Raw genomic sequence first — 111,029 nt, forward strand, 5'->3', positions numbered from 1 at the left:
CGCGGCGCGGGTGATGCGGTCGTCGAACGCAGCGTAGGTGAAGCGCCGTCCGGATGCCAGGTCGTGCGCAGCCTCGGCGGCGGGCGAGAAGCGCGCGTGATGGGCAATCCAGTCTTCCGCGACAATCCCTGACGTCATGCGTTTCCTCTTGGCATCCTTGAACGGCAGCGACCCGCCTGCCGTTTTATCACGTCGATTTACGTATCTTGCGCAGGCATTGGCAAGAGCAGGCCGGATCGAAGGAGCACCTCACGACGAGACGGTGTTGCGCGGCACGTCGCGGAACGGCTTGTCGGTATCGACGCTGGGCTCCTTGGGCATGCGCAGCACGCGCTCGGCGATGATGTTGCGCTGGATCTCGTCGGTGCCGCCGGCGATCGAGGTCGCGGGCACCGACACCAGGATCTCGGCGATCACGCCGTCCAGCGCGCCGTCCTCGCCGCTCAGCAGCGCGTCGGCGCCCGCGATGTACGTGTGCACCCGCGCCGCCGCGCGGGCCACATGGCTGGAGACCAGCTTGCCCAGCGAGCCTTCCGGGCCTTGCGGTCGTCCCTGCTCCTGCGCGGCGCGTGCGCGCCGTGCCGTCCATTCGGCTGTCTTGGCCATGATCAGCAGCCTGGCGATCTCCTGGCGTATGACGGGATCATTGATCTTGCCGGTGGCCTTGGCCCGCTCCAGAACCAGATCGACGCGGCCGGCACGTTGCGGATACCACTTGTAGGGCTCCATCGTCGTTGCGATCTCGGCCCGCTCCTCGTCATAGATGCGGCCTTCGCGCTTGGACGCCGTTGCCCAGCTTCGCAGGCTGTCGGCGCCGCGTCGTTCGTGCATCAGGGTCGTCGTCGCGACGGTCCAGCCGTCACCGACCTCGGCCATCAGGAACTCGGGCTCGACCATGGCATCGGTGAAGAACACCTGGTTGAACGAGGCATGTCCGTTCATCTGCCTGAGCGGATGCACCTGCACCCCGGGCTGCTTCATGTCGAGGATGAAATAGGCCAGGCCCTTGTGCTTGGGCACATCCCAGTTGGCGCGCGCCAGCAGCAGGCCCCAATCCGCCCGATGGGCGCTCGTGGTCCACACCTTCTGGCCGTTGATCACCCACTTGTTGCCCTTGAAATCGGCGCGTGTCACAGCCGCGGCCATGTCGGAGCCGCTGCCCGGCTCGCTGAAGAGCTGGCACCAGGTATCCTCGCCGGTGAGGATGCGGCGCAGGAACTTCTCCTTATGCAGGCTGGTGCCGTGCGCCAGGATCGTCGCCGCGGCCAGGGTCCGGATGCCGGCCTTGGCGACCCCGACGGCGCCGATGCGGGCGAACTCCTCGTCCACAACCGATGCCAGCGCCTGGGGCAGGTCGCGACCGTACCATTCCTTGGGCCAGTGCGGCGCGCCCCAGCCCGAATCGGCGAGCTTGTTGCGCCATTCGACCAGGCCGAGCGCCGGGTCCCAGTTGGCTTCCAGCCAGGCGCGCACCTCGGCGCGGACGGTGCTCTCCGAAGGCATGTCCATCGTCCGTCTCCTTCCTAGTGGCCCCAGCGCTGCAGCATCAGCTCGCGATGATGGTTGGCATCGCCGAACAGGATCTCCGAGCTCTTGGCGCGCTTGAACCACAGATGCGTGTCGTTGTCCCAGGTGAAGCCGATGCCACCATGGATCTGGATGGCGTGGATCGCCGTCTGCAGATACGCTTCAGCGGCGCAGGCTTTGGCGAGGGACGCGACCGCCGGCATGTCGTCGTCGTTCTCGTCCACGGCCGCCGCGGCGTAGTAGGCTGCCGACTTCGCCAGCTCGACATCGGCCAGCATGTCGGCGGCCTTGTGCTTGGTCGTCTGGAACGAGGCGATCGAGCGGCCGAACTGCATGCGCATCTTGGCGTAGTCCAGCGCCGACTGGCGCAGCTTCTCGGCGCCGCCGACCATCTCGTTGGCCAGCAGAACCGCCGCCTGCTGCAGGGTCCGCGCGAAGGGGGCTGCCGCCGTCCCTGCCTCTCCCAGCAGCTGGGCCTCGACGCCGTTGAACTGCAGGCGCGCAAGCTTGCGGGTCTCGTCCATCGTCTTGAGCCGCCGGCGCTGCAGGCCGGGCGCGTCACCGGCCACGGTGAAGAACGACAGGCCGCTCTCGCCGCTCGAGCCGGGGGCGCGCGCCAGCACGACGACGATATCGGCCGTGTGGCCGTCCAGCACGAAGCTCTTGACGCCGTCCAATCGCCAGGCACCGCCGGATGACGTCGCCGTCATCGCGACGCTTGCGGCATCGTTGCCGCCGTCATCCTCGGAGAAGGCCAGTGTCGCGGTGGTGTCGCCGGCGGCGATCGACGGCAGCAGGGCCTGCTTCTGCGCTTCCGTGCCGGCATTGAGGATCGCGGTCGTGGCCAGCGCCGCCGTCGAGAAGAAGGGTGCGCACAACAGGCCGCGGCCCATCTCTTCCAGGACGATCGCCAGCTCGGCATACCCGAAGCCCTGGCCGCCATACGCCTCGGGAACATGGATCGCCGTGAGCCCCAGCTCCTGGTTGATCTTTCTCCATGCATCGCGATCCCAGCCGGCATCCGTCGCCATCAGCCGGCGGACTTCCGATACCGGCGAACGGGCGTCGAGCAGCCGTCGCACGATGGTGCGGAATTCATCCTGCTCGCTCGTGAAGCTGAATCGCATGACCTGCGCCTCCCTTGTGATGCCGAGACTGGGACAGATCGGCGCGTGTCCATAGCACCGAAAATGCATATCCGCCTTCGGTGCCGGGCGCACGTGCCGGCTGCCCGGATGCCATCTGGGGTTCGTGTTTCGGATAGTGGAGGCACCCCTTGGTAGGGGAGGTTTCTGGCACCATATGAGGGTGCGCGCCGGCTTGCTCATGCCAGCTCGTGGCCGTCATGTGCCGACGGCAGCGGGCTGGCTTTTATTTTGAATGGAGGGTGCCATGGCGATGTCGCCAAACCGATTTGCGATCGCGGCGATTCTATCATTGTCCCTGGCGACTGCGGGCGGCGCGTGGGCGCAGGCTCCAGGCGACAGGGCCGTCACCGGCATATTCACGTCGTCATCGTTCAAGACCGAGGCCAAGGTGACGGCCGTCGATCCGGGAACGCGGATGGTGACGGTGCTGACCGCCGATGGTCGCACGCTCACGCACAAGGCCAGCGACGCCGTCCAGAATCTTGGTCAGGTCAAGGTCGGTGATATCGCCCTGATCTCATACGAGGAGCGCACCAGCTACATCCTGTCGGAGCCCGGCGCCAGATTGCCTGCCGCTGGCGACCTCACCGTGTCGGCAGCCGGCACGAAGGGCCAGAGGCCGGCCGGCGGCATCATGCGCCAGGGCCTGGCCAACTATACGGTCATCGGCACCAACGTTGCCGGCAACACCATCACGCTGGTGGACGCGACGGGCGGCGAGGTCCGCACCTTTGACGTCACCGATCCCACCGCGCGCTCGCAGCTGCCGCGGGTCAAGGCTGGCGATGCCCTGACGGCCATCGACCGGCAGACCCTGATCGCCACGATCGTGCGCAAGCCGTCGTAGTCCACGGGGCTGCGGCATCGTCGCCGCGCCTGTTGTGCGCCGGTGAATGCCCGGCATTCACCGGCGCAGCGTGTCGCGGCGCCCCGTCATGCCGGCATATGCCTGCGGAACCAGGCATTGGTCTCGCGCATGACGTCGTCGAAGGCCGGCTTGGCGTAGACTTCGTAGTGACCGACGCCCGGCAGCACGACCAGCTTCTTGGGCTCGCCGGCCTTGTCGAACAGCGATCGGCAATCCTCGGGCGGCACCAGCCGGTCATCGCCCGCCGCGATCAGCAGCAAGGGCCGCGGCGCGATCTTGTCCACCACCCATTCGGGATGGAACGACAACGTCTCGTCGATGTACTCCAGCGGGATCGTGCCGACGGCATTGGGATTGGCGGCACGCGCCCTGGCCGCGAGCTCGGCCGACTGGCGATCGGGCAGAAGAACCTCCTCGCGGGCGACGAGCTTCGACTCGCCCGTCAGCACACGCCGCTCGCGGTCCGTCTCGGCCCGCGCCAGCAGGTCGAACCACTCGTCGGGCCGCCGGACGCTGCGCATCCAGCGCCCGCCGTGGCCCATGCCGACAACCCCGACCGTGCATTTCACGCGCTCGTCGATGGCGGCGGTGAACACCACCGTGGCGCAGCCGTAGCTGGTGCCGTAGATGCCGATGCGATGCTTGTCGCATTGCGGCTGGAGGCCGAGGAAGGTGATCGCGGCCTGCACGTCGGCGACGCGGCTGAACGGAGCGAGCCGGCTGCGCGCGCCGTCGCTCTTGCCCCAGCCCTTGTAGTCGAACGTCAGCACGACATAGCCGCTCTGGTTCAGCGATGCAGCGTTGTCGGGCAGATAGAGATCCTTCACGCCGGTATAGCCATGGCACAACACGATCCCGGCACGCTTCTCGCCCGGCTTCAGATCGTCGGGCAGGAATAGATCGCCGTCGAGCTTCACACCTTCACTGTAGAACGATACCGGTTGTCGCATTGGCCACACTCCGCAGACGAGGCACGAATGCTATGCCAATGACCGTTCGGGCGCTTCAGAAAATCGACCATCCGGGTGGTCGGCGCCTGCCCCGGCATCGCCGCATGCCGGCAATGCCCATCACCGGCGCTTGGCGCGATCGGATGGTGCTACGCTGGCACGCTGATGTGCTCGGGAGGAAACCAGATGCGCTTGAAGGACAAGGTGGCGCTGATCACCGGCGCCGCCAACGGCATGGGGGCGGCGACCGCCAGGTTGTTCGCACGCGAAGGTGCCAAGGCCGTCGTGGTGGCCGACGTGCTCGACACAGCGGGCGCCGCGGTGGTTGGCGACATCGAGAAGGCTGGTGGGCGCGCCACCTACATGCATCTTGACGTCACCGACGAGGCGGCCTGGAAGTCGGCGATCGACAAGACGCTGTCGGCCCATGGCCGGCTCGATGTGCTGGTCAACAATGCCGGCATCAGCGGCTCGGCGGCCGAGGATCTCTTCGCCACCGACATCTGGGACAAGCTGATGGCGATCAATGCCACGGGAGTCTTCCTTGGCACCAAGCACGCTGTCGCGGCGATGAAGAAGACCGGCGGCGGCTCGATCATCAACCTGTCATCCGTCTCGGGCATCGTGGGCCAGCGCGGTGTCCATGTCGGCTACAACGCGTCGAAGGGCGCGGTGCGCCTGTTGACAAAGGGCATCGCCGTGCAGCATGGCCGCGACGGTATCCGGGTCAACTCGGTCCATCCCGGCCTGATGCCGCCGATGATCACCTCCGGGCGCACGGCCGACCCGGTCCATCGCGCCAAGACCCTGAAGGGGGTGCCGCTGGGACGTGCCGGTGAGGTCGACGAGGTGGCTCACGCCATCCTGTTCCTCGCGTCCGACGACGCCTCGTACGTCACCGGCACCGAGCTCGTGGTCGACGGCGGCTGGACCGCGACGTAGCGCGCGGCGGCGGGGCGACCGCATATGGGAGCACCGGTGCGGTCTCCTCGCCCCGCGGCAGCGGGGAGAGGGGTGAACGGCAGCATATGCGATCGTCCTGCCCTCGGCGAAGGCGCCAAGCGCGCCCTATTGCGGGGAATCGCAGGTCGCTGATACATCCGTCATCCCGAGCGCAGCGAGGGATCTCCTGCGTGGGACGCACAGTGCGCCATTCACAGGAGATCCCTCGCTGCGCTCGGGATGACAGTCATGATTCACCTTCCACCGATAGTCGGTACTATGTCGGCGCCAGCAGGGTGCAGCGCGGCTTGCAGATGTGCTCCGTGAGGATCGCGTCCGAGGCGTCGACCTCCCGCAGCAGCACGTCATAGCCCCAGAGGTCGGCGAGATGCTGCAGGACGCGCTTGGCGTCTTCTTCTTCCAGCAGGCTGCCGCTGACCACGTTGTGGTGCATGATCAGGCGCCGGTCGCCCATGAGATCGACGTCGACCACCTCGATGTTGGGATCGATCCAGCCGACGTCGTGGCGTCGCGCGAGCTGGCGCCGGATTCGCTGGTAGCCGCGCTCGTTCTGGATCGCCTCGACCAGGATGCCCTCGGTCTCGGCCGGGTCGTCGTGCAGCTGGAACATGCGCATCTCGCGCATCAGGCGCGGGCTGAGGTACTGGCTGATGAAGCTCTCGTCGCGGTAGTTGGCCCAGATGTCGCGCAGCACCGCCATCGCATCACCGGTGCCGGCGATATCGGGAAACCATTGCCGGTCCTCGTCCTCCGGCCGGGTGACGATCCGCTCGATGTCGCGCATCATCGCGAAGCCCAGCGCATAGGGATTCAAGCCCGAGAAGCGCGGATCATCCCAGGCCGGCTGGAAGATCACGTTTGTGTGCGACTGCAGGAACTCCAGGAAGTTGCCGTCGGAAATCGCACCGCGTTGATGCAGGCGGCTCATGATCCGATAGTGCACGTAGGTCGCCGTGCCTTCGTTCATGACCTTGGTCTGGCCCTGCGGATAGAAGTACTGGGCGATATGGCGCACGATCCGCAGCAGCTCGCGCTGCCAGGGCGCCAGCCGTGGAGCGGTCTTCTCCAGGAAATACAGGATGTTCTCCTGTGGCAGGCCGAGCAGCGCGCGGCGTCGGTCGATGCTCAGCTCGCTGACGCTCTTGCCGGGCCCCGTCGGCACGGTTCGCCATAGATCGTTGAAGCTGCGCTCCTTGTGATTGCGCCGCCGCCGCTCGCGTTCCTCCTCCTGGCGCAGGTTGAGCTTCTTCTTGCCGGGATAGCGATCGACGCTCTGCGCCATCAGCGCATGCGCGGCATCCAGCGTCCGCTCGACGAGGCCATGGCCGTAGCGGTCCTCGCAGTGCGCCACGTAGTTCTTGGCGAATGTCAGGTAGTCGAGAATGCCCTCGGCATCGGTCCATTGCCGGAAGAGGTAGTTGTTCTTGAAGAAATGATTGTGGCCGAAGGCGGCGTGCGCAATGACCAGCGTCTGCATCGTGGCCGTGTTGTCGCCCATGAGGTAGCAGACGCACGGCGAGCTGTTGATCACGATCTCATAGGCCAAGCCCCGCAGGCCGGCCCGGTAGAGCGCTTCATGCTGGGTGAACTGCTTGCCGAACGACCAGTGCTTGTAGAACAGAGGCATGCCGATGGACGAATAGGCATCGATCATCTGCTCGGTGGTGATCACCTCGATCTGGGTCGGGTAGACGTCCAGCCCCAGCTCCGACAGCGCGATCTCCTCGCAGGCGTCATGGATGCGCTGCAGTGTCGCGAAATCCCACTCGGCGCCGTCATAAAGCCGCGTCATCGTGTCGGTGGTCATGCGGCGGGCTTCCCTTCGCGGCGCTGGAAAAGCTCGCGGAACACCGGATAGATCTCGCTTCGGGTGCTGACCTTGCGCATGGCCAGGGGCGCGCCTTCGCTGCGCAGGCGATCGTAGATGCCCCACAGCGCCGAGTTCGGCATCACCGGGTTGTCGTGCGCGCCGGCTTCGCCGACCTCGAGATAGGCGAAGTACTGGGTGACGGGCAGGATCGCGTTCTGGATGAGCTGCGCCGTCAGCTCGCCGTCGCTGTAGGAGTTGTCGCCGTCGGATGCCTGGGCAGCGTAGATGTTCCAGTCCTGCGGCCGATAGCGGTCCTGCACGATGTGCCGCATCGCCTCCAGCGCGCTCGACACGACGGTGCCGCCCGTCGCCGGGCTGCGGAAGAACGTCTCCTCGTCCACCTCCTCGGCGCGGTCGGTATGGCGGATGAACACGATCTCGACCCGTCGATAGCGCCGCGTGAGGAAGATGTAGAGCAGCATGTAGAAGCGCTTGGCGAGATCCTTCATGTGCTCCGACATCGAGCCGGACACGTCCATGAGGCAGAACATCACCGCCTGCGCCACCGGCTTGGGCACGTTCTCGAAGCGGCGATAGCGGATGTCGATCGGGTCGATGAACGGGATGCGCCGCATCTTGGCCGTCAGGGCGGCGATCTCGGCCCGGATTGCGGCGCGCCGCGTCTCGTCCTCGCACGCCGCGAGCTCTTCCTCGAGCAGCTCGACGGCACGGGGGCTGGGACGGCGCAAGGCCATGCGGCGCGCCATCGCCAGGCGCATGGTCCGTGTCACCGCCAGGTTCACCGGCGAGCCGGACACCGAGTAGCCGGCGCGGCGCACGCCCTCGTGCTCGACCTCCGTCAGCCGCCGCTTGGCGAGGTCCGGCAGCTCGAGGTCATCCAGGAACAGGTCGAGGAACTCTTCCCGTGTCAGCATGAAACGGAAGGCGTCCTCTGCATCGCCGCCGCCCTGGCCGGCGCCGGGGCGGCCCCTGCCGCCGCCTTCCGGCCGCGGGATGAAGTCGCCTTCCGAGAAGGTCTTGTTGCCGGGCAGCACATTGTCGTGAATGCCGCCGGGGCCACGGCGGAACTGCGGCTCGTTCAGTCCGCCCGTAGGGATGCTGATCTCGCCGCCGTCCAGGATGTCGGAAATGTCACGATCCTGCGACGCTTCCCGCACCGCGCGCTGCACCAGGGCCTTGGCGCGCCGCAGGAAGCGTTGACGGTTCTCAAGGCTCTTGCCGGTCGGGTTGAGCCGTCGGTCTAGAATCTGCATGGCGCCGCTCCCGGCGATATGCGGGTCAGCTCGCCTGCTTGACCCGCATGTACCACTCGACCAAGCGCCGGACCTGGCGCTCGGTGTAGCCGCGCGCGACCATCCGCGTGACGAACTCCCCGTGCTTCTTTTCGGTTTCTCCATCCTTCTTGGTGCCGAAGGAGATCACGGGCAGCAGATCTTCGACCTGCGAGAACATGCGTTTCTCAATCACCTCCCGGATTTTTTCATAGCTCGTCCAGGAGGGGTTCTTGCCGTTGTTGTTCGCCCGCGTGCGCAGGGCGAACTTCACGATCTCGTTGCGGAAGTCCTTTGGATTGGCGATGCCTGCCGGCTTCTCGACCTTGGTCAGCTCCTGATTGAGCAGCTCGCGGTTGAGCAGCTGGCCGGTATCCGGATCCTTGAAATCCAGATCCTCGATCCAGGCATCGGCGTAGTCGACATAGCGGTCGAACAGGTTCTGGCCGTAGTCGGCGTAGGATTCGAGATAGGTTTTCTGGATCTCGTTGCCGATGAACTCCGCGTAGCGAGGCGCCAGGTCGCCCTTGATGAACTCGAGATAGCGCTTCTCCATCTCGCCCGAGAGCTGCTCGCGGCGGATGGTCTGCTCCAGCACATACATCAGATGCACCGGGTCGGCGGCGATCTCCGTCGTATCGTGGTTGAAGGTCGCAGCCAGCACCTTGAAGGCGAAGCGCGTCGAGACGCCGTCCATGCCTTCATCCACGCCGGCGGCGTCCTTGTATTCCTGGACGCTGCGGGCCTTGGGGTCGGACTCCTTCAGCGTCTCGCCGTCATAGACGCGCATCTTGGCGTGGAGCGTCGAGTTCTCGTGCTGGCGCAGGCGTGAGAGCACCGAGAAGCGGGCGAGTGTCTCGATGGTCGCGGGCGCGCAGGGCGCGTTCGTGAGCTCCGAGCTCTTGATCAGCTTGTCGTAGATCTTGGATTCCTCGGTCACCCGCAGGCAGTAGGGCACCTTGACGACCGAGATGCGGTCGATGAACGCCTCGTTGTTCTTGTTGCTCTTGAAGCTCTGCCACTCGGCTTCGTTCGAGTGGGCCAGGATGATCCCCGAGAAGGGGATGGCGCCGATGTTCTCGGAGCCGATGTAGTTGCCTTCCTGCGTTGCGGTGAGCAGGGGGTGCAACATCTTGATCGGCGCCTTGAACATCTCGACGAACTCGAGGATGCCCTGGTTGGCCCGGTTGAGGCCGCCCGAGTAGCTGTAGGCGTCGGGATCGTTCTGGGCGAAGGCCTCGAGCTTGCGGATGTCGACCTTGCCGACCAGCGACGAGATATCCTGGTTGTTCTCGTCGCCGGGTTCGGTCTTGGCGACGGCGATCTGCCGCAGGCGGGAGGGCTGGATCTTGGCAACCCGGAAGCGCGAGATGTCGCCGCCGAACGCCTCGAGGCGCTTGAGGCACCAGGGGCTCATCAGGCCGTTCAGGCGGCGGCGCGGAATGCGGTACCGCTCCTCCAGCAGGGCGCCCATCGTGTCGGGGTCGAACAGCCCCAGCGGGCTCTCGAACACCGGGCTGATCTCGTCACCGGCCTTCAGGACGTAGATGGGGTGCACCTCCATCAACGACTTCAGCCGCTCGGCCAGCGACGACTTGCCGCCGCCCACCGGGCCGAGGAGATAGAGGATCTGCTTGCGCTCCTCCAGGCCCTGCGCCGCGTGGCGCAGGAAGGAGACGATGCGCTCGATCGTCTCCTCCATGCCGTAGAACCCGGAAAACGCAGGGTAGATGCGGATGGTTCTGTTGAGGAAGATCCGGCCGAGGCGCGGATCCTTGGCGGTGTCGAGGATCTCGGGCTCGCCGATGGCGGCCAGCAGGCGCTCCGTTGCGCTGGCGTACAGCATGGGATCGCTGCGGCAGGCATCGAGGTAGTCCGACAGCGACATCGCGGTTTCGCGTCGTGCTTCGAACGACCGCACCAGGGTGTTGAAAACAGAGTCGTCGGGCATTGGTATCCTCATGACTACGCTGCGACTATGCCAAGTTCAGGCCAGAGATCGCCGCCATTCGGATGGACATGTACCTAAGTACGCTTCTGGTTCAGGTCCCGTTCCCGTGTTGTCTTACATGGTGACGATCCAGATTATTTTCAACATTATGGCAAAAAGACGTGTCCTGACCTTGGCTGTGCAGATTCAGGGACAGCACCTGTGCAAGTGCGGCTTTTCTCAGCAACGCCTTGCAGGCACCCTTTTCAACGGTCTGTTGCCCCGAGCTATTCCATGGGCTGAGCAGGACGGGACCGACAGTTGATGTGGGCAAACCCAGTACGTCATCGCCGGGCGATGTGTTCCAGCCGGCGAAGACAGTCATCGCAGAGGCGCCCGATCTGCGCGTCGTGAGCGTCAGATCGTGGGAGCAAATTCTCGGCGTGCGCAACGGAACCCGAGAACCGCCCGATCTCGCCTTCGACAGGCTCCTCATGTTGCCCTCGCGGGCACTAGTATCCTCAATGAGCATTCTACGCCTGTCGGGCTGCCTATACAACATGCAGCTGGCAGGGTGTGAATATCGCACCGCATTTAGAGTCTCCATTCTGTGCGACAACTAACTGTTCCAGAGCACGACTCGTGCCGGGACGGTGTGCGCGAGGCGAAGGACATCCGGTCCCGCTTGGAGTTGATGCTGCGGTGCGGTAGAGCAGGCATCGGCGACCGGCAGAGCCGCGCGCCACGCATGCCTGAGGCTCCTGCCGCGGATCGATGTTGCGGGCCGGCGTGGCTTCCTCGAAAACGAGACATAGCCCTGCGCGCCATCCAGCCGTGGCATGGCCGGGGCCTGAATTGAGGGGCGCATCGTGGCAGTCGCTGAAGTGAGAGCTGAAAAAAAGAGCATGCCGGCCAATGATTTCGACCTGCCGGAGGCCGCTCTGCGTGCGCTGCGTAACTCCAAGTGGAGCAAGTATGGACCGGACGTGCTGCCGGCCTGGGTCGCCGAGATGGATTTCGCCGTTGCCGAGCCGATCCAGCAGGCCGTCCAGCGTATCGTCGAGGCACGCGACTACGGCTATCCCATGCGCAACGGCGACAAGGCCGGCGCCGCGGTCACGGTATCCTTCGCGGCGCGCATGAAGGAGCGTTTCGGCTGGGAGGTCGATCCCGCCCTGGTGCTGCCGCTGGCCGACCTCGTGCAGGGAACCTATGCGCCGGTCCTGGCCTTCTCGGAGCCGGGCGACGGTGTCGTGCTGCAGGTGCCGAACTATCCGCCGTTCCGGGACGTGATCCAGACCACCGGCCGCAAGCTGATCCCGCTGGCGATGCGCGACGACGGCAGCCGCCATGTCTGCGACACGGCCGAGCTTGCCGGCGTGGTCGACGGACGGACGCGTATCTTCGTGCTGTGCAATCCGCAGAATCCGACCGGTCGCGTGTTCACGCGCGCCGAGCTGCAGGCGATGGCGCGCTTCGCGATCGACCACGACATGATCGTCATCTCCGACGAGATTCACGCCGATCTCGTGTATCCCGGCCATCAGCACATCCCGCTGGCGTCGCTGGGACCGGAGATCGCGGCACGCACGGTCACGATCACCTCGCCGACCAAGAGCTTCAACATCCCGGGATTGCGCTGCGCGGTGCTGCATTTCGGGTCGGCCCGGCTGCGCGACCGTTTCCTCGCCCGCATTCCGGCGCGGCTGATGGGCGATCCCAACGCCATCGGCGTCGATGCCACTGTCGCGGCATGGTCGGCTGGACAGCCCTGGCTCGACGCGGTGACGGCGCACCTGCTGCGGGCCCGCGACCGGCTGGTCGGCAGGCTGCAGGCGGAGCTGCCGGAGATCCGCTGCCACGCTCCGGAAGGCACATTCCTCGCCTGGCTCGATTGCACGAAGCTCGGCTTCAACACGTCGGCCTTCGACTTCTTCCACGACAAGGCGCGCATCGCCTTCAGCGCCGGCGAGACCTTCGATCCGGCTTGCCATCAGTTCGTGCGCTTCAACTTTGCGACGTCGATGCCGATCCTCGACAAGCTGCTCGACCGCATGGTCACCGCCGTCCGGCGCAGCTAGTGCAGGGAATCGCGGGTAGCTGATACATCCGTCATCCCGAGCGTAGCGAGGGATCTCCTGCGTGGGACACACGTGCGCCATTCGCAGGGGATCCCTCGCTGCGCTCGGGATGACAGTCATGATTCACCTTCTACCGGTAGTCGGTATGGAGCGCGTGCGAACCCGGGGACACAGGTGCCCACCCTCTCTCGCGCAGGATGATTTCCGCCCGGGGTGGAACGCTTCCTAAGCGCTCCGGTCTGCGGCCGGCGCCGACGTCTGGGAAAAGATCCGTCGGGCCATGTCGGCGAGGTAGGCATATTCCCCGGCCGTCTCGCTGCCCCACCACATGACGCAGAGGTTGTGGGCCGGAATAGGCGGCTCGGCCTCGAGCACGCGCAGCTTCAGATCGCCACCGGAGAGCTTGATGATCTCGCGCGGCAGCAGTGCGGCGCCCGTGCCGGCGCCGGCGAGCCGGGCGATCACGGTCAGCGGATTGCATGTGTTGAGCCTGTGCGGCTTCAGTCCGCGGGTGCCGAACCACATCTGGATCGTCGTGAACAGCCCGGACGGCGGGCCGTTGGTGAAGATCGGCAGGTCGACGAGGTTTTCCGGCGTCGCGATATCACCCTCGAAGGGAAGGTTCGTGCCGATGACCCAGACGAGGTCGATCAGCCAGAGCGGCACGATGGTGATGCCGTCATGAGCGCGCGGCTGGGACAGAAAGGCGATATCGATCGCGCGGTCGAGGAGCTGCTGCTCGAGCCGGGTGCTGAAATCGACGGTCACATCCACCTGCAGCTCCGGCCGCTGCATGGCAAGCGACACCAGCAGATCCGGCAGGATGCGGGCGGCGAAGGAATCCGCCGCACCGATCCGCAGCAGGCTGCGGTCGGCGCTGCCACCCGCCGACCGGCGCTGGACCTGCTCGGCATGGGCCAGGATACGCTCCACGTCGCCGTAGATCGCGTCCCCGAAAGTCGTGAGCGACGGACGATAGAGCGAGCGGTCGAAGAGCTCGGTGCCCAGGATGCGTTCGAGCTCCTTGACCCGAAGGCTCACGGTTGGCTGCGACAGGTTCAGGTGGGACGCTGCGGCGCGGAAGCCGCCCAGCCGGGCCACCCAGTAGAAGGCCTCAGCCTGGCCGAAGGTGTAGCGCATGACGTCAAGACGATAGTTAATGACTATCAAGCTGCCAAGAGTTCTTATTTTAATCTGCGGCCGGGGCGATGTTAGCGTCGGGAAATTCGTGCTGACGCCGGTACCGGCGCTGCTGGCCGTGTCGTAACGGGGGGAATGCTTGATGTCTAATTTCCTGGCAAATCGCCGTCGGTTTCTTGCTGCCGGCGCTGGCGGCGTGCTGGCCCCGCTGCTGCCCGCCGGCCTGCTTCACGCCCAGCCGAACCAGGGAAAGACGCTCACGGTCGTCCTGCCGAGCAATCCCATCACGATTGATCCGATAAATCAGCTCAACCATGATGCCATGGTCCTGGGGCAGACCGTGTTCGAGAACCTGGTCGAATACGACGCCGATGGCGTGCTCAAGCCTCAGCTCGCCAAGGCTTTGCCGACCGTCTCCGCCGACAAGAAGACCTACACCTTCGATCTGCGCGAGGATGTCACGTTCCAGAACGGCAAGAAGATGACGGCCGAGGACGTGAAGTACTCGTTCGACTACCTGCTCGATGCCGGCAACAAGGCGGCGAGGCGCTCGCTGTTCACGCGCATCAGCAAGGTCACCGTCCTGGATCCTTACAAGGTCGCGTTCGAGCTGTCGGAGCCTTATGGACCGTGGCTGTACTTCCTGACGAAGTACATGGGCATCTTCCCGGCCGGCTCGCGCCAGGAGCACGGTGACGACTATTTCAAGTCGAGGCCCGCCGGAGTCGGCACCGGGTTCGGTGTCTTCGAGACGTGGAAGCCGAACGACTACATCAGCTTCACGAAGAACAAGACCTACTGGCGCAAGGGCCTGCCGCATTGGGACAGGCTCGTCGTGAAGATGATCCCCGAGGATGCGACCCGGGTCGCCTACCTGCTGACCAATCAGGTCGACATCATCAGCGCGCCGCCGCCGCGCGAGTTCAACCGGTTGAAGACGATGCCGGGCATCACGGGCGCCTCGCGTCCGACATTGGGCGGCGCCTTGCTCATGTACACCAACACGCTCAAGCCGCCGCTGGACGATGTGAACTTTCGCAAGGCTGTGTCCTGCGCCATCGACCGCAAGACGATCGGCGAGAAGGTCTACTACGGTTTGCTGGATCCCAGCGCCGTCCCCGCACCGCCGCGAGGCTGGTGGTTCAATGCCGACGCCGACAAGGAGCTCGCCTTCGATCTGGACCGCGCCAAGGCGTTCCTGGCCAAGTCGAAGTATCCGAACGGGGCGGAGATCGATCTCAGCATTCAGGCCGAGCCCTATCTGCTCGATACCAAGGATGCGGCGATCTTCGTGCAGGCCCAGCTCGCCAAGATCGGGGTCAAGGTCAACCTCAAGGTCTACGAGTTCTCGGTATTGATCCAGCAGGCGATCCGCGGCGAGCATCAGATGGCGCTGCAGGTCTTCATGTCGCCCGGCGAGGCCAGCTACATTATCCAGGTCTGCCTGACACCGGGGCAGGTGCTGTCGAAGAGCACCGGCTATGACAACGCCGAGCTGAACGGCCTGCTGGCTCAGGCCTTCGCCGAAACGGAGCAGGCCAGGCTCAAGGACCTCTATGGGAAAATCCAGATGGTCGTCGCGCGTGACGCGCCGCTGGGCGTGCTCGGCTATGTCCATGCCTCCAACCTCTGGCGGCAGGGCGTTCAGGACTTCAAGGTCAATCAGGGGCTGACCATGAGTGTCGGCGAGGTCCGGGTCTGAGACGCCTCGACCAGGAGCATCGCGACTGATGTTTCGTCTTCTGGCCGGCCGCTTCTTCGCTTCGCTCGGCACCCTGTTCTTCGTCGGGCTGGTGCTGTTCGCCCTGACCCGCGCCGGGCCCGGCTCGCCGGCGCGGATCGTGCTCGGCGCCGACGCGACATCGCAGCAGATCACGCAGTTCGAGCACGCCAACGGGCTCGACCGGCCCTTCCTCGAGCAATACGCCGCGTGGCTCTTCGATGTCCTGCGCGGCGATTTCGGCAAGTCGTTCGTGACCGGCCGCGACGTCGCCGGCGAGATCGCGGGCGCGTTGCCGGTCACGCTCTCGGTCGTGCTGCTCGCTTTCGTCATCGCGATCGTCGTCGGCATCGGCATAGGAAGCTTGGCGGCGTTGCGGCCGGGCGGGCCGTTCGCTTCCGTGACGCGGCTGGGTGTCGTGCTCGGCCTGTCGATACCCGCCTTCTGGCTGGGCATCGTGCTGATCCGCTTCATCGCGGTCGAGCTGCGGTGGCTGCCGCCGGGCGGATACGTGCCGCCTTCCTCCGGACTCATCGCGCACCTGCAGACCATAGCGATGCCGGCCGTCTCCCTTGCCGTCTACTACATCGCCGTCCTGGCGCGCATGACCCAGGCCAGCCTGCAGGACGCGCTGCGCGGCGACTATGTCCGCACCGCGCGCGCGATGGGCCTGTCGTCGCCTCGGATCGTCTTCTATGCGCTGCTGAACGCGCTGCCGCCCGTGATCAATCTGGCGGCCTTGTCCTTCGGCTACATGTTCGGCTGGGCGCTCATCATCGAGCAGGTCTTCAACATCCCGGGCCTGTCGCGCGCGCTGCTCAACGCCATCTCGCAGCGCGACTTCCTGCTGCTGCAGGGCATCGTCTTCCTGTTCACGGCGATCTTTGTGCTCGCCAATCTTGGCGCCGATCTCGTCAACCGGGTGCTCGATCCGCGCCAGAGGTCGTCGGCATGAACCGGCTGGCCAGGCTCGCGCGCGCCGCCGACTGGACCGGGTGGCTCGGCGCGGCGATCGTCGTCGTCATGATCGGCGCCGCGCTCCTGGCGCCCCTGGTCGCGCCCTACGATCCGGTCGCGATCAGCATCGAGCATCGGCTGAGCGCGCCGGACGCGGCGCACTGGCTGGGGACCGACCAGGCCGGCCGCGACGTGCTGAGCCGTATCATCCATGGCGCCCGGGCATCGCTCGCCGTCGGTATCGGCGCCGTGATCATCGGCGCGCTGCTGGGCGTCTCGGCAGGCCTCTTCGCCGCCTACAAGGGCGGGCTGGGTGACCAGATCACGATGCGCATCGTGGACGGTGTCGCCTCCATTCCGCTGCTGGTCTGGGCCATCGCCATCGTCGGCATCCTTGGCGTCGGCCCGGTCACGATTGGATCGCTGCAGTTCCCGAACGAGGTCAAGATCGTGACGCTCGTCGGGTGCCTGTTCTCGCCCGTCTTTGCCCGCGTGACCTATGCCGTCGCCAGGCGCATCGTCGGCGCCGACTATGTCAAGGCACGCTATCTGCAGGGCGCGAGCCATTGGCAGATCGCCCTCGGCGAGGTGCTGCCGAACTGCCTGTCGCCGATCATCGTCCAGGCGACCCTGCTCGTTGCGATCGGCATCGTCATCGAGGCCTCGATCAGCTTCGTGGGGCTGGGCGTGCAGCCGCCCCAGCCAAGCTGGGGGACGATGCTGTCGGATGCCCGCAACGCGCTCTATTCCGGCGAGTGGTGGCTGCCGGTCTTTCCAGGCATTGCCATCTCGGTGACCGTCATCGGCTTCAATCTGCTCGGCGATGCGGTGCGCGACCTGTTCGATCCCCGCAACGAAGCCCGGACACTGGTCGCATGAGCGCCCCGCTGCTCAGGATCGAGGAGCTGCGCGTCGCCTTCCGCGGCACCGGCGGCCTCATCGAGGCCGTGCGCGGCGTCGATTTCGGCGTTGCGCCCGGCGAGGTCGTCGGCATCGTCGGCGAATCAGGGTCCGGCAAGAGCCTCAGCATGCTGGCCGTGATGCGGCTGCTCGGCGCGACGGCGCGTGCCACCGGCGGGCGCGTGATCTTTGACGGCGAGGACCTGCTGGCGGCGACCGAGGCGCGCATGCGCGAGATACGCGGCCGCGACATTGCCATGGTCTTCCAGGATCCGCAGAGCTCGCTGAACCCGGCGCTGACCATCGGCCGTCAGGTCACGGACGTGGTGCGGGCGCACAGGCGGGTGTCGGCAAGCGAGGCGCGCCGGATCGCCGTCGAGGCGCTGGAGCGTGTCGGCATCAGCGAGGCGGGCAGGCGGCTCGACGCCTATCCGCACGAATTCTCCGGCGGCATGCGCCAGCGGGCGTTGATCGCCATGGCGATCGCCTGTCGCCCGCGGCTGCTGATCGCCGACGAGCCGACCACGGCGCTGGACGTCACGGTCCAGGCGCAGATCGTCGAGCTGATCGCCGAGCTCAGGCGCGACCTTGGCCTGGCCGTGATCTTCATCTCCCACAACCTTCATCTGGTTGCCGAGATCGTCGACCGCGTGGTGGTGATGTACGGCGGCAAGGTCGTCGAGGACGGGCCTGCCGCCGACATCGAGCTCGCCGCACGTCATCCCTATACGCGCCTGCTGAGGGCGTGCGTGCCCAGCCTGCACGGTCCTCTCGGGCCGCTCGCTGCCATCGAGGGTGCTCCGCCGCGGCTCGGCCGGATGCCGGCAGGTTGTCCGTTCGCGCCGCGCTGCCCGCAGGCTGCCGACGCCTGCGAGCGCGAGATGCCGCCACTGGCGACCGATGGCGCACGCCGGATCGCCTGCTGGAGGCCGCAATGAGCGGCCCCATCCTGGCGTTGCGCGGCGTGACCAAATCCTATCCCCAGGGCGGCCTTCTCGATCGCTTGCTGGGGCGCGCCAGCAATTTCGTCGCGCTCGACGACGTGACACTGCAGATCGCGCGCGGCGACGTTGTCGGCATCGTCGGCGAGAGCGGTTCCGGCAAATCGACCTTGGCCAGCCTCGCGGTTGGGCTGACCCGGCCGACGACAGGCGAGATCCTGCTCGATGGCGAGCCGCTTGCGGCGCTGATGCGCGATCATGCCGGGCCGTGGCGACGTCGCATCCAGATGGTGTTTCAGGATTCCGGCAGCGCCCTCAATCCGCGGAAGACGATCGCGCGGTGCCTTGCGCAGACGCTGGCGCTCAGAGGGGTGCCGCGCGCGACGCGGGAGGACGAGTCCATGGCGCTGCTTGCCCTGGTCGGGCTGGGCTCCGAAATGGCGCCGCGGTTGCCGCATGAGCTGTCGGGTGGCCAGCGCCAGCGGGTTGGCCTGGCGCGTGCGCTCGCGATGAAGCCCGACATCCTGATTGCCGATGAGCCGGTCTCCTCGCTCGACGTGTCGCTGCAGGCCCAGGTGATCAATCTGCTGAGCCGGCTGACGCGCGAGCTTGGCCTGACCCTTCTGTTCATCAGCCACGACCTTGCCGTGGTGCGCACGCTGTGCACGCGCATCATCGTCATGCGCAAAGGCCGGATTGTCGAGGAGGGGCCCTGCCTCGATGTGCTCGCGCGTCCGGCCCATCCTTATACCCAACTGCTGATTTCATCCGTACCGAAGGGCATCGCCGGCCGCCGCGCACCGGCGGCGGCCGCCGCTTCCGCGACATCCTCGGTCGGCTAGCGCACCAGGCGCTCGCCGACGTTCCAGGCAAGCACGGAGACCAGATCAATGGCGCCGCCAGGCTACAGGATCGGCATCGATATCGGCGGTACGTTCACCGATGTCGTCATCCAACGCGACGATGGGCTCGTGGAGACGCGCAAGGTTCCGTCGACGCCGGACGACTACAGCCGTGGCATCGCCGAGGCGCTGCAGGCGTTGGTGACGGAGCTCGATACCACGCCCGACCGCATCACGGGCATCGTGCATGCCACAACCGTCGCGACCAACGCCATCCTTGAATACAAGGGCGCACGCACCGGCCTGCTGACCACCGAGGGCTTTCGCGACGTTCTGGAGATGCGTCGTCTGCGCATCCCGGTGCTCTACGATCTGCAGTACGACAAGCCCAAGCCGCTCGCGGCGCGCAATCTGCGCCTGGAGGTCAGCGAGCGGCTGGGCCCGGACGGGTCGGTGCGTATCCCCTTGCGGGAAGCGGATGTGGTGGCGGCAGCGGCTGTCTTCCGAAAAGCGGGCGTCGGCGCCGTCGCGATCAGCTTCCTGCACGCCTACGCCAATCCGCAGCACGAGATCGAGGCCGAGCGTATTCTCCGCGCCGAGCTGGGCGACGACGTCTACATCTGCCGCGGCTCGGAGCTGCTGCCCGAGATCCGCGAGTACGAACGCACCAGCACCGTCGTGGTGAATGCCTATATCGGGCCCGTCGTACGCAACTACGCCGCGGCGCTGACGGCGCGTCTCGCCTCGATCGGCATCGGCTGCCCGGTCGAGATGATGCATTCCGGCGGCGGTATCATGCGGCTCGGTTCCGCCGTGAAGCGGGCGGCGTCCCTCGTCGAATCCGGCCCGGCGGCCGGCGTCATCGCCTGCGCGCGCCTGGTTTCCGGCAGCGAGGCGCCAAGCGTCATCTCGTTCGACATGGGCGGCACGACGGCCAAGGCGGCGCTGATCGAGCATGGCGAGCCGGCACGCACCACCGAGTATGAAGTCGGTGCCGGCATCAACCTCTCGAGCAAGCTGGTCAAGGGCGGCGGCTACCCGATCAAGATGCCGTTCATCGATGTCTCCGAGATCGGGGCCGGCGGCGGCAGCATCGTCGCGATCGATCGTATGAACCAGGTCTCGGTGGGCCCGCAGAGCGCCGGCGCCTATCCCGGCCCGGTCTGCTACGGGCTGGGCGGCCGGCAGGCGACGCTGACCGACGCCTTCCTGACCCTGGGCTATATCAATGATGTCGCGCTCGCCGGGGGCACCTTCCCGCTGCAGGCCGACGCCGGCCGGTCGGCGCTCAATGACCAGATCGCCCGGCCGCTGGGCCTCGGCATCACCGAAACCGCCCGTGGCGTGCTGACGCTCGCCGTCACCACCATGACTCGCGCCGTGAAGGCGGTCTCGACCTATCGCGGTCGCGATCCGCGGCACGCCACGCTCGTTGCCTTCGGCGGCAATGGCCCGGTGGTCGCGACCGAGGTGGCGAGGGCGCTCGGGATCAGGCGGGTCGTGGTGCCGCGCGCGGCTGGCGTCTTCAGCGCTCTGGGCCTGCTGCGTTCCGATATCGAGCAGGAATTCGTGCGGCCCTCGCGCTGCCGTCCCGATGAGCTGGACGAGTCAGGTTTTGCCCGGCTCTACGCCGACCTGGCCGACGATGCCCGCGCCGTCCTGACCGCCGAAGGCTATGACATTGCGCAGGCCGAGTTCCGCTACGCTGCCGACCTGCGGTATGTCGGACAGGCCTATGAGCTCACCGTGCCGGCAAGGCATCTCGTGCTCGACGAGCTGGTCGAGCTGTTTCACCAGGAGCACGAGCGCACCTACGGGCACCGCTCGCACAAGGACACCGTGCATCTGGTCAATGCCCGGCTCACGGTGCGGCTGCCGGTGGTTCTGCCGCAGCAGCAGTTCGCGCCGACCCTACAGCAGAAGCGGGTCGACCGCCGCGTCTGCTTCGCAGGCACGGACGATGTCCGTTCGGTCGCCGTCATCGGTCGCGGCGACCTCGACGCCGCGCCACGGCAAGGCCCCTTCATCATCGAGGAATATGACTGCACCTGCGTCATAGCCCCGGGGCAGACCGCCCGTCTCGACGAGATCGGCAATATCGATATCGCGCTGGAGGCCGCATGAGTCCCGCAAGGATCGACCAGATCACCCTGGAAGTCATTCGCAACGCGTTGGCTTCGACGGCCGATGAGATGGCGTTGATCGTGATGCGCAGCGCCTACTCGCCGGTCGTGCGCGATATCATGGACTATTCGACCGCCCTGTGTGACGCGAAGGGACGTGTCATCGCCCAGGGCCTGACACTGCCGATCCAGCTCTGCTCCTTTCCGAGGGTCATGGGGCTCGTGCAGGAGCGCTTCGGCAACACCCTGGCCAAGGGCGATGTCCTGATCGCCAACGATCCTTACGGCTCCGGCGGCCAGCATCTGCCTGACGTCTACATCCTGAAGCCGATTTTCGTGGACGAGCGGCTCGCGGGCTTCGCCGCCACCGTGGCGCACCATACCGACCTCGGCGGCATCGTGCCGGGCAGCGTCGCGATCTATGCCACCGAAATCCAGCAGGAAGGATTGCGCCTGCCCCTGCTCAAGCTCTACGAAAAGGGCGAGCCGGTCGAACCCATCTTCCGCATCATCGAGGCGAACACGCGCGCGCCGGTCGAGGTCCTGGGCGACATAAGGGCGCAAATCGCAGCCTGCAATGTTGCCGAGGAGGGGCTTTCCGCCCTGGTGCGGCGCTACGGCACCGAAACGCTGGATCGCTATATCGATGCTCTGCACGACCATGCCGAAGCGATCATGCGCGACGTCATTCGCGCCTTGCCCGACGGGGTCTACCGCGCGACGGACTACATCGACGGCCTGGGGGAAAATCCCGAACCGCTTGCGATCGCCGTCACCGTGACCGTCGCTGACGACACGATCGACATCGATTTCACCGGCACTGCCGGGCAGGTCGAGGCCTCGATCAACTGCCCGATCTCGCTGCCGGAGTCCGCAGCCTTCTGCGCCATAAGGTGCCTGTCCCAGCAGGATATTCCCAATTGCGCGGGCTACCTGCGGCCGATCACCGTGCGCGCGCCGGAAGGGTGCCTGGTCAATCCACGCTACCCCGCCGCCTGCGGTGCGCGCGGCGTTGTCGGCTACCGCGTCTTCGATGCGATCATGCAGGCGATGGCGCAAGTCATTCCGGAGCGCGCCATTGGCGGCTCGGAGGGAGGTCCTTACCTCCTCGCCGGCGGCGGCACCAGCGACGGCCGGCCCTTCGTGCTCAACGAGATGGTGGTCGGCACGTGGGGCGCGCGGGCCGGCAAGGACGGCATCGAGGGCATCTCGAATCCGGCAGCCAATCTTTCCAACCAGCCGGTCGAGATGGTCGAGGCGGACATGCCGGTCGAGGTGCTGCGCTACGGCTTCGTGCCGGATTCGGGGGGGGCCGGTGAGTTCCGTGGCGGCCTCGCCTTCATCCGCGAGTTCCGCTTTCTGGCCGATGCCCGCTTCACCCTGCGCGGAGACCGCCGCGATCATCCTCCGTTCGGCGTCGCGGGCGGCCGATGCGGAGCACCTTCCGCGCACCTCCTCATCCGTGCGAACGGCAGCCGGCAGTCTTTGCCCACGATGCCGATGGAAAGCTTCGAGGCCAGGCGGGGGGACATATTCCGGCTGACGGGGGCCGGCGGCGGCGGCTACGGCGCCCGGCTGGCGCGCGAGTCCTGGCGCGTCGCGGAGGATGTCCAGGAAGGCAAGGTCTCGATCGAGGGCGCCATGCGTGACTACGGCGTCGTCTTCCTGAGCGATGGTGTCACGGTGGACACTGCCGCAACCGATCGGGTGCGCGCAGCGCAAGCCGGAACCAAGGCATGACAGCCGCTCCATCAGGTGTTGCTGTCCTGAACGTGCCGCTGGTCGGCCAGGCCGGCAGCCGCAGCCGCCTCGAAACGCCCGCGGCCGTGCTCGACCTCGATATCTTCGAGCGCAACCTCGCGATGATGGCGCAGACCTGCGGGCAGGCCGGCATCGCCTTCCGGCCGCATGCGAAGTCGCACAAATGCGCCGAGATCGCGCGCCGCCAGGTGGCCTCGGGTGCCGTCGGCATCTGCTGCGCCAAGCCGGGCGAGCTGATGGCGTTGTTCGATGCCGGCATCCGCGATCTGATGCTCACGGCGCCGGTCGCCAGCGCCGTGAAGATCGACCTGCTGGCGCGCGCCTGCGCCGCGGGCGCGCGGATCAGTGTCGTCGTCGATCGTCCCGATCTGGTCATGGCGTATGCCGAGGCGGCATCGCGCCATCGAACCCGTTTCGATGTCATGATCGATCTCGATACGGGCCTTAATCGCAGCGGCGTCGCCGGGGCGAACGACGCTGTCGACCTCGCGCGCCATGCGGCGCAGCAGGCGGGCCTGCGCTATGTCGGTGTGCAGGCGTATCAGGGCAGGGTGCAGCATATCGACGGCTTCGAGGCCCGCCGGGGCGCCAACGCCGAGGCGAACCGGGTCTTGGCTGAGCTGCTTGCTGCGCTTCGGCGGGCTGCGCTGGTGCCTGGCGTCGTGTCGGGAGGAGGCACCGGCAGTCACCTGCTGGATGCGCAGGCAGGGCTGCTGACGGAAGTTCAACCCGGCTCCTACGTCTTCATGGATGAGGCCTACAACTCGGTCGACATCCATGGAAAAGGCGGACCGGGTTTCGGGCCGGCCCTGCGGATCGCTGTCACGGTGGTGGGACACAGCTCCAGAGGTTTCGCCATCGTTGATGGCGGCAGCAAGAGCTTCGCGCTTGACGGTCCTGCGCCACACGTCCTTCTCGGCCAGGACGTCGTTGGACGGGTGGAATGGTGCGGTGACGAGTTCGGTCGCATCCTGCCAGGCGCTGGCCTCGATGCATTGCCGATCGGGACCGTTGTCGAATGCACGGTCCCGCACTGCGACCCCACGATCAACCTGCACGACTTCCTGCATGTCGCATCGGGTGATCGGCTCGTGGCGCTGTGGCCGGTAGAGGCGCGCGGCCGGGCTGATTGACCGCCGCGTCGCGCACGCAGCGATCCGCATTCACCGCCGGACTAGGTCCCGCCCGCGGCTGAACAGTGTCTCGATGCTGGGCGCGAACTGTTTCCACAGCGCGTCCACGCGCCGGCCGGTACGGTGCAGTCGTACGTTGCGGCAGGCGATCGCGCCTATGCGGTAGCAGGCCAGCGCCTGGAACCGGTCCACGGCAGCAACGCGCATGCCGTGCGCTTCTTCATACAGGCCGATCAAGGCCTCGCGCTCGATCCCGACATGAGGCCGCCAGCCGACGTGCCAGTACAGCGGGGCGGCCATGATCGCGAGCCAGCCGACATCAAGGGCCTGGGCTCCGATGGCCTCTTCCTGAGAGTCCGGCCGGGACGCCGCCGGCACCTGGAGCGGAATCGCCGCAGGCGCGAAGGAACCGCCTGGTCGATACGATCGGTAACCTGACGCTGTTGACTGCCGCCATGGACACTGCAATGTCGAACGCGCCCTGGCCGACAAAACGGCAATGGCTCAAGGACCATGGCCTGCAGATTGTCATGAATCACAAGCTCGTTGAGGTCAACGACAGGAGCGAGGATGCCATCCTCGCGCGCAGCGTGGCCTTGGCGGATGTGGCCGTTCGGCTGTGGTCGCGTCCATCGGGAGCAATTGACCAGACAGCTTGAGTCTATGCCTGAAAGGGCATATACGGGTTGGAGAGATGGTGAAGCCGAGCAGCGAACGCCAACCGAAGCCGGTACGGTGGGTCGGCAGCAGCAAGGAGGACCTGAGCGGTTTCCCGGAGGAGGTGCGGCGGCGGGTGGGCGGCGCGCTGTGGGAGGCCCAGATCGGCGGCAAGGCGCCCTATGCGAAGCCGTTCAAGGGGTTTGGCGATGCGGGCGTGCTGGAGATCGTCGATGACTTCGATGGTGATACGTTTCGAGCCGTCTACACGGTGCGGTTCGCCGGGGCCGTCTACGTGCTGCATGCCTTTCAGAAGAAATCGAAGCGCGGTGCGGCCACCCCGAAGGCTGAGCTGGACCTGATCGAACAGCGCCTCAGGCGGGCGAAAGAGGACTACGAGCAATGGTCAAAGCGAGACACGCCCGCATCCCGGTGACGGCCAGCAGCGGCAATGTCTTCGCCGACATCGGCCTGCCGGAGCCCGAGGAGGAGCTGACGAAGGCGCAGCTGGCGAGCCACATCCGGCAGGTGATCAGGCGCCAGCGTTTGACCCAGGTTGCGGCCGCGGCGGTGCTGGGAATCGACCAGCCAAAGGTGTCGGCGCTGCTGAACGGACGGCTTGCGAACTTCTCGAGCGAGCGCCTGATGCGCCTGCTGACCGCGCTGGGGCAGGACGTCGACATCACGGTCAGGGCCAAGCCGCGCAACCGCGCGCATGGCCGCATCCGTGTCATTGGTGAAGCGCACGCATGATCCGTCGGCGAACGATCTCCAGGACGGACGTGATCGTCGTGATCGCCCGACACGGAGCGCCGGCGTGAGCCGACCACCGGCGGCCCGTTCCAGTGTCCCGGCCGAACGGCCGACGACAGCCGCAGGCTTCTAACAAAACACTTGTTCTCCAATGGAGAATAGCATATAAGCGACGTTGAATTCGCATTCCCGTGGCTGGGTTGCCACCTCGAACGCACCTCACGTCGCCACCATCGCCTGCGCGACAGCACAACGTCACTCTTATATGCGAGCGGACAATGATCGAGCAGAATTCCGGGTATTTTCCGGTAATTTCCGGTATCGCGACGATGCCACGCAAGTCATTGTAGTAAAATTCAAAAGAGATTTCCGGTATTGCCGGTAGAAACTTTTTTCGCGGCGCACGGCGCGCTGCATCCACGGGGGGCAGGCATGCGCCGGGGGCGCAGCGGCTGACGCTCCGCTTTGCTAGCGTCGGTGCGGACGATGGATGGCTTGCGGAGCAGGGCATGTACGATCTGGTGATTCGGGGTGGCTCGGTGATCGACGGTTCGGGCGCGCCGGCGCGCACCGCGGACGTGGCCGTCACGGACGGTCGCATCGCTGCCGTCGGCGACCGGTTGGGGCCGGCGCGGCGCGAGGTCGATGCCGACGGCCTGCTTGTGACGCCGGGCTTCGTCGACATCCACACCCACTACGATGGCCAGGCGACCTGGGACCCCTATCTCACGCCCTCGTCATGGCACGGGGTGACCACGGCGGTGTTCGGCAATTGCGGCGTCGGCTTCGCGCCGGTGCGGCCGGGCACGACCGACTACCTGATCAACCTGATGGAGGGTGTCGAGGACATCCCCGGCACGGTGCTGTCCGAGGGCGTGCCGTTCAACTGGGAGAGCTTCCCGCAATACATGGACGCGCTGGCAGCGATGCCGCGCGCCATCGATGTCGGTGCCCAGGTGCCGCACGCGGCGCTGCGCTTCTACGTCATGGGTGAGCGCGGCGCCGACCATGCGCAGACACCCACCGGCGAGGAGCTCGACCGCATGGCGCGCCTGCTGGAGGAGTCGCTGCTGGCCGGAGCGCTGGGCTTCACCACCTCGCGCACCACCAAGCACCGCGCCCGTGATGGCCGGCTGACGCCCAGCCTCAGCGCCCGCGAGCCCGAGCTGTTCGCGCTGGCACGGGCCATGAACCGGGCCGGCCGCGGCGTGCTGGAGGTGAATTCCGATTTCGGCCCGGGCGAGTTCGAAGCCCTGCAGGCGGCGGCCGCGATCGCGCGGCGGCCGTTGTCCTGCCTGCTGGTGCAGGTGAACAACGCGCCCGACCTGTGGCGCCAGACGCTCGATCAGATCCGCGCCGCGCGCGCCGCCGGACTGGAGGCCAATGCCCAGGTCGGCTGCCGGCCTATCGGGGTGCTGCTGGGGCTGGATACCACGGTCAATCCGTTCTCGGCCCATCCTGTATGGGCGTCCCTGCGCCAGCTCACGGCGGCGGAACGCTACCAGCGCCTGCTGCACGATGCGGATCTGAGGCAGCGCCTCGTGGCGCCGGCGCCCGAAGGCACCGCCTCGATCTTTGCCGCCCAGCTGTCGAAAGCCTATCCGCTGACCGGGGCCGGGCTGGATTACGAGCCCGAGGAGTCGCGCAGCGTGGCGGCGCTGGCGGCGGCGCGCGGCGTCGATCCCCGGGCGCTGGCGCTGGAGCTGATGATGGCGGACGGCGGCACCGGCCTGCTGCTGCATCCGTTCGAGAATTATTGCGGCGGCAACCTCGACGTCGTGCATGCGATGCTGACCGATGACGCCACCGTGCTGGGCGTGGCCGACGGCGGCGCCCATGTCGGCGTCATCTGCGATGCCGGCGCGCCGACCTACCTGCTGACCCACTGGGGGCGCGACCGCACGCGAGGGCCGCGCCTGCCGCTGGAATTCCTGGTGCGCAAGCAGACCCGCGAGGGCGCGCTGGCCTACGGGCTGGCCGACCGCGGCTTGCTGGCGCCCGGCCTCAAGGCCGACATCAATGTGATCGACTTCGACCGCCTGCGGCTGCGGGCGCCGCAAGTGGTCTACGACCTGCCGGCGGGCGGCAAGCGCCTGGTGCAGAGGGCCGAGGGCTACCGCCACATCTTCGTGTCCGGCGTCGAGACCTTGCGCAACGACGAGCACACCGGCGAACTGCCGGGCCGGCTGGTGCGGTCGATGTAGTCAACCCCTCTCCCGCAAGCGGGAGAGGGAGGGGCCCGTGGCGCGCAGCAGCCTGCCCTGAGCCTGCCGAAGGGCCATGGGAGGGTGAGGGCTCAAGGACGGGGTTCCTCGTGTGTAATCCCTCACCCGCCGGACGCTTCGCGTTCGTCGACCTCTCCCGCTTGCGGGAGAGGTAAAAAAACAAAGGAGGAAACATCATGAAGGCCGTCGTCTTTCTCGGTGAGCGCGAGCTCGAGCTGATGGGCTTCGACGACCCGTCGCCCGGTGCCGGCGAGGTCGTGCTCGAAATGAAAGCCTCGGGCATGTGCGGCAGCGACCTCAAATACTATCGCGCGCCGAAGGGCGGCGGTGGCGCCGCCGCGCTGGGGCTGGGGCCATTGTCCGGGCCGGTGATCGCCGGTCACGAGCCATGCGGCGTGGTCGCGGAAGTTGGCGCCGGCGTGCCCGAGGCAGTCGCGCGCCGCGGCGCACGCGTCATGGTGCACCACTACAAGGGCTGTGGCGTTTGCAAGCACTGCCTTGTGGGCTGGACGCAGCTCTGCGCCCAGAGCGGCATGATCGTGTATGGCGCGACCGGCCATGGCGGCCACGCGCCTTACATGAAGGTGCCCGCCAGCACGCTGGTGCCGCTGCCCGACCCGCTCTCCTACGAGACCGGCGCGGCGATCTCCTGCGGCACCGGCACCGCCTTCGGCGCCTTGCAGCGCATCAACCTCACCGGACGCGACACCATCGCGATCTTCGGCCAGGGGCCTGTCGGCCTGTCGGCAACCCAGCTTGCGGCGGCCATGGGGGCGCGGGTCATCGCGCTCGACATCAGCGCCGAGCGGCTGGCCCGCGCCCGCGAGTTCGGCGCTGATGCCGTCGTGGCGCCGTCGAGCACCGATGTGGTGGCGGCGATCAAGGACCTGACGCATGGCGAAGGCGCCAGCCTCACGATGGACACGACCGGCGCCGCCGAAGCGCGTGCCCAGGCCGTGCGTGCGACCAGGATCTGGGGCACGGCCTGCTTCGTGGGCGAGGGCGGCAACGTGACCCTCGACGTCAGCCCCGACATGCTGCGGCGCCAGATCACCATTGTCGCGTCGTGGACGTTCTCGACCGTGGGCCAGGCCGAGTGCGCGCGCTTCGTCGCCGACCGCGGGATCGACGTCGACCACCTGTTCACGCATCGCTGGAAGCTTGATCAGGCGTCGGAAGCCTATCGGCTGTTTGATTCACAGAACACCGGCAAGGGCGTATTTCTGTTGTAGCCGGGGCAGCCCGCGACGCCGGGATTGACAACGACAGCCCCGAGGGTGTTGGGTAGCGCCACAATCGACTTTGGTCCGCCTTGACCAACCGCCGACTGCGGCGCCGTTTCAAGACTACCCAAATCGGCTTGTATCACTTCGCGGTTCCGCGCAGTGTGAATGCGCTTACGCGCTGCAACTGATGAGACTGACGATGGCTACTGGAACGGTCAAGTGGTTCAACACTACCAAGGGTTATGGCTTCATCCAACCGGACGGTGGCGGCAAGGACGTGTTCGTTCATGTCAGCGCCGTTGAGCGTGCCGGTCTGCGATCGCTGCAGGAAGGCCAGAAGGTTAGCTTCGAGATCGCCAACGAGCGGGGCCGGTCCTCGGCCGTGAACCTGCAAGTGCAGTGACGTCTACGCCGATCCACGGATCGGCGGCCAAGCGGCGCCGGCTCCGGCCGGCGCCGCTCGCATTTTGCGGACACGGTCACGTTTCCCGGTAGGCAAGACGCACGCCATGGCCGACATCGAACCGTCCCAGATCGATGGGCTCGCCGGGATCGCCGATCGCTATGATGCCTTCATCGTCGATCTGTGGGGCGTGGTGCATGACGGCAAGCAGCCCTACCCGGGCGTGCTCGATTGCTTCGCCGCCCTCAAGCGAGCCGGCAAGCATACATTGCTGCTGTCCAACGCGCCGCGGCGTGCGCATGCCGCCGTCGGGCGGCTGAACGAGCTGGGCGTGACGCAGGCGCTGTACGACGAGCTGCTGACCTCGGGCGAGGACGCGTGGTTGTCATTGCGCCGCCGCGGCCAGGCCGACGCGCCGCCCTTCTACCGTGACCTCGGCCGGCGCTGCTTTCTGTTCGGCGCAGCCCGTGATCTCAGCCTGTTCGAGCAGGTCGATGTCGAGCGCGTCGCCGACATTGCCGATGCGGATTTCATCCTTTGCACCAACCTCTACGACTACGGCGAGACACCCGCCAACCATGAAGCGACGCTGCGCGCCGCGGTGGCGCGCGGCCTGCCGATGATCTGCGCCAACCCCGACCTGGTGGTGGTGCATGGCGACACGCTCGAGTACTGCGCGGGCGCCGTCGCGGAGCTCTATGAGCAGCTTGGCGGCCGCGTCGTCTATCACGGCAAGCCGCACGCGCCGATCTATGCGCGCGCCCGCGCCCTGCTGGGCGGTGCGGCGCCGGAGCGTGTGCTCTGCATCGGGGACTCGCTGCGCACCGATATCGCCGGCGCCAACGCCGCCGGCCTGGCCTCTTTGCTGGTGGTGGGGGGCATCCATCGTGCCGAGTTCACGGCTGCCGACGGCCATATCGACCCGGCGCGGGTCGCGGCGGCGGCGTCGGCGGCTCGCGCATGGCCGACGTTCCTCGGTTCCGGCTTCGTCTGGTAAGAAGAACGCGCATGCGGGCCCTGCGATGGGGAAGACCGGCCGATGGCCAAGGTCGAATGGACATGGCATTTCGAGGATCTGTCGCCGGCCGTGATCTGGCCGGTGCTGGCTGACACCAACCGGTTCAACGAGATCCTCGGCCTGCCGTCCTATCGCCTGGAGGAGGTCGCGCAGCCCAACGGTACGGTCCTGCGGCGCGGCACGGGCACCGTGGCTGGCATCGCGCTGGCGTGGGAAGAGAAGCCCTATGAGTGGGTGCTGCATCGGCGCTTCCGCCAGACCCGCATCTTCTCCAAGGGGCCGTTTCGCGTCTTTGGCCCGACCCTCGATATCACGCCGTCCGGCGCCGGCAGCACGGTCGTCTACGCCTTGCATTGGGAGCCGGTGAATTGGCTGGGCAAGCTGAGCGGCGTGCGCCTGGCGCGCAGCGCTGGCCGCACGATCGAGCGGCGCATGAGAGAGGCCGTGGCCTTCCTGCGCGGCAGCGCGCCGATAATGTTCGACTACGCCGCGCCCGTGCTGCCAGCCGGCGTGCGCGAGCGTCTGGAGGCGATGGTGCGTGATGCCGAGGCCACCGGCTACGCCCATGGACTGGCGCGGCGCCTGGCCGATCGCCTGGTGAGCGCGATGGAGGTCGATCTGCAGCGCCTGCGGCCCAAGGCGCTGGCGGGCACGTTCGGGACGTCGCAGCGCAACGCGATCGAGCTGTGCCTGGCCGGCGTGAAGGCGCGCATGCTGGACATGAGATGGGACCTGCTGTGCGCCAATTGCCGCGGCGCCAAGGTGACGGTGCCGTCGCTCGACCAGCTGCCGCGCGGCGCCCATTGTCCGTCCTGCAATATCGACTACGGTCGCGATTTCGCGCGCAATGTCGAGCTCACGTTCGCGCCCTCGCCGCTGATCCGCACGCTCGGCGTCGGCAGCTTCTGTCTCAGCGGGCCGGCCACCACGCCGCACGTGCTGGTGCAGCAGCTCCTGGCGCCGGGCGAGCGGCGCGTTGTCGCCGTCGACTTGCCGCCCGGCCCCTATCGGCTGCGCACGTTGCATCCGGGCCGTGCCGTCGACATCGAGCATGCCGGTGGCGCCGTTCCCGGCTTGCGCATCGTCGCGGACGGCGTCGAGGCGTTACCGCCCGGCGCAGCCGGCGAGGTCAGCTTCGTCAACGATGCCGGCTTCGAGCTGGCGGCCCTGATCGAAGCCCGCGGCTGGGTGCGTGAGGCGCTGACGGCGCACGAGGTCACCACCCTGCAAGCCTTCCGCGAGCTGTTCGCCGACGCCACCCTGCGACCGGGCGACGAGGCGGGTGTCGGTCAGGTCACGATCCTGTTCACCGACCTGCGCGGCTCGACGGCGCTCTACGAGCAGGTGGGCGATGCCGCCGCCTTCAACCTGGTGCGGGAGCATTTTGCGGTGCTGGGCCGGGCGGTCCGTGACGCCAACGGCGCCATCGTCAAGACCATCGGCGATGCCGTGATGGCGGCCTTTGCCGACCCCGCCGACGCCGTGCGCGCGGCCTTGGCGATCCGCGACGACGTGGCGGCGCTGGACCGTCGCCTGTCGGCGGACCGCAACCTCGGCACGTCCCTGGTCGTGAAGGTCGGCCTGCATATGGGACCCAGCATCGCCGTCAACCTCAACGACCGGCTCGACTATTTCGGCTCCACGGTGAACATGGCGGCGCGCTTGCAAGGCCAGAGCCAGGGCGGCGACATCGTGCTGTCGCGGGCTGTCGCCGACGATCCCGCGGTGCGGCCGCTGCTGCTGCGGGTCGCATCGCGCGACGAGACCGTGATGCTCAAGGGGTTCGCGGCGCCGGTGCCGTTCGCGCGCATCACCGCGTAGGGCGCTGGCTTGCACCGCAGCGGGAATCGCGCGAGCATCGGGCGTGCGGTGCGCATTCGGCCGGAGCGGGGCGGCCGGAGGAGAGACCATGCCGCAGACCGGCAGCGGTGGCCGTTGGCTTGACGCCGTCGCCTGGCTTCGCGACTCGCCGCTCGCGCTGTGGGCTGGGAGGCTTTGGCGTCCGGTAGGATGGGCAGCATCGGTGGCCTGGCGGCCTCTGCGAAGAGGTACAGCGATAGCGTGGTCGGCGCTGGCAAGCACCATCGCCGCCTTGCCGGACAGGATCGACCAGCTCCGCAAGCTGGTCGCTGGTCTTGCGTTGGTCGGCGGCATCGTGGTCGGCACGTGGATCATCGTCGACCTGTCGAGCAACGAGCCGCTCACCTTCGACGACATCTATGTCCACGGAACTCTCGTCGGCCAGGTACCCAAGGGCGATTACCTGGCGCAGCGCATGGGTGCCTATTTTGATCAGGTGACGGCGAGCATCGCGCAGTTCCGCGAGATAGACACCTCGGCATCGAAGCCGGACGCGGAGCTCCCGAAGCTCGAGATTCCCGGTGCCCAGGTATCGGTTCAGGCCGTGGTGCAGATCGTCCGGCGGTTCCTGGGGTTCCGGGAGCGTCGCATCGGGGGCGACGTCTTCGTGTCGGAGCATCCGCTCGAACCGCAGCCTCCCAACGCGAGCCTGGTCGATGCGCCGGCTTGTCCCGATGGCGGGCGCGCCGTGTATGTCGTCATTCGCCTGTCGGTCAACCGCGCCGATCTGGCTGAGCCCGTCGAGGTGCGCGTCTGCCGTGACAAGGCGCCGGACGGCAAGATCGACAGCAGCGCTCTTGACGCGCATACGTTCGAGGCCTTGCTGCAACGGGCGGCGCTACGTGCCTACGAGCGGGTGAATCCGTGCGGCAGCGCGACCTACTACTTCGCCAACTGGTACCGGCGCTTCCTCGATGGGCGTCTCGTCGATGCCGATTCGCGGCGCGCCAGCCAGATGGTCAGCACCTGCCTGGCGGCTGGCGGTGCTGACGTGGCCGCCTATTCCTATGTCATGATCGGCCGCATTCGCCAGTTCTTCTATCAGCAGCCCGAGGAAGCCATCGGGTATTTCGAGTCGGCCGAGAACGTCCATCGGAAGGCGCACGCGCCATGGCGGCGCTACCTGCACGATCATGACTGGTGGTGGATCCGGTTTCCCAACGATTTCTACGCTCATTGGGGCGCCGCCCTGATGGATGCGCAGGAGCCGACGAAGGCGCTGGAGAAGTACGTGCTGCAGGTCAAGTATAATCCGGGCTCGGTCCTGGGCTACATCGGGGTTGGCAACGCGTTGGCCGAAATGGCGCGCAGGACCACGCCACCCGACGGAGGACTGCTGAAGGCAGCCCGCGAGGTCTATTGCTACGCTGCCCTCGAAAATCGATTCGACACCGAGGTCCGGCATGCCATGGCCGATTTCCTCGAGAAGAACCAGACGTCCGTCGAAGGATGCCCGGACAAGTCGGGCCGGGAAGACCGGTCGGATGCCAGGAAGTACGCGCTGGTACAACGCCAGAAGACGGTTGATCTGATGCCGACGGAACCGCGGTACGGACTGGCGCTGGGCCGTTCGCTACGTGCCGGCGGCAAGCACCTGGACGCCCTTGCAGCCTTCAACCAGGTGCTGACCTTCAGCGGCCAGGAGGCTTGGGATGCGTACGCCGAGCTCGCAACGACATACGCGGCCCTGGACCAGGAGGCGAATGTCACGGCAACCTATCGGCGTGCATACGGTGCCCTGTCGCGCGCGGCGGCCCAACGTCCGTTTGATGCCGAAGTGCGCTATCACGCCGCGCTGGCGTTGCTGCGGCTCGGCGAGTTCGGCAAAGCAGAGCGATATGCCGCCGAGGCCAGCATCCTCGACCCGTCGTTGGGGGACGCGCAATTGGCGCTGGCGTGCGCACGCAAACACTTGAGAGCTGGAAAGAAGGCGTCGCTCGACGAGCCGCTCCAGGCTTGTGTGGCTGATCCAGGACCCGCCGCCGCGAAGATGCCATAGCCGGCTGGGTTCGGGCGTCCTTCGAGCCATCAACGCACAGGGTTGGAGGACGCCGATGCTCGGGGCGGCCCTGGCTTGGCAACGACGGTATCCGGAAGCGCCGGGCCGTGTTTCAGCGCGGCGGATATGCCCCACCGCAGGAAGTGGGTGTGGCCGCCCAGCGTCGTGCCAACCGAGATGCAGAACAATGTCAGGCCGAGCACGATCACTGCAACCGCAACGCGGTATTCAGGAGGGACGCGGAGCCTGCCACCAGGATGCATACCGGATGATACGCGCCGGGGCGGCAAAGCATCCCCGCCGCTACCGGCCGAAAAAGGCGGCCAGGACGGCGGCGGCCTCGTCGTTGGCGGCCAGCCCCTGCTTCAGGAAGCGCGTCATGGAGAAGAAGCCATGCAGGGTGCCGGGGAAGTTCGCGTAGGTGACCTTGACGCCGGCCTGCCGCAGCTTCTCGGCATAGGCATGACCCTCGTCCTTGAGGGGGTCGTAGCCGGCGGTCAGCACGTAGGCCGGCGGCAATCCGCTGAAATCCCTGGCCAGCAGCGGCGAGAGGCGAAGATCGCTCAGGTCCTGGCCGGCCGGCACGTAGTGCTTCCAGAACCAGTCCATGAGCTGCTGGGTCAGGAAATAGCCTTCGCCCAGGGTACGTCGCGACCCGGTGACCGTCGTGCTGTCGGTAGCCGGGTAGATGAGCATCTGGAACGCCGGCGCCGCCTCGCCGGCCAGCTTCGCCTGCTGGCAGACGACGGCCGACAGGTTGCCGCCGGCGGAATCGCCGCCGACCGCGATCCGGTCGGGTCGTGTGTCGAAGGCCGCCGCATTGTCACGGATATGACGGAAGGCGGCCAGCGAGTCCTCGACCGGCACGGGGAACGGGTGTTCGGGCGCCATGCGGTAGTCGATGGCGATCACCTGGCAGCGGCTCTTGTTGGCGATGCGCCGGCAGGTCGAGTCGTGGGTCTCCAGGTTGCCGATCACGAACCCGCCGCCATGATAGTAGACCAGGGTCGGGATCGGGTTCTCATCGACGCCGGCCGGCCAGTAGCGCCGAAAGGGGATGGTGCCATGCGGCCCCGGCACGACGCCGTCGATCACCTTGGCGACCTCGGGCGGATCGGCCTCGCCGTCGGCCGACATCTTGTCGGCCATGGCGCGCGCCTCGGCCGCGCCGAGCGTGTGAAGCTGCGGGCGACCAGCGGCGACCGCCTTTTCCATGAGGTCGAGCACAAAGGCGGCTTCGGCATCGAGCATGCATGATCTCCTGTTCCGGGGAGCGGAGCACATCGCCGGGCGGCCTTCCCGCCCGGCTGATGATGCGCTATGAGCACCCAAGATCGTGCGCAGATTGCGAGAGCCGGGGCAAGACCATGGCTGAGTTTCCGAAAAAGACCGTCGCCGACTGGGAAAAGCTGGCCCAGAAGGAGCTCAAGGACCGACCGCTGGACGGCCTCAACTGGCTGACGCCGGAGGGTATCACCGTCAAGCCGCTCTACACCGCGGCCGACCTGGAGAACCTCGAGACTCTGGGCACCATGCCTGGATTCGCGCCGTTCCTGCGCGGCCCCAAGGCCACCATGTATGCCGGCCGGCCGTGGACGGTGCGCCAGTACGCGGGCTTCTCGACCGCCGAGGAGAGCAACAAGTTCTACCGCGCCAACCTGGCGGCCGGGCAGCAGGGCGTGTCGGTCGCCTTCGACCTGGCCACGCATCGCGGCTATGACAGCGATCACCCGCGCGTCATCGGCGATGTCGGCAAGGCCGGCGTGGCCATCGACTCCATCGAGGACATGAAGATCCTGTTCGACGGCATCCCGCTCGAGAAGATGAGCGTGTCGATGACGATGAACGGCGCCGTGCTGCCGGTGCTGGCCGGCTACATCGTCGCCGGCGAGGAGCAGGGCGTGCCGCTGGCGCAGCTGTCGGGCACGATCCAGAACGACATCCTCAAGGAGTTCATGGTCCGGAACACCTACATCTATCCGCCCGGACCCAGCATGCGGATCGTCGCCGACATCATCGAGTTCACGGCAAAGAACATGCCGAAGTTCAACTCGATCTCGATCTCCGGCTACCACATGCAGGAGGCGGGCGCGACCCAGGTGCAGGAGCTCGCCTTCACCCTGGCCGATGGCCTGGAGTATGTGCGCGCCGCGCTGGGCAAGGGGCTCGACGTCGATGCCTTTGCGCCGCGGCTGAGCTTCTTCTGGGCGATCGGCATGAACTTCTTCATGGAGATCGCCAAGATGCGCGCCGGCCGGTTCCTGTGGGCCGAGCTGATGTCGCAGTTCAACCCCAAGAAGCCCGACAGCCTGGCGCTGCGCACCCACTGCCAGACCTCGGGCGTGTCGCTGACGGAGCAGGATCCCTACAACAACGTGGTGCGCACGGCGATCGAGGCGCTGGCGGCTGTGCTGGGCGGCACCCAGTCGCTGCACACCAACGCCTTCGATGAAGCCATCGCCCTGCCGTCGGTGACGTCGGCCCGCATTGCGCGCAACACGCAGCTGATCATCCAGCACGAGACCGGCGTCACCAACGTCGTCGATCCGCTGGCGGGCAGCTATTATGTCGAGAGCCTCACGGCCAGCATGGTGGCCGAGGCGCGCAAGCTGATCCAGGAGGTGGAAGAGCTGGGGGGCATGACCAAGGCGGTCGAGGCCGGCATGCCCAAGCTGCGCATCGAGGAGGCCGCGGCGCGGCGCCAGGCGCGTGTCGACCGCGGCGAGGAAGTGATCGTCGGCGTCAACAAGTACAAGCTCAAGGCGGAAGATCCGGTCGACATCCTGGAGGTCGACAACACCGCGGTGCGCGAGGCGCAGGTGGCGCGGCTGCAGCGTATCAAGGCGGCGCGCGACGAGGCCAAGGTGAAGGCGGCGCTGGGCGCGCTGACCAGGGCCGCGGGCGACGGCACCGGCAACCTGCTGGAGCTGGCGGTCGCCGCGACGCGGGTGCGGGCCACGGTGGGCGAGATTTCCGAGGCGCTGGAGCGTGTCTATACCCGCCACAACGCCGTCATCCGGTCGATCTCCGGTGTCTATAATCAGGGCTGGGACGGCGACGACGGCTACCGCCGCATCCAGGCCGAGATTGCGGCTTTCGCCGAGGAGGAGGGGCGCCGGCCGCGCATGATGGTCTGCAAGATGGGCCAGGACGGCCACGACCGCGGCGCCAAGGTGATCGCCACGGCCTTTGCCGACCTCGGCTTCGACGTCGACATCGGCCCGCTGTTCCAGACGCCGGAGGAAGCTGCCCGCCAGGCGATCGAGAACGACGTTCACGTGGTTGGGGTTTCCTCGCAGGCGGCCGGGCACAAGACCCTGGTGCCGGAGCTGATCCGGGCGCTGCGCGCCCAGGGCGGCAGCGACATCCTGGTCGTGTGCGGCGGCGTCATCCCGGCCCAGGACTACGACTTCCTGATGGCGGCCGGCGTCAGCGCGATCTACGGCCCGGGGACGAACATTCCCAAGGCCGCGAACGAGATTCTGACCCTGCTGCGCAGCGGCGCCAAGCAGGCGGCATAGCGGGCCTGCTGCCCCAGGCGGGGCGGGCTGATCAGAAGCTGTTGATGGTCTTGCGCTGGCCGTCCTTCATCTCCGCGATCAGCGCGTCGACGTGATAGTGCATCGCGCATTTGATAGCGTAGATCTGCAGGATCAGGGGGCTGGCGCGCCGTCGCAGCACGCGCGCCATGCGCCGCAGGTAGGCGTTGCGCAGGCGGCGGCTCGGGACGCGACGCGCCAGCCGCCAGGTGATCGCCGCCGCCTCCAGCGTCCAAGTCAGGTTCAGCTTGAGCAGCTTCAGCGGCTTGCGCCTCAGGTGGCGCAGCCGCGTCGCCTCCGGCCGGATGCGCGCCTTGAGATAAAGGTCGTCCACCCGGTCGAAATAGGCTTCGGTCTCGTACAGGGCCTCCATCACATGCAGGTAGCCGTCGCGCAGCTCCTGTCGGCCGATCTTCAGCGGAACGACATTGGTGCCGGCATCCGGGAAATCGTCGGGATCCAGGCGGCCCTCGCGCCGCAGCCGCTCGTGCAGCGGCGTCTTGGGGATCGCGTGCAACATGCCGACCATGGCGTTGACGATACGAGCGTCGCGAATGAAGGCAGGCTGGATATCGAAGATCGTCGGATCATCGTTGTCGAAGCCCAGGATCATGCCGCACCACACCTCCAGCCCGGTCGCCTGGATGGCGTGGATCTTGTCGAGCAGCGTATGCCCCTTGCGCAGGTTCTGCAGCTTCTTCGTCTCCCGCAGCGATGCTTCGTTGGGCGTCTCGATGCCGACGAACACGATGCGCACATTGGCGTCGACCATGAGCTGCATCATCTCGGCGTCGTCGCTGAGATCCAGTGACGCCTCGGCGAAGAACGTCATCGGGTAGTCGCGGCGGCGCTGCCAGGCGACGACGTCGTGCAGGATCTCCTTGATGGCCTTCTTGTTGCCGATCAGGTTGTCGTCGACGATGAAGGCCGTATCCGTGCCGGTCGCCAGCAGCGCCTCCAGCTCGGCGATGACCTGGCGGCTGGTCTTGATGCGCGGCCGGCGGCCGAAGATCACGATGATATCGCAGAACTCGCAGGTGAACGGACAGCCGCGCGAGAACTGTACGCTGCCGACCGCGTAGTCATCCATCCTGAGCAGGTCGAAGCGCGGCACCGGCACGCTCGACATGTCGGTCCTGCCGTTCTGCTCGTAGCGATGCTGCGCCGCGCCGGCTTCGCGGTCGCGCAGGAAGCGTGGCCAGGTCTCCTCAGCTTCGCCGACGAAGACCACGTCGGCCAGCGACCCGAAGTAGTCCTCCTGCACCGAGACCCAGGGGCCGCCCACGACGGTGTAGGCGCCGCGCTGCTTCAGCACCGTGAGGATCTCGGTCATGCGCTTGCGCTGCACGCTCATGCCGGTAAGGCCGACGATGTCGGCGCGGGCGCACAGGTCGAAGTCGATGGGCTCGACGTTCTCGTCGATCAGCACGACGTCGTGCTCCGCGGGCGTCAACGCGGCGAGCAGCGGCAGGCAGGCGACCGGCAGGTTTGCCTTCGCGTCGAGCAGGGGCAGAGCGTGCTCAAGGCCCCAATAGGATGTTTCGAAACGTGGGTTGATGAGAACGATTTTCATCTCGTTCTCCTCGAATGGGCTGTGGCCGTAGGCTAGTGCGGGTCGGTGACCCCACGCTGACGGTGCGGCATGCCGCGCTGCTGCCGCTCACTTGTCCATCGTGCGCCGATCCTCGTCCGTCATCGGCCGCGCAGTATAGGACTTCAGCCGGCCCATCACCGTGCCGAAGCTGGTCGACATCTCCATCTTGACGGGCAGCAGCCGCTCGAAGCCGTCCAGGGCGCTGAACCAGAGCTTGGGTGGGTTCTTCTCGTAGGCGTCCTGCTTCAGGCGCTCTTCTTCGTATCCGGCGATGCGCTTCATGATGGCTTCGCAGACCGTCGCGTTGCCGACAGCGCCCTTGACCTCGCCATCGCTCAGCTTCTCGCCGTTGATCCGCCGCAGCGTGACATCGAAGCGCCGCTTGCTGTCGAACACGGGATAGACGCGATCGCACGGATCGTGTCCGGCGAGGGCGCCCGAGATGGCCGCCGTCAGCGGATCGAAGGCGCCGCGCTTCTGGTCCGGCGATACCGTCTTGTAGGATTTGGGCGTGAACGGCGGCTTGTGCTCTTCGCCATAGGTGCCGTCGCCGCGGTAGCTGACCTGCCAGGTGCGGGTCGCGCTACGGAACTGGATCCATGACCAGCCGCCCTGCGGGCGCAGGCCCTGGGCCGTGGCCTGTCCCCAGGCCCGGTTGCTGCCATTGAAGGTCGCGGTGAGAGCGGCGGCTATGCCTTCCTTGCTGAATTTGCTGTCGATGACGTAGCGGCTGCCCTGCATGCGCATCACCGCCTCGGCGCGAAAGGCGCGCAGGCCGCTGACGGTGAACTCGTACTCCAGCGACACCACGTGCCCCGTCGGGGATGGCGGCGTCTGCGCCAGCACCGCCGGGCTGCCGAGGCCAGCCAGGAGCGGCAGGCAGACCGCCGCCCGCGCCAGGGGGATGCCCATCACCGCTCTCGCTTGCATCGTCACCCCTTCGAATCTGCCGGAGCCGTTGGCGGCCGGAACTTTAGGCAAACGCCTAAGTCCTTGGCAACGCGTGCCAAGATCGCCATGTTCGATGTGGTCCCTCGTCTTGCCCTGGCCGCAATGAACCCGCCTGGAAACGCCGTCAAAACCCCGATCAAGCCCACCGATGCCTGGAAGGTGATCCGGATCGTCCTGCCGCATCTTTGGCCGCGGAATGCGCCGGAATTGCGACTGCGGGTACTGGTGGGCGCCGTGCTGCTGGTGGCGGCCAAGGTCACGAATGTCGGCGTCCCGGTGTTCTACAAGCACGCCGTCGACTCGCTTTCCAACCCGCTGGCCCAGGCCGTGGCGGTGCCGATCCTCCTGCTGGTGGCCTACGGCCTCGCCCGCGTCACGGCGCAGGCCTTCGGCGAGTTGCGCGATGCCATCTTCGCCAAGGTGGCGCAGCGGGCCGTCCGCAATCTTGCGCTGCGGACCTTCGACCACTTGCACCGGCTGTCGCTGCGCTTTCACCTGGAGCGCCAGACCGGCGGCCTGTCGCGGGTGATCGAGCGCGGCACGCAGGGCATGAGCTTCGTCATCAGCTTCATGACGTTCAACATCATCCCCACGGTGCTGGAGATCGCGATGGTCGCGGGGGTGATGTGGTTCCTGTTCGACTGGCGCTTCTCGCTGGTCACGATGGCCGCGATCCTGGGCTACGTCGTCTTCACCGTGCAGCTGTCGGCGTGGCGCAGCATGCTGGTGCGCCGGATGAACGACAGCGACACCGATGCCAACGCCAAGGCGATCGACAGCCTGCTGAACTACGAGACCGTGAAGTATTTCGGCAACGAGCAGCACGAGGCCGCCCGCTTCGACGTCGCGCGCCAGCGCTATGAGCGCGCCGCCGTGCGCAGCCGGATCTCGCTGTCGGTGCTCAATGTCGGCCAGGGCGCGATCATCTCGCTGGGCCTGGTGGTCGTGATGGCGATGGCCGGGCAGGGCGTGATCGACAAGACCATGACCTTGGGCGACTTCGTGGCGGTCAATGCCTTCCTGATCCAGCTCTACCAGCCGCTCAACATGCTCGGCTTCGCCTTCCGCGAGATCCGCGACGGCCTGGTCAACATGGAGAAGATGTTCGATCTGCTGCAGATGCCGGAGGAGGTCGCCGACAAGCCGGGTGCGCCGCCTCTGGCCGCCGGGCCGGGCGCCGTCACCTTCGAGCATGTCAATTTCCGCTACGAGGCCGACCGCCAGATCCTTCATGACGTGTCGCTCGCCGTGCCGCCGGGCCACACGGTGGCCATCGTCGGCCCTTCGGGCGCCGGCAAGTCGACCATCTCGCGCATCCTCTACCGGTTCTACGATGTCGCCGGCGGGCGCGTCCGCATCGATGGCCAGGATATCCGCGATGTCACCCAGAAGAGCCTGCGGGCGGCGATCGGCATCGTCCCGCAGGATACCGTGCTGTTCAACGACACCGTCTACTACAACATCGCCTATGGCCGCCCCGGCACCACGCGCGATGAGGTCGAGGAAGCGGCGCGGCTGGCGCGGATCCATGATTTCATCGTCTCGCTGCCCAAGGGCTACGAGACGATGGTCGGCGAGCGCGGGCTGAAGCTGTCGGGTGGCGAGAAGCAGCGGGTCGCGATCGCCCGTACCATCCTCAAGAACCCCCGCATCCTGCTGTTCGACGAGGCGACGTCGGCGCTCGATACCCGCACCGAGCAGGAGATCCTGGCGTCGCTGCGCGAGGTCTCGCGCGGCCGCACGACCTTGGTGATCGCCCATCGCCTGTCGACAGTGATCGATTCGGACGAGATCGTGGTTCTGATGGCCGGCCGCGTCGCCGAGCGCGGCAGCCACGCCGCCCTGCTGGCGCGCAACGGCGTCTACGCCGACATGTGGCGCCGCCAGCAGGAGGCCGCCGCCGAGGCCGCGCGCAAGGTCGAGGAGCCGCCTTCGCTGCGCGCCGAGGGGCACCTGGCGGCGGCGCAGTGACTGGGTGACGCCCGATCTGGTATGCTGAGGCTAGGTCTGGAGCGGACGATGCTGCGGGACGAGATCATTGCCAGATTGAAGCGGGAGGAGCACACATCTGCGTGCCCGTGGCGTGACTCGGTTGGCGCTGTTCGGCTCGGTCGTGCGTGGTGAGGAACGGCCCGGTAGCGACGTCGATCTGCTGATCGATGTCGATCCCAATGTCAAATTTTCGCTGCTCGATCGTGCAGGAGTGATCAATCGGCTGGAAGATGCCCTTGGCCGACCTGTCGAGGTCTGTCGCCGTGAGATGCTGAAGCCGTTGCTGCGTGACCGCATTCTGTCGGAAGCCATGGACGTCTTCTGATGCCGCCAGGACGATCGCATCTCGGATCTCGGATCTGGTCAATTGTGACCCTGGGTCTTCCTACCTTGGAGCTTGCCGTTACGTCGATGTTGCAGGGATTGGATCCGCTTCCCTGACGCGGCCATGCCCTTTGGAACTTTGGGCCCGCGCCACGGCTGACAATGCCGATCCGATCCGCTAGACCGGTCGTGATGACCGCGCTGGCAACAAAGACGCAACCCGTGGAAGATCCCCTCTTCGCCCCGCTGCTGGCGGGCGATCGGCGGGCGTTGGCGCGCGCCATCACCCTGGTCGAGTCCACGCGCGAGGATCATCGCGAGCGGGCCGATGCGCTGTTGACGGCGCTATTGCCCCATACCGGCAGGTCGGTGCGGCTGGGCATCACCGGCGTGCCGGGCGTCGGCAAGTCGACATTCATCGAGCGGTTCGGCCTGCACCTGATCGAGGCCGGCCACAAGGTGGCCGTTCTGGCGATCGATCCGTCATCCAAGCGCACGGGCGGCTCGATCCTGGGTGACAAGACGCGCATGGAGCTGCTGTCGCGCCAGGCCAATGCCTTCATTCGCCCCTCGCCGGCCGGCACGACGCTGGGCGGCGTCGCCCGGCGGACACGCGAGGCGATGCTGCTGGTCGAGGCTGCCGGCCACGACGTGGCGATCGTCGAGACCGTGGGCGTAGGCCAATCGGAGACCGCCGTCGCCGACATGGTCGATATGTTCATCCTGCTGCTGCCGCCGTCGGGCGGCGATGACCTGCAGGGCATCAAGAAAGGCGTCGTGGAGCTGGCCGATCTGCTGGTGGTCAACAAGGCGGACGGCGACCTGGCCAGGGCGGCGCAACGGTCGGCCAGCGACTATCTGAACGCCCTGCGGCTGCTCTATCCTGTCTCCGCCGCCTGGATGCCCGAGGTGCGGACCTGCTCTGCGGTCGAGGGCCGCGGTATCGCCGAGGTGTGGGATGCCGTCGGCCGCTACCGCGCCGCGCAGGGCGAGGCCGGCATTGCCAGGCGCCGCGGCGTGCAGGCGCGGGCCTGGCTGTGGAACGAGATCGGTGAGACCTTGATGGCGGCGCTGCGCCGGCACCCCGAGGTCAAGCGGCAGCTGGCGGCGCTGGAGCACGATGTCGAGACCGGTGCCCTGGCGCCGTCAGCGGCGGCGCGGCGCATCCTGGGGACGTTCTTGGGGCGATGAGCCAAGCGAAGAAAACGAACACCGCCAAGGGCGCACGCGTGCGCCAGGCGCTGGCGCGCAAGCTGGGCGCCAAGCCCGCGGGTGGCCGCGGCCGACGTGTCGACCCGGCCAAGGTGGCCGATGAGGTGCTGCCGTTCTGGAAGCGCAAGACGTTGGTGCAGATGACCCAGCGCGAGTGGGAGTCGCTGTGCGATGGCTGCGGCAAGTGCTGCGTCAACAAGCTCGAGTACGAGGAGACCGGCGAGGTCGTGCAGACCAATACCTGCTGCCGGCTGCTCGATACCCATACCTGCCGCTGCGGCGACTACAAGAACCGCAAGAAGATCGTGCCGGACTGCATCCAGCTCTCGCCTGATGTGGTGGCGGAGATGGATTGGCTGCCGCGTAGCTGTGCCTATCGGCTGGTGCTGCAGGGTCGCGATCTCTTCTGGTGGCACCCGCTGGTGTCCGGCGATCCCGAGACCGTGCACGAGGCCGGCGTATCGGCACGCGGCAAGGTGATCTCCGAGCTCGAGGCCGGCGACCTCGCCGAGCACGTGCTTGACGACTGGCTGTGAGGTTGTGGCGGCGTATGGTGGCGCAGGTGGACCAGCGTTCAGCCCGGCCGCGCTGGCGCGGGCTCTTCTTTGGACTGGCGCTCCTGGTCGTCCTGGCTGGCACAGCGGCGTGGTACGGATGGCGTTCCCTCGGCGCGGTCGCCGAGCTGCCGTGCCCGACGCAGCCGGCTGACCGCGGGATCGCCAATTGCTTGACCGCCGTCACTGTGCCCGGTGCCAACCTGACTGTGACAACGACGATCGGGCTGTCTGCGGACGGCACGGTCGCCTACTTCCAGACAGGGCCGGACCGTGCCGGTCCGGTGTCGCTGGTGGGAGTCTCGACCCGGGAGGGCCGCGAGATCTGGCGCCATCCGCTGCCGGTTCAGGCCCAGCCCCGGGGTATCGTGTTCGCGCCGTCAGGCGGGCAGGTCGCTGTGTGGGGCGGGGGCAGAAACGTGCGCGTGATGTCCGTGCCCGACGGCAAGGTGATGTCCGACATCACGACTGCGGCGCTTTTGGATTTCGACGTCTTGTTCTCGCCCGAGGGCGATGCGATCGTGGCCCATCACCAGCGCTACAAGCTCGGCGATACGGCCGAGGCACCCATGCCGGAGCCGGGCTTCCGTGCCGACGGCCGCTGCAACACCGTCGTCGGACAGAGCAATATCGGCCGGGTGCTGAGCCGTGACCGCGGCCTCGTGGTCAAGATGACGACGCCGGGGCGCTACGCGCGCGAGACGGATTTCTGCGCGGCGAAGACCATCCTCCCGCTCGACGGACCGGAGAGCGCGTTTCTGTCCTTCGCGCCGGGCGATCGGCATGTGGCGGCGACCTACAATATCGCCGGCCGCTCCAGGAGCGATTGGAGGACCCTGGTCGAGATCTACGACACCGGGGACCGTTCCTCGTCGGCGACCCGGGTGTCCCGCATCGTTCTTGATGGCGATGTCGGCTATCGCATCGGCTGGTCGCCGGACGGCAGACGGCTCGCCGTGCTCAAGGTCAAGGATTCGGTTGCTACGGCGCAGGTCTACGCCGTGCCATAATCGAGGTCATGGACCGAATTGCCGTCTTGACCACCAAGCGTTTGCGCCTGCGGGCCTGGGAGGAGCACGATCTTGCTCCCTTCGCGGCGCTGAACGCCGACCCGCTTGTGATGGCGCATTTCCCCAAGTGCCTGGACCGGGCCGAGAGCGATGCGTTCGCTGCCCGCATACGGGATCACTTCGCGCGCCACGGCTTTGGCCTGTGGGCAGTGGAAGTGCCTGGCGTCACCGGTTTCGCCGGGTTCGTCGGCCTGTCCGTGCCGGCGTTCCAGGCGCCTTTCACCCCTTGTGTCGAGATCGGCTGGCGCCTGTCCGCGGCGTGCTGGGGGCACGGCTATGCGACGGAGGCGGCGCGGGCGGCGGTGGCGTTCGGCTTCAACGACCTGGGGTTCAAGGAGATCGTCTCGTTCACGGTGCCGGCCAATCTGCCGTCACGCCGGGTGATGGAGCGGCTGGGCATGAGCCGCACGCCGGCGGATGACTTCGAGCACCCCAACCTGCCGTCGGGCCACAAGCTGCGGCCGCACGTGCTCTATCGCCTGCGCGCGCCGTAGCTCAGCCCGGCGGTGCTGCGCTGGGTCGGATGGGCTGGCGCTCGACGGATTGGAACTTGTTGGGGCAGGAGAGCTCGGTCGGATCGATCTCCTCGTCCTGGTCCTTCATCTCGATGGCGCAGAACACGAACTCGCCGCGCGGCTCGCCGTCGATGGTGATGTAATACGAATACGTGCCCGGCGGGTCGCCGTCGATGATGCACCAGGAACGCATCATGTAGCCGTCCACGACGCGTTCGCGCATGCGTGTGGTGGCCCGGGTCTTGTCCGGCGACACCTCGGTTTCCGGCCCGGCGATCACGTCCTTCGCCGGCTGCGAGGTCTGCAGCACCTCGACCAGGCTCACGGTGCGATCAGGGCCGCCCAGCCATGTGCGCCAGCCGAAGCAGGCCTTGTTGATCAGCAACGGGATGGCATTGGTCTCGTAATATTTCGTCGACCCGTCGCTCTTGGTGATCGAGACGAAGGGGATGCTGCGTACCTTGGGCGCCTTGCGTGGCGACTCCTGGGCCACGGCCAGGGACAAGGTGCCAGCGGCCAGCGCCGTGGCGGCGAGGCCGGCGAGGAGGAGGCGGGCGGAGCGGCTCATGGACATGTCCTCTATGTAGCCAGCTTTTCGCGGCAAAAAAGCGGCAAGACAACCGGCTCAGGCCCGATGATAGGGGTGGCCGGCCAGAATCTGCTGTGCCCGGTAGAGCTGCTCGATCAGCAGGATGCGTGCCAGCATATGCGGGAACGTCATCGGGCCGAACGACAGCACCAGTGCACACCGTTTGAGCAGTGCCTCCGGATGTCCCTCGGCGCCACCGATCAGGAACGCGAGATCGCCCGCCCCGGTGTCGCGGCGGGTACCCACCCAGCGGGCAAAGCCATCGCTGTCCAGGACCTTGCCGCGCCGGTCAAGCGCCACCAGGGCCGCGTCCGCGGGACAGGCCGCCAGCAGCAGGTCGGCTTCCCGCGCCATCCGCTCCGCCGCCGGCAGCTTTCGCCGCTCCTCGACCTCGCGCAGGGCCAGAGGCCAGGCCATGCGCTGGGCGTAGGAATCGTACAGCATCTTCTCGGGGCCAGCCTTGAGCCTGCCGACAGCGGCGAGTGTCAGGCGCATGGCCCGGCAACCTCAGGTATCGGTATCGCCGGCCTCGTCGTCAGCCGGTGCCGGCGCCTTCTTGCGGCGCGTGGCACGTGCCGGCTTGGCCTCGGCCGGACCCTCGGGGAAGCTCCACAGCCGCTCGAGCTGATAAAGCTCCCGCACTTCGGGGCGGAAGACATGGACGATGACGTCGCCGGCATCGACCAGCACCCAGTCGCCCTGTGACTTGCCTTCGACGCGCACGCCCTTGAAGCCGTTGTCCTTCAGACGCTCCGCGAGATGATCGGCGATCGCGGCCACCTGACGCGAGGAACGCCCGCTGCAGACCACCATGCTGTCGGCGACGGTGCTCTTGCCGGCAATGTCGATGACGGCGACATCCTCGGCCTTGTCCTCGGCCAGCGAGGCCAGGACCAGCTTCTGGACAGGATCGGACGATCGAGGTTGGCGTTTTGGGCGGGCGGGAATGGCAGGTCTCCTCGGACGTCAGGCAGGTCGGTGCCCGGCGCGTAATGCTGTTGCCGATAGCGGGCTCAACCTCGAATGGATGAAGCTCCAGGCCGGCGGTGCGGCGTCGGCCAGCGTTGCCGCGGCCTGTTCGCTCCGGCGGCGCTCAGGATAGCGTCGCGCCACGGCGCCGGCCAGGGCGCGTGTCCCGTTGCCTGGCCGGTCCAGCACCGCGAAGGGCGCCAGGCGGCACAGGTCGGGCCAGCGCTTCCAGCGCGCCATCTGGGCCAGGTTGTCGGCGCCCATCAGCCAGACGAAGCGCGTCGCCGGAAACAACTGCCGAAGCGCGGCCAGCGTGTCGATGGTGTAGCGCGTGCCCAGGGCACGCTCGATGTCGGTAACCCGGATCCGGGTGCCGGCAGCCTGGTGGCGGGCCTGGGCCATCCGCTGCTCCAGGGGCGCCATGCCGTCCGTTGCTTTCAGCGGGTTTTGTGGCGAGACCAGCCACCAGACCTCGTCGAGACGCAGCCGTTGCAGGGCTGTGAGGCTGATATGCCGATGGCCGGCATGGGCCGGGTTGAACGAGCCGCCCAGCAGGCCGATGCGGCGCGGCGCGCTGCCCAGGGCAGCACGGATCCCGGCAGGCAGGTAGGGACGGATATGGTCGCGGCGCACGCTCAGGATCCCAGGAACCGGCCCTTGCAGGAGAGCGTCTCCAGCCGCACCTCTTCGCCGGGCTCCAGCCGGATGCCACAGAACCGGAAATTGGCGACCGTCTTGCCGTCGATCAGCACGCGGTAGAGATATTCGCCCGGTGGATCGGCATCGTTGACGCACCACGTGCCGCTCACACCGCCCTGGGTACGCACGGTGCGACGCCACTCGGTGCCATCCGACGACTGGTTGATCTTGATATCCGAGGAGACGTCGAACCGGGTCGGGCCGGGCGTCCGCTGGATCTCAGTGAGCACGACGGTCCGGTCGGATCCAGGCAGCACCACCACCCAGGTGTAGCAGGCGCGCACCGGCCATAGCGGGAAAGCGTCGCTGCGGACAGGTCCCTGGATATTCTCGCCGCGTTCGTTGCGGACGACGACATAGGTGTAGGTGTCGGTCACGCCGGGCGACGACTGGGCCCGGGCCCCTGGCGGCGCGGCCACGGCCAGCCCTGTCGCCAGCATGGTGATGCCGATCCTCAACGACGCAGACGCCACGTCACGACCCCATGAACTTCTGCGGACAGGTCAGCTCACCCAGCTGGAACGGTGAGCCTGCGGGCAGGCGCACGGCGCAGAACTTGAACTCGGCGACTAGCCGGCCCTCGACATGCACCTCGAACACCACCTCGCCCTCGGGGTCGGCGTCGTTGACGCACCAGGCGCTCTCCAGCCGGCCGTCATTGCCGACATAATCGCGGCGCGTGGCCGTGGTGGTGTCCTGCGTCTCGTTGATCGTGAAGCCGCCGCCATCGAAGCGGGTCGGTGCCGGCATCTTCTGGACCTCGACCAGCTCGACGAACCGGTTGCGCTGCGGGACGGTCACGACCCAGCCGAAGCACGACCGCACCGGCCATAACGGCACGACGTTGTTCGTCACCGGACCCTGCACGAGGCTGCCATGCTCGTCGCGGACCTCGACGAAAGGAAAATTGCCGGTCGCGGGGGCGCTGTCAGCCAGCGCCGGCGTCACCAGGCACGCGATCGCCCAACCTGTCATTCCGAGCACAGCGAGCGATCTCCTGCGGCTGACGCGTGGTGCGTCCCCTCGGAAGGATCCCGTGTCGCGCTCGGGATGACGGATTGGCTGATCGTGGATCACGGGCGCAGGGTTCCCTGGCCACGTACGACATTCTTGTAGGTGGTCAGCTCGACAAGCCCGACGGGCCCGCGCGCGTGCAGGCGGTCGGTCGAGATGCCGATCTCGGCGCCGAGGCCGAACTCGCCACCGTCGGCGAATTGTGTCGAGGCATTGTGCATCACGATGGCGCTGTCGACCTCGTCGAGGAAGCGGGTGGCGGTGGCGGCATCGGCGGTGATGATGGCGTCGGTGTGGCCGGAACCCCAGGTCGCGATGTGCCGCATCGCGCCTTCCACGCCGTCGACAGCGGCGACGCTGATGACCGGCGCCAGGTACTCGGTGCGCCAGTCAGCCTCGCTTGCGGCCGTCACGCGCGGGTCGAGCGCCTGGATCTCGGCGTCGCCCCGCACCTCGCAGCCCAGCGCGATCAGCCGTTCGATCACCGGTCCGGCATGCGTGGCCAGGGCCGGCCGGTCGATCAGCAAGGTCTCGGCCGCGCCGCAGACGCCGACGCGGCGCATCTTGGCGTTGGCCACGACGTCGCGGGCCATCGCGACATCGGCGGCGCGGTCGACATAGACGTGGCACAGCCCTTCGAAGTGCTTGAGCACCGGCACCCGGCTCTCGGCCGACACGCGCTCGATCAGCGCCCGGCCGCCGCGCGGAACGATCAGGTTCAGGAAGCCCGTGGCCTGCAGCAGCGCGCCGACGGCGGCCCGATCGGTGGTCGGCACGAGCTGGATGCAGTCCTCGGGCAGGCCCGCTGTCGCCAGGCCGCGGCGCAGGCAGGCGGCAACGGCACGCGAGGAATGGAAGCTCTCCGAGCCGCCGCGCAGGATCACGACATTGCCGGACTTGAGGCACAGCGCGCCGGCATCGGCTGTGACGTTGGGACGTGATTCGTAGATCACGCCGATGACGCCGATCGGCACGCGCACGCGGCTGATGCGCAGTCCGTTGGGGCGTGCCCACTCTTCGATCACCTGGCCGACGGGATCGGGCAGGGCGACGATTTCGTCGAGGCCGGCGGCCATGCCCTCGACGCGGGCGTCGTTGAGCAGCAGCCGGTCGAGCATGGCGTCGTTGAGGCCGCCGGCGCGCGCCGCCTCCATGTCGCGGGCGTTGGCAGCCAGAATCTGGCTGCGCTCGGCCCTGATCAACCGCGCCGCCTCGCGCAGCGCTGTATTCTTGGCCTCGGTCGAGGCCGTGCGCAGCGTTGCGGCGGCGGCCTTGGCGCGTTGGCCCAGATCGCGCACGATCGCTGCAGGATCGGAGTCGGCGGGCTTGGTCTGCACGTTCATGGTTCGTCCTTCACACGCCCAGTATACGCCAAGTCGATCCGCTCTCCCATGGCGGACGGGAGGGCGGTGCTTCCGTCACTCCATCGCCAGGTCGTCGCGATGGATCAGCTCCTCGCGGCCGCGCCAGCCCAGCACGGTCTCGATGTCGGCGCTGCGGTGGCCGGCGATGCGGCGGGCATCGTCGGCGCCGTAGGCCACCAGGCCGCGCGCCAGGGTGTTGCCCTTGCGGTCGCACACCAGCACCGCCGCGCCGGCCTCGAAGGCGCCATTGATCGCCACCACGCCGGCGGGCAGCAGGCTCTTGCCCGCCGCCAGCGCCCGGGCGGCGCCGTCATCGACCACCAGCGAGCCGGCGGGCTTCAGCGTGCCGCCGATCCAGCGCTTGCGCGCGGCATCGGGCTTGGCCGAGGGCAGAAACCAGGTGCAGCGTGCCCGGCCGTCGAGCAGGGCGGTCAGCGGATTGAGCCGGCCGCCGTCGACGATCGCCATGCGACAGCCGGCGGCCATGGCGATGCGCGCCGCGATCAGCTTGGTGACCATGCCGCCGTTGCTGAGCTCGCTGGTGGCGGCGCCGGCCATGGCCTCGATCTGCGGCGTGATCTTGCGCACTTCCGGAATGAACGCGGCGCCGGGGTTGCGGCGCGGGTCGGAATCGTAGAGTCCGTCGATGTCCGAGAACAGCACCAGGGTGTCGGCGCTCACCATCTCGGCGACACGGGCAGCGAGGCGATCGTTGTCGCCGAAGCGGATCTCGGCGGTGGCCACGGTGTCGTTCTCGTTGATCACCGGCACCGCACCCTGCGCCAGCAGCGTGGTCATGGTCTGGCGCGCGTTGAGATAGCGCTCGCGCTGCTCGCTGTCCTCCATGGTCAGCAGGATCTGCGCCACCACGATATCGTGCCGGGCCAGGGTCTCCTGCCAGGCATGGGCGAGGCCGATCTGGCCGACGGCGGCCGAGGCCTGCTTCTGCTCCAGGCGCAACGCGCCGCGCGCCAAGCCCAGCCGCGCGCGCCCCAGCCGCACGGCGCCGGAGGACACCACGATCACCTGCGCGCCGCCGTGGCGCAGGCGGGCAATGTCGTCGGCCAGGGCATCGAGCCACTGCTGCCGCGGATGGCCGGTGCTCTCATCGACGATCAGGGCCGAGCCGATCTTCAGGACGATCCGCCTGGCGCCGGCGAGTCGCCTGTCGCCGCGGCTGGTCATGATGCCTGTCCCTGCGACCGGACCGCGCGGCTCCGGTCACGCTCATCGGCGCACCATGAGCCCGCGGCCTGATCAAAGCGTGCTGCGTCGCTCATGACACGGCGTCCGCGCCGGCGGCCTCGGCGTCGCGCTGGCGCCGCAAGTCGGCCGCCTTGCGCAGCAGGCGCAGCACGGGCTGCAGGCCGGTGCCGGCGATGCCGGAAATCGTGTGCACGGTCTTGCGGCTGGCCTTGGCCAGCGCTGCGCGCTTGGCCTCGATGTCCTCGGGCGTCAGCGCATCGGTCTTGTTGAGCGCCACGATCTCCTTCTTCTGCGCCAGGCCGTGGCCATAAGCCTTGAGCTCGGCACGCACCGTCCTGTAGGCCCCGACCACGTCGTCCTGCGTGCCGTCGATCAGATGCAGCAGCGCGCCGCAGCGCTCGACATGGCCGAGGAATCGCGTGCCCAGGCCGGCGCCGTCGCTGGCGCCCTCGATCAACCCGGGGATGTCGGCCAGCACGAGCTCGCCGTCGTCGATGCGCACCACGCCCAGCCCGGGGTGCAGGGTGGTGAAGGGGTAGTCGGCGATCTTGGGCCGGGCGCGCGACACTGCGGCAAGGAAGGTCGACTTGCCGGCGTTGGGCAGGCCCACCAGCCCGGCATCGGCGATCAGCTTCAGCCGCAGCCAGATCCAGGTTTCCTGGCCCGGCGTGCCGGGCCCGAAACGGCGCGGTGCGCGGTTGGTCGACGATTTGTAGCGCGTGTTGCCGGCACCGCCGGCGCCGCCCTCCAGCAGCACCACGCGCTGGCCGATTTTGGTCAGGTCGGCCAGCAGGGTCTCGCCGTCCTCGGCGAAGATCTGCGTGCCGCGCGGCAGGCGCAGGACCACGTCCTTGCCACGCGCGCCCGTGCGGTCGCTGCCCATGCCGTGGTGGCCGCGCTGGGCCCTGAAGTGCTGGGCGTAGCGGTAGTCGATCAGGGTGTTGAGCCCGTCGACGCATTCCAGCACGATGTCGCCGCCGCGCCCGCCGTCGCCGCCGTCAGGGCCGCCGAACTCGATGAACTTCTCACGCCGGAAGCTGACACAGCCCGGCCCGCCTGCGCCGCTCTGCACGAACACCTTGGCCTGGTCGAGGAATTTCATCGGTCTGATCCGGACAAACAAAGAGGGGGAATGGCGAGCCATTCCCCCTCGGCGGATTGAAGGTGCGGGGAACGGCTACTCGGCCGCGAGCGGCGGCTGCGGCGCCGGTTCCACGCTGACGAACACCTTGCCGTGCGACTTGGTGGCGAACTTCACGCGGCCGTCGACCAGCGCGAACAGCGTGTGGTCGCGTCCGACGCCGACATTGGCGCCGGCGGCCATCTTGGTGCCGCGCTGGCGCACCAGCACGTTGCCGGCCAGCACGGCCTGGTCGCCGAAACGCTTGACGCCCAGCCGCTTGCTCTCCGAATCACGCCCGTTGCGCGACGAGCCGCCTGCTTTCTTGTGTGCCATTGCCCTTGCTCCGAATTCCGCGCGCCCAGGCCTGCCTCAGGCGACGATCTGATCGATCTTGACCTTCGTCATGAGCTGACGGTGGCCGTTCTTGCGCCGCGAGTTCTGGCGGCGCCGCTTCTTGAAGACCAGGATGGTGTCGCCCTTGACCTGCTCGACGATCGAGGCGGTCACCTTGGCGCCGGCCACGGTCGGCGCACCGACCTTCAGGCCGTCATCGGCGCCCACCGCCAGCACCTCGCCGAACTCGACGGCGGCGCCCTTGTCGCCGGCCAGCCGGTCGACCGTCAGCACCTCGTTGGCAGCCACCCGGTACTGCTTGCCGCCCGTGCGAATCACCGCATACATCGTCGCCACCCTGCCGGGGCCGGCCGCGGCGTCCGCACAGGCGGTTCCAGCGCACCAAAGGCCCGAAAATCGAAAAAGCGGGCCGCCGGCCCGCCGTGCTCAAGGCGGCGCAATATACGCACCAACGCCGCGGAGTCAACGCGACGCAGCGTCAAAGACGGCCCTGCGGCACCGATGCCCGGGTGGCGGGGCGGTCTCCGCCGGCAGCCGGATTTCCTGTTTGTCGACAACGGGTTGGCCCGTTGCCACCCGGCAGGAGGGAAAGCCGCGATTGTTGTCACGGCGCTTGCCCCACCCGAGCGTCGCCTATATAACCCGCCCGCCCGGACCCCGCCGGGACTGCGGAGAGGTGCCAGAGTGGTCGATCGGGGCGGTCTCGAAAACCGTTGTGCCCGCGAGGGTACCGTGGGTTCGAATCCCACCCTCTCCGCCACTTGCCCGAATTCCGCGCGCGATTTGAAGGCGTTAGCTTTGCGGCGCGGCAGCACCCATCCACCTACCCATCCAGGCATGAACCGCCCGCTTGGTTTGGGCCAGGCCATCGCGTCACCCTGCTGGGCATGGCCGTGTCTTGCGGAGCCGAACGCATAGCCGATCATAGCGTGGCTGTGGGGTGCCGGTCGCCTGGTAGGCCTTGCCGCCGATGATGAGCTCGGCGAGGTCCGGCTGCGGGGTAGGCCTTCCGCCCCGAGCTGGCCGGCGCGCATGACGGATCGCGTCGAGAGCAGTCCGACCTCCCGATACTGCAGAAATCGCCGGTCGGATCGAGCTAGGCCTGAAGGCCACGCGACAACGCTGACGCGCGGCGATGATCGCCGGCAGTTCGACACAACGGTCTCGCCGCCGTCGCCCGCCCGACACCCGCGCCCTCACCCCCTGGGGTACACCCGCACGAACGCGCCTGCGTCTCACGTTGACCGCTCGAGGAAGCGGCCCAATTTTCGAAGCATTTTGACAGAATGTCATAGGGGTCGTCAGCCACGTTGAACGACGTCCTGGCCGATGCGGCCGAGGTTGAGGCAGGGCTCGAGGCCTGTCGCGCCCGGCTCGCCAAGCTTTCCGACTGGGCGAGGGGAGGGGCCGCGCCGTGATGCTCGACAGCCTCTTCGGCGGCTACCTCTTCGAGGCCGTGGCGGTCGCCATCTACGGCGGGCTCTGCTTCCTGGCAGGGCGGATGTCCCAGCGGCGTCGGCGAGCCAGTTACACAGCGCCCGCCGTGTCGGTCACCCCCAGTGCGGCGGGCGTTTTTCGTTTGGTGGGCTATGTCCTCCCGCTTGTCGATCGCGATCCGCCGATGGCACAATCTGCCGGTGGTCTGAAAAGAAGGCCGTGCAACCGGCTCAGGGGGAGATGATGACGTCCGAAGTTTGCGTGATGAACAAGCAGGCATTGGTTTTGGCGGCTGACAGCGCATCGACCGTCACGGAATGGCACGACGGCAAGTCACGCGAGCGGTACTACAAGGGAGCGAATAAGATCTTTCAGTTGTCACCGTCTGAGCCGGTGGGGGTGATGCTTTATAGCAATGCCGCTCTCCATGGTGTTCCCTGGGAAACAATAATCAAGGAGTATCGCTCAACATTATCAGGTACGCGTTTCGATACACTTGAGCAATATGCTCAACATTTATTTGTATTTGTCCAGAGTACCCTAAGTAAGATCTATGACAGCAGTGCAAGGAGTAACGATTTTCTTCGATATGCAATTCTCCAGACGTTTATCGTCGTGGACTCTTTAACCAAAACGACCTCCTTCATTGCTGCAACCACGCTAGATGAAGCGCGAGCGGCGATCGCTGCGGAACTCGCGACAATGGCAAGGGCATTGAACGCAAGGCCCCTCCCAACCGAAGTCACCGACGCCGATGTGTCGGCGGCGGTGGCATCACAGAAGGCGCGTTTGATTGACGCCTACAACCGGGACATCCCTTTCCATCACCCGACTTTAGAACCTCAGACTCTTGCCGCCTTTGCCGATCCGAGTGCTTTCGCGGAACTTGTGATACGCTTCGTCTACTATCGCTTTAAAGCAATCATGGATGATACGGGTGTTGTGGTAGCTGGGTTCGGAGCCAAGGAGCTCTTCCCAAGCTACTGCCACTATGAGTGCTACGGATTTCTTCTCGACAAATTCATCGCTCCCAAACGGGAGTCCGCAGCGATCGACTTGGATACCGTGTCGCGTATCGAAGCCTTCGCTCAGACGGACGTGTCCGAGACGTTTATGACAGGCTTCAGCCCTGAGGTGCTGACATTCGTGTTGGACGCAACTCGAGAGAGTCTCGACGCGGCAGCTGCTGAGTTTGTCAAGGCTGGGGCCTCTCTCCCGCCCGATTGGGACAAAACCGTTGTGCGGATGGTTGGTGAACACCGTAAGGCCTGGATGGACAAGGCATTCGACCGACATTGGGCCCCCTTTCGCCGCGTCGTCGGGTCGCTGCCGATTCCTGATATGGCGGTCTTGGCGGAAACCTTGGTTGCACTTACGTCGTTGAAAGAGCGAGTCACACGTGGCACTGAGACGGTGGGCGGTGCCGTTGATGTGGCGGCGATCACCAGAGGTGATGGTTTCGTGTGGATACAGCGGAAGCATTACTTTGATCCGCAGCTCAATCCGAGATATTTTCATAGATTAAGAGAATAGCGGCCAAGGAGGGTGACATGGACATTCGCGCGAGCCTCTTGCACCTCCTGGATACAAGCAAGCCGGAGGAGGATCGCCCCCACCCCACGAAGGCTGATCGAGACGCGTTCGACCTATTCCTAGGCAAGCGTCACCTGACCAAGGAAGAGAGGGGCGCCCTTGCTTACAAGGCCATCTTGCGGCGGGCTAAGCGCGAGAAGACGTCGGTTGATCCGATATCGGAGATGAGGGCGGGCAGTCGTTAGCTTTGCTCTCGCATTTTCCCTTTCGGCTTCTGTTTTGGTGCGGCTTTCGCTCGCCGCCTTGCTGACGCCGCCTTCGGGGCCAGCTTGGCTTTCGGTCCATCGCGGACCGGTTTCTCCCTTCCTGGAATAGCCCAGGCCGCCAGTCGGTGCCTGGTGGTGGCGTGGCTGCGGCGCCGGGGCTCGATTCTCGGCGTGACGATCGGCCCGGACCCTGGCGGCCCCGGCTGCGGCGCCGCGCCGGTGGACAACGGTGCCGGCTGCGGCACCTTAGCCTCGTAGGTGACCGGCTCCGGCGGCGGCAGCTCGTCCTCGGCGACCTTGCGGCTGCCGGCCCCGGTAAGCAGCAGGTTCCCGGTGTCGTCGTCGATCTCCACCAGGCGCCCATCGGCCAGCCTCTTTACCTCCCGGATGAACCGGCCGCGGTCCATGCGCAACATCGCGAGCACGGCCTCGGGGCTGGCCGCACCCAGGTGGCCGTACCCCTCGATCCGGCGCTGATGCTGGCGATCGCCGCCAGGATCTTCTTCTCCATGGTCAGCCTCCCGCCTTGACGCGCGCCCAGGAGGGCGCCCTCGGCTGCCGCTGCGGCAGGTCGCTGTGGGGGCAGCACGCGGTCGCTGTTGAAGGAAAGGCTGGCCACGCGGTCGCGTTGCGGTCACTGGCGCAGCGTAGCAACGGGAGCTGTGTGACTTGGCCGCGCCGCTGTTAACGCATAACTGATCTTTTGGGACCCAACGCGCTCATCGCCGCAACGCGTGGAGATGAACCGATCGAGGCGCCGGTAGCAGTAGGTGCGGCGGTCGCCGGGGGTGAGGTTACGAAATTCCGTCAGGGAGAGCATTTCGCCGGACGTCCGCCACGGCTCCTCGTAAATAATGCGATCGAACCTCCTTTGGCTGCGTTCGAATCGCAAAAAGCGCCATTTGTCAGGAGCTTCGGGTGAATCCAGCGAGATCAAAAAGTCGATTGCGTCGTCGTAGAAATTTACCAACAAAAAATGCTCAAAGACGATCCGTCGAAGGTCCGTCATGTTGATGCAGTGCGAGTGGTACTCGGTCGGATATCGGACGTCGCGGAGGTTGGTCACGCGGTGAAAGACAAGCTTCTGAAGCTGGCTGTAGTGGTAGAAGAGTCGATCGAAACAGTCTCGCACGTACCTTATTGTGTGAGCATCCGGAGCCGGCCGCACCCTGGTGGGCACACAGACGCCCTCATGGAAAAGATGACGATAGCACAGCGCCATGAGGACGACCTCGATGTCGATGACCTCAGCGCGCGTCGAGACAACGAAGTCGGTGCCGGACTGCGCCAGTAGCCGAATGCGAGTGCCGCGGATGTCGATCGTATCGCCGTCGATCACAGATGCACGACCAACCAATCCGCGTCGGGCAACTGCGTTGATCTAGGCACTGCGTCGGCTGGCTCCATGAAGGAGGGCCATGTGAGCGACTTCGCACCAGCATAAAGCATTAGCGCCGCTAGAGCGATCAGGCCAAGGAAGTCCCGGACCTTCCAATAGGTCCAGCGCCGTCGCGGTCCTCCGCCAGATCCGTGCCTTGCGCGCCGGGCAGGTGCTCCCGCGTCGCTCGGCCGCTTGTGCTCGCGAATGATATGGTCGAGCAGTTCCTTGTTTCGGCGAGAGGAAAAATCACGCACGACGCGCCACAGCTTCGAGAGGCCAACCATCGGGAGATCCAACGCTAGTCTTACAACGGTGTCGGCGTCTTCCGGATCTAGTCCGCCTTGGTGTCGTTCTGCCGCGACGAAGTGAGTTCGTCTACCCAGACGGCGAAGGCATCACGCCCGAAATCGCTGCCGAACCTGATCGAGGCGCTGCTGGGCGGCGACACCACGGCCGCAGCCGGGTTGATCGCACTGGCGGGCGGGTCGCCCCCGGTGGCGTAGAGCATGGGCGCCGTGATCGGGGCCGTCTCAAGGGGCTGCTGGGTGCCCTGGTCGACGGCCTCAACGACTGGCTGGTCCGGCGCGAGCGCGACCAGGCCATCCAGGAGAAGGGGAGGCTCGAGCAGCGTCTCTCCGACATGCAGACCGCGATCGAGGCGCAGGAGCGCTGGCCAAGGTCGCGGCGCGATCATTCGACCAGAAGGCCACCATGGGGAGGCTGAACGATGGCACGTTCTAGGTTCGGCCTGTGCTGCTGGCTGCGATGCTCTCGGCGTGCGTCACCAGCACGCCGTCGCCGGCACCCGTGGTCGTGGCGCCGGGGCCCAAGGCGTACACCTGCGATCAGATGCGGCGGATGGCGGCCGAGCTGGCGACGCTGCCGGCCGACGCCGAAACGCGTCATTTTATGGCCGACTACGGCGAAGAGCGCGTCGGGCTACGGGCGGGGCACCGCATGTCAGATCCGGCACCGTGCCCGGCTGGAACGGTGCCGTAGTGCGGGTTGCGCGATTGATCCGCCATGAGTGACGAAGCGCCGCCGTCCTTCAGGGTGGCGGCGTTTGTTGCTAAACAGGTCACTTTGCCCCTATCGGCGTAGGGTTCGTGCAGGTTACCCAGAACTCCCATTCGTTCTTGTTCCGCGTCGCTCAGATTATGCCGGTGCGCAGCGGGCAGAGCACCGTGGCCGCTGGCCGGTGAGGCTGGTGAGCTACTGCCTATCCTTCGTCGAACGGCTGTGGGAGAAAATGCGGGCGCTTTACTCAGCATTCCCCTCTCTGAGTCGCGCAGCGTGGTGAGGGCAGATGCCAGCCCCAGTCGATAAGGTCCGCCGCGCCCAAGGTTGTGGGGACAAGGCCGGCCATGGAGAGCCGGACGGGTCGTGAGTGGGCGCAGCGGTGGACCTACGCGGTCCGAGTTTCGAGCGTGATGAGGTTGCCTGTCCACAGACGAATGCGAACATGGATGATGGGAGAATACGAGCGCTGGCCGTACGTTCGTCCACCCGGCGCAGTTCCATCTCCTGCCGAACCTGTTCCAACCACGCGCCTTTTATCCTCACTCCAATTCGCCAGATCTCGCCGCACAGAGCTATGCGTCGAGACAGGACCAGTATTCCGAAAGACAGTGCACGAATACTATCCACGGCCAGCAGTGCGCCTTGTCGGACCACCGGACTACCGATCGGCAGTCCTCGCTTGCGAGCTCAGTTGCAGTGGATCGTTCTGCCATATTGGGTGCATGAGCGACCATTGCTTCCGTAGGTAGTGTTACCGTAGGTCGTCCAGCTCTGCCCATTCGACCCATAGGTCGTGTTGCCATATCGGTTGTAACTGGATCCATTGGACCCGTACGTCGTATTACCATAAGTCGTCCAGCTCTGCCCGTTCGAGCCGTACACCGTATTGCCATGGCGGCTATAGCTCGAGCCGTCCGATCCGTAGATCGTATTGCCGTAAGTCGAGTAGGTCTGGGCAAAGGCGGGAGCAGCTACACTGATGAGTGCCATACCGATGATTGCGCGGCGAACAAGCTTAAAGCTGGTTGAACGCAAGTCGTTGATCACAGCAAGTGCCTTTCCGTTATTGGGACAGTCATCTATCGGCGGAAAGTATAATTTCGCCCCCACGGGCCTGGCCAATTTGTGGATTTCATAGTGACCATGAAGATCGTGCATGGATCCAACCGGATGGCCAGTGCGCTCGAGCACGACGAGCTCAGGTGATTAACGTGAGCCATTTCGGCGCGCCGCTCGCCAATCCCAGGGCGGCTGGAACGCGCTAGCCCAGATGCCCTGACGCGCGGCCCTGGCGCGGTCCTCGTTGGCCACGTAGTCCATGCTGTACCGGCGGAAAGCCATGGCCCAGCCGACCGCCGCCGCCATTGCCCAGCTGGAACGGATAGCCACCTTCCAGCGACGCGGCAACCCCGCCCCCATCCGTCTTCATCTTCGGGATGCCGCGGTGCGCATCGCTGCTCACGACGTAGATTGTGCCCTGCACGATGGCATCGAGATACCAGCCTGACGGCCCCAAATGGGTCCAGTAGGCACCCAGGCTATAGGCCTGGAAGTCGCTGTCTCCGTTGGTGCTGTCGAATCGCGCCGAGAGCAGTCAAACTTTCCCGACACTGCGGAATGCATGGTTTGATTGGCTGAGGCAGGGCCTGAACACCAGAGACCATGCTGATGCCAAGCGACGCCGACAGCTCGAATGCCATCACCGTGCTGCCGTCGCCCTCAGCGCTCCATCTCCTGGGCACCACCCGAGACAAATGCGGTCCGCGGCACGTTGTTCGCGGCCGATTTCGCCTAGTCACTGTAAACGCCAGCGTCGCGCCTGAGGTGGCATGTGGATCACGTGCGGGGCGCATCCCACTTGGCTAAGGCGCTTACCGTTCAACTCACATGTGTCGACCGTATGGGTGGTAACATCACTAATAGCCGTAACCGCTGCAGCGTGTCACCGACCATGTCAAAGATCCCGACGCATGCCTAGCTGGTGGTGGTCTGGCAGTCGCACGACTTTTGTTGATCATGGTGGCCAGTGCGCTGCCTGGATACTCTCGGCGCCTTAATAGTCGTACTCCCACGCTAAGCCAGCTCGGCCGGTGGAATTGATCCCTATGTCGGCATCGAGTTTGACGCGCGGCAGTATCTCAATCTGGACGGCACCGCGTCCCCCACCAAGCCCATTGAGCCCGAGCGCGCGGCGGATGAACCCAGGTGAACTCCCTGACGGGCCGATGCCAGACAGCTCGCCAACAGCCGCCATTAGTTGCCCGAGCTCGGTGGGCCCCAGTCGCGCGGTGCCTTTCCCGAAAAGAAGTTGAGCGATGATCTCGTCCTGCGGCAACATTGGCGACGATCTCAGTTCGATCTTCGGTTCGCTCGCCGGGCCCGTCACCTTGACAACAACTGTGACGTTGCCGCCGCGGGTCGTGGGTTCAAGGTCAAGAATCGGTGCGATTCGATCTGCATTGGCGAGCGTAACAGCGCCGCGCGAGAAGGTGAGATTGCGTCCGAGCAGGCTGTAGCTGCCGCGCCTCATCTTGAGGCCGCCGACAACTGACGGATTAGCGCTCGTGCCCTTCACGGCTAGCTCGCCGCCCACCTCGGCATCGAGGCCTTGGCCGCGCACGAACACGCCGCGTGGCGCACTGACCTTCAGGTCGAGCGCCAGCGGGCGGGCCGGTGAACCGGTCCTGTCTTTTTTGGGCGCACCGGCGCCGACCTCGCGAACCGGCACGGACGCCACCGACTTCGCGCCGGTGCCGACGGCAGCATTGATTTCCGCCCGGTCGATCTGGATCTGGCCTTCTGCCGTCAGGCCGTCCGCCAGCGACCCGTGCAGACGCAGCGACGAGGTCAGGTCGACGATCAGGTCGCGTCGCGTCATCAAGCGAGCATTGCGCGTCTTCAGCCACAGATCTATGGCCAATGGCAAATTCGGATCCAACTGCACCTCGCCGCCGACCACGACATCGCCCTTCCCGACTGCTGGAAAATCCACCCGCTCGACGACGATGCGCTCGCCGGCCATTCGGATCGTGCCGTTGCCTTTCGACAGAATCATTCCTTCGCGAGGCACGCTCAACCGAACGTCTTCCAGTCGCATCGTCCCGGTGCCCGTCGGCCGGCCTCGCCTGACGGCGAGCGCCACATCGACGAGTGCGCGGCCAGCAAGCAGCTGGATGTCGGGCCCGATCAGGCTGGCGAAGATCACCAGATCGATTGGCCCGACTACTGTCAGCTGCCCATCGGGCAAAGCGCCCCGGCTCGGCAATTGCCCGGTGATCCCGATCGCCAGGCGGCTGGTGCCGGCCGCCAAGCGTGCGTCGGCGGATAGCACACGCTCTCGCATTGCTACCTTGCCAGTCAGCAAGGCGGCCGGGATCGACGCCACCGTCATGCTGCGCAACCGCGCGTCGCGCACGGTGTAGGTGCCGGCGATCTCCGGATTGGCGAGCGCGCCGCGGACCTGCAGCTGTGCTTGCACTGTGCCGTCCAGCGGCGCCTCGCCCCCGACTAGGGCCGCCAGCTCAGCCAGTTTCAGCGCCACGACGTCGACGCTAAGCTCACTGTTCGCCGCGTCGATGGTACCGGCTACCCGGATACTGCCGCCTGCTACGTTCAGCCGCAGGCCTTCGACTGTGATGCGCTCGCCCGACTGTCGCAGCCGCGTCGCACCAGCCAGACCAAACGGCCGGCCAGCGTAGGTGCCGCGCAGGCTCACGATATCGGCGATCGCTTCGCGACCGTCACGTCGGACTGTGAGCGCGCCGTTCAAGATGACACCCGGTCCCGATGCTTCGGCACTCGCGGCAATGGCATTCCAATCGCCCGATGCCCTGACCGACAGCGTGCCTAGCCCGGCCACGCCGCGCAGCCTGTGAGCCATGATGCTGGCCTCGAAGGTGGCATCGCCCAACGGATCGCCGATAGTGGCATCCGCGGTCAGGGTGTCCGCACCGGAGTCAGCGAGCGCCAGACCAGTCCCGCGTATGCCGAGCTTCAGTTTGCCAGCGCTGGCCACGTTATCGGAGACGATGTCGACTTCCAGCCGCCCCGCAAGCGGCTGGCCGGTCAGCATGCTAAGCTGCTTGAGGTCTTCCACTAGAAGGCGCGCCGAACCGCGCGCCGTGGTGCGATCGACAGCCAGATCGCGGATCGTCAGGTTAGTGCCGCCCAGTGCCCCGTTGAACTCGGAAATCAGCAGCCGCTCCCCACCGACGGCCGAGATGCGGCCACTGGCGCGCAATTGTTGCCCTGCACTGCTGCCGTCCAGCTGCAGCGTGGCGTCGACTTGATCGGCGCCAAGCACCAAGTCGGCGTCCAGCGTCAGCCGCTCAAGATTGGTGCCGTCGACCTTCGCCTGCGCGATGGCGGCTCTCAGGCTCACAGTGCTGCGCTCATCGCTCGATTGGACATGGATGTCGCTGCGCAGAGTGCCGGAAAGGCGCCGGTCCACTGCCCCAAGCCGTGGTAACATGATGATCGCGTCGAGTGTGCCATTTCCACCGGCACCCGCGCCTCGCGCTGTCGCTGAAATCGCGTCCGATGCGATGGTGGCCCACTCGAGCCGCCAACGCTGCTGCCGATCGATGCTGCCACTGGCCGAGAGGCGCAGTTCCGGTGCCAGGAGAACGTGGGGCACGTTCTGCACGATGCCATCACGGAGGGTAGCATCTACCGCCAGGACCGGCTCAGCACGCGTACCCGTCAACCGTAGCTTCACCTGAGCGGAGCCGGCCACTGGCGAGGTCATGATCGGATTGAACGCGGACATGTCAGGGACTTCGATCATCACGTTTGCCAAAACTCCGCCGTCTGTTGTCAGCGTGCCCGTGCCCGCTACGCTGAACTGCGATGAGGCAAGATCGAACGATGTCAGACCAATAGCGCCGCTGCTTTCCTGCCCGCCTGCAACAGCCACGCGCACGTCGCGCGCCGCAAGCTCACGCCGGGCCGCATGCCATACGACCTCACCGAGGGTGCCCCTGAGCTCTCCTCGCGGCCAGACGCCGGCGGCGGGATTTGCTTCTCGCACGGTCGCAGTCAGGGCGAGCTCGCGCGTCGAGGCTTCAGCCAATGCAACATCGGCGGCTCGCAGAGATAGGGTGCCATCAATTGCCGTCATCGTGCCCGCGGCTTCCATGTCGAAACGTACGTCGCGCCAGGTCGCGCCAGGCACTATCGCCGCCAGCACCGCGGCATCTCCCCCGATGGCAGACAGCCGTAGCTGCAAGCGCTTGTCCGTTGGCACAAAGCGGCCGCTGGCCGTGGCCTCGAGTGGTGCCGCTTTCAGTCGAAGCGCGCGCACCGCGATGGCACCAGCCGGTTCGATCAGGATGTCGGCTTGGACCGATGCCGGCTGTGCCAGAGCTGCCTTCCACACAGGATCGGGGATCTGCCCGCCCGTAACCTGCAGTGCCAGCGCGACCTGACGGCCGGCATCGTTGCTCCGAATACGCACAGTGCCGGTGATGCCGAGGACATCGCCACCTTCGACTGAGAGGTGCGCATCGCCAACCAGGTCCGTCAGCTGTGCCCGAAAGCCGCCGGCGATGCTCGGCAGGTCGGGGCGACCGAGCAAAGTGGCGACTATGCCACCTTCGCCTTCCTCGAACTCGCCGCGGGCGTTGAGCACACCCCGGCGACCGTCATAGCTGGCGTCCAGCAAGACGCGCCCTGTCCTGTCGTCATTGCGCGACGCATTGAGCGACAGGCTATTGACACCGTCCAAGCCCTTAAGTTGTGCGTGCCCATTGATGCGCCAGCGCGAGGCGACGCCGGCCAACGGCGAGCCCAGCCACAATTCACCGATTTCGAGCCTCTCCACGGTCACGGGCAGCAGCGATCCGGTGGGGGGGATGCGCCTTCCGCCGACGCTGGACGCGGTGGCGCGTGTGGGGTGCGCTCGAGCAAGGCGCGGGCCGCGTGCACGTTATGGATGACCAGATGGCCGTCGAGCAGCGCCAGGAACGACCAGCGGATGTGCGCGTCCTCTGCCGTGAGCCAAAGGCCCGTTCCGTCGCCGATTTCTATGCGGGTGAATCTAAGGTCTGTAGGGAAAAAGCCGGAAGGCCCATCGAAACGTACAGTGCGATCATCGCCGGACGCGACCGACGCGACGAGACTGAATAGGGCCCGCTGACCCTCGCCGGTCTGCAGCGCGGCGAAGAGCAGCAGCAGAGAGCCCGCAAGGCCGGTAAAGATTCTAAGAATGAAGCGCCGGACCCTCAGCACAGGTCTCAATCCTCCCTCAGCGGTGCCGACAATGGTCCTCGCCAGCTCAAGCGCGACTTACCGTACACCCGGTACCCGACCGTGCCATACGGGCGCGGCCTCGTATGGGGCGTCCAGGATACCCGCTTCGCGCCACACGAGAGGGGAGTTTGGCCCCCGGGCCAGCCCGCACTACGCACGCGGCCCCGTATGGAGCCTACGTCGTCGTTGGGACGGACCACCCCGGGCGGGCGGACATACGTCTTGGGGCCAGCAAGTCTGAAAAGCGAGACTCAGCGAGGCGTTCAGGATGACAGCGCTCTACGCCTTGGGACTGCAACCAGAGAAAACAAGCAAGCTGCGTATTTGCAAGATTAGGATACGTGCCGAGTTGCTTGAGATCTACCGAATCTTAATGATCCCAAGACAATGCCAGTGCGCGTCGGAAGAATAAGTGACAGGTCCGGGTTCAGACAGGCCCTCCTTCAGATCGTATCGCAACTCCTTTGAAGTCGTTGCGACAGAAAGCTGGCAATCGTTGGTGGGGAGAGAAATCTGTGAAGAGCGTGATACTTGGCACGACGTCGCTGGTCGCTGTTGCTGCAACGCCGTTCATGGCGATGGCAGCTGATCCGATCAAGCTCCAGCTGGGCGGCTTCTGGAATGCCTACATGACGTTTGGAAAGATTGATCGGGACATCACAGGTGACTCCGTTGGCACCAGCTACCGCCCGGAGACGTTCCGGTATGAGGGGGAGATCTGGTTCTCCGGCGAGACCAGGCTCGACAACGGCACCACGATCGGCATCCGCGTCGAGCTGGAAGGCCTGTCCCAGGGTGGCGCCAACACCTCGAGAAACGACCAGCTCGACGAAGAGTATCTGTATGCCTTCGGCAACTGGGGGCGTATCGAGTTCGGCGCCAGGGATGCGGCATCCTACAAGAGCGAGCGCGGCACGCCGTCGGTCCTGCCGGGGTGGGGCTTCCACGACCCGGACTTTGCCAACAACGGCAGCGGCTTCTCGAGCGCCAACAACGGCGGCCGGGATCGCGGCACCAATCCTGGCCTTGCCGCGTCCAACTCGAACAACTCAGGTGACGCCACCAAGATCACCTACTACACGCCGGTGGTTGCCGGCTTCCGGGCCGGCGTCTCCTACACGCCCGCGTTCAACACCAGTGGTCCGGCGGCGACGTGCTTCTTCCGCGGCGGCGGTGGCCCGGCGACGAACTGCCCGAAGAACGCCAATGCCTGGCACAACGGCATTGACGTGTCGGCCACTTACGCCGGCCAGTTCGGCGGCGTCTCGGTCGACCTGTATGGCGGCTACATGACGGCCGGCTTTGATCGCGGCACGACGACCAGTCCCGCCGACAGCGGATCGGGCCGCTACAAGAGCTGGGCGGCGGGCGGGCGCATTGGCTTCGAGGGGTTCACGTTCGGGGGCGCCGTGGGCCGTGACAACAACGGCCTGAAGGGCCGCAACGCGACCCGCTGGTATTCGGCCGGGATCATGTACGAAACCGGCGCGTGGCAGATGTCGGCCGGCTGGTGGGGCGGGCGCAACGACGACGGCACCGCCGTCGTCGGGACGCAGAATGCGCCCGGCACGGACAAGATGGACATGTTCGAGCTCGGCGTCACCTACCTGCTGTCGCCAGGCATCAGGCTCGTGGGTGGCCTCACATACACGATGGGCTCCGGCCAGTCGAAGAGCGAGAAGGCCGACGCCTGGGCACTGCTCCTGGGCACCTCGCTGCAATTCTAGGCAAGCACACAGTGGGAGGAAGCGATCATGAGCACTTCAGACAGGAGTGACGAGCTGTTCGGGGCGTTGCCTGACATGTCGGCCGTCCCATCGAATATCGATCGTCGCTCGTTCTTGATGCGCAGCGCGGTCATCGGCGCTTCGGCAGCGCTGACCGGTACCGCCTGGACGCCTGAGGCGCGGGCGCAGCAGGCGGCAAAGGAGGCGGGGGCAACCAAGCTGGGTGCGACGCTTTCGCCTGACCTCAACGTCGTGAAGGCATCCAAGGGCCCGGTGATGACCGTGCTGGAGGAGTTCTACAAGGTCGGGCCCGGGCCTTCCAGCTCGCACACGATCGGCCCGATGCGCATCACGTACGACTTCTACCAGCGCTGCACGAAGCTGCCGGCGGAGCAGCTGGCGCAGGCGACCGGCCTGAAGGTGCATCTTTTCGGGAGTCTCAGCGCCACCGGCAAGGGCCATGGCACCGAGCGCGCCTCGCTGGCGGGTCTGGTCGGCAAGGAGCCGGCGACGGTCAATCCGCTGTTCCTCGACGAGATGATCGCGAAGCCGCAGCAGACCTACCCGGTGAAGCTCGGAGGCAAGACGTTCAACCTGTCGCTTGCCGACATCATTTACGACTCGGTCAAGGGAGATTTTCCCCATCCCAACACCATGACCTGCAAGCTCATGGCCGGCGACAAGGTGCTCTACGAACTGGAGTACTACTCGGTCGGCGGCGGCTTCATCGAGTGGAAGGGCTATCAGCCACCTAAGAAGGGGCAGCCGAAGTATCCCTACGCGACGATGAAGGAACTGCGGCAGCATGCGGAAGCCAACAAACTCTCGATCGCCCAGGTGATCCTGGCAAACGAGATCGCGGTGTCGGGCAAGACCGAGGAACAGATCAACGCCTTCCTGGACAAGATCGCCGGCGCGATGCTCGCGACCGTGAAAACCGGCCTGTCGCTCAAGGACGACGTGCTGCCCGGACCGATCAAGCTTCGCTCCAAGGCGGCGACCGTCTGGGAGCGCGCCCAGGACGACAAGTATGAGGCCGACCGCGCGATCGCGATGGTTTCGGCCTTTGCGCTGGCTGCCTCCGAGGAGAATGCGCGCGGCCACCTGGTCATCACGGCGCCGACCGGCGGCTCGGCGGGTGTGATGCCGGCGGTCGTGTACGCTCTCAGCGAGAGCAAGCGCAAGGTGCCGATCGAGAAGATCCGTCAGGGCCTGCTTGCCGGCGCAGCCATCGGCTATCTCTGCAAGCACAGTGCGACCCTCTCCGGTGCGGAAGGCGGCTGCCAGTCCGAGATTGGTGTCGCCTCGGCAATGTCGGCGGCCCTCATCGCACAGATCATCGATAGCCCGCCCCAGGTGATCGAGAATGCGGCGGAGTCCGCCCTCGAGCATCATCTGGGCATGACCTGCGACCCGGTCGCCGGCTACGTCCAGGTTCCTTGCATCGAGCGTTGCGCCTTCGGGGCGGTGAAGGCCTGGACAGCCGTCATGATCGCGACCAACGAGATCGCATCGCGCCATCGCGTCGATCTCGACACGACGATCAAGACGCTGGCCGACACCGGTAGGGACATGTCGGCGAAGTACAAGGAGACGAGCGAAGGAGGGCTGGCCGCAAACCTTGTTCTTTGCTGAGCCAGCCACGGCATGGTCGCCACGGCTTGCCGTGGCGACCTGACGGTAGCGCCTTGGGCAGAGGCAGAACCGCAACCCGCAGAGTGAGGGGGCAGCATATGGCATCTTCCGACGGCAGTGCGTCCGGGCATGCGCCGCATGCCAAGTATCAGCGGCTGATCGCGGCCGCCGGGCAGGTGCCCGTGGCGGCCACCATCGTCCTCCATCCCTGCGACGAGACCTCGTTGCGCGGTGTGCTCGAAGCTGCTGAGGTCGCGGGTGGCTAACGGGACAGGTCGATCGTGTCGATCGCGGGGTCAGGCTGGATGCTCCAGCGTCACTCGGGAGCGGCTCGGTCAAACCTGAGATGAGACAGGTCACGACGGTCGCCTTGGACCAAAACTTCGGGAACATGAGCCGCTTCAGCAGTCACTACAGACGCTTGTTCGGGGAGTCTCCATCCCAGACGATCCGCGCGGCACGAATGACCTTTCACGCAGCTGAGCAGGATTAGCGTAAAATTGCGTCGATCTTGCGCGCAGCCGACTGTTTGAGGGCGAGTTGACGGCACGGTCAGATCGGAGGGAAGCATGAGCGGGATGTGCAGAGCCCTGTTCTATGCCTGGATGTCCATCGCGCTCTTTGCGCTGTCGCCTGCGTTGGCACAAGCCCCCGCCCCAAGACCGGCAACCACATCGCCCCAGCAACCCCTCTACAAGCCGGAGGAGCTCGACCAGATGCTGGCGCCCATTGCGCTCTACCCGGATTCGCTCCTGGCGCAGGTCCTCATGGCCTCGACCTATCCCTTGGAAGTAGTCCAAGCCGCGCGCTGGTCAAAGGCCCACCCCAACCTCAAGGGCGATGAGGCGGTGAAAGCCGTGCAGGAGCAGACCTGGGATGTCAGCGTGAAGTCGCTGGTCGCATTCCCCCAGGTGCTCGCCCAGATGAACGACAAGCTTGAGTGGACGCAGAGACTGGGCGACGCGATGCTGTCTCAGCACCAGGATGTTGCCGCCTCGATCCAGCGGCTGCGGAAGATGTCCTACGACGCGGGCAGACTGCAGACGGGAGACCAGCAAAGGGTGACTGTCCAGCCGGCCTCGGCGCAGACGCCCGGCGCGCCCCAGACAATCATCATCGAGCCGGCCTCGCCGCAGGCCGTCTACGTGCCCTCCTATCAACCGTCATGGGCCTACGGTGCCTGGCCGTATCCCGCCTACCCGCCCTACTACTATCCACCGCCGGTCGGCTACGGTTATGGCGCCCCCCTGCTTACGGGCTTCATGTGGGGCGCCGGAGTCGTCGCGGCCGGGGCGATGTTCTCGAGCTGGAACTGGGGTGGCGGCGACGTCAACGTCAATGTGAACCGGGCCGCCTCCATCGACCGCCGTTTCGATGGCAACCGGTACCAGAACGGGAAATGGAGCCATCAGCCGGACCATCGTCGCGGCGTCGCCTACAGAGACGCCGGCAGCCGCAGCAGGTACGGCGCCTCCGTCCCCGGTGCCGACGGCCGTCGCGACTTCCGCGGCAAGGACGTCGTGGGCCGTCCGGGCGGACGCGGTGGTATCGGCCAGGGACAGCGGCCCGGTGGCGTCGGCCAGGGACAGCGGCCCGGCGGCATCGGCCAGGGACAGCGGCCTGGCGGTGTTCAAGGCCAGCGGCCAGGCGGCATCGGCCAGGGACAGCGGCCGGGCGCCCGCCAAGGCCCACAGGGCGGTGCATTTGGTGGCATCGACCGCGGCGGTCAGCGTGTCAATCGAGACGCGGCCCGGGGACGAGCGAGCGGCGGGTATCGTGGCAGTGGTGGCGCGCGCGGCGGTGGCGGACGTGGTGGTGGCGGACGTGGAGGTGGAGGTCGGCGATGAAACCGAGGTCACCCATAAACTTGCGCTACATCCTGCTGACACTGTGCTGCGTCGTGGCCACAAGCATGGCCCCGACCTTGGCACAGCAGAAGCCGCAACAACAGCAGCCTGCCGCCGCTGCCGCGCCGCCTACCGGCCAGCAGGCCTTCGAGACGCCCCAGGCGGCGTTCGACGCCTTCGTCGCCGCCGCGCGCAGCGCCGACCCCGCCCAATGGCAGAAGGTGCTGGGCGCGAACTATAAGGATCTCATCCCCGACGACATCGAGGACGTCGAGGAGGTGCGCAAGAAATTCCTCGAGGCCTACGCCGCCGGCAACAAGATCAACATGGACGGCGATTCCAAGGCCGTCCTCGAGGTCGGCACCCACGGCTGGACGATGCCGATTCCCCTGGTCAAGGGCGGCGACGGCTGGCGCTTCGACATCGTGGCCGGGGCCGACGAGATCGGCAACAGGGAGCTCGGCCGCAACGAGCTCGCCGTCATCCAGGTGCTGCTGGCCATCGTCGACGCGCAGCAGGAATACGCCGAGGCCGATCCGATGAAGACCGGCACGGGCCAGTATGCGCGCCGGCTGCTGAGCTCGCCGGGCAAGAAGGATGGTCTCTACTGGTCATCGCAGCCGGGCGAGCCCGAGAGTCCGCTGGGCGATCTGATCGCGCACGCCCAGGCTGCCGGCGCCACCGAGGGATCGGGCTACCACGGCTACCACTATCGCCTACTCTACGCGCAGGGGCCTGACGCGAAGGGTGGCGCCCGAGACTATATCGTGAACGGCAGGATGATCGGCGGCTTCGGGGTGATCGCGTGGCCCATCACCTACGGCACGACCGGAAACACGACGTTCATCGTCAGCCAGGATGGCGAGGTCTTCGAGAAGGATCTCGGGGCGAACACGACCGCGGCTGCAGGCCAGATCAGGGCCTTCAACCCGGACAAAAGCTGGAAAAAGTCCGATACTACGCCGTGAGGTATTCACGGCATTGCGCGTGGTGCCGAATCCGGGAACCACGATGTGCAACAGGATCGTCAACCGGTTGCGCTTGATGTCAGGGTTGGCAGTGCTCGGAGTACAGCGGCGGAATAGCCGCCGAGACCGTCTCGGTCTGCGCGCGGCATCGGGGGGCGGCGATGAGGATACCGGTCGGTCGTCGAGACAGCTTGGCGAAATTTGTCATGATGGCCCTTGCGGTGACACTATTGTGGGTCAGCCCGGTCATGGCGGCCACGCTAGACCATATCCGCGAGAGCAAGGTAATCCGCATCGCCTATCGCGAGGATGCACCGCCCTTCTCGTACAAGGGAGCCGACGGGCAGCCAACCGGCTTCATGATCGACCTCTGCCGCATGGTGGCGCAGCGCATCGCGCAGCAGCTCAAGGTAGCAGACCTGACGCTGGTCTATGTGCCCGTCACTGCCGCCGACCGCTTCGATGCGATCAAGCAGGCGCGCGCCGATCTGCTTTGCGAGGCGACGACGGCAACCTTGACGCGACGCGAGGTGGTCGATTTTTCGCTCCCGACCTTCGTCGATGGCGCCAGCCTGATGGTACGTGCCGGTGCGCCGGACGATCTCAAGGGGATGGCCGGCCGCAAGATCGGTGTTCTGGGCGGCACGACCACGGAGCTGGCGCTGCGCAACGCGCTGCAGCGTGCCGCGGTAAATGCCGAGGTGGTTCTGATGGACTCGCACCCTGAGGCCATCTCGCAGCTCGACGACGGCCGGATCGTTGCCTATTTTGCCGATCGTGCGATTCTCATGTCCCTGGCGCGAGACAGCAAGGCGCCGGACCAGATTCGGATCGCAGAACAATATCTTACAGTTGAACCCTACGCGCTAGCGATGTCGCACGGCGACAACGCGTTTCGCTTGGCCGTCGACCGCGCATTAAGCCACATCTATCGCTCGAGCGACATCGTGCGATTGTTTCAACGAGCCTTCGGCGTCAACGTCAACCAGAGCCAGCTTTTGCACTCGCTGTATGTCGCGGCCAGCTTGCCGGACTAGTCCTTCGATCACGAGATGGGCTGTGCAGGCTCCTCGGTTCACGACGAACCGTGGTCGTAGCGCGAGCACTGAGTATCCCGTGCGTCAGAGCAGGGGCCGATCTGTTGCGGTTCACAGTTTTCCTGCAATTTATCCCTGCCGTGGTCGACGGAGCCTGCCATGAGAGTGAACGGCAATATCGGGGCCATAGAGATGAAGGCGCAACTCGTCGTGCGGCCTCTACGACCTTTGCATTCCGCAACCGACGCGCTGCGACCTGCGTTTCGCAATTTCCGCCACGTGGCCCACGCCGCAGCGCTAGCAGCATCACTCGTCGTCATATCCGCTCAGGTGCATGCCGCTGATCCACCGTCCGACCTCGAGCGTGGCCGCTCGTTGGCGCGAACCTGGTGCTCCCAATGCCATACTGTCGAGCCCGGGGACCGGCAGCAACGCGCCGACGGGCTGGCATCATTCAGCGCCCTGGCCAACGATCCGCGGAACACACCAGATCGTCTACGTGCTTTCTTGACTCGTCCGCACGGTCGAATGCCAGACTTGAACCTTTCTCGGCAAGACCGCGACGATCTTGTCGCGTACTTAGGCAGCATGAAAGAGGGGCGCACCACCCACTAGACTAGCCTACAGCGGGCCCCTATCCGATCGAAGTCGCACTTTGCTTCTGCCAATTCCAGCCGCTCGCTCCCTCATGCCGAGAGCATCACGCTGCCGGAGAGGAGGGCTGAACGGCGGATTGTTCTTCGTCCGCTATGGAGAACAAGGCGACGGACTGCGCGAAACCGTTGAGTTCGCGAGTGGCAAGCTGCTGTATCGGCACGACGCCGGTGGTGGGGGCGGCCACAATCCCCGGCAGGGCCGCCCTGGCGATAGCCGCTCTCGATCAGGCGGCACTGGCCGGCAAAGACCTTGGCCGAGAACTCGCGGCTGTATTCACCGGCCATGGCGCGCTTAACGCCCTTGACGATGGTCGACACCGGGCTGCCATCGTTCTCAAATTGCTCGGCGCAGTACTGGACGCTGATGCCGGCCCGGCGGCAGACGTACTCGTAGTAGGCGCTTTCGTCGGCGTCCTGAAACCGACCCCAGCGGCTTACGTCGTAAACCAGGATGGTGCTGAAGTCGGCAGTCCCGTTCTGGACGTCCTCGATCAGGCGGATCAGGGCGTCGCGGCCGTCCAACCGCAGGCCACTCTTGCCCTCGTCGGCATAGGTCCTGACGACAATGGTCCCGCGCCGTTCACCCGCACCGGTAGCGAGTTCAGCATTCTCGGTGTGGCGTGGCAGTATCGATGGGGCGCAGGATATTGAGAACACTTGATGGCGATTGCGCCAACGTCAAACGCATAGGCCGGCGGGCCGATGTCCGCTCAGGGTCAATCTCTGAGGAAACTTCGCAGCGTGTCCACCGTCTGGAATTGGGTTCGCAAGCAGAAGTGAGACGAGCAAGCTTTATTGGGTTTTGAACCTAGGCTGACCGGCCTAGCGCCTAGGCGGCAGGATCGTCCAGCGCTTGATGACAGGGCTGTTAAAGCAAGCGCGCAGTTTGCAGGTTCGCAATTCGGTTAGCAGAATCAATTCCGGCCATGCTGGGTTGTGGTCAACGCCAAGAGTATGGCGGGGGGACAGTCGATGGATGGGCTGCCGGCGCACCAGCAGGAGCGCATCGGCTTTCCGCGAACGCGATTTCGCGATAGCGACGAACTCGCTGCCGTGTACCGAGCCTGGGGTATGGATGTCATACAGCTCAATGCCGAGACGGGCGATAGCTGGACGGCAACCGGGCAGCTTGGCGACCTTCGTGTCTGGGCGACCAGTTTCACGGGCCGTTACGGCATCCGCACAGGCCTGCCGCCGGGGTCGGCGCTCGTGCAGATCAGCTCGGGCCAGCACGGCGGTAGGCGGATCGGCGGCCTGGAGCTTCAGCGCAATGATATCCTCGCCGGCTTCGCGGGACTTGAGATCACCGGAATCGTCAATCAGCAGCACCGGGGCACCAGCTTCGTGATGCCGCTCCACTATGTCACGGACGCGTTGGCAGAGCGTGCGCCCGGGTCGGATCGGCTGACGCGAGGGACCTCACCGTTGATTGTCTCCAACAGCCGGTCCCGGGTCGCGACGATGAGCCGGCTGATCGACGCTGCGATGTCTCTTGAGAGCGAGCACGACAGGATTTTGGCGTCCAGCGATGTTGCCGACGTGCTGATCGGTACACTGCTGCTACCGTGGCATCGCGCGACGGATACAGTCTTTAGCGTGCCAACATTTCAGCGCCTGCCGATCGTGCGGCGTGCAGAAGAGTTCATGCGCGCGCGACTGGGTGATCCACTGACGCTCCAAGACATCTGCCGTGCGGCGCGAGCAAGCCAGCGTTCGGTCGAGTACGCATTCAGCGGCACGTATGGAATGGGGCCGAAGCAGTACCTGAGAGCGCTGCGCCTCAACGCCGTTTGGCGCACTCTGATATCGCAGCAGCCGAAGGGGGAAAAGATCAAGGAGATCGCGAGACGCCATGGGCTCTGGCACATGGGACACTTCTCGGCCGACTACTATCGCGTATTCGGCGAAACGCCACAGCAGACCAGAGCGCGGCGATGGTCGGGGTGACGACAACCAGGCTCCAAGGTCCTGCCGGCAACGGGTGGTGACTGACCGACCTTGGCCAGCCGATTTCCGGTTTGAGTCCGACGCCCTACTCCATAAAGGCGCGCAGGACGCCCGGCGCGGGATCCTGACGAGGTCCTGGACTATGTAATCGACTGGCGATCCAGGCTGAACAGCCTGCCGGCATCGCCGGGCGGCACTATCACCGGCGTGGAATGGAGCATCGCCCCGGCCACCGAGCTGACGCAGCGTCAGCCGGCGACAAGGACATCAACGACCACGATCGTTTGGTTCGGTGGTGGCATTGCTGGCACCATTTACCGCGCCACCTGTCGTGTAACGACGGCAAGGTCGTACGAGGGAAGAAACATACCACCTGCCCGTGATGGATGGCGGCAATGAGGCGTCATCGCCTGCCATGGGCGCCTTGTCGCGCTCGCGAAGTAGGAGCACGTCATCATCCGTTCGCACCACAATCATACGTCCGGTACCGACGATAGCCCCGGCCCGACATGGTATTCGCGATCCGAGTTGCTGCTGGCGCATGGCGCTAGCCGGCGGCGAGGCTTGGCGCTGCCGCCGATCCAAGCGTGATGATGTAGCTGCCCGCAATATGGGCATCTGATCCGTACCACCGGCATCGTGTCACTGGTTCCGGGGATCAGCTGGCCCAATACAATGGGCGCCCCATCATTTTCCCCATTGGCCATGGATTCCCCCTTCCCCAGGCGGCGACCGGTGTTCGTCGCACTGTTGATCACCGTTTGGTCGGTTACATGTTAGAGCCGCGCCAATTTCCTGCAGTGTACTGCAAACGTGGCGAGGATGATAGTCAATCGGCGGCTGCGTGATGGGAGGCTGAGTAAAGGCAAATAAGCAGAGTGTGTGCTGCGGAAAACACGGTCCGGTCGTGGACCAACCCACAACGCTCAAGCAGCGCTCGCGAACAGGCCCTACCGATGCAGGACAAGGCAATGCCCGCATTGCCCCAAAAGCGTATACTGGCGTAGGACGAAAGCATGTCCGCCATGGGTCAGCAGCCGACGTAAGGGCCCGAATTCACCTTGGTCTGCTCTACCGCCAAAAGCAGACGTCGGCGGCCCAGGTGGCTAGGTCGGCTTCGGGCCACAAGCGGACATCGTCGGGTGCGCGCTCAGAGCCTAGAGCAAGCCTAACACGGCAAGCAGATGCCTCGACCGTGCCAAGACCCTACGCATAGGCCGCATAGAGGGCATCCAGCTCACCATCCTCGTCGAACTTGCGAACAAATCGATCCTCAATGAGGTCCTTAACTGAAACCTTCAGCACGCGAGGATCATGGATCGATATCACTTTCTGCATCTTTGCCAACGGTGCCAATGAAGGATACGGTTTGCGTCGCAGCTCGCCTAAACTGCTTGCAGCGCTTTCTTCGTCGGTGATGCTGAGGGCTGCGTTGAACGCCTGCATAACCTTCGCCTTGTTCTGTCCGCCAAGGCACAGCGCTAGGGCTTCTAGAAGTGCGTGCACGACCTTCGAAACAACATCGCGATTGTTCGACAGAAAGCCATTGGAGACAACCAGCCCGCCTCCATAGCTGCTGATGTGTGGCGGATATTCTTTCAAGAGGGCAGCAAACCCCTTGACCTGTAGTTCGCGACTTTGTGCGACTGACACTAGCGCACCGTCGATTTCGCCCTGCTCCAAAGCGCGGAAGATTTGGATTGGATTGCCTACGGGCAGAATGGTGATTTCGTCTCGCCGCGGATCTAGCGCCAACTGTTCGAGCGCAAGGATCGTTGATATCCAAAGTCCAGCGCCGATTACTCGCGCTCCCAGCCGCTTGCCGCGCAAATCTTCCGGCGTATTGATCCCGGGTCGTGCAACGAGATGGCCCGAAAGCCTGACGTCGCTGAAAGAAGCGACAAGGCGCAAATCTGCTCCTTCCGCCGCCTGCAACAAAGCGGCTGGCTCGCCAATCATCCCTAACGGCATGTCGGCTGTCAGGCGGGGGAGCGTTGCGCCCTTGACGGCCATAGATCGAACGTCGACGCTGTACTTTCCGAAAAGCCCTTGCTGTTCGGCCATTGCAAGCAGGACAAGATAGGATCCAGTCCCGTCCGGATAAGCAATGCTAACGTCCATCCCGGCCATGAGCGGGGCAGCCGTTGTCAGGATCATCAAATCACAAGAGGTAGTTCTCAGCCAGCGCGATCACGCGTCGGGGCCACTTGGCTAGTCGGCTTTGGGTCCCGAAGCCGACATGCCGGTCTCGTCGCCAGATGTCCGCTTTGCCTCCAGAATCGGACATTGGCGTAGGACGAAGGCATGGCCGCTATGGGGCCCAACAGCGGACATGTCGCCTCACAAAGGTCGTCCTGCCCTCGACGGGGTATGTTATCGTGGTCACCGCCGCCTTTAGGAGATCCACAACATGAAGCGCATCGGGATCATTGTCGCTGGCTCAGCCTATCCTATCGATGGCTTCAAGGGGGGACTTCGGGATCTCGGATGGATCGAGGACGAAGGAATCCGCTTCGAACTTCGAGCAGCCGAGGGCCAATTGCATCGGCTGCCTAAGTTCGCCCTCGAAATAATCAGCCTCGGCGTCGATCTTATCGCTGTTATCGGGGCCGTGACAGTGCGAGCGGTTCGGCAAGCGACCTCGACGATTCCCATAGTGTTTGCGGTCGTTGTCGAACCGATCGGCGACGGATTAGCCTCCAATTTGGGGCACCCCGGGGGAAACGTTACTGGAGTAACCACCTTTGATCCGGAGCAGGCGACGGCGCAATTGAAGTTCCTAAAGGCGCTAAATCCCAACCTTGAGCGGGTCGCTATATTGAGTGATCTCGGCGTTTCAGACTGCATGTCGACTTCGAACCGGGATGCGGCTCGCGGTCTGAGAATCGAGCCACAAATCATCCGCGTGGAAGCCCCTTCTCCGGAATATGAAAAAGCCTTTGAGGCCATGGAGCGCGAGCGCGCGCAGGCGCTGGTCGTGCTGGAAGAGCCGATCAATCAACCGCACAGGAAGCGAATCGCCGAGCTAGCTATAGCCCACCGGTTGCCATCGGTTTTTCCTGTATCAATGCTCGACGCCGGGGGGCTGATTGCCTATGGGACCAGTCTTCGCGATGCTGCGCGGCAGATGGCGCAATACGCCGATGCAATCTTGCGCGGCGAGAAGCCAGGCGAGTTGCCCATCAGGGCGGCCTTGTCGCACGAGCTTGCGGTCAACCTCCAGACCGCTGGGCAGCTTGGCGTAACTATTCCATCCGAAATGCTTGCGAAGGCGAACCACGTTACCCGGTGAATCTTAAAAAGCGCCGACGGTGGATGTCCGTCGGCGGAGTCGAAGTCTGCTTTGGGTCAAAAGGCGACCTGCCGGAATCGTCGCCAGATGTCCGCTTTGCCTCCAGAATCGGACATTGGCGTAGGACGAAGGCATGGCCGGTCTGGGCCACAAGCGGAAGTAAGTGCACTCACTCGATCACCTCGTCCGCGCGGGTAAGCAGGGCCGCTGGGGATACCGACGGTACGTGACCGGGTAGTTCAGACGGCGCTGCGGATGGTGGTGGAGCCGATCTTCGAGGCCGGCTTCGCGGCACAGAGCTATGGCTTCCGCCCCGGACGGGGTTGCAAGGATGCGCTGCGCCGCGTGGATGGGCTTCTGAGGGCAGGCTACGAGCACGTCGTGGACGTCGATCTGAAGAGCTACTTCGACACGATCCCGCACGATCGTCTGATGGCTCTTGTTGGCCAGAAGGTGTCGGACGGGCGCATCCTGGAGTTGGTGGGGCAGTTCCTGCGGCAGGGCATCCTCGATGGCCTAGCCGCGTGGACGCCCGAGGGCGGCACGCCGCAAGGCGCAGTGATCAGTCCATTGCTGAGCAACATCTATCTTGACCCCTTGGACCAGCTGATGGCGGCCTCGGGGTACGAGATGGTGCGCTATGCCGACGACTTCGTGGTGCTGTGTCGCAGTGAAGCTGAAGCGGCCCAAGCCTTGGCGATGATCGGGCAATGGACGGCGGCAGCCGGCCTTGTCCTGCATCCGCTCAAGACGCGTACGGTCAAGGCACGGCAGCAGAGCTTCGAGTTTCTGGGTTATCGCTTCGAGGGCGGCCGACGTTGGCCGCGGGCGAAGAGCCTGACGAAGTTCAAGGACACGGTCCGTGCCAAGACACGTCGAAATTCCGGGCACAGTCTGGAAGCGATCATCGCCGATCTCAATCCGGCGCTGCGAGGCTGGTTCAACTACTTCCAGCACAGCTACAGAACGACATTCCCGTCGCTGGACGGCTGGATACACACCAGGCTGCGAAGCGTGCGGCGCAAACGGCGCAAAGGGAAGGGAATAGCGCGTGGCGCGGATCATCAGCGCTGGCCAAATGCGTTCTTTGCCAAGCACGGGCTCTTTAGCTTGCGAGCAGCCCATGCGCTGACCTGTCAGTCCTCTCGCAGGTAAGACCACCAACCGGAGAGCCGGATGCGGGAGATCTGCACGTCCGGTTCGGAGGGAGGGGGAGCTAACGCTCTCCCTACCCCTATCCGGGGAACTACTCCGCTGCCTGCAGGCGTGCCACCTTGGCGCGCTGGTCGTCGTCGCGGTGCTTCTTGGCGACGGCTGCCTTGCCGCCGGACGTCGTGCTGAACATCTCCAGCGTCTCCAGCTCGTCGGCGCTGGGCGGCGTGATGGCGATGTCGGTGTACGAGGCCCTGGCCGGGTCGCGCGCGACGCTGCGGTAGATGCTGTAGGCGTCGTAGGCCATCCTGGCGTAGCGCAACGCCTTGCCCGCCGTCTCGGCCCAGTACTTTGGATAGAAAACGAGCGGGCTTTCGATCGGCATGCCGCTGCGGCGATCGGTGCGGTGCTTGCGCCGGAAAATGCCGCCCTCGAGCGGATGCACCTTCTCGATGCGGAACATCATGATGAACCACATCATCAGGCGCATGCGGGAGCGCGGCCGGCCGTCGCGCAGGACCGCGGCGCGGCTGATCACGGTCCTGAAGTGTTCAGGGCTGTAGTAGGAGTGCCAAGCCTCCTCATAGACCTGCTCCCACTCCTGGTCCGACATACGGGCGTGGTGCGTGACGCGATGGTGGACGTCGTACTTGTTGAGGTCGGGATCCATCCAGATCCGGCTGTTCAGCAGGTTCCGGTGGTCCTCCGAACCCGGCAGCGGTGTCAGGATGAAGAACTCCAGCAGGTCGACCGGCAGCTCGCGCTTGATGATGTCGATATCGCGCAGGATCGATTCGCGCGTGTCGTTGGGGAAACCCAGGATGTAGCCGGCGTAGGTGGTGACGCCATACTGGCGCCACTTCTGCAGCATGTAGCGATACTCGGTGATCTTGTTCTGGCGCTTCTTGGCCGCCATCAGGTTGTCGGGGTTGATGTTCTCCAGCCCGATGAAGCACCGGTTGACGCCGGCCCTGGCCGCCTTCTCGATGAAGCCCGGGATCTTGTGGCAGAGCGTGTCGACCTGGATCACCAGCTTGAACTTCAGGCCCACTTGCTCGCGCAGCTGGATCATCCTGTCGAACAGCGCTTCCCAGTCCTTGTTGCGCGCGAAGTTGTCGTCGGTGATGAAGAACTTACGCACGCCTTGCTTGGCGTTGTCGCGGATGATCAGCTCAAGGTCGTCGGGCGTGCGGAATCGGCTCTTGCGGCCCTGCACGTTGATGATGGTGCAGAATGAGCACTGGAACGGGCAGCCGCGGCCGAGATCGAAGCTCGAGCGGCGGCCCTCGGTGCGGCGCACCGCATCGCGCCATAGCATCGGCACCGGCTGGCCTTCCAGCGACGGCAGGTCCTTCATGCGGTTGTAGACCGGCTTCAGCGTGCCGGCCCAGGCGTCGCGCAGCACCTCTTCCAGGCCGCCGTCCTCCGATTCGCCAGCGAAGATCGAGATGCCCATCTCCTGTGCGCGGCGGATCTCCTCGGGCAGCTCCTTCAGCATGGAGATGCAGCCGGAGACGTGGAAGCCGCCGATGGCGACGTGCATGCCGAGGTCCAGGAACTGCCGCGCGAGATCCATCGCTCGCGGGAACTGATTGGACTGCACGCCGATGAAGCCGATCAAAGCACGGCCGCCGGCCCGCCTGATGGCGGCCACGATCTTGCGCGGCCGGATGCGGTAGTTGGTTTCGTCGTAGGCGCTCAGACGGATGTCGACGTTGGGGCCCAGCACCTTGCGCTTCTGGCAATCGAGCGCCAGGCCATGAACCGCCGCCAGCGTGTTGGCCGGGATGGCCGAGCGCAGCCACTGGATCGGGTAGCCGTCGTCATCGTAGTGCGTCGGCTTGATCATCACGAAATGGAACAGCTCGGGAGAGGCCATGACATCTCCGCCCCTGGGATCGCTGCCCCTGTTGTCGGAAGAGCCGGGCATCAAGCGCGCACCCGGCTGGGCCGCAGTCCCGCGCGGCAGGCCACGGTCGTGGTCCGCCGCGTCAGCGCCGAAGTCGATATCACCGGGAAATCCCCCAACGCCCCTAAGGTAGTTAAATCATAGCTGACAATCCAATATGGAAGATACAGCAAATAACGGATTGAGAGGCCTTCAACCTTTCTGTCGAGGTGGAGCTATTGCATGGACGCCGCCCCATGCTTGGGCCCGCGAGGCAAGTGAACCGGCAGAGGCGCAGAGGCCGGAGGACCGACACGCCTGCACCTCCGTCTGCTCCAGAACCGCATATCCGTCTCGCGGTACACCGCCGTCGCTGTGGTTAAGTGCTCCTGCGTCTGCGGCCGGTTGGCTGTCCGCTGGTCGAGCTTGCCGAGAGCCGAGGTAACAGCGGGCGACGAGGATGAAGGACCTGAAGCAGGTCCTGACGGAGCGGAACGAACAATTCCGAAGGCGGGATGCTCGGCCCAGTCCGCCGGCGCTGCAGATGGTCATCGACTGCCCATTAACTCCGTGGCTAGTGGGTGGTTTCCGGAACGCTGCATCAAGTAGGTTATCAGCTTGCAGACCTTCACTGTGGCCGCCGGGGCTTGATCGCCCCGCGGAGCAGCACCTAGGATCGAACTTCGGCTGCGCGTCTGGCGTCCCCACAAGGTGGAGGAGAAGATGCCTAACGACGACGTCGGCGCTCGTGCTTCGACAAGTGTGCGGCAAGCAAAGTCTATTGTGGACCGGCTTGGCTGGGCATTGTTAACCATGGTGATAATGCTGCTCGCAGGCTGCGGTCCTCCGTATCTTTCGGATACGTATGCCACCTCGACACCAAAACCTGCGTCATTCAATACGAGGGATGTGGCCCATATGCCGTTAGTGGTGCTGGCATTCGTGGCACCGAGCAATCTCCAAGGCTTAAGCCCCGCCCTGTCCCACGCGCTCAGCGGTGCGCTTGCCGAAGTAAATCCACCCGTTCGCGCAATTCCCACCCACGAGACGCTGAACCGGCTTACGGATAAGGGATTGGCGACAGAGTATGCTGACTTGCGCGCAGGTTTTGCGCGGACTGGAATGCTGGACCGGCAGCAGTTGCAACGGATTGGCTCGGGACTTGGCGCGCAGTACGTGCTGCTGCCAGGGCTCGCACAATTGGACGAAGAGATACTCGATAAGTTTGAACTGGCTGGATTTAAGTTGATCAGGAACAGGGTGACGACGCTGCGGCTGTGGTTGCAGGTCTGGGATTCGAAGGCCGGTCATATCGTCTGGGAGTCGTCTGGCGAAGCTACCACGGCGACCGTGTTTTTGACCCCGACGCAAACAGTCGCCCTGGAGCAGATCGCAAGGAAACTGTTGGTTCGCATGATCCAAGACGGTTTGCTCGAATCGAAGATGGAGACCAAGTCTATCGTGGATCATTGAGGTGCGAAGGCCCGTCCAAGGGGTCGAACGGATCATGCGCGAGCGGCCCCGCCTGGGGGGTCAGAATCGCGAAAGGTGCTTCCACCTGCGTTGGAGGTCGCGTTATCAAACTTCCGAAGCCGGCTACGAGCGCCAGCAGGAGTACCGCGGCGGCCATAAAGTAGAAGACGCCGTCAATTCCAAAGCGCGCCATTAGATCCGCACCGATGAGGGGCCCCAGCACCGAGCCGATTCCGCTGACCAGGATAAGCCGCCCGCTTACCGCCACGACCCGATCAGCCGGCATGCGATCGTGCGCATGAGCGACGCAGACAGGATAGAGTGTTGACATGAATCCGCCGAGCAAGACGGCGGCTGGCAGGATCGCAGCCAGGTTGCGCGGCAAGAAAACCATAACAACGGCAGTGCCCGCAAAGCCAAGACCTAGGAATGCCACCACGATGCAACGGTCGAACCGGTCGGAGAGGCGACCGACGGGTATTTGGAATGCAAATCCGCCAAGCACAGCCACGAGCATAAAGAGCGCGATGGTCTCTCGTGGGGTGCCTTGATTTTGCATCCAAGCCGGAACGAGCGAGTAGAAGGCACCACCGACGAGCCCGCTCAGGGCACAGCCGGTCACAGCGATCGGCGCGGCTCGCGCGAGCACACCGTACGGCAGCACAGCCTCAGGGCCCACTCGGGGAGGCTCAGCGCGGGCCGAGGTAACCATGGTCAGTGCCACAGCGAACAATGCGACAATCACATTGAACGGCGCCGCCGCCTTGATATCCGCTCGAATTATCAAAAGCTGGCCCAGCGCAAGAGCGAGGAACGTGCCGACCATATAGATCGAGAAGACCCGTCCCCGCTCGGATGGCTGGGCCTTTGCGGTCAGCCAGCTTTCTGTTGTGACGAAGAGACCCGCACAACCGAAACCAACGATCGCGCGCAGGACGACCCAGGCGAGCGATCCGATCAGGAGCGGCATCATGGCAACAGCGACGGCGACCAAACCGGCAAATGCTGCGTAAGCTCGAATGTGGCCGATCCGTTCGATGATTGTGTTGCAACGAAACGCACCGAAGGTAAAACCCGCGAAATAGGCGCTGAGCACCAGGCCCGGGACGTCGAAGCTCTCGATCGCCACTCGCAATGAGACGAAGGTTCCGAAGAAGCCGTTGGCGAGTTGTATGATGCTCGTGGCGACGACGAGCATCCCGATTTGTGTGCGCATTGACGTCAAAGGAATCACCATTCGTGTTGATGGCCGCAAGGGCAGTTCCCGCGGCAATGGAAGGTGAACCAGAACCGGCGGGAGAAGTACTCGCGGCGCTCGTGCGAGGCGACCACGCTGCCGCCGGCGTCGCAGCCACTGATGGGTGCCGCCTAATTCTTCCGGCGCGTCATGCGACTGGGCTATCCGAGACGCGAACAGGTTCCAGATTGAATGGGAGCACGACTATTGCTTACGCCAGCATATAACCCAAGTTGAAAGCCTACTTCAGAACGCTGTACGGGGGCAACGGGATCGCGGGTCTGCCCAGCGAGGCGGTCGGATAAACGGACACAGAATGACCGCTGTGGGTCAATTGCGTCAGTTTCAGCCCTGGTTAGACTCGTCTGCTGGCCCCCATGACCGGACATGATTGACTCAGATTGGCCCTTCTGGGTTGGTCCACTGACGGAAGCCGATGTCCCTACCGGTCTTGTGACCCTTCAATATTCGCCGGACCTATTGCCTGGCTTGCGACGGGCAGACGCGGTCGCCCGAGGCGTCGGCGCTTCAATGCGCGCCACTCGGGCGTTTGGTACAGGGCTCGATAGGCTTCGGCGGTCGGGCTGCGCTGATCGGAGATGAGCCACCCAACACGAAGGCCGGCGCGGGGTCACGGGCCGGCCTTGGCGCAACGGCGCTCGGCGTACCCGATGCCGGCGTCGTTCGATCCGTCGTCGTCGACGGCAACAGCATCGAGGAGGTTGCGGTGGCGGTGTTTGGGCAGGGCGGGAGGGCCAAGACGGCTGACGTCCGGCACACCGGCCAGCGTCTTCACCTGGCGCTCGAGGACGTCGCTGACCTGTGGTCGCCGCAGCGCCGCGCCAGGGTGTGCGGCGAGAGCGCGCCGCGCGAGGAGCAGTCGATCCAGGCCGGCATGGTCGAGCCCGCACGAGTTTCTCACGCCTCGCCGCGCGGCATGCGCGTCACCTGATGCCCAGGCTTGCGCCACCATGGGTAGTCCCAATTGCCCCTAGGTCCAATTGCTACAAGAAGTGGAGTGATGGTATCATGCCGACACTCGCTGCCAGGCCGGACGACGTCCTCGTGGCCGATGTGCCATTGAGCTCCTCGCCCCCGAAGTGGTGCTTGGGAGAAGCGCGGGGGACGTCGATGTCCAATTGTGAGACAGAGGCGAGCATCCGAAGGTTGTCCGTCTGCTGGCAGTGCGGGAGCAACACGCTGTCGCTGGTGCAGCGAGCCCCTCATCGCATCGCCCCTCATGAAGTCCTCACTTTTGAATGCTGTCAGTGCCGGAGCGTCAGGTCCGTTACCCACCCAGGAGATGGCCGAAATGGTAGAAGGACATTTCGGGTAGAGGAACGCATTGCGGAGGCTGAGTTTCTGATCCGCAGGCAGAACGAGCTGATCTCATCAGGGCGTGCCGAAAACCCTCGGAAAGCGGCTGAGCTGCTCCAGGTCTTGCAGGCCATGCTGGCAACGCTCCTGGAAGCGAGAGCCACCTACGAGAGGCGCCGCATCGCCGACGAGATTGTTAGCTCTACGACGCGGAAGCACAAGCGTTCGAGGCCGCTGCCAATGAACGCCCCGAATAGCGCCAATGAAGCCAGTGTCCTCCCTTTGACCCTTTCGATTGACAGGCGAAAGCGACCGGTACCAAAACCGTAACAGCTACGCTATAGTAACGGCTCGCCTTCGTCTTTCTGATCCAGATTAACAAACTACGTACGTATCCCCCTCCAACTAGAACATGTTGCGTAGCGGTCTTCCGAGAGGAAGGGGGAGCGTTATGGAGTATCTGTGTCGCTTTGAGCAGTTCAGTGATTTCGGTGACTTCACGCAGGAGCTTCAGGGTTGGGAGACGACGTTCGTCCAGCTTTCTGTGGGTCAACTGAAAATCGACCACGGCTGCTTCGATGCTGGCGATGTGATCTTGCATCGGACCCGGTTTGGGCTTGGTTCGGCCTGCAGGTCGACGAGACGTACCGATTGGCCATCGCTCGCCATTGACCTCTCACCCAAGCGCTGGTGCGGCATCGATGTGCCGGTGGGTACCGTCCGACTGATCGTACCGGGCCGGGAAATGCACGTCGTTTCTCATGACCCGTGGGACACGCTGTTCATCAGTATTCATCGAGACACGCTGGCACGCTGGGCTCCTGGGGTGGCTGACGCCCTGGATGCGGACCTTACGCCAGATCACTACCTGCTCCCTTCCGATCCGACGGCGGTTGACGCGCTCATCGGGTGGACACAGGCGCTTCTCTCCGCCCGGCCGGCGATAGATGATGCGGATGAGGCCAAAGAGTGGGCGGGTGCGCTTCGACAGCGTCTGAAGCAACACCTGCTGGCGGTCCTCGGTAGCGAACCGCCAACACGGAGAATCTCGTCACTACACCGCGTTGCCCGATACGACGCCGCCCTGGCGGCGTTGGAAGCGATTCATCGGGCTGGCCCGCGCAAGGTGACCGTCGCAAGCCTTGCACGGGAGCTCGGCATCACCAACCGCGCCATCGAGTATGCCTTTCGGTCGGTCATCGGCGTCGGCCCGTCCCAGTACATGCTGGCGGAACGTCTAAATCGCGCCCGGCATGATCTGCGCGGCGGCTGGCGATCCAAGTCGAGCGTAACGACCATCGCCTTCCAATATGAATTCGAGAACCTGAGCCGGTTCACGAGCCAGTACACCCGGCTGTTTGGTGAGCGGCCGTCTGACACGTTGCGAGCGGCCAAGAACGCACTCGGGTAGGCTTAAGCGTCAGTTGCTGTGGGTGAAAGGGGCCATGTTGTCCGAGCGTGGGAGGGAGCGATGTCTCGGGAGCTTCAGGCTAGGCTGTTGGCTGCCTTCTTCGCCTTCGTGGCAATAGCCCTTGTCGTTGTTGTGGCCTGGGACATGAGCACCCCGCACGGCCTCGCCGCCGCGTCATTGGAGCCTCGACTCGAGGTTCGATAGGTATGCGGGCCGGACAGGTTATCGGCATCTTCTCGTCACTCTCGACAGTTGCGCCCGGCCCGACCCTCCGCCGGGCGCTTTCCGTTAATGGTTGGCGTCATGCGGATCGACGTGTCCTCGGATGTCGACAGGATCATCCGCGCATACGCTGACCTTGAGGAGCGACAGCTCCCTTTCGCCAAGGCCAAGGCGCTGACCAAGACGGCGCAGGACGCGCAGCGCGAGGTGCGAGCCGACCTGCCAAACCGCTTCACCCTGCAACAACTGGGTACCGAGCGGGATCCGCATCAAGCCGGCGAAGAAGACGGCGCTCACGGCTGAGGTCGGTTCGCTCGAGCCGTTCATGGCGCGCCAGGAGACGGGCGGCACGAAGACGGCGCGCGACCACTCGCGTGTCGCCGTGCCGTCGGAAGCGCGACGCAACAAGCGCGGCATGATCCCGCGCGGCGAACGCCCGGCGGGCCTGCGCGGCAAGCCGCGGGTGTTCCTGATGAAGACGCCGGGCGGCGTCGGCATCGTGCGACGGGTGACGAAGAAGCGGCATCCGATCCAATTCCTGTACTGGCTCAAGGCCGACGTGCAGGTGAAGCCTGCCTTCGGCTTCAAGCGGACGGTCGGCACGACGGTCTCGCGCGTCTTCGGGCCCAACTTCGTGCAGGCCCTCGACCAGGCGCGCGCGACCGCGCGGTGACGCAACTTTCTTGCGGTCGTCCCCGATCGGACCGATCGCGGGTCCTTCACGGCCGGATCCGCCGAACGGGTAGGCATTGAAGACGAGATACCCAGACGCTGTGCGGCCATTGCGGCGCCAGGGGACAACTGCGGCCGCACGTCGTGTGGTTTGGCGAGATGCCGCTGCGCATGGACGAGATCTATGCCGAGCTCGATCGCTGCACCCAGTTCCTGTCAGTCGGTACCTCGGGCATGGTCTACCCCGCTGCCGGCTTCGTGCAGCATGTCCGCCGCCACGTGCCGCGCGCCCATACGGCGGAATTGAATCTCAAGCCGTCGGACGGTCATTCGCTGTTTCGCGAGCGCGTCTATGGTCCGGCGACCGAGGTCGTGCCGGCTTACGTCGAGAAGCTGCTCAAGAGCGGCTGGAGATAGCAGCGTCGGCAATGGCGCGCCGCCGCGCGCCGGAACGCATGTGAGCTGCGGGCGTTGTCCGGCTGATTGATGCTGGAGAGATCATGCGTTCGATCATGCTCGCGTTGACTCTGGGCTGCGTGTCGTTGGTAGCCGTGCCGGCGATGGCTCAAGCCAACAATCCGCCATCCACGACCGTACCACCGTCGGTCTGGGAGAAGATCAAGGGGAGCTGGACGGACACCAAAGGCGTCGTGAAGGAGCAAAGGGGGCAAGCTGACCGACGACGACCTTCTCGAGATCGAGGGGCGGCGTGATCAGCTCATCGGCAGGATCCAGGTGCGCTACGGCGTGTCGCGCGAGGAGGCCGAGCGGCAGGTGCAGGCATGGGAGAGGCAACAGCGATAGCGACAAGAGCGCCGGCTCCAGACAGCAAAAATGCAAATATCGGCTCTTGTTGTCTAGTGACGGAGGGCCTTGGCTAAGGCACCTTATGTGAAGTTGCAGTAGTGGAAAGATCTGAACTCTGTCGGGGAGAGGTCAGGTGCGAATCCCGATACTGTGGGTGGCGGGGGGCCGCTGTGTCGTTCGTCCATTTTGCTGCTTGGTGGCGCTCCTGGCTCTGTGCGCGCTGCCGTTGCGCATCGCCGGTGCCGATACGCGCGAGGTTGTGCAACTGTCGCTCGGCGTCGGCCTTACGCCGGCACATTGGGGTGTCCTGCTGGCAGCAGGACATAATGATAAAGCGAACTACGACTACGCCACAGAGGATATCGCTGAACGCCTGCGCCGCGTGGGTGTCAGCAACGTCCGCGTGCTCACGGCCACACCCGAGCATGCCGACCGCTCTGGCGCGGCGCTAACGACCCACGACGAGATCCGCGCAGCCTTCGCACGAATTGCCGGTCCGCAAACTGCCGCCTGCCTCTTTTTTATAACGTCTCACGCCAATCGTCGCGGCATCTTCCTCGCCCTCGACAAGAGCCAGCAGTACCTGACGGCCAGGGACCTGGACCGCTATGTCACGGAGTCGTGCGGCGACCGTCCCCAGGTGCTCATCCTGTCGGGCTGCTACAGCGGCGCGATGATCACCACCGCCATGACCCGCCACCCGAAGCGGATCGTGCTGGCGTCGGCATCGCCGACTACAGTGTCCTATGGCGCCACGACGACCGAGCGGCACCTGAATTTCGAGCGTTGTCTGATCAAGGCGTATGATGCCGGCGTCGCCACGTGGCGCGAGATGTTTGAGCAGGCTCTGCCTTGTGTCGAGGAGCGTGAGGACTGGCTGCGCGTGCCCGCCTCGAAGCCGGAAGCCTATATCGGCCCGGCGGTTCCCAATCTCCGTATCCCTGGGCGGTAGGTGCGTGCCGGCCTCGTGCGAAGCTGGGCCATGGACGTGCCGCCTCTCATCGTACGTTGGCCCTTGCGCAACGAGATCAACCATCATGGTATGAGCTAGCCGTAAGCGCTGTTGCGGCCCCACCAGTCGCGCGGAGGCCTTACGCGACGGCTGACGTGGTGGCGTCGATCGCGGCGGCTCGCATCTGGTCGGCGTAGGCCCAGGGCAACAGCTCGTCGAGTCGGCCATTCGGCGCTTGAGCGCAAGCTTGCCGAAGAGCCAGGCTAGGTAGGCCTCGGGGGCGATGGCGTTGAGCTTGCAGATCTCGATCAGCGACCCGAGGACGGCCCAGTGCTCGCCACCGCCATCGGAGCCGGCGAAGAGAGCGTTCTTGCGATGGAGGGCGGCGGAGCGGATAGCGCGTTCGACAGCGTTGGAGTCGATCTCGATGCGGCCGTCGTCGAGGAGTAAGCGCTGTTGTGGCCCCACCTAGCTTTTGCCGCACGGGATGTTGGATGGTGCCGCCCTCGGCGAGGGAGGCAGGGCATATGTCGGACAGTGAGCATAAACATATGTCGGAAGCCGGCGAAGCGCGCCGGCTGGAGATCTTCACCGGGGCCGGCCGCCGACGGCGCTGGTCGGCGGCGGCCAAGGCGCAGATCGTAGCGGAGAGCTATGGGGGCGGCACGACGGTCAGCGGTGTGGCGCGCCGGCACGGGCTGACGGTTCAACAGCTGTTCACCCTGGCGCCGGCAGCTGCGGCAAGCGGCGGGAAGCCCGGCCACAGAGCCCGGCTTTGTGCCGGTGGTTGTGGATCGGTCGATGATGTGCGGTGGCGGCGGCCGGCGTCGTGGTGGAGATGGCCGGTGCGATTGTGCGTGTGCCAGCTGATGCCGCGCCGAGGACGGTGGCGACGGTGCTGCAGGCGCTGCGGTCCTTGGCATGAGCGGTGAAGGGTTTGCGGTGCCAGCGCCGACAGGGGCGCGGGTGTTGATGGCCACCCGGCCGGTGGACTTCCGCAAGGGCGCCGATTCGCTGGCGGCGCTGGTGCAGACGGAGCTTGGGCTGCAGCCATTCTCAGGCGTGGTGTTCGTGTTCCGGGCCAAGCGGGCAGATCGGGTGAAGCTGCTGTATTGGGACGGCACGGGCCTGTGCCTGCTGAGCAAGCGGCTGGAGGATGGCCGGTTCCGCTGGCCGCGCCTGCAGGACGGGGTGATGCGCCTGAGCGCAGCGCAGCTTGCGGCGTTGCTCGAAGGGCTCGACTGGCGGCGCATGCATGCGCTGCGCGTGCCGGCGCCGACGGTGGCGGCGTGAAGGCCTGCGAATCGCTGCCTTGCACAGAGCACGGTACACACCGGGGAGAGCCTGTGGTTTGTTGCCGCCCATGAGCACGGCGTCCACCAGCGAGATCGAGGCCCTGCGGGCGCTGCTGCAAGCGGAGCGCAGCAAGGTCGAGCAGCTGGAGGCGGAACGCCAGGCGCAGGGCGATGTCCTGGCCCAGCGCGAGCGCACCATCGAGCAATTGCGCCAGGTCATCCGCGAGCTGCAGCGGCATCGCTTCGGCCGGCGTTCGGAGAAGCTCGGCGCCGATCAGCTGGCCCTGGCGCTGGAGGACATGGAGCAACAGCTCGCTGAGGCCGAGGCAGCGCAGGCCGAAACCGCGAAGGCAAGCGGTGCAGTGCCGGCCGCGCCGCATGTGCGCCGGCCGCGCCAGGTCAATCGCAGTGCGCTGCCCGAACACCTGCCGCGCGAAGAGGTGCTTCTCGACATCGCCGACAAGACCTGCCCGTGCTGCCGCGGTGTGCTGCACTGCATCGGCGCGGAGCGCAGCGAGCAGCTCGATGTGGTGCCGGCCCGGCTGCGGATGCGGGTGACGGTGCGGCCCAAGTACGCCTGCCGGGCCTGCGGGGAAGCGATCGTGCAGGCGCCGGCCCCGGCCCGGCTGATCCCGGGTGGTCTGCCGACCGACGCACTGGTGGCGCACGTGGCGGTCGCCAAGTACGCCGACCATACACCGCTCTATCGGCAGGCGCAGATCTTCGCGCGCCAGGGCATCGCGCTGGACCGCTCGACGATGGCCGACTGGATGGGCATCGCCGCCTTCATGGCGCGAGCGCTGCACGCGCGGATGCTGGCGCTGCTGATGACGTCGGCGCGGCTGTTCGCCGACGAGACCACGGCACCGGTGCTCGACCCCGGTCGCGGCCGGACCAAGACCGGCAAGTTCTGGGCCTATGCCCGCGACGATCGGCCGTGGGGTGGCAGCGACCCGCCGGGCGTGGTCTACGTCTATGCGCCCGACCGCAAGGCCATCCGCCCGGCGGCGCATCTGGCCGGCTTCGCCGGCATCCTGCAGGTCGACGGCTACAGTGCCTACCCGGCGGCGCTGGACGGCAAGGTCACCTTCGCCTTCTGCTGGGCGCACGTGCGGCGGCACTTCTACGAACTGCACGACCCCAGGGCCGGCACGTTCAGCCCGATCGCCGGCGAGGCGCTGCGGCGCATCGCCGAGCTATACCTGATCGAGCCCGACATCGGCCGGCTTGACACCGGCCAACGTCGGACCTCCGCTAGCAATGAGCAAGGCCATGACCATGACAGCGCTCGCACCACCGTGATGGTTTGGAGTGGTGGGCGGCTTATCGGTCGACAGGAATCATGGCGTGGCGAGACAACAGCGAAGCAGATCGATTGTGCGCGAATGTTTGACTTATGTATTGCACCAAGTGGTGGTTATGTTGATTTCTAGATAGACCGAAAAGCAGCAAATCCAACATTTTAGCATTAGAACAGTTCACTTGCATGGCACTCAGGGAGTGTCTAGGTTCCCGGGATATAGTCTTGTGCTCCGTGGAGTGAGCCAACAGGTTTTCGGTTCACGCCAGCCGGCGACGCTCGGTTGTAGTGCGGCCCTTGCTCTTCGGCGCGGAGCTGATTGATGGCGCATGGCCCGGCACTTTTCGATTCCTTCGTTCTTTCGGCAGGTGCCAAACGCCCTTCTTCGCCGCTGTTTCGTGGCGCATGGACTGTTAGTCGATTTCGACTTCGAGGCCATGCCGGAGACGCGGCCGAACAAGCTGCTCGAGGCATGGCGCACGCTGCCCGATGCCGTGCGAAACGAGATGGAGGCAGAATTCACCGAGGTTTTCGATATGGCATGCGAAAAGGGAGCTCGCGCGATCCTTGACGAAGCGCAGTGGCAAATGCGCGCAAGTCCAGATAGCTATAAGGCGTTTGCTGACAAGCTTGCCTCGATGCCCGGGCATTTTGAGCGCGCAGTGTCCGTTTTCCTGGACCATCGCGACCTTTGGCGGGGCGCCGCGCTCTTCTACCATGCTGATACGCTCCCCTACTGGCGCAAGCGTCCGGGTCTGCCGCGGGTGTCGGCAGCAATCGAGTGCGACAGCCGTCGCGAGCTAGCTCTCGGCATAGGGACATGGTTCCACGAGGTCGAAGGACGAGGTCGCAGCTGCATGGTCGAGCTGCTCCGGCGCGACGATCGCGACTATTTTTTCGTCTATCCGGAAGACTACAGTCAGCAGAGCATTGAATGGGTCGATGGCCAGTTCAGCCGCCGGCCGCACAATCCCGCCTTCGAGATCGTTTATGTCTGGTCCCAGCACGAAGGCACGCTCGATTTCAACCATCGCGGCGCGCGTAAAGCGGTCGAGCCGCTGCAACGCATTTTTGCCCGCGCCATCCTGAAACTAGACGACCTGCCGCCCGAGACGAAGCATCAGCGGGTCTATGATCTGAATCCCCTGCGATCGCGCGGGTTTCAGTTCGTCTATACACCGGATGGCGGCATCCTACGTGTCGCCGTGCGCAAGCTGCGCCTGTCGTCTCGGATACGGTCCGGCGACAGCATGACATTTGAGGCCGATATCGCCGCCAATCCATTGGCTCTGTACGACCTTCTAGAGGAGGTGGAGAGATCGATACCGCTGACGGGTCAGTGGAATGTAACCCAAGCGGAGATTTCGGTGCTGATGCTGACGGCCAGCGACAAGCCGCCGAAGACGGTGACCTTTCAGATCTCCTGGCCGAATTCCTGTTCACTCAAGTACGACGCCATAGGGCTCAAGCTAAGGGCGATGCTGAAGGCGTCGGGGATCGAGCCTCGTTGACGCCCGGGGATGCACTGGTCGAACTGCTAGACCGCATCGGGGCGGTACACGCTGGCGTGGTCTTCGTCGATGAGCGTGAACTCCGCACCTGGCCTGCTGTGGCGGTAAGGGCCATGAAGTCGGCCGGGCTTTTGGCTGCAGCGGCACCGGCTCGAAGCGTCGTCTGTCCCGGTTGCGAGCGGCAATGCACCATGCCAGTCCATGTCATGCCGGAAATGGGTACGGCCCCTAATGCCTTCGTCGTTTGCGACAAGCGCTCCGACATCAATCGAGTTGCGATAGAGCCGGATGTGCTGACACGCTGGCAAGCCAGCGGTGAAGCAGTTGCGGCGATGCTGGCGAGGCTGCTTCGTCTGCGACGGCGGGGAGGCGTAGGATCTCCAGCGAAGCACTGGGAGGTCGGTGTCTTTCGGGGCCCAAAGCGGTCACGAGATTTGGTGTTGATTGCGGATGGCGAGCTGAAACTCGAAATCGCAGGTCATTCGGTGGCGGTTGCTGAAGTTCTGACCCTCCGAGGCACAGGGTTCAGGATTGCAGCCGGCAAATTGATTGATTTCGTTGATCACCCGCGCTCCGGCGTTGGCCGTGACCAATCGGCCCAGGAGACGGATCAGCGGATTATAGCAAGGATGAACGAGCTCAAGCCGCATCGCAGGGATTTTCGGAAGGCTGTGGCCGCCGAGGAAGGAATAAGCCCCTCGCGCGTCGGACAGCGCGTTCAGCGGGCAAAAAAACGAGGCTGGTCAGAGACTTAACTGGATAGCTTGCGCGATAGCCCCCTATCTCGTGTCTGAATGGCGTCACGTCCAGCGACATACGCGGAGCTACGAACGTGACGCACGCCATCCTGAGACTTCCAAAGGTGAAACATCGCACCGGCCTTTCCCGGAGCACGATCTATGCGGCCGTCGCCTCGGGCAAGTTTCCGAAGCCCGTCACTCTCGGCACGCGGGCCGTGGGGTGGATAGACGAAGAGATCGAGGACTGGCTTGAGCAGCGCATGAAAGCGCGTCGCCAGAGAAAAGCTTGAGCGGCGAGTTCGAGCGAGCTGGCGGGGTGTGTCATGCCGAATTTTGGAACCCCTCCTCCTGCCGCGGGCATACGCTCCAAGCGCGAGACGTTCAAGCGCACAGCTGCTGCCTTGCTGGGCCAAGCCGAGGCCGTTTGCCGCTACCTGCTGCCGAGGGGCCGGCGCGCGGGGCACGAATGGACCGTCGGCAGCATCGATGGCGAGCCGGGACACAGCCTGTCAGTCAACCTGCACACGGGCGTGTGGAAGGACTTCGCCGACTGGCCCGGTGGTGCTGACCTGATCTCGCTGTGGGCAGCTGTCAGCCGTATCCCCCAGGGTGAAGCCAAGGCGGAAGCCGAAAAGTGGCTGGGGCTGGAGACGCCCCGGCAGCGCAGCAACAATCAGGTCCGCCAGGTCAACGACGTACCGCCGATGCTGCCATCACACCCGATAGAGGACTGGTGGACGGGCCGACCGGCAACACGGCAGTGGAAATACTTCGACGCGGCCGGCAACCTGGCTTGCGTGGTCCACCGGTGGGACGATCCGGAGGGAATGCGCGACAAGGTGATCCGCCCGTTCCTGCCAGATGGCCGGATGAAGGCGCCACCGGCGCCGCGCCCTTTGTACAATCTCCCGACGATCCTTGAACCTGGATCCAACGCTCTGATCGTTCTGGTCGAGGGTGAGAAATGCTGCGACGCGCTCGCCGAGCTGGACAACCCCGACCTAGTGCCTGTGACTAATATCGGCGGCGCTAACATGGTTGGCTACACCGATTGGACGCCGCTGGCTGGAAGACATGTGCTGCGTTGGGCCGATAATGATCGCGCCGGCGAGACCTGGAAGGAGGCAACGCGGGCGAAGCTCCTTGAGGTAGGCGCCGCCTCAATCCGCGATGTTGTCGTGCCTGTCGGCAAGGCGGACGGCTGGGATTGCGCCGATGCCGCGCCCGATGAGCGGCAGCAGCTCATTGAACGATGCCGCGAGGCGATTTCGGGGGAGCCGACGCTTAGTGACCTCGCGACAGAAGGAGTGGACTTCCCACAGGCAGGTCCCGATGCCGTAGGCGACAGAACGCCGGCCTCGGAGGCCGATCCGGACTGGCCGCCGCCCGTTCCGATTGAGGCTGAACTCAGGTCCGTCAAGCCCTTCGATCCCCGCATGCTGCCGGAACCGCTGGACGGGTGGGTCGTGGACGAAGCGAAGCGAATGGCGTGTCCGCCCGACTTCATCGCAGCAGCGGTTCTGGTGGCGTTGGGTTCGATCGTGGGGGCGCGTTGCGCGGTCAATCCCAAGCAAAATGACTCCTGGCAAATCGTTCCGAACATCTGGGGCGCGATCGTGGGTGATCCGGCGTCCAAAAAATCGCCGGCCATGAGTACCGCCTTTGCCCCGCTGAACCCACTAATGGAGGCGGAGAGACAGATGCATGAGGATGCCCTGCTGAAATATAGGGCCGACAAAGACATTCACGACGCAAAGATTGAGGACATGAAGGCTCGCATCAAAAAGGCTGCGGCAGGCAAGTCGGATAGCGAAGACATGGACGCCTGCAAGAGAGCGCTCGAGGCGCTATACAAGCATGCGCCCAGGCGGCCACCTTTGCATCGCTACAAGACCGACGATACCACCATCGAGAAGGCGGGTGAGCTGCAGCAGGACCAGGCCGGTTTGCTGGTCAAGCGGGATGAACTGACAGGCTGGTTCGCGAGCATGGACCGCTCAGGCCACGAAGCAGACCGTCCCTTCTGGAACGAATCCTGGAACGGCAACCAGAGCTACGACGTCGATCGGATCGGTCGCGGACATATCTCGATCCCGAACCTGTGCCTGAGCATCTTTGGTGGCATCCAGCCTGACAAGCTCACGATGTACCTCTCGCGGACGGTCGACGCGCTTGAAAACGACGGCCTGCTTCAGCGGTTTCAGATGCTGGTCTATCCCGACCCGGTGCCGGATCGCGGCAAATGGCGCGACCTTCCGCCGGACAAGGCAAAGCGCGATGCGGCCTTCGCGGTCTTCGAGAAGCTGGCGACGTTCGAGCCGCTCGCATGGGGAGCGAAGCCTGCAGGCGATTTGCATCGCTTCCCCTTCTTCTGTTTCGACGAGGGGGGCCAGAAGGTATTCATCGGCTGGTTCGAGGTGCTGTACAGCCGGATAGACAATGAAGAAGAGCCGCTGATCCAGCAGCATCTGGCCAAGTACACCAAGCTGTGCGCGTCACTGGCGCTCAGTTTCTTCCTGGTCCGGAAGGCTGCCGGTGCTGAAGCAGAGCTGATCGAGAGAGAAGATGTCGTGCGTGCTGTGGCGTGGTGCGAGTTTCTTGAAGATCACGCCAGGCGTTGCTACGGCCTCGTTCTGGACAGGGGCCAGCGGGCGGCGCAGACGCTGGCGAAGAGGCTGGAGCAGGGGAAGCTCGCCGACGGCTTCACCGCATACGACGTTCGCCATCAAGGGTGGCGGGGCTTGAAGGCCGACTCCGAGGCTCAGGCGGCGCTCAACTACCTGGAGGGCGCGCATTGGCTGAGGGCGAAGGCCACTGCGCCCGGTCCGGACGGGGGAAGGCCCACGGTCCGCTACAGGATCAACCCCGCCATCCGCCGTGAGGACAAAAAGGGCAGGTCATGAGCTTGTTCGACTGGGCGCTGCGCGAGTTGGCTGAAGTGGCGAGGGAGGGTACTGCGAAAACTGCGGAAACCTCTCGTGCATCAGTTTCCGCAGTTTTCGCAGTGGGTACCGGGCCTGATTCGGCGCGCACGCGCCCACCCTCGATTGGCCAGGCGCAACGCGAACTTCCGGAAAGGACCTGCCCGAGGACTGTGAAAACCGCGGAAACCTCCATGCCGGCAGTTCCGGCAGCACCTATCCGCCCTGCCAGGCAGGCCAACGCCCGCGGCAAGGTCATCGTGAAGGGGCTCCGATACGACTTCTCGCCTGCAGCGACGCGGTCGCTCGCCCGCCATCAGTACAGCGGCACGCCTTCTGGCGTGCCAGATCAGCCAGCCGAAAAGGCCGGGTTAGGTACTGTGAAAACTGCGGAAACCCCTCATGCGGCAGTTTCCGCAGCTTTCGCAGTCCCCCCAGCGACCTTTCCGGAGTCGATCCCTCCGGTTTCCGCAGTTTTCGCAGTCTCCAGAGGGGCCATTTCGTGGATGCAGACACCCTGCGGGGCGAATTCGAGGAACGCGCCGCTATCATGGAGTTCGACGGCGGACTCAGTCGCAAGGATGCCGAGGCGGCGGCATGGCAGATCGTCTACGGCGGCCGTTGAGCGATGAGCACCGCAACAGCCCGAGTACCAGTTGTGGTAACCTATGCCGTTGCATGGAGGCCAGCATGCCCAAGCGTATAGAGCGGCCGGAGCTCTCAGCGGACATGCCGGCAGACTCACCCGAGCCGGTCGCTCTCCTGACCGGCCCGCGCAAGAACGGCAGCCACTACGTCAAGGACCCGAAGACAGGTCGATGGGCCCCGGGACCTAGCCACCGAACCGGCCAACAGGAGATTTTTGCGGTTGAGTACGCCCGCAACGGCGGCCGTGGCACCGAGGCTGCCCGACGGGCGGGTTATTCGGAGAGGATGGCCGGCAGATATGCTTACCAATTGCTCGAAAAACCCAACGTGCAGGTCTTGATCCGCAAGGAACAACGTCGACTGCTGACAGGATTGGCGTCGCTGGCGCTCGCGCAGGCGAAGCTGATGCTGGAGGATCCCGAGACGCCTGCCGGGGCGCGCGCGTCGCTGATCACCGCGGTTCTCGACCGGGCTGGCCTGGCGCCGGTGAAGGAGCAGAAGGACGAAGAGATCGATGGACGCGACCTGCGGGAGATGAGCCTGCAGGAGCTGGAGGCGCTGTGGCGCGATCGCTGCAAGGTCATTGAGGGCGGGCAGGCGGAGTCTCTCCTGACGACGATCGGCGAGGAACACCCGGAAGAAAGCAGCGGGAGCGATTCGCATGCACCCTGACACACGACACCATGCAAGCAGGCTGGACGAAGAGTTCCAGTGCGACGTTCTCGAAATCCGCTACGATGTAACGAAGATGGCCGGCTATGTCTTCATGGCGGACGACACCTATTGCAACGCGGATGGCGTCATTGACTTCTTTGTGCGTCTCGATCCGGCTGTTAGGTACATCTACACGTTCATGGGCGACAACGAGGATACGTACTACGTCAAGCTCGCCGGAAGCGCATGGGCTTCGTACCGCCCTCCACATCGTTTGACGCGCCTTTCGACGGTGCCGGGACGTTGATCGCGGCTGCGGGTGTCTGGCGGCAGTGACGGACGGTGCAGGGGATCGACCGGGAGGAACAAACGGGCGTGGTGATCTGAAGCTAGGCTGTGCCTCGCGATCGCGACTCTTTGCCAACCCGTTGCTGCGCCGTTGAATTCCTCATGCCGCGGCTCGCACTGCCGCGATGTCGACGACCTCGGCGACCTGGTTGCAGTGATCTGCCCACTCGCTCATGAGCTGGGCTCGCTTCTGGAAAAGGTCGCCACGCTGGTAGGCCGCTTCGGTTTGATCCTTGACGACATGGGCCAGAGCCGCCTCGGCGAGTTCGCGCGGATGGTTGGTCGCCTCTGCACACCAGTCTCTGAATGACGATCGGAAACCATGCGGCACCACGGGGCGGCCGTTCCGCTTCGGGTCAATCCATTGCTGGTCTGCTCGTTCCTTCCTCTCGGCGTTCATGCGGTCGATCACGGCGGCCATGGCGTTGTCGGACAGGCCCTTGCCCAGCTTTCCGCCGGGGAATACCCAATCGCCGTGTTCCTTGGCTCGAAGCGGGAGCACCTCACGGAGGATGGCGACGGCGGCCGGACTCAGCGGTACCCGGTGCGGCCGGTCAGCTTTCATTCGCTCCGCGGGGATGTCCCAGGCTGCCGCATCCAGGTCGAACTCCGGCCAGCGGGAAGCAATCGTTTCAGTTGTCCGTTTCGCCGTCAGTATCGTGAACTCCAGTGCCCGCGCTGCGATGCCGCTCTGGTTCCTCAGCGCAGCCATGAACTCCGCCATCCGCGTCCACGGTAGGGCAGGGTGATGTTGCACGCGCGCGATTTTGGACCGCCGTGGCAGCAAGTTCTGCAGGTGGCCGCGCCAGCGGGCCGGGTTCTCGCTACTGCGCCAGCCGCGCGCCTTCGCGTAGTCCAGAACAGACTCGATGCGACCACGGACGCGACTGGCGGTCTCCGGCTTCCGGGTCCAGATGGGCTCGAGGGCCGACATGACGTCGCTTGTCTCTATGGCGGAGACAGCCCGGCTGCCGAATTGTGGGTAGGCGTACGTCGCGAGGGTCGAGGACCACTGCGCTGCATGCTTGGCGTTCCGCCAGCTCGGCGCGTGAGCATCAATGTAGCGGGTGGCGCACTCCCGGAAGCTGATGGCCTGAGCAGCCTGGACAGCGGCGGCTGATAGCTGAATACGCTTTGCCTCGATGGGGTCGATGCCAGCAACAAGCGCTTGCCGCGCATTGCTGGCTTTCCTGCGTGCCTCGGCCAGTGAAACGTCCTTCAGCGCACCCAGGCCCATATCCCGGCGCCGACCGCCGTGTCGGTACCGAAAGACCCAGGATCCAGTGCCGGCGACGGTGACTTGAAGGTACAATCCATTACCATCTGAGTAGAAGCCGGCAGATTTTGGTCGCTGCACATCCAAGGCGGCCAGCCGATTGATTTTCCGTGCCATTGCGAGCCCATCCACTTACCCATCCAAGGTAGCTGGATTGTACGGGATCAAGTCGGAGGTCGTAAGACACAAAGAATGGAAGAGACTCGGAAAATACAGGAACAATGGATGTCCTAGGAAGTCTTCGGACATTACTGCGGCGGACACCCTCTCCGCCATTTAGCAATAGCTAATTTTTTCAATGATGTAGCGCTGGGTTCGTAGACCCAAGTGTTACATGATTGTGAACGTCTCGATGGACTCCAATTGACGGTACAATCGTGACTTATCGCAACGTTACGCCCACTGTTTCTTGCCTCGGTCAAACTTGCGCCCGTTGTCCGACCGCCAACCGCTGGCGCACCTGCTCATAAATCTCGACCACGCCCGGCATGGTGAGCGTGACTGCTAAGCCGAACGGAACGGGCTCGTCGACTGGGACGCCTTGGTCAGGATCTCGCTGCACCGCAAGAGGAATGACCATCCCGGCGCTCACCACCGGGGCTTGGTTGCCGCTCCAGCAGCGTGTGAACACGGTGCCACGGTTCGTCTGATTTCCGTCTGGCTGATTGGAATGTGCCCTGATGCGGAGAGCCTCCTTCTCCCTTGGCTCGAGCAGCTTCAATCGTACGGACCGATAGCTCTTCCGTCCCGGCGAGGTCGGCGTGAACCAGGCGAGTGTGGCAAACAGAGCATGCGGGCGCGCCTGACCGCCCATGGCAATCGGCACTGGCACGTTGACAATAGCGACCTTGTCCCGCTCAAGCGTGCCGGCCGCCCAGAAGGTCGCCCGGTCGCCGGCACAGGCAACGGCATCGTCGGCTTCCACGCAACCGAAACCGAGAAAACGTCGGATGTTGTCCCTCTGGCGCAGGTGGTACTTTCCCTCGGGCGGACCGATGGTAGCTCGGATCAGTGCGGCCGCTTCCTCTGGCCACCTCGCCGGATGTGCGATCAGTGCCTTGAGCAACACGGCCTTCTGGACGTGAGAGAGGCCGAGAAATGTGCCACCATAGGCCGCCTCGAGGGCGTCATGGATGCGATGCGCCGTACGCGACGCCAGCGCGGCGGCCGCGCTGCTGCCATTGGTGAAGCCGTCGACGTCCTCGCGGCCACCTTGGGGCGGTGCGGCGACCTTCAGCCCCGCAGATCGGGTTGCACGTGCCGGCATGACCTCGATGTGGAAGTGATTGCGGACAAAGCGCAAGTGCTCGCGACCGCCCGGCATTAAGATGTCGGGTTTCACGCTCAACGCGAATCCCGGCCCGATTGCGCTCGAGGGATTGGCCATACGTACTTCGCCATATGGATCGACGTTCACCCGCGCCGTCGCGCGTTCGGCCGCGCTTACACGGTCCTCGTTGCAGGCGCCGATCGTCAGGCCGTTCACCGTTTCGGCTGGCGAGAAGAGGCGTCGGTCGGCGACGATGTCACCTAATGCCCGTAACGTCTCGGCCGCTCTATCGTCGGCGGCTGCGTCCTCAAAAGTGGTGCTGTTGGCGTAGGCCGGGATACCGAACGGCTGGAGGCAATTGCCGGCGCTCACGATGAAGAGCAGGCCGAACCGATACGCCAGCCGATCGAGCAGTCTCGCCCACGGCGACAACTGCCCGTGAAAGGGCCGGCGAGGATTCCCCAGCGAGACGTTGACGATGAGTACGCCCGGCGAGGTGGCCTGGGGTCCGTCGCGCATAGCAACGACGGCGGTGTAAATCAGGTCGACGATTAGCCGGTCATCGGGGAAGGCGTCGCCGGCGCCCATCACCGGCACGACGTGGATGCGGCGGGGTAGCGGCGGCTCGGGGCTGTTTCGGTCACCGTGTATAATCAGCGACGCCATGGCGGTCCCATGAACCCGGTCAGCGACGGGCGCGGCCGCCTCCAGCCCGAACAGGTCGTCAACAACGAGATGAGCGGCAAGGAGCGCGTGCGCCGCAATTGGCACGCCGTCGAGGAGTGCGAGGATTGGCGTACCAAGCGCGCCGGCAGGGCGAGCGCCATCGGGATCCTCCGCGTCTGCGACCTCGATCGTGCTGGCGATGCTTTGCGGTCGGATGTGCATGACGGGCTCGAGGCCGACGATGCCATCGGTCGACCGTTCAATGATCGCGCGCACCGCGCGCACCGGGAGTTCCACCAGCATCGCGTGATACGAGATGTCGTCAATGCGAGCGCGCGAGATCACTCGGCCGCCATGAGCTACGACGGCGGCACGAACCTCGTTCTCTTGGACCACCCCGGTCACAGGATTCGCACGATAAACGAGTTCAATCTCCAGCTTGACACCATCGTCGTCGTCACGCTCGAAGACCTCTTCGGCGAGGATGTTGATTTCTCCGGGTTGGACCCGATCGACGGGACCCCAGGGTCGGAGGTTCCGCAGCAAGGCGAACACGTCGCGCCATGGTGTCTCGCCGAACACGAGCCGCCCCGCTTGCCAACGCCGCCACAGGGACTCAAGTTCGCGGAGCGCGCGAACGTCAGGCACCATGAGGTAGGCAACTGGCGCCTTGTCTTCGTCGTCGCCGACCAACTCCTCCTCGTCGATCAATTCAAGACCCGGCACGTTCCGGACAGCGGCAGCAAACGGCCCGATAGCGCCCCGCACCTCGAAAACGAGCAGCCGTTCCGGTGCGAGAGCGGCGGGATCGGCGCGCAGCTCAAGACCTGTGGGATCGCGCGCGAGAACTTCAGCCAAACGGTCGAACTTCGGAGAGAAGATGGCGGTCTGCCGGCCCCGCGGGAAAGCGTCAGGTCTTGGAATCGACCGCTGTCTTCCGATGGGTCGATCTTGCTGTGGCTCGGGCGTCAGCCTCAGCAGGGGTTTGCCTGGGTCGCTCGCCATTCAACGCCCCAGGTCGAACCCGCGACGACCAGAGGTCCAACTCGACTTTGATTGCACCATCGATTCCAACCTCTCCCAAGCCTAGAATTTGTCGTCGCCGCACGTTCTGACAGAAATCGACCGCCTCCGCGTAGCTGATTGCCCCGAGTTTGGCGGCGATCTTCTGGACTGACAGGCTCGGCCGGTCGGGCCAGCTTGACGCGATACGGTCCAGTAAGACCTCGACATGCGTCCGGTCCGGAGCGGGGAAGGCGAGCCGGATCTGGAACCGCCTCCACACGGCGCGGTCCAGGAGCTCGGCATGGTTGGTGGCGGCAATGGCAAGAACATAGCTCGGAAGTTGGTCGAGCTGCATCAGGAGGAAGGAAACGACGCGCTTGATCTCGCCAGTCTCGTGTGTGTCGCCTCGCTCCTTGCCGATGGCGTCGAACTCATCGAACAAGAGGACGCTCGGCTGTGTTCGGATAAAGTCGAAGAGTTTGCGAAGTCGGGCGTTCGTCTCCCCGAGATAGCTACCGATCAGCGCGTCATAGCGGACGACAAACAGCGGGAGCGAGAGTGCTTCTGCGATAGCCTCGGCAAAGGAGGTCTTGCCGTTCCCGGGTGGTCCCGAAAGGAGAACCCGGTGGCGCGGCTCGAAGCCGTGCACACGGAGCACGTCCGCCCGGACGTGCTCTTCGACGAGTTGCCGCCCGTTTTCGCGGACCGGGAAAGGTAGAACGAGGTCGTCCAGCCGCCTTCGGGGCTCAACCTCGATTATTGCCTCTCGACCAGACCCACCGACGCTCGATACCGACGTGGTCAGCGAAGGCGGGGTGATCGGAACCGCCGAAAGGGCTCGCTGGAGCCGATCGGCGAGAATGTGGTGGTTCTTGGCGCGCTCATCCGCCGCCAGCGCCTCGGCGGTCGACCTCAATGTCTCGCGATCGCCAGCGGCTGCGGCGCGTACAAGAGAGACAAGGAGGTCACTTCGAGCCATTCATTCCACTAGCGATCGGTCACGTCGCATCAAGAATCTTAACTGCGGCCGTCCGGTTTGTCGCTCGGTTTCAGCGTAACGCACAGGAAGTAGTCATGGGTCCCCATCTTCGCGCTTGAAACGCACGCCTCCCAGGTGAATCAGCCTGCTGATGGGGCGTCGCGGGTCTGTCATCTCTCACCATCTCAGACAAGCCACACGTAGCTGCCATCAGCCCATGGTAAGACCTGAGGTGGTTCTCGGCCATGGTTTAATCGGTAGCGCGACCTCGATTGGGCAGCCCAGGGCTCAGCACCCTCGCGAATTCCACCAACTTCCGGTGCTGCTCGTCGGTCTTAAAGGTCCGATGTTATTGGTGGTCTCGCGCAGCACGTCCCGGATCTGGCCTCGTTCCCGTTTGGTAGACCATTGTGGGCGTCCACGCTTAGCGCGGCGCGGAACCAAGGCGACCCCCCCAGCCGTCGGGTGACTACGGGTCGGCGTCTACTCGCCGACGACCCATCCCGACCGCTTCAACGCCGAGACCGCCGAAACCCACTACCGCCAAGCCCTTGCCCTCGCCGAGCCACGCGGCATGCGACCGCTGATCGCCCCACTGCCACCACTGCCTCGGCAAGGTCTATAGGCTGACTGATAGGCAGCAAGGGACGCAGGAGCACCTCATCACCGCCGTGACGATGTACCGCGAGATGGACATGACGTACTGGCTGGAGCAGGCGGAGGCGGAGATGGGGCAGCTTACGTAGGGTGGCCTTCTTGCAGGAAACCATGCTGAGGTCATGCGCTGCCAGTAGATGCGCCACGGCCTCCGATGATCTTGAGGTGCCGCAGGGCCGCCTCAGCCTCCACCTTTAGCGACCAGCCGTGCCATGTGGTGCCGTCCGGCCGCTTATGGGGCGTCATGTCGATGATGAGACCTGAGTAGAACGGCTCGCCGGGGCGATCCTGCGACGGTGGGGCCTTGCCGAGAAAAGCTTCCCGCAACTTGCACATGCCGCCAACTACGCGGTTGATTACCGCGCCGTCCCGATAGCCGACTTTGACGGCGAGTGTGTGGAAGTCGAGGTCCGGGTTCCCGGCGATCGTCTTCAGCACTTTGGCTTCTGCGACACTGGGGCACTCCTTCTCAAAGGCCTGGACTACGCGATCGAACAGGCCGAGGTCTTTGACCTTGTCCCGGACGGCGTCCTTTGCTGCCTGACGCTGGTCATGCTCCTCTCTCTCGCGACGCTTCCACTCTTCGTTGATAGCCGCCAGCACAGCGGACGCCTCAGCCTTCTTGACCTGGGAACCCTTTTCTAAAATTCGCCGGACGTTGTCCTCAAGGGTCTTTAGGTCCTTGGCCTCCATTCGCCCAACCTTTGCGATGATCGCGCTCGTCATGGCTCCCCCTTGAACCGTCGCCCTTTCGACGGCCGCTGCTGCGTGTCCCTCCATCTTGAGCGAGGGCGCTGCGGATTGGTGCTTGAACATGGTCCGAAGCGGTGTGGTTGCAGGCTCGGCAGCAGGAGCTGCGCGGCCTGACGGGCTATCGGTGTGACGACATCTACCCCGCATCGGATCCGGCGGTGAGCGGCGCGCGCGTTTTGGTGTACGAGCGGCCCGACTACGTCGGGCAACCCGTGCGATGGCCGCCACTTCGCAACATTCTGGGAGGCGTGAGCGCGGAAGGCTGCTCATACACGGTCCGGAGCCGAGCGGTTCGGGCCGTTCGCCAGCGCGACATCGGCCTCACGCTTTTCATGACCGCGTAGGCTGTCACTGCCTTACGCTCATTCTGCCACCGCTTCGATGATCGCGATGCCGGAAGGAGAGGCCGTGGAATGATCCGCCTAAAAGCCGGCCGTCGCGAACAGGCGTTCATACTCGGTAGCGGTGCGTTCGCGCGCCCAAACAGAGCGAGCATGTGCAGATCCATCCGGATCGGGACCGGGTTGTCATGAGTGTGCTCCGGCAGCACGGCTTCGACAGTAACACGGATGCCAGCAGGACGATCGCGCGCTGGCAATTCCCAAGGACAGCAAGGGCGGCGGCGTCATCTCCCCGGTTATGCGGCACGGGCGACAACACATAGAGGTCACCCTCGGCGGGTACGTCCGAGGAGATCTCTCCGGCGACGACGTCGCAACGCTTCGCGAGACGGCGGTCGGTAGGGCCGCGATTTTTCCCCGCGCCGACCGATCCGGTGCAGATATTTGCGCACGTATCATGCAATCGTATTTAGGTTGTACAGTCAGGACTGACTGACTATATTGGTTTCCGCGCATCTCTGTGAGACCGAAATGTCATCCGTCGTCGTCCCCAGCCCGCTCGAAGAGTTGCTGACGCAGAAGCGTTGCCAGCTCGCTGAACAGCGGAAGCGAGAGAACTCGAAGCCATGCAAATCGGCCTCAGATTATCTGGTCGAGCAGGCGCCCTCGGAGGAGCACGAAATTCTAAGTATGCTGCAGTTCTGCGGCTGGATGATGGGTGCGTCCCCGATGCCGCATATAGTACGTCTTACCTATAGGAGTAAGTTTGAGCTGACCACCTTGCAACGGAAAGCAGTCCGCCACAGGAGGCCCCTGGCAATATCTGCGCCGGTGCTGTGGACCAGAGCCTCCTGGAGGCTGCGGTGCGTGTATTACGGGATCGCCCTGCGGATGGTGGCACCCTCCGTGCATTTTACGGTGCGTCTTTCCCATGAAGTCCATGCCCGTGCATGCGATAGCGATCGGGGCTATATCCGCTATCTTCAACGCCACATTTCGCAGATCCTGCAGCGGAATTTGGGGACTGTACCGCCTTTCTATTTCGTCGTGGAGGCTGATGGGCCTAACGACATTGAGCCCCACCTCCATGGCGGTATCGGCATTGCGTCTCTATCCCTCCGGCAGCAGGCGAAGATCCGGAAACTGCTGCGCGTAGCCGCTGGCGAGTTTCCGGATCCCAAAGCCCGCCGATACCAAGCCAGGCTCGGGCAGTTCACCGACCTCATCGGGTGGAGCGGGTACATCACCAAGGCATTCGATCCGACCCAGGGCGAGATTGACGGTCGGCTGGTGGGCGTTACCGCTCGGGTCGCCAGCCTTGCGCGGGAACTCTATGAGGAGGACCGGGCCTGTCTGCTCGCCCTATACGCCGAGCTTGCTTCATCCGAAACATGACCGTGGTTCAGGCTTTTGATTTTGAAGGCCGTGGTCGGCTGGGCGGGTCGTCCTCATCTTCCGATGGGGAACCCCAGCTTCCAAATCCAGGACCTTGCATCGCCGTGGTGTCCGCGTATCGTGGACTTGGTGGCGGCGCCTGACCTGAGTCTGTCAGCGCCTCGGCGAGGGCCTTGAGCTTCTCCCTCTGCTTCGCGGTAGCCAGCGCCGGAACGGAGCCACCGATCATCTTCCTGAGCTCCGCCAGCAGCCGTCGCTCATTCTCGCTGACGGCCTCGCGGATGACCTGATTGATCGTTTCCAACATTTCGGGTTGATATTCAGCGAGGGCGAGCCGCAGCAGTTCGACCCGCTCCATGCCAAGAACATCCGCCAGCGCCGGGATCTTGCTGATCGGCAGCCGCATCTCGCCCATCTTGATCATGGCAACGATGTTCGACCGGCTGTAGCCGATCGCATCAGCGATCTCCCGGTGGGTGAGGCCGGACTCGTCGATCCGTTTGGCGAGAAACTGGTGTAGCGGCTTGTTCATGGGCGGTCCCGGTTTCTGGCAGGGACAGCACAATCTGCCTAAAGTTGCAACAGTCATCGCTGACTGTTTCTAAATGTGATGTGAGCAAGAAACATGCGATTTCATGTTCCATTTGACAGTCAGTGCTGACTGACTTATACAGGATCTACCAAGCGACGCCACGGGCATCGCAGTTCTCCAAGGGGAAAATCAACAATGACCACCGACATCTCGGCGCTGCCGGCGGCGCTGACCGCACCGTCGTTTGTGTTCAAGGGGGTTACCGGGGGCCAGACTCAGGTCCAGGTGGCGTCGACCCACCTGCCCTGGCGGGGCATCGACCCGATGCCCGGTGAAGCCACCCTGAACGCCATCGGCGCTTGCATGTGGCGCCGGGCCAGTGCGGGGGCGTTGCGCTTCGATAAGAAGTCTGCATTTGCCTCGGCTCGCGTGGAAATCCGTTCCGCCGCGTACGCTCTCTACGGCCATCGCCACACGCCTGTCCTGTCTCCCGGCTTTGACGCTGCGGATGAGCTTTCGGCATGGTTCTATTCGTTCGCCGCGGTCGCGCTGAACGGACCGTCCCGGACTTTCAAGGCGCGGGTTGACGTCACGCCTGCCCATCGGCCGACGTCCAAGTACCGCACCGCAGGAGAGCTGGTCGCGAAACGTTTGCGCAGCTCCTTCGGTACCCACAAGCCTTTTGCCATGGGGGTTGTCCGGCTGGCCGGCGAGGACGCCTGTGAGGTGCGCGGGATTGTGAGCGCCCGGCATCTCGCTGACGGAGAAGTAGCCGCCGCACTGGAGCGCGCGTTTCCGGTCAAGGGAGTCGAAGTTTTCTTCGATGACGTCCCGCGGATCGAAAGCGACATCCGGCAGCTCAATCGCATGAGGATGACCGCTTCCGACGCCGGTCGCCTGACCGGCATCGTGGCGAACCCCAAAGTGCTTGGGCTTGCGCGTGAATTGTATGAGCAGGATCTGGTCGAACTCGGGCGCCTCCAGCGGGCGCGGCGTCGCCAGAAGAATGCGCAGATCGTCTCCGACGTACGGCACTAAGCCAGGCACCTGCCCCGGCGCGCAATAAAGCCGCCGGGGCTCTGGGGTTTGAACCGCTCATCGCCGCGCCGGCGCTATCTGGCTGGCCCTTTAGAACGGACCAGCCGCACGTCGGTGACCCGTTTGTCGATGGTGACGCGATGCGATTCGCTCCTGGAACTGATGAGGGAATGGCGCCAGCGGCACGGGCGCTCCGCGCCGGGCGGGTATGAGTAGGACGATGATCGAGGTTCGCAAGTTTGAGGAAGTCTTTGCGCTGGTGCGACGCGCTGGGCAGCTTACAGACGCGGAAAAGGCACTGATCTTGGCCGACCGGGACGCCACCCTCGCGTTGAGTATGGACCCGATTTTCCTCAATGCCATGGGCAACGATTTCGAGCAGTTGGTCCGCGATGCAGCATTCATTTGCAGCCTCGATGATCCCGACCTCCCGGAATGGTACAGGCCCTACGAGGGCCTCCTGGAGCCCGCGCAGATGAAGAACCTGCGGCAAATCTGGTGGGCACCGATCGGTGGAATGGATGGTGGGTCAGGCAAGACGGGTGCCGACTTGTCGCCCAAGAGGATTGATCCTGCTGCGACCCGTGAGGAAGTGGGGCCAGTAGCGCCGGCCTCGCGCACTGCAGAGAACCCTGAGCCTGTTGCCTCTGCGGCGTCCGACTCGAGGATCGAGAAAGGGCTTGAGACCGTTGATAGAGACGACGATGTTGCCACTGTGACGACATCATCCGTGTCATGCACGGCACGCGATCTCGCCGCACCCTTGGTGTCCACGTCGACGCATCGGTCGAGCAAGGTTGAGACGGAAGGAGATGTGGCTGCACCAGGCAAACGCGGAAAACGAAGTCGCGCCGGCATCCCATTCGTTCCTGCACCTGGCGAACGCCTGACGTTGTCCCATGACAAGATGATGGTACAGCTCGAAAAGGTCACTCGAGAGATCGGGCCATCCAAGATGCGCTTGAGGGACGCCTATCTCCTCGATCCGCAGTTCAGGCGTGCGTACAACAGCATCAACATTGAGCTGAACATTCGCGGCCGAGTTGCCCCGTACTGGCGCCCGCACCCCAAGCTGCCGCCGGTTGGCCATACCGCTGGCCAGAAGGTCCTGAACAACGACAAGCGCGTGCTAGACCTGCATTGGCTGTTCCTCCATGCCCGTCCCGCGTCACTACGTGACCTTCGGTTTCAGGATCTGTTCAAGGGCGATGAGTTCGATTATGTGTCCGCCTGGACCCTCGTCGAGACCATAGGCAAGACGACGCACATTCTGGGACACCTCAATCTGTCGCTCGAGACGCAGATGGGGTTGACGGCCCTGCGAAGCCGGGACGCTCGTGAGCTCTTCAGCGTGATCGAGAAGGATGCCGACGCACTCGCGAACCGTCTCCGCCACTCCCGCCAGCCCAGGTACGAAATGGTCGCCGACGATTGGAGAAACGTCTGGCTGGCATACGGGATCGCCATGGCGTCGATCTCGGGTGGTTCCAGCAGCGTCGCCGAGCCGACGATTCGCCACGTCGCGTCTATCTATCGGCTCATTACGGGTCGGGTTGAGCGTATGGAGGGCGATCCGGACGCGCAGACCATCTGCGATAGGGCCATCGGAGACAAGCTGAAGCGTATCAAGTCGTGGGTGGCTAAGGGGGCAGCATGACGCCGGCACAGTCCGTGCCGCTCGAACGCCTCGCCGCCACTTGGAACACCATGCGGAAGAGGTAATGGACGGGCCGGCGGAAGAGCAAGTGGAAGATCGCCTGGAATATCACTTGAAGAAAAACCCTTTTGTGAGAGGCACTTATCCTGACTGAATGCTGATATAACTTAATAGCACGGTAGCTTTCATAGCTTGGTAGCTCTAAAGCTCTTGTAAATACTAATAATAAAAATAAGGGCCGCGCCTCAGCCTTGCCCGCGCTCCGCGCGGCTGGCGGCTGGTCGCGGCTTTTTTTATCCCGGGAGCAGGTCCTTGAAGGAATAGTCGGATGGTGCGCCCGGCGTTTAAGGGTCTTCCCTAAGGTGGGGCCTTCCCCGGGGTGGGGCCTTCCTCTCCGGCGCGACCTTGGCGTTCTCAAGCTCTACGTCGCTGACCCCGCTCACCGACATGGGGGTAAGCGTGCGCGCTCTGAAGGCCGGCACGCATTATAAAGTGGCTCTTCGACGTTTCAAATGGAATTGACGAGTTTGGGTAGTGGAGCGCCAACGAGATAGATCATGGCGATGAAGGTATCGACGTTGCGATAGCCGCGGGCGCGGGCACGGACGAGTTGGAACATGC

95 protein-coding genes, 1 tRNA gene and 7 pseudogenes (1 of these 103 only partly in view) are annotated in these 111,029 nt (G+C 65.0%); 61 read left to right on the forward strand and 42 right to left on the reverse strand.

Going from position 1 to position 111,029, the window contains the following annotated elements; all coding sequences use genetic code 11:
* From FHP25_RS08265 to FHP25_RS08275, 3 genes are all read right to left on the reverse strand, one after another.
* Window positions 1-138: the start of an acyl-CoA synthetase gene (locus FHP25_RS08265; protein WP_147846448.1), read on the reverse strand. 1,386 nt of this gene lie to the left of the window's left edge; the window shows 138 of its 1,524 coding nt (coding positions 1-138); the start codon lies at window positions 136-138; its stop codon lies beyond the left edge, outside the window.
* 111 nt (window positions 139-249) lie between these two features.
* On the reverse strand, window positions 250-1,509 hold the full coding sequence (locus tag FHP25_RS08270) for an acyl-CoA dehydrogenase family protein (RefSeq protein WP_147846449.1): 1,260 nt from the start codon (window positions 1,507-1,509) through the stop codon (window positions 250-252).
* A gap of 14 nt (window positions 1,510-1,523) precedes the next feature.
* Window positions 1,524-2,654: an acyl-CoA dehydrogenase family protein gene (locus tag FHP25_RS08275; RefSeq protein ID WP_147846450.1), complete on the reverse strand. Its 1,131-nt coding sequence runs from the start codon at window positions 2,652-2,654 to the stop codon at window positions 1,524-1,526.
* A 265-nt stretch (window positions 2,655-2,919) separates the two neighbouring features.
* Here FHP25_RS08275 and FHP25_RS08280 point away from each other — a divergent pair, with 265 nt between their 5' ends.
* A complete protein-coding gene (locus FHP25_RS08280) occupies window positions 2,920-3,522 on the forward strand; it encodes a hypothetical protein (protein WP_147846451.1) in 603 nt (200 codons plus the stop codon).
* Window positions 3,523-3,608: 86 nt separating this feature from the next.
* Here FHP25_RS08280 and FHP25_RS08285 read toward each other — a convergent pair whose 3' ends face one another.
* Entirely contained in the window at window positions 3,609-4,493 is an 885-nt protein-coding gene (locus tag FHP25_RS08285) for an alpha/beta hydrolase (protein WP_147846452.1), read from the reverse strand.
* Window positions 4,494-4,679: 186 nt separating this feature from the next.
* On the opposite strand from FHP25_RS08285, the gene FHP25_RS08290 reads away from it, so the two are divergent.
* Window positions 4,680-5,435: an SDR family NAD(P)-dependent oxidoreductase gene (locus FHP25_RS08290; RefSeq protein WP_147846453.1), complete on the forward strand. Its 756-nt coding sequence runs from the start codon at window positions 4,680-4,682 to the stop codon at window positions 5,433-5,435.
* Window positions 5,436-5,712: 277 nt separating this feature from the next.
* Here FHP25_RS08290 and FHP25_RS08295 read toward each other — a convergent pair whose 3' ends face one another.
* From FHP25_RS08295 to FHP25_RS08310, 4 genes are all read right to left on the reverse strand, one after another.
* Complete coding sequence (locus tag FHP25_RS08295; RefSeq protein WP_218578264.1) at window positions 5,713-7,263, reverse strand: SpoVR family protein; 1,551 nt, start codon at window positions 7,261-7,263, stop codon at window positions 5,713-5,715.
* The gene (locus tag FHP25_RS08300; RefSeq protein WP_147846454.1) at window positions 7,260-8,540 is read right to left on the reverse strand and encodes a YeaH/YhbH family protein; all 1,281 of its coding nucleotides are present in this window, start codon (window positions 8,538-8,540) and stop codon (window positions 7,260-7,262) included. The genes FHP25_RS08295 and FHP25_RS08300 overlap by 4 nt, the downstream gene beginning before the upstream one ends.
* Window positions 8,541-8,565: 25 nt before the next feature.
* Window positions 8,566-10,509 carry a PrkA family serine protein kinase gene (locus FHP25_RS08305; RefSeq protein ID WP_147846455.1) on the reverse strand — a complete coding sequence of 648 codons (1,944 nt, stop codon included), beginning with the start codon at window positions 10,507-10,509 and terminating at the stop codon, window positions 8,566-8,568.
* A gap of 91 nt (window positions 10,510-10,600) precedes the next feature.
* Entirely contained in the window at window positions 10,601-10,873 is a 273-nt protein-coding gene (locus FHP25_RS08310; RefSeq protein ID WP_147846456.1) for a hypothetical protein, read from the reverse strand.
* Window positions 10,874-11,393: 520 nt separating this feature from the next.
* On the opposite strand from FHP25_RS08310, the gene FHP25_RS08315 reads away from it, so the two are divergent.
* On the forward strand, window positions 11,394-12,569 hold the full coding sequence (locus tag FHP25_RS08315; protein ID WP_218578265.1) for a MalY/PatB family protein: 1,176 nt from the start codon (window positions 11,394-11,396) through the stop codon (window positions 12,567-12,569).
* A gap of 225 nt (window positions 12,570-12,794) precedes the next feature.
* Here FHP25_RS08315 and FHP25_RS08320 read toward each other — a convergent pair whose 3' ends face one another.
* Complete coding sequence (locus FHP25_RS08320; RefSeq protein ID WP_147846457.1) at window positions 12,795-13,709, reverse strand: LysR family transcriptional regulator; 915 nt, start codon at window positions 13,707-13,709, stop codon at window positions 12,795-12,797.
* Window positions 13,710-13,851: 142 nt separating this feature from the next.
* Here FHP25_RS08320 and FHP25_RS08325 point away from each other — a divergent pair, with 142 nt between their 5' ends.
* The 7 genes from FHP25_RS08325 (at window position 13,852) to FHP25_RS08355 (ending at window position 22,932) form a co-directional block, all read left to right on the forward strand.
* Window positions 13,852-15,411: an ABC transporter substrate-binding protein gene (locus tag FHP25_RS08325; RefSeq protein ID WP_147846458.1), complete on the forward strand. Its 1,560-nt coding sequence runs from the start codon at window positions 13,852-13,854 to the stop codon at window positions 15,409-15,411.
* Window positions 15,412-15,439: 28 nt separating this feature from the next.
* Window positions 15,440-16,384, forward strand: coding sequence for an ABC transporter permease (locus FHP25_RS08330; protein ID WP_147846459.1), 945 nt, complete (start codon window positions 15,440-15,442; stop codon window positions 16,382-16,384).
* Complete coding sequence (locus FHP25_RS08335; protein ID WP_147846460.1) at window positions 16,381-17,265, forward strand: ABC transporter permease; 885 nt, start codon at window positions 16,381-16,383, stop codon at window positions 17,263-17,265. Before FHP25_RS08330 ends, FHP25_RS08335 begins: the two co-directional genes overlap by 4 nt.
* Complete coding sequence (locus tag FHP25_RS08340; RefSeq protein WP_147846461.1) at window positions 17,262-18,224, forward strand: ABC transporter ATP-binding protein; 963 nt, start codon at window positions 17,262-17,264, stop codon at window positions 18,222-18,224. Before FHP25_RS08335 ends, FHP25_RS08340 begins: the two co-directional genes overlap by 4 nt.
* A gap of 65 nt (window positions 18,225-18,289) precedes the next feature.
* Window positions 18,290-19,069 (forward strand): ATP-binding cassette domain-containing protein, encoded by a 780-nt coding sequence (locus FHP25_RS08345; protein ID WP_218578266.1) that lies wholly within the window; start codon window positions 18,290-18,292, stop codon window positions 19,067-19,069.
* Window positions 19,070-19,117: 48 nt separating this feature from the next.
* Window positions 19,118-21,193 (forward strand): hydantoinase/oxoprolinase family protein, encoded by a 2,076-nt coding sequence (locus tag FHP25_RS08350; RefSeq protein ID WP_147846462.1) that lies wholly within the window; start codon window positions 19,118-19,120, stop codon window positions 21,191-21,193.
* Window positions 21,190-22,932: a hydantoinase B/oxoprolinase family protein gene (locus FHP25_RS08355; RefSeq protein WP_147846463.1), complete on the forward strand. Its 1,743-nt coding sequence runs from the start codon at window positions 21,190-21,192 to the stop codon at window positions 22,930-22,932. The genes FHP25_RS08350 and FHP25_RS08355 overlap by 4 nt, the downstream gene beginning before the upstream one ends.
* 11 nt (window positions 22,933-22,943) lie before the next feature.
* Here FHP25_RS08355 and FHP25_RS41785 read toward each other — a convergent pair whose 3' ends face one another.
* Window positions 22,944-23,102: a hypothetical protein gene (locus FHP25_RS41785; RefSeq protein WP_231712260.1), complete on the reverse strand. Its 159-nt coding sequence runs from the start codon at window positions 23,100-23,102 to the stop codon at window positions 22,944-22,946.
* Here FHP25_RS41785 and FHP25_RS08360 point away from each other — a divergent pair.
* Entirely contained in the window at window positions 23,058-24,086 is a 1,029-nt protein-coding gene (locus FHP25_RS08360) for an alanine racemase (protein ID WP_231712252.1), read from the forward strand. The genes FHP25_RS41785 and FHP25_RS08360 overlap by 45 nt on opposite strands.
* A 30-nt stretch (window positions 24,087-24,116) precedes the next feature.
* Here the strand turns inward: FHP25_RS08360 and FHP25_RS08365 are convergent, their stop codons facing one another.
* A complete protein-coding gene (locus FHP25_RS08365; RefSeq protein ID WP_147846465.1) occupies window positions 24,117-24,464 on the reverse strand; it encodes a hypothetical protein in 348 nt (115 codons plus the stop codon).
* A 26-nt stretch (window positions 24,465-24,490) separates the two neighbouring features.
* Between FHP25_RS08365 and FHP25_RS08370 the strand changes: the two are divergent.
* The 9 genes and pseudogenes from FHP25_RS08370 to FHP25_RS08410 form a co-directional block, all read left to right on the forward strand.
* A pseudogene (locus FHP25_RS08370) lies at window positions 24,491-24,745 on the forward strand (HNH endonuclease family protein); the annotation flags it as partial.
* A gap of 35 nt (window positions 24,746-24,780) precedes the next feature.
* Window positions 24,781-25,179, forward strand: a complete 399-nt coding sequence (locus tag FHP25_RS08375) for a type II toxin-antitoxin system RelE/ParE family toxin (protein WP_147846467.1) — start codon at window positions 24,781-24,783, stop codon at window positions 25,177-25,179.
* Window positions 25,146-25,496: a helix-turn-helix domain-containing protein gene (locus FHP25_RS08380; protein ID WP_147846468.1), complete on the forward strand. Its 351-nt coding sequence runs from the start codon at window positions 25,146-25,148 to the stop codon at window positions 25,494-25,496. Before FHP25_RS08375 ends, FHP25_RS08380 begins: the two co-directional genes overlap by 34 nt.
* 509 nt (window positions 25,497-26,005) lie before the next feature.
* The gene (locus tag FHP25_RS08385; protein WP_147846469.1) at window positions 26,006-27,700 is read left to right on the forward strand and encodes an N-acyl-D-amino-acid deacylase family protein; all 1,695 of its coding nucleotides are present in this window, start codon (window positions 26,006-26,008) and stop codon (window positions 27,698-27,700) included.
* 197 nt (window positions 27,701-27,897) lie between these two features.
* Complete coding sequence (locus FHP25_RS08390) at window positions 27,898-28,953, forward strand: zinc-dependent alcohol dehydrogenase family protein (protein WP_147846470.1); 1,056 nt, start codon at window positions 27,898-27,900, stop codon at window positions 28,951-28,953.
* A 193-nt stretch (window positions 28,954-29,146) separates the two neighbouring features.
* The gene (locus FHP25_RS08395) at window positions 29,147-29,350 is read left to right on the forward strand and encodes a cold-shock protein (RefSeq protein ID WP_147846471.1); all 204 of its coding nucleotides are present in this window, start codon (window positions 29,147-29,149) and stop codon (window positions 29,348-29,350) included.
* A 106-nt stretch (window positions 29,351-29,456) separates the two neighbouring features.
* A complete protein-coding gene (locus FHP25_RS08400; protein ID WP_147846472.1) occupies window positions 29,457-30,347 on the forward strand; it encodes a TIGR01459 family HAD-type hydrolase in 891 nt (296 codons plus the stop codon).
* A gap of 42 nt (window positions 30,348-30,389) precedes the next feature.
* A complete protein-coding gene (locus FHP25_RS08405; protein WP_147846473.1) occupies window positions 30,390-32,189 on the forward strand; it encodes an adenylate/guanylate cyclase domain-containing protein in 1,800 nt (599 codons plus the stop codon).
* A gap of 88 nt (window positions 32,190-32,277) precedes the next feature.
* On the forward strand, window positions 32,278-34,227 hold the full coding sequence (locus tag FHP25_RS08410; protein ID WP_147846474.1) for a tetratricopeptide repeat protein: 1,950 nt from the start codon (window positions 32,278-32,280) through the stop codon (window positions 34,225-34,227).
* 303 nt (window positions 34,228-34,530) lie between these two features.
* On the opposite strand, the gene FHP25_RS08415 is transcribed toward FHP25_RS08410, so the two are convergent.
* On the reverse strand, window positions 34,531-35,478 hold the full coding sequence (locus FHP25_RS08415) for an alpha/beta hydrolase (protein ID WP_147846475.1): 948 nt from the start codon (window positions 35,476-35,478) through the stop codon (window positions 34,531-34,533).
* 116 nt (window positions 35,479-35,594) lie between these two features.
* On the opposite strand from FHP25_RS08415, the gene scpA reads away from it, so the two are divergent.
* Window positions 35,595-37,748, forward strand: a complete 2,154-nt coding sequence (gene scpA, locus FHP25_RS08420) for a methylmalonyl-CoA mutase (RefSeq protein ID WP_147846476.1) — start codon at window positions 35,595-35,597, stop codon at window positions 37,746-37,748.
* A gap of 31 nt (window positions 37,749-37,779) precedes the next feature.
* Here scpA and FHP25_RS08425 read toward each other — a convergent pair whose 3' ends face one another.
* Window positions 37,780-39,339, reverse strand: a complete 1,560-nt coding sequence (locus FHP25_RS08425) for a B12-binding domain-containing radical SAM protein (protein ID WP_147846477.1) — start codon at window positions 39,337-39,339, stop codon at window positions 37,780-37,782.
* 87 nt (window positions 39,340-39,426) lie between these two features.
* A complete protein-coding gene (locus tag FHP25_RS08430) occupies window positions 39,427-40,290 on the reverse strand; it encodes a DUF3108 domain-containing protein (protein ID WP_178133381.1) in 864 nt (287 codons plus the stop codon).
* A gap of 87 nt (window positions 40,291-40,377) precedes the next feature.
* Here FHP25_RS08430 and FHP25_RS08435 point away from each other — a divergent pair, with 87 nt between their 5' ends.
* The 6 genes from FHP25_RS08435 (at window position 40,378) to FHP25_RS08460 (ending at window position 45,957) form a co-directional block, all read left to right on the forward strand.
* Window positions 40,378-42,282, forward strand: coding sequence for an ABCB family ABC transporter ATP-binding protein/permease (locus FHP25_RS08435; RefSeq protein WP_231712246.1), 1,905 nt, complete (start codon window positions 40,378-40,380; stop codon window positions 42,280-42,282).
* Between the two features lie 112 nt (window positions 42,283-42,394).
* Entirely contained in the window at window positions 42,395-42,628 is a 234-nt protein-coding gene (locus FHP25_RS08440) for a nucleotidyltransferase family protein (protein WP_331461673.1), read from the forward strand.
* 221 nt (window positions 42,629-42,849) lie between these two features.
* Window positions 42,850-43,818, forward strand: a complete 969-nt coding sequence (gene meaB, locus FHP25_RS08445) for a methylmalonyl Co-A mutase-associated GTPase MeaB (RefSeq protein ID WP_331461674.1) — start codon at window positions 42,850-42,852, stop codon at window positions 43,816-43,818.
* Window positions 43,819-43,931: 113 nt separating this feature from the next.
* The gene (locus tag FHP25_RS08450; RefSeq protein ID WP_269434387.1) at window positions 43,932-44,375 is read left to right on the forward strand and encodes a YcgN family cysteine cluster protein; all 444 of its coding nucleotides are present in this window, start codon (window positions 43,932-43,934) and stop codon (window positions 44,373-44,375) included.
* Window positions 44,376-44,389: 14 nt separating this feature from the next.
* Window positions 44,390-45,403 (forward strand): YncE family protein, encoded by a 1,014-nt coding sequence (locus FHP25_RS08455; RefSeq protein ID WP_147846483.1) that lies wholly within the window; start codon window positions 44,390-44,392, stop codon window positions 45,401-45,403.
* 26 nt (window positions 45,404-45,429) lie between these two features.
* Complete coding sequence (locus FHP25_RS08460; protein WP_331461675.1) at window positions 45,430-45,957, forward strand: GNAT family N-acetyltransferase; 528 nt, start codon at window positions 45,430-45,432, stop codon at window positions 45,955-45,957.
* A 1-nt stretch (window position 45,958) separates the two neighbouring features.
* Here FHP25_RS08460 and FHP25_RS08465 read toward each other — a convergent pair whose 3' ends face one another.
* The 11 genes and pseudogenes from FHP25_RS08465 to rplU form a co-directional block, all read right to left on the reverse strand.
* A complete protein-coding gene (locus FHP25_RS08465) occupies window positions 45,959-46,546 on the reverse strand; it encodes a hypothetical protein (RefSeq protein ID WP_147846485.1) in 588 nt (195 codons plus the stop codon).
* 57 nt (window positions 46,547-46,603) lie between these two features.
* On the reverse strand, window positions 46,604-47,062 hold the full coding sequence (gene rlmH, locus FHP25_RS08470; protein WP_147846486.1) for a 23S rRNA (pseudouridine(1915)-N(3))-methyltransferase RlmH: 459 nt from the start codon (window positions 47,060-47,062) through the stop codon (window positions 46,604-46,606).
* 12 nt (window positions 47,063-47,074) lie between these two features.
* On the reverse strand, window positions 47,075-47,515 hold the full coding sequence (gene rsfS, locus FHP25_RS08475; RefSeq protein WP_147846487.1) for a ribosome silencing factor: 441 nt from the start codon (window positions 47,513-47,515) through the stop codon (window positions 47,075-47,077).
* An 18-nt stretch (window positions 47,516-47,533) separates the two neighbouring features.
* Window positions 47,534-48,169, reverse strand: coding sequence for a nicotinate-nucleotide adenylyltransferase (locus FHP25_RS08480; RefSeq protein WP_231712248.1), 636 nt, complete (start codon window positions 48,167-48,169; stop codon window positions 47,534-47,536).
* Between the two features lie 2 nt (window positions 48,170-48,171).
* Window positions 48,172-48,675 carry a hypothetical protein gene (locus FHP25_RS08485; protein ID WP_147846488.1) on the reverse strand — a complete coding sequence of 168 codons (504 nt, stop codon included), beginning with the start codon at window positions 48,673-48,675 and terminating at the stop codon, window positions 48,172-48,174.
* Window positions 48,676-48,709: 34 nt separating this feature from the next.
* The gene (locus FHP25_RS08490; RefSeq protein WP_178133383.1) at window positions 48,710-49,219 is read right to left on the reverse strand and encodes a hypothetical protein; all 510 of its coding nucleotides are present in this window, start codon (window positions 49,217-49,219) and stop codon (window positions 48,710-48,712) included.
* Between the two features lie 89 nt (window positions 49,220-49,308).
* Window positions 49,309-50,592, reverse strand: a complete 1,284-nt coding sequence (locus tag FHP25_RS08495; protein ID WP_147846490.1) for a glutamate-5-semialdehyde dehydrogenase — start codon at window positions 50,590-50,592, stop codon at window positions 49,309-49,311.
* Window positions 50,593-50,667: 75 nt separating this feature from the next.
* On the reverse strand, window positions 50,668-51,798 hold the full coding sequence (gene proB, locus FHP25_RS08500) for a glutamate 5-kinase (protein WP_147846491.1): 1,131 nt from the start codon (window positions 51,796-51,798) through the stop codon (window positions 50,668-50,670).
* A 91-nt stretch (window positions 51,799-51,889) separates the two neighbouring features.
* Entirely contained in the window at window positions 51,890-52,921 is a 1,032-nt protein-coding gene (obgE, locus tag FHP25_RS08505) for a GTPase ObgE (RefSeq protein WP_147846492.1), read from the reverse strand.
* Between the two features lie 75 nt (window positions 52,922-52,996).
* Window positions 52,997-53,275 carry a 50S ribosomal protein L27 gene (rpmA, locus tag FHP25_RS08510; RefSeq protein ID WP_147846493.1) on the reverse strand — a complete coding sequence of 93 codons (279 nt, stop codon included), beginning with the start codon at window positions 53,273-53,275 and terminating at the stop codon, window positions 52,997-52,999.
* 42 nt (window positions 53,276-53,317) lie between these two features.
* Window positions 53,318-53,623 (reverse strand): annotated as a pseudogene (gene rplU / locus FHP25_RS08515) (50S ribosomal protein L21); the annotation flags it as partial.
* A gap of 343 nt (window positions 53,624-53,966) precedes the next feature.
* Here rplU and FHP25_RS08520 point away from each other — a divergent pair.
* The 3 genes from FHP25_RS08520 to FHP25_RS08530 all read left to right on the forward strand — a co-directional run bounded on the left by FHP25_RS08520 (window position 53,967) and on the right by FHP25_RS08530 (window position 56,266).
* Window positions 53,967-54,056, forward strand: a tRNA-Ser gene (locus tag FHP25_RS08520).
* 654 nt (window positions 54,057-54,710) lie between these two features.
* A complete protein-coding gene (locus FHP25_RS08525; protein ID WP_147846495.1) occupies window positions 54,711-54,977 on the forward strand; it encodes a hypothetical protein in 267 nt (88 codons plus the stop codon).
* A 20-nt stretch (window positions 54,978-54,997) separates the two neighbouring features.
* Window positions 54,998-56,266 carry a hypothetical protein gene (locus FHP25_RS08530; protein ID WP_147846496.1) on the forward strand — a complete coding sequence of 423 codons (1,269 nt, stop codon included), beginning with the start codon at window positions 54,998-55,000 and terminating at the stop codon, window positions 56,264-56,266.
* A 241-nt stretch (window positions 56,267-56,507) separates the two neighbouring features.
* Here the strand turns inward: FHP25_RS08530 and FHP25_RS08535 are convergent, their stop codons facing one another.
* The 3 genes from FHP25_RS08535 to FHP25_RS08545 form a co-directional block, all read right to left on the reverse strand.
* The gene (locus FHP25_RS08535) at window positions 56,508-56,957 is read right to left on the reverse strand and encodes a hypothetical protein (protein WP_147846497.1); all 450 of its coding nucleotides are present in this window, start codon (window positions 56,955-56,957) and stop codon (window positions 56,508-56,510) included.
* A 209-nt stretch (window positions 56,958-57,166) separates the two neighbouring features.
* A complete protein-coding gene (locus tag FHP25_RS40715) occupies window positions 57,167-57,871 on the reverse strand; it encodes a hypothetical protein (protein ID WP_178133384.1) in 705 nt (234 codons plus the stop codon).
* A gap of 373 nt (window positions 57,872-58,244) precedes the next feature.
* On the reverse strand, window positions 58,245-58,607 hold the full coding sequence (locus FHP25_RS08545; protein WP_147846498.1) for a hypothetical protein: 363 nt from the start codon (window positions 58,605-58,607) through the stop codon (window positions 58,245-58,247).
* Window positions 58,608-58,663: 56 nt separating this feature from the next.
* On the opposite strand from FHP25_RS08545, the gene FHP25_RS08550 reads away from it, so the two are divergent.
* Window positions 58,664-58,912, forward strand: a complete 249-nt coding sequence (locus FHP25_RS08550; protein ID WP_147846499.1) for a hypothetical protein — start codon at window positions 58,664-58,666, stop codon at window positions 58,910-58,912.
* 1,282 nt (window positions 58,913-60,194) lie between these two features.
* On the opposite strand, the gene FHP25_RS08560 is transcribed toward FHP25_RS08550, so the two are convergent.
* From FHP25_RS08560 to FHP25_RS08570, 3 genes are all read right to left on the reverse strand, one after another.
* Window positions 60,195-60,527 (reverse strand): autotransporter domain-containing protein, encoded by a 333-nt coding sequence (locus tag FHP25_RS08560; RefSeq protein WP_147846500.1) that lies wholly within the window; start codon window positions 60,525-60,527, stop codon window positions 60,195-60,197.
* A 459-nt stretch (window positions 60,528-60,986) separates the two neighbouring features.
* Window positions 60,987-64,760, reverse strand: coding sequence for a translocation/assembly module TamB domain-containing protein (locus tag FHP25_RS08565; RefSeq protein ID WP_147846501.1), 3,774 nt, complete (start codon window positions 64,758-64,760; stop codon window positions 60,987-60,989).
* Window positions 64,757-65,161 carry an AsmA family protein gene (locus FHP25_RS08570; protein WP_147846502.1) on the reverse strand — a complete coding sequence of 135 codons (405 nt, stop codon included), beginning with the start codon at window positions 65,159-65,161 and terminating at the stop codon, window positions 64,757-64,759. The genes FHP25_RS08565 and FHP25_RS08570 overlap by 4 nt, the downstream gene beginning before the upstream one ends.
* Before the next feature lie 536 nt (window positions 65,162-65,697).
* Here FHP25_RS08570 and FHP25_RS08575 point away from each other — a divergent pair.
* The 7 genes and pseudogenes from FHP25_RS08575 (at window position 65,698) to FHP25_RS42585 (ending at window position 73,011) form a co-directional block, all read left to right on the forward strand.
* The gene (locus FHP25_RS08575) at window positions 65,698-66,909 is read left to right on the forward strand and encodes a porin (RefSeq protein ID WP_147846503.1); all 1,212 of its coding nucleotides are present in this window, start codon (window positions 65,698-65,700) and stop codon (window positions 66,907-66,909) included.
* Between the two features lie 27 nt (window positions 66,910-66,936).
* Window positions 66,937-68,544: an L-serine ammonia-lyase gene (locus FHP25_RS08580; protein ID WP_147846504.1), complete on the forward strand. Its 1,608-nt coding sequence runs from the start codon at window positions 66,937-66,939 to the stop codon at window positions 68,542-68,544.
* Window positions 68,545-68,642: 98 nt separating this feature from the next.
* Window positions 68,643-68,798, forward strand: a pseudogene (locus FHP25_RS08585) (phosphate acetyltransferase); the annotation flags it as partial.
* Between the two features lie 315 nt (window positions 68,799-69,113).
* Window positions 69,114-70,391, forward strand: coding sequence for a DUF3300 domain-containing protein (locus tag FHP25_RS08595; RefSeq protein ID WP_218578272.1), 1,278 nt, complete (start codon window positions 69,114-69,116; stop codon window positions 70,389-70,391).
* Window positions 70,388-71,359 (forward strand): DUF2950 domain-containing protein, encoded by a 972-nt coding sequence (locus tag FHP25_RS08600; protein ID WP_218578274.1) that lies wholly within the window; start codon window positions 70,388-70,390, stop codon window positions 71,357-71,359. The genes FHP25_RS08595 and FHP25_RS08600 overlap by 4 nt, the downstream gene beginning before the upstream one ends.
* A 206-nt stretch (window positions 71,360-71,565) precedes the next feature.
* Window positions 71,566-72,396, forward strand: coding sequence for an amino acid ABC transporter substrate-binding protein (locus FHP25_RS08605; protein ID WP_178133385.1), 831 nt, complete (start codon window positions 71,566-71,568; stop codon window positions 72,394-72,396).
* A 192-nt stretch (window positions 72,397-72,588) separates the two neighbouring features.
* The gene (locus FHP25_RS42585) at window positions 72,589-73,011 is read left to right on the forward strand and encodes a c-type cytochrome (protein WP_408068520.1); all 423 of its coding nucleotides are present in this window, start codon (window positions 72,589-72,591) and stop codon (window positions 73,009-73,011) included.
* Between the two features lie 230 nt (window positions 73,012-73,241).
* Here FHP25_RS42585 and FHP25_RS08615 read toward each other — a convergent pair.
* A pseudogene (locus FHP25_RS08615) lies at window positions 73,242-73,682 on the reverse strand (recombinase family protein); the annotation flags it as partial.
* A gap of 342 nt (window positions 73,683-74,024) precedes the next feature.
* Between FHP25_RS08615 and FHP25_RS08620 the strand changes: the two are divergent.
* Both FHP25_RS08620 and FHP25_RS42830 read left to right on the forward strand, forming a co-directional pair.
* Window positions 74,025-74,999: a helix-turn-helix domain-containing protein gene (locus tag FHP25_RS08620; RefSeq protein ID WP_178133386.1), complete on the forward strand. Its 975-nt coding sequence runs from the start codon at window positions 74,025-74,027 to the stop codon at window positions 74,997-74,999.
* Between the two features lie 132 nt (window positions 75,000-75,131).
* Window positions 75,132-75,398, forward strand: a pseudogene (locus FHP25_RS42830) (phage fiber-tail adaptor protein); the annotation flags it as partial.
* 807 nt (window positions 75,399-76,205) lie between these two features.
* On the opposite strand, the gene FHP25_RS08625 reads toward FHP25_RS42830, so the two are convergent.
* Complete coding sequence (locus tag FHP25_RS08625; RefSeq protein WP_147846509.1) at window positions 76,206-77,156, reverse strand: ABC transporter substrate-binding protein; 951 nt, start codon at window positions 77,154-77,156, stop codon at window positions 76,206-76,208.
* 253 nt (window positions 77,157-77,409) lie between these two features.
* On the opposite strand from FHP25_RS08625, the gene FHP25_RS08630 reads away from it, so the two are divergent.
* Both FHP25_RS08630 and FHP25_RS08635 read left to right on the forward strand, forming a co-directional pair.
* Window positions 77,410-78,291: an ABC transporter substrate-binding protein gene (locus FHP25_RS08630; protein ID WP_147846510.1), complete on the forward strand. Its 882-nt coding sequence runs from the start codon at window positions 77,410-77,412 to the stop codon at window positions 78,289-78,291.
* Window positions 78,292-78,504: 213 nt separating this feature from the next.
* On the forward strand, window positions 78,505-79,446 hold the full coding sequence (locus tag FHP25_RS08635; protein WP_269434389.1) for a reverse transcriptase domain-containing protein: 942 nt from the start codon (window positions 78,505-78,507) through the stop codon (window positions 79,444-79,446).
* Between the two features lie 91 nt (window positions 79,447-79,537).
* Here FHP25_RS08635 and FHP25_RS08640 read toward each other — a convergent pair whose 3' ends face one another.
* On the reverse strand, window positions 79,538-81,322 hold the full coding sequence (locus FHP25_RS08640; RefSeq protein WP_147846512.1) for a B12-binding domain-containing radical SAM protein: 1,785 nt from the start codon (window positions 81,320-81,322) through the stop codon (window positions 79,538-79,540).
* A gap of 732 nt (window positions 81,323-82,054) precedes the next feature.
* Here FHP25_RS08640 and FHP25_RS08645 point away from each other — a divergent pair.
* A complete protein-coding gene (locus tag FHP25_RS08645) occupies window positions 82,055-82,804 on the forward strand; it encodes a hypothetical protein (protein ID WP_147846513.1) in 750 nt (249 codons plus the stop codon).
* On the opposite strand, the gene FHP25_RS08650 is transcribed toward FHP25_RS08645, so the two are convergent.
* Both FHP25_RS08650 and FHP25_RS08655 read right to left on the reverse strand, forming a co-directional pair.
* Window positions 82,788-84,002, reverse strand: coding sequence for an MFS transporter (locus FHP25_RS08650; protein WP_231712250.1), 1,215 nt, complete (start codon window positions 84,000-84,002; stop codon window positions 82,788-82,790). The genes FHP25_RS08645 and FHP25_RS08650 overlap by 17 nt on opposite strands.
* Window positions 84,003-84,672: 670 nt before the next feature.
* Complete coding sequence (locus FHP25_RS08655) at window positions 84,673-85,014, reverse strand: hypothetical protein (RefSeq protein ID WP_147846515.1); 342 nt, start codon at window positions 85,012-85,014, stop codon at window positions 84,673-84,675.
* Between the two features lie 795 nt (window positions 85,015-85,809).
* On the opposite strand from FHP25_RS08655, the gene FHP25_RS08660 reads away from it, so the two are divergent.
* The 5 genes from FHP25_RS08660 (at window position 85,810) to FHP25_RS08685 (ending at window position 89,422) form a co-directional block, all read left to right on the forward strand.
* Window positions 85,810-86,769 (forward strand): AraC family transcriptional regulator, encoded by a 960-nt coding sequence (locus FHP25_RS08660; protein ID WP_178133387.1) that lies wholly within the window; start codon window positions 85,810-85,812, stop codon window positions 86,767-86,769.
* Between the two features lie 303 nt (window positions 86,770-87,072).
* Entirely contained in the window at window positions 87,073-87,294 is a 222-nt protein-coding gene (locus tag FHP25_RS08665; RefSeq protein WP_147846517.1) for a hypothetical protein, read from the forward strand.
* Window positions 87,295-87,316: 22 nt separating this feature from the next.
* A complete protein-coding gene (locus FHP25_RS08670; protein ID WP_147846518.1) occupies window positions 87,317-87,664 on the forward strand; it encodes a hypothetical protein in 348 nt (115 codons plus the stop codon).
* Between the two features lie 98 nt (window positions 87,665-87,762).
* On the forward strand, window positions 87,763-88,080 hold the full coding sequence (locus FHP25_RS08675) for a Sir2 family NAD-dependent protein deacetylase (protein ID WP_147846519.1): 318 nt from the start codon (window positions 87,763-87,765) through the stop codon (window positions 88,078-88,080).
* Window positions 88,081-88,666: 586 nt separating this feature from the next.
* On the forward strand, window positions 88,667-89,422 hold the full coding sequence (locus FHP25_RS08685; RefSeq protein WP_231712258.1) for a C13 family peptidase: 756 nt from the start codon (window positions 88,667-88,669) through the stop codon (window positions 89,420-89,422).
* 139 nt (window positions 89,423-89,561) lie between these two features.
* Here FHP25_RS08685 and FHP25_RS41795 read toward each other — a convergent pair.
* Window positions 89,562-89,866: pseudogene (locus tag FHP25_RS41795) on the reverse strand (transposase domain-containing protein); the annotation flags it as partial.
* 107 nt (window positions 89,867-89,973) lie between these two features.
* Between FHP25_RS41795 and FHP25_RS08695 the strand changes: the two are divergent.
* The 10 genes and pseudogenes from FHP25_RS08695 (at window position 89,974) to FHP25_RS08735 (ending at window position 98,798) form a co-directional block, all read left to right on the forward strand.
* Window positions 89,974-90,354: a transposase gene (locus tag FHP25_RS08695; RefSeq protein ID WP_231712259.1), complete on the forward strand. Its 381-nt coding sequence runs from the start codon at window positions 89,974-89,976 to the stop codon at window positions 90,352-90,354.
* 40 nt (window positions 90,355-90,394) lie between these two features.
* The gene (gene tnpB / locus FHP25_RS08700) at window positions 90,395-90,715 is read left to right on the forward strand and encodes an IS66 family insertion sequence element accessory protein TnpB (protein WP_147846521.1); all 321 of its coding nucleotides are present in this window, start codon (window positions 90,395-90,397) and stop codon (window positions 90,713-90,715) included.
* A 145-nt stretch (window positions 90,716-90,860) separates the two neighbouring features.
* Window positions 90,861-91,964, forward strand: a pseudogene (gene tnpC / locus FHP25_RS08705) (IS66 family transposase); the annotation flags it as partial.
* A gap of 382 nt (window positions 91,965-92,346) precedes the next feature.
* A complete protein-coding gene (locus FHP25_RS08710; protein ID WP_147846523.1) occupies window positions 92,347-93,528 on the forward strand; it encodes a hypothetical protein in 1,182 nt (393 codons plus the stop codon).
* Between the two features lie 56 nt (window positions 93,529-93,584).
* A complete protein-coding gene (locus FHP25_RS08715; RefSeq protein WP_147846524.1) occupies window positions 93,585-94,283 on the forward strand; it encodes a hypothetical protein in 699 nt (232 codons plus the stop codon).
* A gap of 77 nt (window positions 94,284-94,360) precedes the next feature.
* Entirely contained in the window at window positions 94,361-94,558 is a 198-nt protein-coding gene (locus FHP25_RS08720) for a helix-turn-helix transcriptional regulator (protein ID WP_147846525.1), read from the forward strand.
* 33 nt (window positions 94,559-94,591) lie between these two features.
* Window positions 94,592-97,171, forward strand: coding sequence for a DUF3987 domain-containing protein (locus tag FHP25_RS08725; protein WP_147846526.1), 2,580 nt, complete (start codon window positions 94,592-94,594; stop codon window positions 97,169-97,171).
* A 520-nt stretch (window positions 97,172-97,691) separates the two neighbouring features.
* Entirely contained in the window at window positions 97,692-97,814 is a 123-nt protein-coding gene (locus tag FHP25_RS42250) for a hypothetical protein (RefSeq protein WP_269434386.1), read from the forward strand.
* Between the two features lie 65 nt (window positions 97,815-97,879).
* A complete protein-coding gene (locus tag FHP25_RS08730; RefSeq protein ID WP_178133390.1) occupies window positions 97,880-98,509 on the forward strand; it encodes a terminase small subunit in 630 nt (209 codons plus the stop codon).
* Window positions 98,499-98,798, forward strand: coding sequence for a hypothetical protein (locus FHP25_RS08735; RefSeq protein WP_147846528.1), 300 nt, complete (start codon window positions 98,499-98,501; stop codon window positions 98,796-98,798). Before FHP25_RS08730 ends, FHP25_RS08735 begins: the two co-directional genes overlap by 11 nt.
* 141 nt (window positions 98,799-98,939) lie before the next feature.
* On the opposite strand, the gene FHP25_RS08740 is transcribed toward FHP25_RS08735, so the two are convergent.
* The 4 genes from FHP25_RS08740 to FHP25_RS08755 all read right to left on the reverse strand — a co-directional run bounded on the left by FHP25_RS08740 (window position 98,940) and on the right by FHP25_RS08755 (window position 105,418).
* Window positions 98,940-100,232, reverse strand: a complete 1,293-nt coding sequence (locus tag FHP25_RS08740; RefSeq protein ID WP_147846529.1) for a tyrosine-type recombinase/integrase — start codon at window positions 100,230-100,232, stop codon at window positions 98,940-98,942.
* Between the two features lie 301 nt (window positions 100,233-100,533).
* Window positions 100,534-102,909: a S8 family serine peptidase gene (locus FHP25_RS08745; protein ID WP_218578277.1), complete on the reverse strand. Its 2,376-nt coding sequence runs from the start codon at window positions 102,907-102,909 to the stop codon at window positions 100,534-100,536.
* A gap of 52 nt (window positions 102,910-102,961) precedes the next feature.
* Window positions 102,962-104,035 carry an AAA family ATPase gene (locus FHP25_RS08750; protein WP_147846531.1) on the reverse strand — a complete coding sequence of 358 codons (1,074 nt, stop codon included), beginning with the start codon at window positions 104,033-104,035 and terminating at the stop codon, window positions 102,962-102,964.
* Window positions 104,036-104,812: 777 nt separating this feature from the next.
* The gene (locus FHP25_RS08755; RefSeq protein WP_178133391.1) at window positions 104,813-105,418 is read right to left on the reverse strand and encodes a hypothetical protein; all 606 of its coding nucleotides are present in this window, start codon (window positions 105,416-105,418) and stop codon (window positions 104,813-104,815) included.
* Between the two features lie 1,235 nt (window positions 105,419-106,653).
* Here FHP25_RS08755 and FHP25_RS08760 point away from each other — a divergent pair.
* The gene (locus FHP25_RS08760) at window positions 106,654-107,181 is read left to right on the forward strand and encodes a hypothetical protein (RefSeq protein WP_147846533.1); all 528 of its coding nucleotides are present in this window, start codon (window positions 106,654-106,656) and stop codon (window positions 107,179-107,181) included.
* 7 nt (window positions 107,182-107,188) lie between these two features.
* On the opposite strand, the gene FHP25_RS08765 is transcribed toward FHP25_RS08760, so the two are convergent.
* Window positions 107,189-107,713, reverse strand: a complete 525-nt coding sequence (locus FHP25_RS08765) for a helix-turn-helix domain-containing protein (protein ID WP_147846534.1) — start codon at window positions 107,711-107,713, stop codon at window positions 107,189-107,191.
* 195 nt (window positions 107,714-107,908) lie between these two features.
* On the opposite strand from FHP25_RS08765, the gene FHP25_RS08770 reads away from it, so the two are divergent.
* Both FHP25_RS08770 and FHP25_RS08775 read left to right on the forward strand, forming a co-directional pair.
* The gene (locus tag FHP25_RS08770; protein ID WP_147846535.1) at window positions 107,909-108,751 is read left to right on the forward strand and encodes a hypothetical protein; all 843 of its coding nucleotides are present in this window, start codon (window positions 107,909-107,911) and stop codon (window positions 108,749-108,751) included.
* A gap of 220 nt (window positions 108,752-108,971) precedes the next feature.
* On the forward strand, window positions 108,972-110,408 hold the full coding sequence (locus tag FHP25_RS08775) for a hypothetical protein (protein WP_147846536.1): 1,437 nt from the start codon (window positions 108,972-108,974) through the stop codon (window positions 110,406-110,408).
* Window positions 110,409-111,029 lie beyond the last annotated feature (621 nt).

Source organism: Vineibacter terrae (assembly GCF_008039615.1).
GTDB lineage: Bacteria > Pseudomonadota > Alphaproteobacteria > Reyranellales > Reyranellaceae > Vineibacter > Vineibacter terrae.

Excerpts from the sequence above, each read along its gene's own strand:
- FHP25_RS08270 (WP_147846449.1), bottom strand. The coding sequence starts at position 1,509 with ATGGACATGCCTTCGGAGAGCACCGTCCGCGCCGAGGTGCGCGCCTGG.
- FHP25_RS08275 (WP_147846450.1), bottom strand. The coding sequence starts at position 2,654 with ATGCGATTCAGCTTCACGAGCGAGCAGGATGAATTCCGCACCATCGTG.
- FHP25_RS08280 (WP_147846451.1), top strand. The coding sequence starts at position 2,920 with ATGGCGATGTCGCCAAACCGATTTGCGATCGCGGCGATTCTATCATTG.
- FHP25_RS08285 (WP_147846452.1), bottom strand. The coding sequence starts at position 4,493 with ATGCGACAACCGGTATCGTTCTACAGTGAAGGTGTGAAGCTCGACGGC.
- FHP25_RS08290 (WP_147846453.1), top strand. The coding sequence starts at position 4,680 with ATGCGCTTGAAGGACAAGGTGGCGCTGATCACCGGCGCCGCCAACGGC.
- FHP25_RS08295 (WP_218578264.1), bottom strand. The coding sequence starts at position 7,263 with ATGACCACCGACACGATGACGCGGCTTTATGACGGCGCCGAGTGGGAT.
- FHP25_RS08300 (WP_147846454.1), bottom strand. The coding sequence starts at position 8,540 with ATGCAGATTCTAGACCGACGGCTCAACCCGACCGGCAAGAGCCTTGAG.
- FHP25_RS08305 (WP_147846455.1), bottom strand. The coding sequence starts at position 10,509 with ATGCCCGACGACTCTGTTTTCAACACCCTGGTGCGGTCGTTCGAAGCA.
- FHP25_RS08310 (WP_147846456.1), bottom strand. The coding sequence starts at position 10,873 with ATGACTGTCTTCGCCGGCTGGAACACATCGCCCGGCGATGACGTACTG.
- FHP25_RS08315 (WP_218578265.1), top strand. The coding sequence starts at position 11,394 with ATGCCGGCCAATGATTTCGACCTGCCGGAGGCCGCTCTGCGTGCGCTG.
- FHP25_RS08320 (WP_147846457.1), bottom strand. The coding sequence starts at position 13,709 with ATGCGCTACACCTTCGGCCAGGCTGAGGCCTTCTACTGGGTGGCCCGG.
- FHP25_RS08325 (WP_147846458.1), top strand. The coding sequence starts at position 13,852 with ATGTCTAATTTCCTGGCAAATCGCCGTCGGTTTCTTGCTGCCGGCGCT.
- FHP25_RS08330 (WP_147846459.1), top strand. The coding sequence starts at position 15,440 with ATGTTTCGTCTTCTGGCCGGCCGCTTCTTCGCTTCGCTCGGCACCCTG.
- FHP25_RS08335 (WP_147846460.1), top strand. The coding sequence starts at position 16,381 with ATGAACCGGCTGGCCAGGCTCGCGCGCGCCGCCGACTGGACCGGGTGG.
- FHP25_RS08340 (WP_147846461.1), top strand. The coding sequence starts at position 17,262 with ATGAGCGCCCCGCTGCTCAGGATCGAGGAGCTGCGCGTCGCCTTCCGC.
- FHP25_RS08350 (WP_147846462.1), top strand. The coding sequence starts at position 19,118 with ATGGCGCCGCCAGGCTACAGGATCGGCATCGATATCGGCGGTACGTTC.
- FHP25_RS08355 (WP_147846463.1), top strand. The coding sequence starts at position 21,190 with ATGAGTCCCGCAAGGATCGACCAGATCACCCTGGAAGTCATTCGCAAC.
- FHP25_RS08360 (WP_231712252.1), top strand. The coding sequence starts at position 23,058 with ATGGCGCAGACCTGCGGGCAGGCCGGCATCGCCTTCCGGCCGCATGCG.
- FHP25_RS41785 (WP_231712260.1), bottom strand. The coding sequence starts at position 23,102 with ATGCGGCCGGAAGGCGATGCCGGCCTGCCCGCAGGTCTGCGCCATCAT.
- FHP25_RS08375 (WP_147846467.1), top strand. The coding sequence starts at position 24,781 with ATGGTGAAGCCGAGCAGCGAACGCCAACCGAAGCCGGTACGGTGGGTC.
- FHP25_RS08380 (WP_147846468.1), top strand. The coding sequence starts at position 25,146 with ATGGTCAAAGCGAGACACGCCCGCATCCCGGTGACGGCCAGCAGCGGC.
- FHP25_RS08385 (WP_147846469.1), top strand. The coding sequence starts at position 26,006 with ATGTACGATCTGGTGATTCGGGGTGGCTCGGTGATCGACGGTTCGGGC.
- FHP25_RS08390 (WP_147846470.1), top strand. The coding sequence starts at position 27,898 with ATGAAGGCCGTCGTCTTTCTCGGTGAGCGCGAGCTCGAGCTGATGGGC.
- FHP25_RS08395 (WP_147846471.1), top strand. The coding sequence starts at position 29,147 with ATGGCTACTGGAACGGTCAAGTGGTTCAACACTACCAAGGGTTATGGC.
- FHP25_RS08400 (WP_147846472.1), top strand. The coding sequence starts at position 29,457 with ATGGCCGACATCGAACCGTCCCAGATCGATGGGCTCGCCGGGATCGCC.
- FHP25_RS08405 (WP_147846473.1), top strand. The coding sequence starts at position 30,390 with ATGGCCAAGGTCGAATGGACATGGCATTTCGAGGATCTGTCGCCGGCC.
- FHP25_RS08410 (WP_147846474.1), top strand. The coding sequence starts at position 32,278 with ATGCCGCAGACCGGCAGCGGTGGCCGTTGGCTTGACGCCGTCGCCTGG.
- FHP25_RS08415 (WP_147846475.1), bottom strand. The coding sequence starts at position 35,478 with ATGCTCGATGCCGAAGCCGCCTTTGTGCTCGACCTCATGGAAAAGGCG.
- scpA (WP_147846476.1), top strand. The coding sequence starts at position 35,595 with ATGGCTGAGTTTCCGAAAAAGACCGTCGCCGACTGGGAAAAGCTGGCC.
- FHP25_RS08425 (WP_147846477.1), bottom strand. The coding sequence starts at position 39,339 with ATGAAAATCGTTCTCATCAACCCACGTTTCGAAACATCCTATTGGGGC.
- FHP25_RS08430 (WP_178133381.1), bottom strand. The coding sequence starts at position 40,290 with ATGCAAGCGAGAGCGGTGATGGGCATCCCCCTGGCGCGGGCGGCGGTC.
- FHP25_RS08435 (WP_231712246.1), top strand. The coding sequence starts at position 40,378 with ATGTTCGATGTGGTCCCTCGTCTTGCCCTGGCCGCAATGAACCCGCCT.
- FHP25_RS08455 (WP_147846483.1), top strand. The coding sequence starts at position 44,390 with ATGGTGGCGCAGGTGGACCAGCGTTCAGCCCGGCCGCGCTGGCGCGGG.
- FHP25_RS08465 (WP_147846485.1), bottom strand. The coding sequence starts at position 46,546 with ATGAGCCGCTCCGCCCGCCTCCTCCTCGCCGGCCTCGCCGCCACGGCG.
- rlmH (WP_147846486.1), bottom strand. The coding sequence starts at position 47,062 with ATGCGCCTGACACTCGCCGCTGTCGGCAGGCTCAAGGCTGGCCCCGAG.
- FHP25_RS08485 (WP_147846488.1), bottom strand. The coding sequence starts at position 48,675 with ATGCTGGCGACAGGGCTGGCCGTGGCCGCGCCGCCAGGGGCCCGGGCC.
- FHP25_RS08495 (WP_147846490.1), bottom strand. The coding sequence starts at position 50,592 with ATGAACGTGCAGACCAAGCCCGCCGACTCCGATCCTGCAGCGATCGTG.
- proB (WP_147846491.1), bottom strand. The coding sequence starts at position 51,798 with ATGACCAGCCGCGGCGACAGGCGACTCGCCGGCGCCAGGCGGATCGTC.
- obgE (WP_147846492.1), bottom strand. The coding sequence starts at position 52,921 with ATGAAATTCCTCGACCAGGCCAAGGTGTTCGTGCAGAGCGGCGCAGGC.
- rpmA (WP_147846493.1), bottom strand. The coding sequence starts at position 53,275 with ATGGCACACAAGAAAGCAGGCGGCTCGTCGCGCAACGGGCGTGATTCG.
- FHP25_RS08530 (WP_147846496.1), top strand. The coding sequence starts at position 54,998 with ATGAACAAGCAGGCATTGGTTTTGGCGGCTGACAGCGCATCGACCGTC.
- FHP25_RS08545 (WP_147846498.1), bottom strand. The coding sequence starts at position 58,607 with ATGATCGCGCCGCGACCTTGGCCAGCGCTCCTGCGCCTCGATCGCGGT.
- FHP25_RS08580 (WP_147846504.1), top strand. The coding sequence starts at position 66,937 with ATGAGCACTTCAGACAGGAGTGACGAGCTGTTCGGGGCGTTGCCTGAC.
- FHP25_RS08595 (WP_218578272.1), top strand. The coding sequence starts at position 69,114 with ATGAGCGGGATGTGCAGAGCCCTGTTCTATGCCTGGATGTCCATCGCG.
- FHP25_RS08600 (WP_218578274.1), top strand. The coding sequence starts at position 70,388 with ATGAAACCGAGGTCACCCATAAACTTGCGCTACATCCTGCTGACACTG.
- FHP25_RS08605 (WP_178133385.1), top strand. The coding sequence starts at position 71,566 with ATGATGGCCCTTGCGGTGACACTATTGTGGGTCAGCCCGGTCATGGCG.
- FHP25_RS42585 (WP_408068520.1), top strand. The coding sequence starts at position 72,589 with ATGAAGGCGCAACTCGTCGTGCGGCCTCTACGACCTTTGCATTCCGCA.
- FHP25_RS08620 (WP_178133386.1), top strand. The coding sequence starts at position 74,025 with ATGGATGGGCTGCCGGCGCACCAGCAGGAGCGCATCGGCTTTCCGCGA.
- FHP25_RS08625 (WP_147846509.1), bottom strand. The coding sequence starts at position 77,156 with ATGATCCTGACAACGGCTGCCCCGCTCATGGCCGGGATGGACGTTAGC.
- FHP25_RS08630 (WP_147846510.1), top strand. The coding sequence starts at position 77,410 with ATGAAGCGCATCGGGATCATTGTCGCTGGCTCAGCCTATCCTATCGAT.
- FHP25_RS08640 (WP_147846512.1), bottom strand. The coding sequence starts at position 81,322 with ATGGCCTCTCCCGAGCTGTTCCATTTCGTGATGATCAAGCCGACGCAC.
- FHP25_RS08645 (WP_147846513.1), top strand. The coding sequence starts at position 82,055 with ATGCCTAACGACGACGTCGGCGCTCGTGCTTCGACAAGTGTGCGGCAA.
- FHP25_RS08650 (WP_231712250.1), bottom strand. The coding sequence starts at position 84,002 with ATGCTCGTCGTCGCCACGAGCATCATACAACTCGCCAACGGCTTCTTC.
- FHP25_RS08655 (WP_147846515.1), bottom strand. The coding sequence starts at position 85,014 with ATGGTGGCGCAAGCCTGGGCATCAGGTGACGCGCATGCCGCGCGGCGA.
- FHP25_RS08660 (WP_178133387.1), top strand. The coding sequence starts at position 85,810 with ATGGAGTATCTGTGTCGCTTTGAGCAGTTCAGTGATTTCGGTGACTTC.
- FHP25_RS08665 (WP_147846517.1), top strand. The coding sequence starts at position 87,073 with ATGCGGATCGACGTGTCCTCGGATGTCGACAGGATCATCCGCGCATAC.
- FHP25_RS08670 (WP_147846518.1), top strand. The coding sequence starts at position 87,317 with ATGGCGCGCCAGGAGACGGGCGGCACGAAGACGGCGCGCGACCACTCG.
- FHP25_RS08695 (WP_231712259.1), top strand. The coding sequence starts at position 89,974 with ATGTCGGAAGCCGGCGAAGCGCGCCGGCTGGAGATCTTCACCGGGGCC.
- tnpB (WP_147846521.1), top strand. The coding sequence starts at position 90,395 with ATGGCCACCCGGCCGGTGGACTTCCGCAAGGGCGCCGATTCGCTGGCG.
- FHP25_RS08710 (WP_147846523.1), top strand. The coding sequence starts at position 92,347 with ATGGCCCGGCACTTTTCGATTCCTTCGTTCTTTCGGCAGGTGCCAAAC.
- FHP25_RS08725 (WP_147846526.1), top strand. The coding sequence starts at position 94,592 with ATGCCGAATTTTGGAACCCCTCCTCCTGCCGCGGGCATACGCTCCAAG.
- FHP25_RS08730 (WP_178133390.1), top strand. The coding sequence starts at position 97,880 with ATGCCCAAGCGTATAGAGCGGCCGGAGCTCTCAGCGGACATGCCGGCA.
- FHP25_RS08735 (WP_147846528.1), top strand. The coding sequence starts at position 98,499 with ATGCACCCTGACACACGACACCATGCAAGCAGGCTGGACGAAGAGTTC.
- FHP25_RS08740 (WP_147846529.1), bottom strand. The coding sequence starts at position 100,232 with ATGGCACGGAAAATCAATCGGCTGGCCGCCTTGGATGTGCAGCGACCA.
- FHP25_RS08750 (WP_147846531.1), bottom strand. The coding sequence starts at position 104,035 with ATGGCTCGAAGTGACCTCCTTGTCTCTCTTGTACGCGCCGCAGCCGCT.
- FHP25_RS08755 (WP_178133391.1), bottom strand. The coding sequence starts at position 105,418 with ATGACGAGCGCGATCATCGCAAAGGTTGGGCGAATGGAGGCCAAGGAC.
- FHP25_RS08765 (WP_147846534.1), bottom strand. The coding sequence starts at position 107,713 with ATGAACAAGCCGCTACACCAGTTTCTCGCCAAACGGATCGACGAGTCC.
- FHP25_RS08770 (WP_147846535.1), top strand. The coding sequence starts at position 107,909 with ATGACCACCGACATCTCGGCGCTGCCGGCGGCGCTGACCGCACCGTCG.
- FHP25_RS08775 (WP_147846536.1), top strand. The coding sequence starts at position 108,972 with ATGATCGAGGTTCGCAAGTTTGAGGAAGTCTTTGCGCTGGTGCGACGC.